The sequence below is a fragment of the uncultured Serinicoccus sp. genome (assembly GCF_947500995.1).
In the GTDB taxonomy this organism is placed as follows: Bacteria; Actinomycetota; Actinomycetes; order Actinomycetales; family Dermatophilaceae; genus Ornithinicoccus.
In genome coordinates this window covers 1-109,514 of sequence record NZ_CANMUA010000006.1, presented here as the reverse complement: position 1 = coordinate 109,514, position 109,514 = coordinate 1, and the positions used below count along the sequence as shown (strand labels likewise).

116 protein-coding genes, 4 tRNA genes and 1 rRNA gene (1 of these 121 running past the window's edge) are annotated in these 109,514 nt (G+C 72.0%); 92 read left to right on the top strand and 29 right to left on the bottom strand.

Translation table 11 applies throughout. The features are described 5' to 3' along the window. Window position 1, top strand: partial view of an NADH-quinone oxidoreductase subunit L gene (gene nuoL / locus Q0967_RS10560; RefSeq protein WP_298751797.1) — a 1-nt sliver only. Its footprint begins 1,976 nt before the window's first position; only 1 of the gene's 1,977 nt is visible here; its start codon lies off the left edge, out of view; only part of the stop codon is in view: it crosses the left edge, with 1 base visible at window position 1. After that, on the top strand, window positions 1-1,557 hold the full coding sequence (locus Q0967_RS10555) for an NADH-quinone oxidoreductase subunit M (protein ID WP_298751504.1): 1,557 nt from the start codon (window positions 1-3) through the stop codon (window positions 1,555-1,557). The genes nuoL and Q0967_RS10555 overlap by 1 nt, the downstream gene beginning before the upstream one ends. Continuing rightward, window positions 1,557-3,104, top strand: coding sequence for an NADH-quinone oxidoreductase subunit NuoN (gene nuoN, locus Q0967_RS10550; protein WP_299449908.1), 1,548 nt, complete (start codon window positions 1,557-1,559; stop codon window positions 3,102-3,104). The genes Q0967_RS10555 and nuoN overlap by 1 nt, the downstream gene beginning before the upstream one ends. Next, window positions 3,101-4,108 carry a polyprenyl synthetase family protein gene (locus Q0967_RS10545; RefSeq protein ID WP_298751508.1) on the top strand — a complete coding sequence of 336 codons (1,008 nt, stop codon included), beginning with the start codon at window positions 3,101-3,103 and terminating at the stop codon, window positions 4,106-4,108. The genes nuoN and Q0967_RS10545 overlap by 4 nt, the downstream gene beginning before the upstream one ends. A gap of 37 nt (window positions 4,109-4,145) precedes the next feature. Here Q0967_RS10545 and Q0967_RS10540 read toward each other — a convergent pair whose 3' ends face one another. After that, window positions 4,146-6,140, bottom strand: coding sequence for a PhoX family phosphatase (locus tag Q0967_RS10540; protein ID WP_298751510.1), 1,995 nt, complete (start codon window positions 6,138-6,140; stop codon window positions 4,146-4,148). Between the two features lie 176 nt (window positions 6,141-6,316). Between Q0967_RS10540 and Q0967_RS10535 the strand changes: the two genes are divergently transcribed. After that, window positions 6,317-7,312, top strand: coding sequence for a hypothetical protein (locus tag Q0967_RS10535; protein ID WP_298751512.1), 996 nt, complete (start codon window positions 6,317-6,319; stop codon window positions 7,310-7,312). On the opposite strand, the gene Q0967_RS10530 is transcribed toward Q0967_RS10535, so the two are convergent. Both Q0967_RS10530 and Q0967_RS10525 read right to left on the bottom strand, forming a co-directional pair. Continuing rightward, window positions 7,282-10,059, bottom strand: a complete 2,778-nt coding sequence (locus Q0967_RS10530; RefSeq protein ID WP_298751514.1) for an MMPL family transporter — start codon at window positions 10,057-10,059, stop codon at window positions 7,282-7,284. The genes Q0967_RS10535 and Q0967_RS10530 overlap by 31 nt on opposite strands. An 18-nt stretch (window positions 10,060-10,077) precedes the next feature. After that, window positions 10,078-10,746 (bottom strand): TetR/AcrR family transcriptional regulator, encoded by a 669-nt coding sequence (locus Q0967_RS10525; protein WP_298751516.1) that lies wholly within the window; start codon window positions 10,744-10,746, stop codon window positions 10,078-10,080. A gap of 399 nt (window positions 10,747-11,145) precedes the next feature. Between Q0967_RS10525 and Q0967_RS17450 the strand changes: the two genes are divergently transcribed. Further along, complete coding sequence (locus tag Q0967_RS17450; RefSeq protein WP_367181619.1) at window positions 11,146-12,795, top strand: extracellular solute-binding protein; 1,650 nt, start codon at window positions 11,146-11,148, stop codon at window positions 12,793-12,795. Between the two features lie 36 nt (window positions 12,796-12,831). Here Q0967_RS17450 and rarD read toward each other — a convergent pair whose 3' ends face one another. The 5 genes from rarD to Q0967_RS10500 are packed head-to-tail and all read right to left on the bottom strand — an operon-like array spanning window position 12,832 to window position 18,407. Then, on the bottom strand, window positions 12,832-13,782 hold the full coding sequence (gene rarD / locus Q0967_RS10520; RefSeq protein ID WP_298751518.1) for an EamA family transporter RarD: 951 nt from the start codon (window positions 13,780-13,782) through the stop codon (window positions 12,832-12,834). 9 nt (window positions 13,783-13,791) lie between these two features. Next, window positions 13,792-15,003, bottom strand: a complete 1,212-nt coding sequence (locus tag Q0967_RS10515) for a 2-oxoacid:ferredoxin oxidoreductase subunit beta (protein ID WP_298751520.1) — start codon at window positions 15,001-15,003, stop codon at window positions 13,792-13,794. Beyond that, window positions 15,000-16,895, bottom strand: a complete 1,896-nt coding sequence (locus tag Q0967_RS10510; RefSeq protein WP_298751522.1) for a 2-oxoacid:acceptor oxidoreductase subunit alpha — start codon at window positions 16,893-16,895, stop codon at window positions 15,000-15,002. The genes Q0967_RS10515 and Q0967_RS10510 overlap by 4 nt, the downstream gene beginning before the upstream one ends. A 60-nt stretch (window positions 16,896-16,955) precedes the next feature. Then, on the bottom strand, window positions 16,956-17,276 hold the full coding sequence (locus Q0967_RS10505) for a TraR/DksA family transcriptional regulator (RefSeq protein ID WP_298751524.1): 321 nt from the start codon (window positions 17,274-17,276) through the stop codon (window positions 16,956-16,958). Between the two features lie 36 nt (window positions 17,277-17,312). After that, the gene (locus Q0967_RS10500; protein ID WP_298751526.1) at window positions 17,313-18,407 is read right to left on the bottom strand and encodes a peptidoglycan bridge formation glycyltransferase FemA/FemB family protein; all 1,095 of its coding nucleotides are present in this window, start codon (window positions 18,405-18,407) and stop codon (window positions 17,313-17,315) included. A 71-nt stretch (window positions 18,408-18,478) separates the two neighbouring features. Here Q0967_RS10500 and Q0967_RS10495 point away from each other — a divergent pair, with 71 nt between their 5' ends. Next, window positions 18,479-19,444, top strand: coding sequence for an SDR family NAD(P)-dependent oxidoreductase (locus tag Q0967_RS10495; protein ID WP_298751528.1), 966 nt, complete (start codon window positions 18,479-18,481; stop codon window positions 19,442-19,444). A 2-nt stretch (window positions 19,445-19,446) separates the two neighbouring features. Here Q0967_RS10495 and Q0967_RS10490 read toward each other — a convergent pair whose 3' ends face one another. After that, complete coding sequence (locus tag Q0967_RS10490) at window positions 19,447-19,959, bottom strand: low molecular weight protein-tyrosine-phosphatase (RefSeq protein ID WP_298751530.1); 513 nt, start codon at window positions 19,957-19,959, stop codon at window positions 19,447-19,449. A gap of 42 nt (window positions 19,960-20,001) precedes the next feature. On the opposite strand from Q0967_RS10490, the gene Q0967_RS10485 reads away from it, so the two are divergent. From Q0967_RS10485 to Q0967_RS10470, 4 genes are all read left to right on the top strand, one after another. After that, window positions 20,002-20,751, top strand: a complete 750-nt coding sequence (locus Q0967_RS10485) for a fructosamine kinase family protein (RefSeq protein ID WP_298751533.1) — start codon at window positions 20,002-20,004, stop codon at window positions 20,749-20,751. Between the two features lie 76 nt (window positions 20,752-20,827). After that, a complete protein-coding gene (locus tag Q0967_RS10480) occupies window positions 20,828-22,318 on the top strand; it encodes a serine hydrolase (RefSeq protein ID WP_298751536.1) in 1,491 nt (496 codons plus the stop codon). A gap of 11 nt (window positions 22,319-22,329) precedes the next feature. After that, window positions 22,330-22,686, top strand: a complete 357-nt coding sequence (locus Q0967_RS10475) for an NADH-quinone oxidoreductase subunit A (protein WP_298751539.1) — start codon at window positions 22,330-22,332, stop codon at window positions 22,684-22,686. A gap of 13 nt (window positions 22,687-22,699) precedes the next feature. After that, the gene (locus Q0967_RS10470) at window positions 22,700-23,299 is read left to right on the top strand and encodes an NADH-quinone oxidoreductase subunit B (protein WP_298751541.1); all 600 of its coding nucleotides are present in this window, start codon (window positions 22,700-22,702) and stop codon (window positions 23,297-23,299) included. Window positions 23,300-23,305: 6 nt separating this feature from the next. On the opposite strand, the gene Q0967_RS10465 is transcribed toward Q0967_RS10470, so the two are convergent. The 4 genes from Q0967_RS10465 to Q0967_RS10450 form a co-directional block, all read right to left on the bottom strand. Next, window positions 23,306-23,923, bottom strand: coding sequence for an OmpA family protein (locus Q0967_RS10465; protein ID WP_298751544.1), 618 nt, complete (start codon window positions 23,921-23,923; stop codon window positions 23,306-23,308). Then, the gene (locus Q0967_RS10460) at window positions 23,920-24,549 is read right to left on the bottom strand and encodes a hypothetical protein (RefSeq protein ID WP_298751547.1); all 630 of its coding nucleotides are present in this window, start codon (window positions 24,547-24,549) and stop codon (window positions 23,920-23,922) included. Before Q0967_RS10460 ends, Q0967_RS10465 begins: the two co-directional genes overlap by 4 nt. Before the next feature lie 101 nt (window positions 24,550-24,650). Then, on the bottom strand, window positions 24,651-25,868 hold the full coding sequence (locus Q0967_RS10455) for a serine/threonine-protein kinase (RefSeq protein WP_298751549.1): 1,218 nt from the start codon (window positions 25,866-25,868) through the stop codon (window positions 24,651-24,653). Beyond that, window positions 25,865-26,497, bottom strand: coding sequence for an RNA polymerase sigma factor (locus Q0967_RS10450; RefSeq protein WP_298751552.1), 633 nt, complete (start codon window positions 26,495-26,497; stop codon window positions 25,865-25,867). The genes Q0967_RS10455 and Q0967_RS10450 overlap by 4 nt, the downstream gene beginning before the upstream one ends. A gap of 69 nt (window positions 26,498-26,566) precedes the next feature. Between Q0967_RS10450 and Q0967_RS10445 the strand changes: the two genes are divergently transcribed. Then, window positions 26,567-27,199, top strand: coding sequence for an NADH-quinone oxidoreductase subunit C (locus Q0967_RS10445; protein WP_298751557.1), 633 nt, complete (start codon window positions 26,567-26,569; stop codon window positions 27,197-27,199). Between the two features lie 3 nt (window positions 27,200-27,202). On the opposite strand, the gene Q0967_RS10440 is transcribed toward Q0967_RS10445, so the two are convergent. The 3 genes from Q0967_RS10440 to Q0967_RS10430 are packed head-to-tail and all read right to left on the bottom strand — an operon-like array spanning window position 27,203 to window position 29,036. Beyond that, the gene (locus Q0967_RS10440) at window positions 27,203-27,646 is read right to left on the bottom strand and encodes a GNAT family acetyltransferase (RefSeq protein ID WP_298751560.1); all 444 of its coding nucleotides are present in this window, start codon (window positions 27,644-27,646) and stop codon (window positions 27,203-27,205) included. Window positions 27,647-27,663: 17 nt separating this feature from the next. Further along, window positions 27,664-28,506, bottom strand: a complete 843-nt coding sequence (locus Q0967_RS10435; RefSeq protein ID WP_298751563.1) for a DUF4097 family beta strand repeat-containing protein — start codon at window positions 28,504-28,506, stop codon at window positions 27,664-27,666. 11 nt (window positions 28,507-28,517) lie between these two features. Further along, complete coding sequence (locus Q0967_RS10430) at window positions 28,518-29,036, bottom strand: toxin-antitoxin system HicB family antitoxin (RefSeq protein WP_298751565.1); 519 nt, start codon at window positions 29,034-29,036, stop codon at window positions 28,518-28,520. A 136-nt stretch (window positions 29,037-29,172) separates the two neighbouring features. Here Q0967_RS10430 and Q0967_RS10425 point away from each other — a divergent pair, with 136 nt between their 5' ends. The 8 genes from Q0967_RS10425 (at window position 29,173) to htpX (ending at window position 37,647) form a co-directional block, all read left to right on the top strand. Then, window positions 29,173-30,153, top strand: a complete 981-nt coding sequence (locus tag Q0967_RS10425; protein ID WP_298751567.1) for a complex I subunit 1 family protein — start codon at window positions 29,173-29,175, stop codon at window positions 30,151-30,153. Then, window positions 30,150-30,695 carry an NADH-quinone oxidoreductase subunit I gene (locus Q0967_RS10420; RefSeq protein WP_298751569.1) on the top strand — a complete coding sequence of 182 codons (546 nt, stop codon included), beginning with the start codon at window positions 30,150-30,152 and terminating at the stop codon, window positions 30,693-30,695. Before Q0967_RS10425 ends, Q0967_RS10420 begins: the two co-directional genes overlap by 4 nt. After that, window positions 30,692-31,252: an NADH-quinone oxidoreductase subunit J gene (locus tag Q0967_RS10415; RefSeq protein WP_298751571.1), complete on the top strand. Its 561-nt coding sequence runs from the start codon at window positions 30,692-30,694 to the stop codon at window positions 31,250-31,252. The genes Q0967_RS10420 and Q0967_RS10415 overlap by 4 nt, the downstream gene beginning before the upstream one ends. Further along, complete coding sequence (gene nuoK / locus Q0967_RS10410; protein WP_298751573.1) at window positions 31,249-31,608, top strand: NADH-quinone oxidoreductase subunit NuoK; 360 nt, start codon at window positions 31,249-31,251, stop codon at window positions 31,606-31,608. The genes Q0967_RS10415 and nuoK overlap by 4 nt, the downstream gene beginning before the upstream one ends. Continuing rightward, window positions 31,601-33,619, top strand: a complete 2,019-nt coding sequence (locus tag Q0967_RS10405) for an NADH-quinone oxidoreductase subunit L (protein ID WP_298751576.1) — start codon at window positions 31,601-31,603, stop codon at window positions 33,617-33,619. The genes nuoK and Q0967_RS10405 overlap by 8 nt, the downstream gene beginning before the upstream one ends. Beyond that, window positions 33,616-35,223, top strand: a complete 1,608-nt coding sequence (locus Q0967_RS10400) for a NuoM family protein (RefSeq protein WP_298751578.1) — start codon at window positions 33,616-33,618, stop codon at window positions 35,221-35,223. Before Q0967_RS10405 ends, Q0967_RS10400 begins: the two co-directional genes overlap by 4 nt. Then, complete coding sequence (locus Q0967_RS10395; RefSeq protein WP_298751580.1) at window positions 35,220-36,689, top strand: NADH-quinone oxidoreductase subunit N; 1,470 nt, start codon at window positions 35,220-35,222, stop codon at window positions 36,687-36,689. Before Q0967_RS10400 ends, Q0967_RS10395 begins: the two co-directional genes overlap by 4 nt. 85 nt (window positions 36,690-36,774) lie before the next feature. Then, the gene (gene htpX / locus Q0967_RS10390; protein WP_298751582.1) at window positions 36,775-37,647 is read left to right on the top strand and encodes a zinc metalloprotease HtpX; all 873 of its coding nucleotides are present in this window, start codon (window positions 36,775-36,777) and stop codon (window positions 37,645-37,647) included. A 33-nt stretch (window positions 37,648-37,680) separates the two neighbouring features. Here the strand turns inward: htpX and folP are convergent, their stop codons facing one another. From folP to Q0967_RS10370, 4 genes are all read right to left on the bottom strand, one after another. Then, entirely contained in the window at window positions 37,681-38,634 is a 954-nt protein-coding gene (folP, locus tag Q0967_RS10385; RefSeq protein WP_298751584.1) for a dihydropteroate synthase, read from the bottom strand. 25 nt (window positions 38,635-38,659) lie between these two features. Then, the gene (locus Q0967_RS10380; RefSeq protein WP_298751586.1) at window positions 38,660-40,054 is read right to left on the bottom strand and encodes a hypothetical protein; all 1,395 of its coding nucleotides are present in this window, start codon (window positions 40,052-40,054) and stop codon (window positions 38,660-38,662) included. 61 nt (window positions 40,055-40,115) lie between these two features. Further along, entirely contained in the window at window positions 40,116-40,664 is a 549-nt protein-coding gene (locus Q0967_RS10375; protein WP_298751588.1) for an RNA polymerase sigma factor, read from the bottom strand. 180 nt (window positions 40,665-40,844) lie between these two features. Continuing rightward, a tRNA-Tyr gene (locus Q0967_RS10370) sits at window positions 40,845-40,930 on the bottom strand. A gap of 96 nt (window positions 40,931-41,026) precedes the next feature. Here Q0967_RS10370 and Q0967_RS10365 point away from each other — a divergent pair. Continuing rightward, window positions 41,027-41,524, top strand: coding sequence for a YajQ family cyclic di-GMP-binding protein (locus Q0967_RS10365; protein WP_298751590.1), 498 nt, complete (start codon window positions 41,027-41,029; stop codon window positions 41,522-41,524). Window positions 41,525-41,536: 12 nt separating this feature from the next. Here Q0967_RS10365 and Q0967_RS10360 read toward each other — a convergent pair whose 3' ends face one another. Then, the gene (locus tag Q0967_RS10360; RefSeq protein WP_298751593.1) at window positions 41,537-43,054 is read right to left on the bottom strand and encodes an MFS transporter; all 1,518 of its coding nucleotides are present in this window, start codon (window positions 43,052-43,054) and stop codon (window positions 41,537-41,539) included. 51 nt (window positions 43,055-43,105) lie between these two features. On the opposite strand from Q0967_RS10360, the gene Q0967_RS10355 reads away from it, so the two are divergent. The 7 genes from Q0967_RS10355 (at window position 43,106) to Q0967_RS10325 (ending at window position 49,467) form a co-directional block, all read left to right on the top strand. Next, window positions 43,106-43,636, top strand: coding sequence for a TetR/AcrR family transcriptional regulator (locus tag Q0967_RS10355; protein ID WP_298751595.1), 531 nt, complete (start codon window positions 43,106-43,108; stop codon window positions 43,634-43,636). Between the two features lie 60 nt (window positions 43,637-43,696). Then, window positions 43,697-45,037, top strand: coding sequence for an MFS transporter (locus tag Q0967_RS10350; RefSeq protein WP_298751597.1), 1,341 nt, complete (start codon window positions 43,697-43,699; stop codon window positions 45,035-45,037). A gap of 203 nt (window positions 45,038-45,240) precedes the next feature. Further along, complete coding sequence (gene rocD / locus Q0967_RS10345) at window positions 45,241-46,461, top strand: ornithine--oxo-acid transaminase (protein ID WP_298751599.1); 1,221 nt, start codon at window positions 45,241-45,243, stop codon at window positions 46,459-46,461. A 212-nt stretch (window positions 46,462-46,673) separates the two neighbouring features. Further along, window positions 46,674-47,363: a YdcF family protein gene (locus Q0967_RS10340; RefSeq protein WP_298751601.1), complete on the top strand. Its 690-nt coding sequence runs from the start codon at window positions 46,674-46,676 to the stop codon at window positions 47,361-47,363. A gap of 141 nt (window positions 47,364-47,504) precedes the next feature. Further along, window positions 47,505-47,882, top strand: a complete 378-nt coding sequence (locus Q0967_RS10335; protein ID WP_298751603.1) for a GntR family transcriptional regulator — start codon at window positions 47,505-47,507, stop codon at window positions 47,880-47,882. Next, entirely contained in the window at window positions 47,882-48,787 is a 906-nt protein-coding gene (locus tag Q0967_RS10330; RefSeq protein WP_298751605.1) for an ABC transporter ATP-binding protein, read from the top strand. The genes Q0967_RS10335 and Q0967_RS10330 overlap by 1 nt, the downstream gene beginning before the upstream one ends. After that, window positions 48,784-49,467: a hypothetical protein gene (locus Q0967_RS10325; protein WP_298751607.1), complete on the top strand. Its 684-nt coding sequence runs from the start codon at window positions 48,784-48,786 to the stop codon at window positions 49,465-49,467. Before Q0967_RS10330 ends, Q0967_RS10325 begins: the two co-directional genes overlap by 4 nt. On the opposite strand, the gene Q0967_RS10320 is transcribed toward Q0967_RS10325, so the two are convergent. Next, entirely contained in the window at window positions 49,437-50,411 is a 975-nt protein-coding gene (locus tag Q0967_RS10320) for a YafY family protein (protein WP_298751609.1), read from the bottom strand. The two genes, Q0967_RS10325 and Q0967_RS10320, sit on opposite strands and share 31 nt — an antisense overlap. Window positions 50,412-50,471: 60 nt before the next feature. Between Q0967_RS10320 and Q0967_RS10315 the strand changes: the two genes are divergently transcribed. Next, on the top strand, window positions 50,472-51,038 hold the full coding sequence (locus Q0967_RS10315) for a DinB family protein (RefSeq protein WP_298751611.1): 567 nt from the start codon (window positions 50,472-50,474) through the stop codon (window positions 51,036-51,038). A gap of 5 nt (window positions 51,039-51,043) precedes the next feature. Here the strand turns inward: Q0967_RS10315 and Q0967_RS10310 are convergent, their stop codons facing one another. Together Q0967_RS10310 and Q0967_RS10305 are read right to left on the bottom strand one after the other, a co-directional pair. Further along, window positions 51,044-53,089, bottom strand: coding sequence for an acyl-CoA dehydrogenase (locus tag Q0967_RS10310; RefSeq protein ID WP_298751613.1), 2,046 nt, complete (start codon window positions 53,087-53,089; stop codon window positions 51,044-51,046). Then, entirely contained in the window at window positions 53,086-53,760 is a 675-nt protein-coding gene (locus tag Q0967_RS10305; protein WP_298751615.1) for a TetR/AcrR family transcriptional regulator, read from the bottom strand. Before Q0967_RS10305 ends, Q0967_RS10310 begins: the two co-directional genes overlap by 4 nt. Window positions 53,761-53,849: 89 nt before the next feature. Between Q0967_RS10305 and Q0967_RS10300 the strand changes: the two genes are divergently transcribed. From Q0967_RS10300 to Q0967_RS10255, 10 genes are all read left to right on the top strand, one after another. After that, window positions 53,850-55,136 carry an acetyl-CoA C-acetyltransferase gene (locus tag Q0967_RS10300; RefSeq protein WP_298751617.1) on the top strand — a complete coding sequence of 429 codons (1,287 nt, stop codon included), beginning with the start codon at window positions 53,850-53,852 and terminating at the stop codon, window positions 55,134-55,136. A gap of 1 nt (window position 55,137) precedes the next feature. Further along, window positions 55,138-56,559, top strand: coding sequence for a 3-oxoacyl-ACP reductase (locus tag Q0967_RS10295; protein WP_298751619.1), 1,422 nt, complete (start codon window positions 55,138-55,140; stop codon window positions 56,557-56,559). Next, window positions 56,556-57,449, top strand: a complete 894-nt coding sequence (locus Q0967_RS10290; protein ID WP_298751621.1) for a MaoC/PaaZ C-terminal domain-containing protein — start codon at window positions 56,556-56,558, stop codon at window positions 57,447-57,449. Before Q0967_RS10295 ends, Q0967_RS10290 begins: the two co-directional genes overlap by 4 nt. A gap of 103 nt (window positions 57,450-57,552) precedes the next feature. Beyond that, window positions 57,553-57,625: transfer RNA gene (locus tag Q0967_RS10285), tRNA-Thr, on the top strand. Between the two features lie 29 nt (window positions 57,626-57,654). Further along, window positions 57,655-57,731, top strand: a tRNA-Met gene (locus tag Q0967_RS10280). A 57-nt stretch (window positions 57,732-57,788) separates the two neighbouring features. Continuing rightward, window positions 57,789-57,956 (top strand): 50S ribosomal protein L33, encoded by a 168-nt coding sequence (rpmG, locus tag Q0967_RS10275; RefSeq protein WP_010148718.1) that lies wholly within the window; start codon window positions 57,789-57,791, stop codon window positions 57,954-57,956. 107 nt (window positions 57,957-58,063) lie between these two features. Beyond that, window positions 58,064-58,510 carry a MaoC family dehydratase N-terminal domain-containing protein gene (locus Q0967_RS10270; RefSeq protein ID WP_298751628.1) on the top strand — a complete coding sequence of 149 codons (447 nt, stop codon included), beginning with the start codon at window positions 58,064-58,066 and terminating at the stop codon, window positions 58,508-58,510. After that, window positions 58,510-58,914 carry a MaoC/PaaZ C-terminal domain-containing protein gene (locus tag Q0967_RS10265; protein ID WP_298751631.1) on the top strand — a complete coding sequence of 135 codons (405 nt, stop codon included), beginning with the start codon at window positions 58,510-58,512 and terminating at the stop codon, window positions 58,912-58,914. The genes Q0967_RS10270 and Q0967_RS10265 overlap by 1 nt, the downstream gene beginning before the upstream one ends. Further along, window positions 58,911-60,104: a UDP-N-acetylmuramate dehydrogenase gene (locus Q0967_RS10260; protein WP_298751633.1), complete on the top strand. Its 1,194-nt coding sequence runs from the start codon at window positions 58,911-58,913 to the stop codon at window positions 60,102-60,104. The genes Q0967_RS10265 and Q0967_RS10260 overlap by 4 nt, the downstream gene beginning before the upstream one ends. A 66-nt stretch (window positions 60,105-60,170) precedes the next feature. Beyond that, entirely contained in the window at window positions 60,171-60,611 is a 441-nt protein-coding gene (locus tag Q0967_RS10255; RefSeq protein WP_298751635.1) for a hypothetical protein, read from the top strand. Window positions 60,612-60,808: 197 nt separating this feature from the next. Here the strand turns inward: Q0967_RS10255 and Q0967_RS10250 are convergent, their stop codons facing one another. Together Q0967_RS10250 and Q0967_RS10245 are read right to left on the bottom strand one after the other, a co-directional pair. Beyond that, a complete protein-coding gene (locus Q0967_RS10250) occupies window positions 60,809-61,384 on the bottom strand; it encodes a helix-turn-helix domain-containing protein (RefSeq protein WP_298751637.1) in 576 nt (191 codons plus the stop codon). Window positions 61,385-61,774: 390 nt separating this feature from the next. Next, on the bottom strand, window positions 61,775-62,827 hold the full coding sequence (locus Q0967_RS10245; RefSeq protein ID WP_299449887.1) for an adenosine deaminase: 1,053 nt from the start codon (window positions 62,825-62,827) through the stop codon (window positions 61,775-61,777). 65 nt (window positions 62,828-62,892) lie between these two features. On the opposite strand from Q0967_RS10245, the gene Q0967_RS10240 reads away from it, so the two are divergent. The 4 genes from Q0967_RS10240 to Q0967_RS10225 are packed head-to-tail and all read left to right on the top strand — an operon-like array spanning window position 62,893 to window position 66,477. Beyond that, window positions 62,893-63,960 (top strand): ABC transporter ATP-binding protein, encoded by a 1,068-nt coding sequence (locus Q0967_RS10240; RefSeq protein WP_298751640.1) that lies wholly within the window; start codon window positions 62,893-62,895, stop codon window positions 63,958-63,960. Then, window positions 63,957-64,847, top strand: coding sequence for a hypothetical protein (locus Q0967_RS10235; protein WP_298751642.1), 891 nt, complete (start codon window positions 63,957-63,959; stop codon window positions 64,845-64,847). The genes Q0967_RS10240 and Q0967_RS10235 overlap by 4 nt, the downstream gene beginning before the upstream one ends. Further along, complete coding sequence (locus Q0967_RS10230) at window positions 64,847-65,770, top strand: ABC transporter ATP-binding protein (protein ID WP_298751645.1); 924 nt, start codon at window positions 64,847-64,849, stop codon at window positions 65,768-65,770. The genes Q0967_RS10235 and Q0967_RS10230 overlap by 1 nt, the downstream gene beginning before the upstream one ends. Continuing rightward, window positions 65,767-66,477 (top strand): ABC transporter permease subunit, encoded by a 711-nt coding sequence (locus Q0967_RS10225; protein WP_298751647.1) that lies wholly within the window; start codon window positions 65,767-65,769, stop codon window positions 66,475-66,477. The genes Q0967_RS10230 and Q0967_RS10225 overlap by 4 nt, the downstream gene beginning before the upstream one ends. Here the strand turns inward: Q0967_RS10225 and Q0967_RS10220 are convergent. Then, on the bottom strand, window positions 66,461-67,786 hold the full coding sequence (locus Q0967_RS10220; protein WP_298751649.1) for an aromatic acid exporter family protein: 1,326 nt from the start codon (window positions 67,784-67,786) through the stop codon (window positions 66,461-66,463). The two genes, Q0967_RS10225 and Q0967_RS10220, sit on opposite strands and share 17 nt — an antisense overlap. 90 nt (window positions 67,787-67,876) lie before the next feature. Here Q0967_RS10220 and argG point away from each other — a divergent pair, with 90 nt between their 5' ends. Beyond that, complete coding sequence (gene argG / locus Q0967_RS10215; protein WP_298751651.1) at window positions 67,877-69,382, top strand: argininosuccinate synthase; 1,506 nt, start codon at window positions 67,877-67,879, stop codon at window positions 69,380-69,382. Window positions 69,383-69,397: 15 nt separating this feature from the next. Here the strand turns inward: argG and Q0967_RS10210 are convergent, their stop codons facing one another. Continuing rightward, window positions 69,398-70,624: a pyridoxal phosphate-dependent aminotransferase gene (locus Q0967_RS10210; protein ID WP_298751799.1), complete on the bottom strand. Its 1,227-nt coding sequence runs from the start codon at window positions 70,622-70,624 to the stop codon at window positions 69,398-69,400. A gap of 144 nt (window positions 70,625-70,768) precedes the next feature. Here Q0967_RS10210 and Q0967_RS10205 point away from each other — a divergent pair. The 5 genes from Q0967_RS10205 (at window position 70,769) to rplA (ending at window position 73,376) form a co-directional block, all read left to right on the top strand. Further along, a tRNA-Trp gene (locus Q0967_RS10205) sits at window positions 70,769-70,841 on the top strand. A gap of 59 nt (window positions 70,842-70,900) precedes the next feature. Beyond that, window positions 70,901-71,146, top strand: a complete 246-nt coding sequence (gene secE / locus Q0967_RS10200; protein ID WP_058890619.1) for a preprotein translocase subunit SecE — start codon at window positions 70,901-70,903, stop codon at window positions 71,144-71,146. Between the two features lie 57 nt (window positions 71,147-71,203). Further along, on the top strand, window positions 71,204-72,016 hold the full coding sequence (locus Q0967_RS10195; RefSeq protein WP_298751655.1) for a transcription termination/antitermination protein NusG: 813 nt from the start codon (window positions 71,204-71,206) through the stop codon (window positions 72,014-72,016). A gap of 99 nt (window positions 72,017-72,115) precedes the next feature. Further along, window positions 72,116-72,544 carry a 50S ribosomal protein L11 gene (gene rplK / locus Q0967_RS10190; RefSeq protein WP_298751657.1) on the top strand — a complete coding sequence of 143 codons (429 nt, stop codon included), beginning with the start codon at window positions 72,116-72,118 and terminating at the stop codon, window positions 72,542-72,544. A gap of 115 nt (window positions 72,545-72,659) precedes the next feature. Continuing rightward, entirely contained in the window at window positions 72,660-73,376 is a 717-nt protein-coding gene (rplA, locus tag Q0967_RS10185; RefSeq protein ID WP_298751659.1) for a 50S ribosomal protein L1, read from the top strand. A gap of 291 nt (window positions 73,377-73,667) precedes the next feature. Here the strand turns inward: rplA and Q0967_RS10180 are convergent, their stop codons facing one another. Then, window positions 73,668-74,993 (bottom strand): MFS transporter, encoded by a 1,326-nt coding sequence (locus Q0967_RS10180; RefSeq protein ID WP_298751661.1) that lies wholly within the window; start codon window positions 74,991-74,993, stop codon window positions 73,668-73,670. A 312-nt stretch (window positions 74,994-75,305) separates the two neighbouring features. Between Q0967_RS10180 and rplJ the strand changes: the two genes are divergently transcribed. From rplJ to Q0967_RS09965, 43 genes are all read left to right on the top strand, one after another. Continuing rightward, window positions 75,306-75,950, top strand: a complete 645-nt coding sequence (rplJ, locus tag Q0967_RS10175) for a 50S ribosomal protein L10 (RefSeq protein ID WP_058890623.1) — start codon at window positions 75,306-75,308, stop codon at window positions 75,948-75,950. Window positions 75,951-76,029: 79 nt separating this feature from the next. Beyond that, window positions 76,030-76,419 (top strand): 50S ribosomal protein L7/L12, encoded by a 390-nt coding sequence (gene rplL / locus Q0967_RS10170; RefSeq protein ID WP_139722162.1) that lies wholly within the window; start codon window positions 76,030-76,032, stop codon window positions 76,417-76,419. 483 nt (window positions 76,420-76,902) lie between these two features. Further along, on the top strand, window positions 76,903-80,376 hold the full coding sequence (rpoB, locus tag Q0967_RS10165) for a DNA-directed RNA polymerase subunit beta (protein WP_298751669.1): 3,474 nt from the start codon (window positions 76,903-76,905) through the stop codon (window positions 80,374-80,376). A 108-nt stretch (window positions 80,377-80,484) separates the two neighbouring features. Next, window positions 80,485-84,411 carry a DNA-directed RNA polymerase subunit beta' gene (locus tag Q0967_RS10160; protein ID WP_298751671.1) on the top strand — a complete coding sequence of 1,309 codons (3,927 nt, stop codon included), beginning with the start codon at window positions 80,485-80,487 and terminating at the stop codon, window positions 84,409-84,411. Between the two features lie 369 nt (window positions 84,412-84,780). Further along, window positions 84,781-85,155 carry a 30S ribosomal protein S12 gene (gene rpsL / locus Q0967_RS10155; RefSeq protein WP_022925287.1) on the top strand — a complete coding sequence of 125 codons (375 nt, stop codon included), beginning with the start codon at window positions 84,781-84,783 and terminating at the stop codon, window positions 85,153-85,155. Continuing rightward, window positions 85,155-85,625 (top strand): 30S ribosomal protein S7, encoded by a 471-nt coding sequence (gene rpsG, locus Q0967_RS10150; protein ID WP_058890627.1) that lies wholly within the window; start codon window positions 85,155-85,157, stop codon window positions 85,623-85,625. Before rpsL ends, rpsG begins: the two co-directional genes overlap by 1 nt. Before the next feature lie 100 nt (window positions 85,626-85,725). Further along, window positions 85,726-87,828, top strand: coding sequence for an elongation factor G (fusA, locus tag Q0967_RS10145; RefSeq protein ID WP_298751680.1), 2,103 nt, complete (start codon window positions 85,726-85,728; stop codon window positions 87,826-87,828). Window positions 87,829-87,941: 113 nt separating this feature from the next. Continuing rightward, on the top strand, window positions 87,942-89,135 hold the full coding sequence (gene tuf / locus Q0967_RS10140; RefSeq protein WP_130014039.1) for an elongation factor Tu: 1,194 nt from the start codon (window positions 87,942-87,944) through the stop codon (window positions 89,133-89,135). Between the two features lie 119 nt (window positions 89,136-89,254). Further along, window positions 89,255-89,872 (top strand): histone deacetylase, encoded by a 618-nt coding sequence (locus Q0967_RS10135; RefSeq protein ID WP_298751687.1) that lies wholly within the window; start codon window positions 89,255-89,257, stop codon window positions 89,870-89,872. 314 nt (window positions 89,873-90,186) lie between these two features. Next, on the top strand, window positions 90,187-90,495 hold the full coding sequence (gene rpsJ / locus Q0967_RS10130; RefSeq protein WP_006946210.1) for a 30S ribosomal protein S10: 309 nt from the start codon (window positions 90,187-90,189) through the stop codon (window positions 90,493-90,495). Between the two features lie 11 nt (window positions 90,496-90,506). After that, complete coding sequence (gene rplC / locus Q0967_RS10125) at window positions 90,507-91,178, top strand: 50S ribosomal protein L3 (protein WP_298751741.1); 672 nt, start codon at window positions 90,507-90,509, stop codon at window positions 91,176-91,178. A gap of 7 nt (window positions 91,179-91,185) precedes the next feature. Then, entirely contained in the window at window positions 91,186-91,836 is a 651-nt protein-coding gene (gene rplD, locus Q0967_RS10120; protein WP_298751744.1) for a 50S ribosomal protein L4, read from the top strand. Between the two features lie 2 nt (window positions 91,837-91,838). Then, window positions 91,839-92,141 (top strand): 50S ribosomal protein L23, encoded by a 303-nt coding sequence (gene rplW / locus Q0967_RS10115; RefSeq protein ID WP_058890632.1) that lies wholly within the window; start codon window positions 91,839-91,841, stop codon window positions 92,139-92,141. 40 nt (window positions 92,142-92,181) lie between these two features. After that, window positions 92,182-93,018 carry a 50S ribosomal protein L2 gene (gene rplB, locus Q0967_RS10110; protein WP_058890633.1) on the top strand — a complete coding sequence of 279 codons (837 nt, stop codon included), beginning with the start codon at window positions 92,182-92,184 and terminating at the stop codon, window positions 93,016-93,018. 20 nt (window positions 93,019-93,038) lie between these two features. Next, window positions 93,039-93,320, top strand: coding sequence for a 30S ribosomal protein S19 (gene rpsS / locus Q0967_RS10105; protein WP_022925296.1), 282 nt, complete (start codon window positions 93,039-93,041; stop codon window positions 93,318-93,320). 35 nt (window positions 93,321-93,355) lie between these two features. Further along, window positions 93,356-93,721: a 50S ribosomal protein L22 gene (gene rplV, locus Q0967_RS10100; protein WP_298751801.1), complete on the top strand. Its 366-nt coding sequence runs from the start codon at window positions 93,356-93,358 to the stop codon at window positions 93,719-93,721. After that, window positions 93,721-94,575 carry a 30S ribosomal protein S3 gene (gene rpsC / locus Q0967_RS10095; RefSeq protein WP_298751755.1) on the top strand — a complete coding sequence of 285 codons (855 nt, stop codon included), beginning with the start codon at window positions 93,721-93,723 and terminating at the stop codon, window positions 94,573-94,575. Before rplV ends, rpsC begins: the two co-directional genes overlap by 1 nt. Beyond that, a complete protein-coding gene (gene rplP, locus Q0967_RS10090) occupies window positions 94,575-94,994 on the top strand; it encodes a 50S ribosomal protein L16 (protein WP_298751757.1) in 420 nt (139 codons plus the stop codon). The genes rpsC and rplP overlap by 1 nt, the downstream gene beginning before the upstream one ends. After that, window positions 94,994-95,242 (top strand): 50S ribosomal protein L29, encoded by a 249-nt coding sequence (gene rpmC, locus Q0967_RS10085; RefSeq protein ID WP_058890637.1) that lies wholly within the window; start codon window positions 94,994-94,996, stop codon window positions 95,240-95,242. The genes rplP and rpmC overlap by 1 nt, the downstream gene beginning before the upstream one ends. Window positions 95,243-95,244: 2 nt before the next feature. Then, window positions 95,245-95,586 carry a 30S ribosomal protein S17 gene (gene rpsQ / locus Q0967_RS10080; protein ID WP_298751759.1) on the top strand — a complete coding sequence of 114 codons (342 nt, stop codon included), beginning with the start codon at window positions 95,245-95,247 and terminating at the stop codon, window positions 95,584-95,586. Between the two features lie 109 nt (window positions 95,587-95,695). Continuing rightward, window positions 95,696-96,064: a 50S ribosomal protein L14 gene (gene rplN, locus Q0967_RS10075; RefSeq protein ID WP_010148661.1), complete on the top strand. Its 369-nt coding sequence runs from the start codon at window positions 95,696-95,698 to the stop codon at window positions 96,062-96,064. A 3-nt stretch (window positions 96,065-96,067) separates the two neighbouring features. Continuing rightward, a complete protein-coding gene (rplX, locus tag Q0967_RS10070; protein ID WP_058890640.1) occupies window positions 96,068-96,412 on the top strand; it encodes a 50S ribosomal protein L24 in 345 nt (114 codons plus the stop codon). Window positions 96,413-96,414: 2 nt separating this feature from the next. Further along, the gene (rplE, locus tag Q0967_RS10065; RefSeq protein ID WP_298751764.1) at window positions 96,415-97,011 is read left to right on the top strand and encodes a 50S ribosomal protein L5; all 597 of its coding nucleotides are present in this window, start codon (window positions 96,415-96,417) and stop codon (window positions 97,009-97,011) included. A 2-nt stretch (window positions 97,012-97,013) separates the two neighbouring features. Beyond that, window positions 97,014-97,199 (top strand): type Z 30S ribosomal protein S14, encoded by a 186-nt coding sequence (locus tag Q0967_RS10060; protein ID WP_009483068.1) that lies wholly within the window; start codon window positions 97,014-97,016, stop codon window positions 97,197-97,199. A gap of 124 nt (window positions 97,200-97,323) precedes the next feature. After that, a complete protein-coding gene (rpsH, locus tag Q0967_RS10055; protein ID WP_010148657.1) occupies window positions 97,324-97,722 on the top strand; it encodes a 30S ribosomal protein S8 in 399 nt (132 codons plus the stop codon). A 30-nt stretch (window positions 97,723-97,752) separates the two neighbouring features. Continuing rightward, window positions 97,753-98,292 (top strand): 50S ribosomal protein L6, encoded by a 540-nt coding sequence (rplF, locus tag Q0967_RS10050; RefSeq protein WP_139722152.1) that lies wholly within the window; start codon window positions 97,753-97,755, stop codon window positions 98,290-98,292. A 3-nt stretch (window positions 98,293-98,295) separates the two neighbouring features. Beyond that, a complete protein-coding gene (gene rplR / locus Q0967_RS10045; protein ID WP_298751776.1) occupies window positions 98,296-98,670 on the top strand; it encodes a 50S ribosomal protein L18 in 375 nt (124 codons plus the stop codon). Between the two features lie 36 nt (window positions 98,671-98,706). Then, a complete protein-coding gene (gene rpsE / locus Q0967_RS10040; protein WP_058890644.1) occupies window positions 98,707-99,381 on the top strand; it encodes a 30S ribosomal protein S5 in 675 nt (224 codons plus the stop codon). After that, a complete protein-coding gene (gene rpmD / locus Q0967_RS10035) occupies window positions 99,381-99,563 on the top strand; it encodes a 50S ribosomal protein L30 (RefSeq protein ID WP_010148653.1) in 183 nt (60 codons plus the stop codon). Before rpsE ends, rpmD begins: the two co-directional genes overlap by 1 nt. Before the next feature lies 1 nt (window position 99,564). Then, window positions 99,565-100,035 (top strand): 50S ribosomal protein L15, encoded by a 471-nt coding sequence (gene rplO / locus Q0967_RS10030; RefSeq protein ID WP_298751779.1) that lies wholly within the window; start codon window positions 99,565-99,567, stop codon window positions 100,033-100,035. Window positions 100,036-100,218: 183 nt separating this feature from the next. Then, window positions 100,219-101,544 (top strand): preprotein translocase subunit SecY, encoded by a 1,326-nt coding sequence (gene secY / locus Q0967_RS10025; protein WP_298751780.1) that lies wholly within the window; start codon window positions 100,219-100,221, stop codon window positions 101,542-101,544. Next, window positions 101,544-102,152, top strand: coding sequence for an adenylate kinase (locus tag Q0967_RS10020; RefSeq protein ID WP_298751781.1), 609 nt, complete (start codon window positions 101,544-101,546; stop codon window positions 102,150-102,152). Before secY ends, Q0967_RS10020 begins: the two co-directional genes overlap by 1 nt. Then, window positions 102,152-103,027 carry a type I methionyl aminopeptidase gene (gene map, locus Q0967_RS10015; RefSeq protein WP_298751782.1) on the top strand — a complete coding sequence of 292 codons (876 nt, stop codon included), beginning with the start codon at window positions 102,152-102,154 and terminating at the stop codon, window positions 103,025-103,027. The genes Q0967_RS10020 and map overlap by 1 nt, the downstream gene beginning before the upstream one ends. A gap of 131 nt (window positions 103,028-103,158) precedes the next feature. Continuing rightward, window positions 103,159-103,380 carry a translation initiation factor IF-1 gene (gene infA, locus Q0967_RS10010; protein WP_022925313.1) on the top strand — a complete coding sequence of 74 codons (222 nt, stop codon included), beginning with the start codon at window positions 103,159-103,161 and terminating at the stop codon, window positions 103,378-103,380. Window positions 103,381-103,451: 71 nt separating this feature from the next. Further along, window positions 103,452-103,565, top strand: coding sequence for a 50S ribosomal protein L36 (gene rpmJ / locus Q0967_RS10005; protein ID WP_022925314.1), 114 nt, complete (start codon window positions 103,452-103,454; stop codon window positions 103,563-103,565). 214 nt (window positions 103,566-103,779) lie between these two features. After that, on the top strand, window positions 103,780-104,157 hold the full coding sequence (gene rpsM / locus Q0967_RS10000; protein ID WP_058890649.1) for a 30S ribosomal protein S13: 378 nt from the start codon (window positions 103,780-103,782) through the stop codon (window positions 104,155-104,157). A gap of 108 nt (window positions 104,158-104,265) precedes the next feature. After that, the gene (rpsK, locus tag Q0967_RS09995) at window positions 104,266-104,673 is read left to right on the top strand and encodes a 30S ribosomal protein S11 (protein ID WP_058890650.1); all 408 of its coding nucleotides are present in this window, start codon (window positions 104,266-104,268) and stop codon (window positions 104,671-104,673) included. Window positions 104,674-104,703: 30 nt separating this feature from the next. Next, window positions 104,704-105,312: a 30S ribosomal protein S4 gene (gene rpsD, locus Q0967_RS09990; RefSeq protein ID WP_058890651.1), complete on the top strand. Its 609-nt coding sequence runs from the start codon at window positions 104,704-104,706 to the stop codon at window positions 105,310-105,312. Window positions 105,313-105,435: 123 nt separating this feature from the next. Next, the gene (locus Q0967_RS09985) at window positions 105,436-106,458 is read left to right on the top strand and encodes a DNA-directed RNA polymerase subunit alpha (protein ID WP_058890652.1); all 1,023 of its coding nucleotides are present in this window, start codon (window positions 105,436-105,438) and stop codon (window positions 106,456-106,458) included. 26 nt (window positions 106,459-106,484) lie between these two features. Continuing rightward, the gene (gene rplQ / locus Q0967_RS09980; protein ID WP_298751785.1) at window positions 106,485-107,159 is read left to right on the top strand and encodes a 50S ribosomal protein L17; all 675 of its coding nucleotides are present in this window, start codon (window positions 106,485-106,487) and stop codon (window positions 107,157-107,159) included. A gap of 100 nt (window positions 107,160-107,259) precedes the next feature. After that, complete coding sequence (truA, locus tag Q0967_RS09975; RefSeq protein ID WP_298751787.1) at window positions 107,260-108,099, top strand: tRNA pseudouridine(38-40) synthase TruA; 840 nt, start codon at window positions 107,260-107,262, stop codon at window positions 108,097-108,099. 17 nt (window positions 108,100-108,116) lie between these two features. Continuing rightward, window positions 108,117-109,109, top strand: coding sequence for a zinc-binding dehydrogenase (locus Q0967_RS09970; protein WP_298751790.1), 993 nt, complete (start codon window positions 108,117-108,119; stop codon window positions 109,107-109,109). 332 nt (window positions 109,110-109,441) lie between these two features. Continuing rightward, window positions 109,442-109,514: ribosomal RNA gene (locus Q0967_RS09965) — 16S ribosomal RNA — on the top strand; the annotation flags it as partial.

Sequence of the window (109,514 nt, the reverse complement as noted above, 5' to 3'; positions counted from 1 at the left end):
ATGAGTTTTCCCTGGTTGACCACGCTGCTCGTGCTGCCGCTCGTCGGCGCGCTCGTGGTGTCCCTGCTGCCCAAGGGCAGCACCATCGTCCGCCCCGTCGCCCTCGGCGTGGCCCTGCTGACCCTTGTCGTCGGCATCGGTGCGGCCACCCAGTTCCGGATCGGGGGCGGCACCGCGGGAGAGCCGTTCCAGCTCACCGAGGTCTACTCCTGGATCCCGCAGTTCGGGGTGTCCTACGCCCTCGGGGTCGACGGCATCTCGCTGTCGATGATCCTGCTCGGGCTGGTGCTCGTGCCCATCTGCATCGTCGCCGCCTGGGACGACGTGCCGGCCGTGGGCCGACGGCAGCACGCCTACTTCGCGCTCATGCTGGCGCTCACCTCGATGATGGTCGGCGTCTTCGCGGCCATCGACGTGTTCCTCTTCTACGTCTTCTTCGAGGCGATGCTCATCCCCGTCTACTTCCTCATCGGGGTCTTCGGCGGCAGCCGCCGGGCACGGGCGGCCACCTCCTTCCTGCTCTACTCGCTGGCGGGCGGGCTCATCATGCTCGTCGCCGTCATCGGGGTCTACCTCGCGGGCCCCCGGGGCACCGACGGGTTCCTGCTGTCGAACCTCACCGGCATGGACCTCTCGGTGGAGGCCGGACGGTGGCTGTTCGTCGGCTTCTTCATCGCCTTCGCGATCAAGGCCCCCATGTGGCCGGTCCACACCTGGCTGCCGCTGGCCGCCGAGCAGGCCCGCCCGGCGACGTCGGTCCTGCTGGTGGGCGTCCTCGACAAGGTGGGCACCTACGGCATGATCCGCTTCTGCCTCACGCTGTTCCCCGAGGCGAGCCAGTGGGCCACCCCGGTGGTCCTGGCCCTCGCGCTGGTGTCGCTCTTCGTCGGGGCGTTCCTGGCCATCGGCCAGACGGACATGCTCCGGCTCATCAGCTACACCTCGATCAGCCACTTCGGCTTCATCGTGCTGGGCATCTTCGCCTTCACCACGGTGAGCCAGACCGGGGCGACCCTCTACATGGTCAACCACGGCTTCACCACCGCCGGGCTGTTCCTCGTCGCCGGCATGCTCATCGTCCGTCGCGGCTCGCGCGACCTGCGGGACTTCGGCGGCTGGCAGCGGGTCACCCCGCTGGTGGCCGGTGCGCTGTTCGTCTCGGGCATGTCCGGCCTGGCCCTGCCCGGGCTGAACTCGTTCGTCAGCGAGTTCCTCGTCATCGTCGGCACCTTCGGGCGGCACCCGTGGATCGCGGTCATCTCCGCGATCGGGGTCATCCTGGCGGCCGTCTACATCCTCGTGATGTACCAGAAGGTCGCCACCGGCCCCCGGCCGGCCGGACCCGAGGTCGAGGACGTCACGGACATGAGCGGCCGGGAGAAGTGGGTGGTCGCCCCGATCATCGCGGCCTTCCTGGTGCTCGGCTTCTACCCCAAGCCGGTGCTCGACCTGCTGGAGCCCGCCGTGCAGCAGACGCTGCAGACGGTCGGGATCAGTGATCCGGCGCCCGCCGTCGACACCGCCGCCAACCACTCGACCGAGGGGAGTGACCACTGATGGGTGGCTCCATGTTCGTCGCGCCCGAGATCAACTACACGGCGCTGCTGCCGATGATCATCGTCTTCGTCGGTGGCCTGGTGGGGGTCACGGTCGAGGGCTTCGCCTCCCGGCGCACGCGGTATGCCGTGCAGGTCCCGTTGTCCGTCGCGACCCTCGTCCTGGCGCTGCTGGCGCTGGTCCTGCTCGGCCGGGACAACGAGGGCATCACGGCGGCCGGCACGGTGGCCGTGGACGGGGTCACTCTGGCCCTGCAGGGCCTGGTGCTCGTGCTGTCCGTCCTGGGCCTGCTCGTCATGAGCGAGCGGTTCGGCGGGGAGCAGCCCGACGCCTTCACCCAGTCCGGGGTGTCCACCCCGGGCTCGGCGGAGGAGACGCTCGCGACCAAGGTCGGGGCGACCACCACGGAGGTCTACCCGCTCACCCTCATGTCCGTCGGCGGCATGATGCTCTTCGTCGCGGCCAACGACCTCATCCTGCTCTTCGTGGCGCTGGAGATCCTCTCCCTGCCGCTCTACGTCCTGGCCGGCCTGGCCCGGCGTCGCCGGCTGCTGTCGCAGGAGGCCTCGCTCAAGTACTTCCTGCTCGGCAGCTTCTCCAGCGCCTTCTACCTCTTCGGCGCGGTGCTGCTCTACGGCTACGCCGGCTCGACGAGGTTCTCCGACATCGCAGCGGCCATCAGCAGCAACGTCGGCATGGACGGCCTGCTCGTCCCGGGCGTCCTGCTCGTCGCCGTCGGGCTCCTCTTCAAGGTCGGCGCCGTGCCCTTCCACGCGTGGACCCCCGACGTCTACCAGGGCGCCCCGACCCCGGTCACCGGCTTCATGGCGGCCTGCACCAAGGTCGCGGCGTTCGGCGCGATGCTGCGCGTGCTCTACGTCGCCGTCGAGGGCGCCCGGCTGGAGTGGCAGCCGGTCATCGCCGTCGTCGCCGCGCTGTCGATGGTGGTCGGCGCCCTGCTGGCGATCGTCCAGACGGACGTCAAGCGGATCCTGGCCTACTCCTCGATCGCCCACGCCGGGTTCATCCTCACCGGCGTCGTCGCCCTGGACGTGGCCGGCGTGTCGAGCACGATGTTCTACCTCGCGACCTACGGCTTCATGACGATCCCGGCGTTCGCCATCGTCGCCCTGGTGCGCAGCGCGGGGACCGAGGCCACGCTCGTCGACCAGTGGGCGGGCCTGGGGCGCCGCTCGCCGTGGATCGCGGCCAGCTTCACCTTCCTGCTCATGGCGTTCGCGGGGATCCCGCTGACCTCCGGCTTCACCGGCAAGTTCGCGGTCTTCTCCGCGGCGGTGAGCCAGGGCTGGGCCTGGCTCGCGGTCGTCGGCGTGCTCGCCAGCGCCGTCACGGCCTACATCTACTTCGTCCTGGTCGTGCAGATGTGGCTGGGTGACCCCGGCGACGCGCCCGGGACCGTGGTGGTGCGCCCGTCCTGGATGACGTCGTTCGCGATCCTCGTGGGCGTCGCCATCACCCTGGCCCTCGGGGTCATGCCCTCCCCGGTCCTGGACCTCGCGCAGAGCACCGCGGCGTTCCTGCGGTGAGCACGGCTGCCGTCCCGGGCTCCGACGACGCGCTGACCGGGCGGGTCCAGACCGGGCTGGACCGGGTCGCGGTGCGCCTCGAGGAGGTCGTCGACCACGACGACCCCTTCATCGCGGAGGCCAACCTGCACCTGGCGCGGGCGGGCGGCAAGCGGTTCCGGCCCCTGCTCACCCTGCTGACCAGCGAGGTCGGCCGGGGATGGGACGACCAGGTGGTGGACGCCGCGGTGGGCGTGGAGCTCACCCACCTCGCCTCGCTCTACCACGACGACGTCATGGACGAGGCCGACCTGCGGCGGGGCGTGCGGAGCGCCAACGCCCGCTACGGCAACGCGACGGCGATCCTCGTCGGGGACCTGCTCTTCGGCACCGCCTCCGCGGTGGTGGCCGGCCTCGGCCCCGAGGCCGTCAAGATCCAGGCGGAGACCTTCATCCGGTTGTGCGCGGGCCAGATCCGGGACGACCGCCAGGGCGCCACCTCGCCGGGCGCGGACGGGCACGACGCGGCGGTCGAGGCATACCTCTCCATCCTCGCGGACAAGACCGGGTCCCTCATCGCCACGGCCGCGCGCTACGGCGCGATGTTCGGCGGCTGCGACGAGGGCACCGTCCGCACGCTCACGGCCTACGGCGAGACCCTCGGGGTCGTCTTCCAGCTGGCCGACGACCTGCTCGACGTCTCCTCCGAGGCCGACGCCTCGGGCAAGACCCCCGGGACCGACCTGCGCGAGGGGAAGGCGACCCTGCCGGTGCTCTACGCCCGGGGGAGCTCGGACCCGGCCGACGCCCGCCTGCGCGAGCTGATCTCGGGTCCGATCGAGGACCCCGCCGAGCTGGCCGAGGCCCTGGAGCTGCTGCGCGCCCACCCGGCGATGGCGCAGGCCCGGGAGCGCACGCTCGCCATGGCCGCGCAGGCGCGCTCGCTCCTGGAGGACCTGGAGCCCTCGGCGGCGGTGGACGCCCTGCGCGCGCTGGTCGACGGCGTCGCCGACCGCTCCCGCTGACCGCCCGGGTCCGGGGGAGCGGTCGGCGCGGGCCGGCTCAGCGCCGGCGCCGCCCCGGGTAGACGTGCGCCACGCCGGGTCGGGGGACGCTGTCGCCGAGGTAGGGGTAGGCGCTGGAGCCGCCCTCCCCGGGGTGCTGCACGCTGACGAGCACCGAGCGGTCCGTCCAGGAGATGACCGGCCCGCAGCACTCGGCGCCGGTGGGCACCGAGAGGAACTGCTGGACGAGGCCGCGGTCGCGCCCCGTGGTCGGCATGCGGAAGAGGCCGTCGCAGGTGCCGATGGTGCCGGGGGCGCCGTCGGTGCTGATCCACAGGTGGCCGGGCTCGCCGTCGAAGGCGACGTTGTCCGGGCAGCTGATGGGGGTGACCTCGCGCCGGTCGAGGCCGGAGAAGTAGGTGCTGGGGTCGGAGGGGTCGCCGGCGACGAGGACGATCCGCCACCGGAACCGCAGCGCGGCGGCGTCGTCCCCGGCCTCGCGCCACTCGATGACGTGACCGAACTTGTTGTTGGCCCGCGGGTTGGCCTCGTCGATCTGGCCCGGCGTGCGCGCGGTGTTGTTGGTCAGCGCGACGTAGACGCGGCCCGTCGTCGGGTCGGGCTGCACGTCCTCGGGCCGGTCCATCTTGGTGGGTCCCACCCGGTCCGCGGCCAGCCGCGTCCAGGTGCAGACCTCCGCCACGCTCATGCCCTCGACCCGTGACTCGCCGCCGACCACGAGCGGCAGCCACTCGCCGTCGCCGTCGTACTGCCCGTCCTGCAGGCCGTCGCCGGTGAACCGCGCGACGTAGAGGTCGCCGTCGGAGAGCAGGCGCATGTTGTGGCGCTTGTCACCCTCGCGGTAGCGGCGGCGGGAGACGAACTTGTAGATGTAGTCGAAGCGCTCGTCGTCGCCCATGTAGGCGACCGCCCGCCCGTCGTGGGCCAGCCGGATGGTGGCTCCCTCGTGCTTGAAACGGCCGAGCGCCGTGTGCTTGACCGGGGTGGAGCCGGGGTCGTCAGGGTCGACCTCGACGATCCAGCCGAAGCGGTTGACCTCGTTCGGCTCCTCGAGCACGGAGAAGCGGCGGTCGGCCTGCTCCCAGCCGCGTCCGCCGGACGTGATGCCGTAGCGGGCCAGCCTGCCCTCGGGGTCCGGCGCGCCGGTGGCGTCGAAGTACTGGTTGACGTTCTCCTCACCCGACAGCACCGTCCCCCAGGGGGTGTCCCCGCCGGCGCAGTTGTTGAGCGTGCCCAGCACGCGGCGCCCGCGACGGTCGGTGCTGGTGCGCATCCACTCCTGCCCGGCGGCGGGGCCGTCCAGCGCGAAGGGGGTCCACGCGTGGATCCGACGGTTGCGGGTCCCGCGCCGCTGGTACGTCCACGGGGACCGGTCGTTCGTGCGGCGGACCTCGACGATGGTCATCCCGTGGGCGGCCATCTCGATCTCCGCCTGCTCCGGGGTGACCTCGCCGCTCCAGTCCGGGAACATCATCTCGGGGTTGGTGTACTCGTTGTTGACGACGATGACCCCGCGCCGCCGTCTCCAGCCCCGGTCGCCGTCCTGGAGCAGGGTGAGGTAGTCCGCGTTGTAGCCGGCCTGTCCCTTCTGCGCCTCCACGCTCTGCCGGTCGACGTCGAAGCGCGGGGCGCCGGGCTCGACGGGGTCGCCCCAGGAGATGACCGGGGCCCAGGTGAAGCCCTCCGGCACGACCAGGTCGTCGACGTCGGCCGGTGTGGGTGAGATGGAGGGGAAACCGCCGCGTCGGCCCTCCGTCCCCGGCAGGCCCCGCTCCGCCTCCCCGGCCGCGGCCGCCGTGCCCGGGGCTGCGGCCCACGCCACCCCCGCCATCGCGGCGGTGCCTCCGGCGAGCACCGTGCGGCGCGCCACGGCGGACTGCACCACGTCCCCGAAGTAGCTGTTGCTGCTCGTGTTGGGCACCGGCTGCGAGCAGGCGTCCCCGCAGCGGTAGCGACAGGTCGCGGCGCTGCGTCCGCCGGGGTGGGCGGCGAGGAGCGGCAGCAGGCTCCGGCGCCCGGTGAGCTGGCTCATGAGGGTCCTTCCGTTCGGGACGGTCCGGGCCGTGACCCCGGACGTCTGCGAACCTAGGCCCGGTCGATGTCCCTCCCGGCGTCGTCGAGGTGAAGGCTTGCGGTCGAGCCGGTGACGTCTTCGCGCCGGTCGCGGCGACTACGCTGGACCTCCCCCCGACCGGAAGGAGACCGGACGTGCGCCGCACCCTGGCCGGACTCTGGGCGATCCTGCCGCTGGCGGCCCTGCTGCTCGCCCTGACCGTCGTGCCGCCCCCGGACCGCGTCCCGACGCACTGGTCGGGCCGGGCGCCCGACGGCTTCGCGAGCGGGCCGGGCTTCGTCGCGGGGGTCCTCGCGACCGTGGTGGTGTGCACCGTCCTCGCGGCCGTCGCCTCCGTCGCGCGCCGCCTGGTCCCGCCGAGCTGGGGCCGCTGGGTGCTCACGGCGCTCGCGGCGGTCTCCTGGGGTGCGGTCCTGCTCTATGTCGTCACCGCGTGGCGGGTGGGCGTCGACGGCCCTGAGGGCGTCCGCGAGGGGTGGCCGCTGCTGGCCGTCCTGGGCGCGCTGCTCGCCGGGCTCGTGGGGTATGCCGTGCACGGCCGGTGGGTGCCGAGCGCGCAGGAGCTGGCCGACCTGGTCCCCGAGCGCTCCCGCGTGCAGCCGGTGCGTGGCCGGGCGGTGGAGCCGGTGCACCCGTGGGCCTCGGACGTCTCGTCCCGGACCCTGACGGTGCTGGCCGTCGGCCTGCTCGTGCTGTTCGCCCTCGTCGCGGTGGTGCTGGTCGTGGCCGGCGAGGGCGTGGTGCTGCTCGCGGTCGTCCTCGTCACCGGGCTGGGCGCGGGCGGGCTGGCGCTGCTCTGGTCGGCCGTCACCGTCGAGGTCGACGAGGACGGGCTCCGGGTGCGGTCGCGGGTGCTGCCGGTGCCGGTGGCCCGCGTGCGCGCCGAGCAGGTCGCCGGGGCGGACGTCCAGGACCTCGACCCGATGCACTGGGGCGGGATCGGGCTGCGGGCCCTCCCGGACCGCACCGCCTACATCGTGGACCGGGGCGGTCCCGGCATCGTGGTCTACCTGCGCACCGGGCGCCGGCTCGCGCTGCGGATCACCGAGGGTGACCAGGCCGCGCGGGTCGGCGCCCGGACGCTGCTGCGCGCCGCGGGTCAGCGGGTCGGGGCGGGCTCCGCCTCCTGACCGGGCGGGTCGCTCTGCTCACCGGCTCCGGTCGACGTCCCGAGGTGACGCTCGAGGTTGGCGCCCTCGACGTCCACGTCGGGCAGGATCCGGTCCAGCCAGCGCGGCAGCCACCACGCCCGCTCGCCGAGCAACGACATGACCGCCGGGGTCAGCGTCATCCGCACGAGGAAGGCGTCGACGAGGACACCGACGGCCAGGCCCAGGCCGATGGGTCGCACCATCGTCAGGTGCGCCCACACGAAGCCGGCGAAGACCGAGATCATGATGATCGCCGCGGCGGTGACGACCCGCGCGCTGTGGTTGAAGCCGGCCACGACCGCGTCCCGGGCCTCCCGCCCGTGCACGTGCTCCTCGCGCATCGCCGACACCAGGAAGACCTGGTAGTCCATGGCGAGGCCGAAGAGGATCCCGATGAGCAGGATCGGCAGGAACGACAGGATCGGGCCGGCCTCGTTGACCCCGAAGAAGCTGGAGGCGAAGCCCAGCTGGTAGACCCCGACGACGGCACCGAAGGCGGCACCGATGCTCAGCAGGAACCCACCGGTCGCCAGCAGCGGCACGACGACGGACCGGAAGACGAGCAGCAGCAGGATGAGGGAGAGTCCGACGACGACGACGAGGTAGATCGGCAGCGCGTCGGCCAGCTGCTCCGAGACGTCGATGTTCGCCACGGTCTGGCCGGTCAGCCCCAGGGTCGCGCCCTGGTCCTGCCCGATCTGCTCGACCGCGGGGCCGAGGCGGTCGACGAGCGCCTCGGTGGAGGCGTCGGCCGGGCCACCCTCGGGCTGCACCCGGAACGCGAGGACGTCACGGTCGTCGTTGACGCCGGCCGGCAGCACCTGCTCCACCCCGTCGGCGGCGGCCAGCTCCTCGCCCAGGTCGGCCTGGGTGGTGAAGAGCGCCGTGTCCCCCTCGGCGACCGGCTCGTCCAGCTCGGCCACGACGAGGACCGGGCCGTTGGCCCCGGCACCGAACTCCTCCCGGACGGTGTCATAGGTGGTGTATGCCGTGGAGCCGGCGGGCTCGGTCCCGCCGTCCGGCAGCCCGAGGCGCAGCTGCGCGGTGGGCCATGCCAGTGCGCCGACGACGAGGAGGACCCCCGCCAGCGAGAGCCACGGGTGGCGCTGCACGCGGGCGGCCCACCCGCGGCCGAGGTCGTCGGCCTGCTCGGTCGGGGACTCCTCGTGGCGCCCCTGGACGGCGCCGGAGCGCGCCCGCCGGGGCAGCACCCGCTCACCCATGAGCGAGAGCATGGCCGGGGTGAGGGTGATGGCGACCAGGACGGCGATGGCGACCGTCGCCGCCGCCACGATGCCCATGATGCCGAGGAAGGGGATGCCGGTGAGGGTGAGCGCGACGAGGGCGATGATGACGGTCAGGCCGGCGAAGGTCACCGCGTTGCCGGAGGTGCCCACCGCGAGCGCGATCGAGGGGGCGACCGGCATACCGCGGCGTAGCTGCTCACGGTGCCGGTTGATGAGGAACAGGGAGTAGTCGATCCCCACCGCGAGGCCCAGCATGAGCGCCAGCACCGGGGTGATCGACTGCATGTCGATGAACGCGGAGAGGGCGAGGGCGCCGGTCAGCCCGACCCCGACGCCGACCAGGGCCATGAGGATCGGCAGCCCGGCGGCGATGAGGCTGCCCAGCATGACGAGCAGCACGACGGCCGCGATGACCAGGCCGATGACCTCGCCCGGCCCGAGCAGGCTGGACAGGTCGTCGGTGATCTCCTTGGAGAAGTCGACCTGCACCCCCTCGCTCTCGACGTCGTTGCCGATGCGCTGGATGGCCTCGGTGGTCTCCGGCGGGATGAAGCCCTCGGCGTCGGCGACCGAGACCTGGGTGAGCGCGGTGGTCCCGTCCTCGCTCACGACCCGGAAGCCGTCGGTGAGGTCGGCGAGGCGGGCGGCCGCGGCCAGGTCCTCCTCGCCCTGGGCGACCTCGGCCTCCCCGTCCTCCAGCTCGGCGGCGCTGCTCTCCAGCTCCTCCTCGCCCGAGGCGAGCTCCTCCTCGCCGGCCTCGAGCTGCTCGCGCTGGGCGTCGATCTCGGCCTGGGCGGCGGCCAGCTGCTCCCGGCCGGCGTCGAGCTGCGCCTGCCCCGCCGCGATCTCGGCGCGGGCCTGCTGCTCGGCCTCCGGCGGGACCTGCCCGGCGGCGACACCGGCCTCGAGCTGCTCCAGCTGGGCGTCCAGCTCGGCCTGCGACTCCTCGAGGGTGGCGGCCTGCGCGTCGAGCTCGTCCTGCCCCTCCTCGAGCTGGGCACGCCCGTCGGTCAGCTCCTGCCGGGCCTGCTCGAGGTCGGCGCGTCCCTGCTCCAGCTGGTCACGTCCGTCCGCCAGCTGCTCGCGGGCGTCGGCGAGCTCGCTCCGCCCGTCCTCGAGGTCGCCCTGGGTGGCGTCGAGCTGGTCCTGGGCCTCGAACGGGTCGACCGCGGTGACGCCGTCCAGCTCCTCCCACTCCTGCACGGCGTCGGCGACGGCCGAGCGCTGGGCGTCGGTGAAGCCGTCGTCGCTGCGGAACACGACGGTGCCCGTCGTGCCCGCGGCGTCCGGGATCTCCTCCTGCAGCGTCTCCAGGACCGCCTCGAAGCGGCTGCCGGGGATGGAGAACTCGTTGGACAGCGGCTTGGCCATGGTGAGCATGCCGGTGACGGTGAGTCCGAGCACGGCGGCCCAGATGGCGACGACGCCCAGGCGGTGCTGGGCGCACCAGCGCCCCAGTCGGTGCAGCAGGGTGGCCACGGTGGTCCTTTCGGTGGGTCAGGCGGAGGGGGAGCGCCAGCCGTCGGCCAGCAGGCCGAGGGCGCGGTCCAGGTGGTCGTGGAAGCGGGTGACGTCGGCGGGGGAGAGCTGCTGGGGACGGTCGACGTCGAGATCCTTGAGCCACGCCTCCTCGGTGGCCTGGAAGCAGCTCATGACGGCCGAGGCCAGGGTGGCCACGAAGAGCGGGTCGGCCTCGGGCAGCGTGTCGTGCAGGCGCTCGCGCAGCCACGCGGCCATGTCGGCCCAGACCGTGCGCTCGAGGAGGACCGTCGCGTCGGTGTCCGCGGCGTGGCGGTTGAGGGCGACGAACCAGCCGAGCAGGTCCTCGGGGATGCCGTGCGTGCGGGTCAGTCCGCGCAGGGCGGTGACGGGGTCGTCACCGATGACCTCGGGGTCCAGCCGGGCGATCATCGCGGCCGCGTGGTCGGCGAAGACGGCGCTGAGCACCGCGGGGATGCTGCCGAAGTAGTTGAAGAAGGTGCGGCGGGACACCCCGGCCCGCTCGGCGACCTGGTCCACGGTGACGTCCGCGGCGGGGACCTCGGCGACCAGCTCGCGCAGCGCCCCGACGATCGCCTCGCGGGTGCGCACCTTGTTGAGCTCGCGGCGGCCCGGCGCCGCGGGGTCGGGCCCGCGGCCCCCCGCGGAGTCCGATCGCACAGTCACGCCCTTGAGCATACGAAACCCTGCACGGTGTGCAAAATTGCACCGCGTGCAGCAGGCCGACGACACCGCATCGCGACGGACGACCAGTCTGAAAGCGGACCCAGATTCGAGAGCGTGCGGGAGGTCCGCCGGTCGCTCCGAGCCCGCGTAGGCGAAAGAGCACGCCCTGAGGACGACAAGCAGTGTCGGTGAGGTGAACCGGGTCGGCACTCTTGACGGCGCCACTCTTGCAGGTTTGACGCCGCGGACATGGGATAACGAGCAAGTGGCGCCTCGCCTCACCCCCCCAGAGCGAGTACTTCTTTGGCCGCTGCCTTCGCAGAGCATGCGCTTCGCGTCTGGAACTACCTCTAGATTAGGTACTTTGGAGTAGGATCAGTCCAGTCCGTATCAGACAACATGAACTGCACTCCGTCACAGCGCCTTGTCTCCCCCGAAGTGTCCAAGAGGAGTCAAGCCGCAGAAGTGGGGACCTCAATGGTCATGGAATGGATCAGAACGGCTGCCTTGGTTGCCGGAGCGGTCATCGCACTAGTCGGTCTTTGCGTCACCGTCGCGCAGCTCAGACAACTCTACCGTCAGCGCGAGGAGGAACAGCGACGCTCTCGCCGCGAACATGCGTCTCAAATCTCCGCCTGGCTCTTGGATTCTCGGTTGGTGAAGCTGTCTAATATCTCCAACTTTCCAGCTGCGCATGTGTCGATTAGGACATATGACGAGGCTGGTGTGCAGCAATCATACTTCTACCAACGCTCTGCCAATCCCGGCCAGCATGTAGTGGGAAGAGCATCATCGGACTCAGTGTCCTTGTCTATTGCTTATACAGATAATAATGGCAGGCGTTGGAGAAGGAACAGGCATCTACGCCTAGAAGAGTTTGCAAGAACCTTCTCCATTGCGAGTGAGGTGGATTTAAAGGCGGGTCTTGAGGGCGTTCGACGGGAGTTGGAAGCCGACTTTGGGGTCCGTGCTATACATTTGAAACATTCAGGCGGACGCCAATTGAGGGCGGCGTTAAAGGCGGGCTTCGATGCGAAAACAACGCGTGTTCTAGACGCGATAGTGGGAGCCGACGACTGGTGCGGGGAGTTGGCTGCCGCCGAAGCCATACGAGCGATATCGCCCGCAAGGGAGATATCTGCAGGAAGTGAGACTTCACGGTATTGGAAGCGCCTGGAGAACGGCACTACCTACTATGGGGTTCCCGTCGCCCTCGATACAGTCGTGCTGCACGTAAATCGTGAACTTCTAGGAAGCGTCCAATTGAGGACTCTTAATGCGCTAATGAGAGCAACACACGAGTTTTCTGATAGCAACCGTACTCACGTAGGACTGACGGTCAGGAGCAGTTCGGAGTGGGGTCTCGAACCCTTCCTTTGGTGGCCATTCCTGCAAAACTTCCGAGTCTCCTTGTTCACTGCTGATCATGACCAGGCCTGGGGAAATGAGATTGGAGTCTCGGAGGATAACGACTCGGTCAAGAATTTGCAGAGCTTCAGGAAAAGCATGCAGACGCACCCTGACCTTCGAAGATTGGGGCCCGGGCACGAAAGGGCACGAGAAAGATTTGCAACTGGCGAGGCGGCGGTACTGGTCGACACCTTGGCAGCACGTCACTCATACGCGGCCATAGCCGATTCGGTCACTGTTGAACCCTTCCCTAGGCCCGGAAATTCCGCTCCAGGGGTCTACATGATACACACTGCTTTCGTTTCCAGTTTTGGGCCAAATCGGACTATTGCTCAAGATTTTCTTGCGACGATGATGGCAAACCGCGAGATATCCGAGGGGCTTGCTCGTGGGCTTGGCCTTCCAGTCCCATATGGTGATGCGGTCTTGGTGGCGGACGAGCATGCCAAGGTTGCTTACGAGGCAATTCAGGACTGTTGGGCTATGCCTAACGGGCCGCACGCCAACTGTTTATGGAGTTGGAGTTCAAATTTTCTGCGAGATGTTATTTATGGATCGGTTCCGGTCGACCTGGTGCTGAGACAATACTTGACTTCTGATACATGTGATTCGAAAAATTGCACCGCCGGCGCGCCGTAGATTGTGGATGTGGGTCCCGCGGTGAGTTAAACGTGATTATTCGGGGTTGGCGACGCATGAGGGCATTCTTGCGGCGCGACGCTCGGCCCGGGTGCGGCGCACCTGGCGGACCATGTCGGCGGACAGGACGACCAGGGCGACCCAGACCAGGGCGAAGCCGACCCAGCGGGAGGCGGGCACGTGCTCGCCGAGCAGCAGGACGCCGGTGAGCAGCTGCAGGAAGGGGGTGAGGAACTGCAGCAGGCCGATCGTCGACAGCGGCACCCGGCTCGCCGCGGCGGCGAAGAGCAGCAGCGGTACGGCGGTGGCCAGGCCGGTCGACATGAGCAGGACGGTGTGCAGCTCGCCGTCGCCGCCCCACGTGGTCTGCCCGGTCTGGTCGAGCCACCACAGAATGAGCAGCGCCAGCGGCAGCACCGTCGCCGTCTCACCGACGAGCGAGCGCAGCGGGCTGAGCGACACGCCCAGGCGGTTCTTCAGCAGGCTGTAGCTGGCGAACGAGCAGGCCAGGGCAAGGCTGATCCAGGGCGGCGAACCGTAGTCCACGGAGAGGTACACCGCGGCCGCGGCGCCGATGCCCACGGCGACCCACTGCAGCCTGCGCAGACGCTCGCGCAGGACGAGGACGCCGAGGGCCACGGTCACCAGGGGGTTGAGGAAGTAGCCCAGCGCCGCCTCGGTGACGTGCCCGGTGAGCACGGCGTAGGTGTAGATGCCCCAGTTGGCCGCGATGAACAGGCCGGCGAGCATGACCCCGCCCAGCCGCCGGGGGGTCCGGGCGAGCTGCACCATCCAGCGCAGGTCGCGGGTGAGGAGCAGGACCGCGAGGCACAGCACCAGCGTCCACACGATGCGGTGCGCGACGATCTCCCAGGGCCCGGACGGCCGGAGGGCGGCGAAGTAGAGCGGGAAGACGCCCCACAGGAGGTAGGCGAGGAAGCCGTAGGCCGTGCCGTGCTGCCGACGGCGTTCGGCCTCGTCCGTCACCGCCGCATCCTAGGGGGTGCCCTCGTCCTCGTAGACCTCCTCGCCCTCCTCGGCGAGCGCCTCCCCGGCCGCCGGCGTCGGACCCTCGGTGGTCTCTCCCTCGAGCAGCTGCTCGACCTGCCCCGGGCGGGTGCCGTCGACGGTCCAGGTGTCCCGGCCGCGCAGCAGCGCGTCGAGCGAGGCCGTGTCCCTGGTGGTCCCGGCCGTGGCCTCCTGCACCTGCTCGCGCACGCCGTCGTCGTAGGTGGGGCGCTCCACCTGACGGAAGATGCCCATGGGGACGGTCTGCATGCTCGGGTCGTCCAGGCGCGAGAGCCCGAAGGCGCTCGTGGGGTCCGGGTCGGTCGGGTCGTGCACGACGACGGTGTGCCCCGCGGGCACGGCCTGCTCCGGGACCACCTGCAGACGGCCCTCGGGGTCGCGGACGACGACCTTCGCCTCCGGGCTCCCCTCGGCGCCGATCCGCACCGGCTCGTGGGCGCGCAGGTGCGCCACCCGGCCGGTCGCCTCGTCCCGGTCCTTGAGCAGCTGGAAGGCGCCGTCGTTGAAGATCGGGCAGTTCTGGTAGATCTCGACCAGGGAGGTGCCGCGGTGCGCGGCGGCGGCCCGGAGCACCTCGGTGAGGTGGGCGCGGTCGGAGTCCATCGTCCGCGCGACGAAGGTCGCCTCCGAGCCCAGCGCGAGCGAGACCGGGTTGAAGGGGTGGTCCACCGAGCCGGACGGGGTCGACTTGGTCACCGCGCCGACGTCCGAGGTGGGGGAGTACTGTCCCTTCGTCAGGCCGTAGATCTTGTTGTTGAACAGCAGGATCGTGAGGTTGACGTTGCGCCGCATCGCATGGATGAGGTGGTTGCCGCCGATCGACAGGGCGTCACCGTCGCCGGTGACGACCCACACCGAGAGGTCCTCCCGCGAGGTCGCCAGGCCGGTGGCGATGGCCGGGGCCCGCCCGTGGATGGAGTGCATCCCGTAGGTGTCGAGGTAGTAGGGGAACCGGCTGGAGCAGCCGATCCCGGAGACGAACACGATGTTCTCGCGGCGCAGCCCGAGGTCGGGCAGGAAGCCCTGCACCGCGGCGAGCACGGCGTAGTCGCCGCACCCGGGGCACCAGCGCACCTCCTGGTCGGAGGTGAAGTCCTTCTTGGTCTGCTTCTCGCCCTCCCCGAGCGGGGGCACGCCCTCGGTGCCCCGGCGGGTCGGCAGGCCGAGCTCGGTGGTCATACCGTCACCTCCTGCGACTGGACCTCCATGAGGTTCTCGTGGACGACCTGCGCGAGCTCACCGGCGGTGAACGGCAGGCCCCGGACCTGGGTGTGGCTGCGGACGTCGACGAGGTACGTCCCCCGCAGCAGCAGCGCGAGCTGGCCGAGGTTCATCTCGGGCACGACGACCCGGTCGTAGCGGCGCAGGACGTCACCGAGGTCGGCGGGGAAGGGGTTGAGGTGACGCAGGTGGGCCCGCGCGACCTTCGCGCCGGTGGCGCGCACCAGCCGGGTGGCGGCACCGATGGGGCCGTAGGTCGACCCCCACCCGAGCACGAGGACGCGCGCCTCGCCGCTGGGGTCGTCCACCTCCAGGGGCGGTATGGAGTCGGCGATGGCCCCGATCTTGGCCTGCCGCAGGCGCACCATCCGGTCGTGGTTGGCCGGGTCGTAGGAGATGTTGCCGGTGACGTCGGCCTTCTCGATGCCGCCGATGCGGTGCTCCAGCCCCGGGGTGCCGGGCACCGCCCAGGGCCGGGCGAGGGTCTGCTCGTCCCGCAGGTAGGGGTGGAAGACCGGCTCGCCGCGCTCGTCGGTGGCGTTGGGCTCGGTGGTGTGCCGGACCGTGAGGTCGGGCAGCTGCGCGGCCTCCGGGATCTGCCAGGGCTCGGACCCGTTGCCGAGGTAGCCGTCGGACAGCAGGATGACCGGGGTGCGGTAGGTCGTCGCGATGCGGACCGCCTCCAGGGCGGCGTCGAAGCAGTCGGTCGGCGACTGGGCGGCCACGACGGCGACCGGCGACTCGCCGTTGCGGCCGTGCAGCGCCTGCAGCAGGTCGGCCTGCTCGGTCTTGGTCGGCAACCCGGTCGAGGGACCACCGCGCTGGATGTCGATGACCAGAAGCGGCAGCTCGGTCGCCACGGCGAGCCCGATGGTCTCGCTCTTCAGGGCCAGTCCCGGCCCGGAGGTGGTCGTCACGCCGAGGGACCCCCCGAAGCTGGCGCCCAGCGCCATCCCGACGGCGGCGATCTCGTCCTCGGCCTGCAGCGTGGTGACGCCGTGCGCCTTGAGCGTGGACAGCTGGTGCAGGACGTCCGAGGCGGGGGTGATGGGGTAGGACCCCAGCACCAGCGGCAGCCCGGTGCGGTAGGCCGAGGCCACCAGCCCCAGCGCCAGCGCCTGGTTGCCGGTGATGGTGCGGTAGGTGCCGGGCGTCATCGGCGCCGGCGCCACCTGGTAGCGCACCGCGAAGTCCTCGGTGGTCTCGCCGTAGGCGTGACCGGTGCGCAGGGCGGTGAGGTTGGCCTCGAGGATCTCCGGCGCCTGGGCGAACTTGGCGCGCAGGAAGGCCTCGGTCGAGGCGGTGTCGCGGGAGTAGAGCCAGGACAGCAGGCCCAGCGCCAGCATGTTCTTGGCCCGCTCCTTCTCCTTGCGGGTCAGCCCGTCGAACCCGGCCAGCGCCTCGACGGTCATCGACGTCAGCGGCAGGGCGTGGACGTGGTAGCCCGCGTCGGTGAGCGAGTCGTCCTCCAGCGGGTTGGCGGCATACCCCACCTTGGCGAGGTTGCGCCGGGTGAACTCGTCGGAGTTGACGATGACCGTCGCGCCCCGCGGCAGGTCCGGCAGGTTGGCCTTGAGCGCCGCCGGGTTCATCGCGACGAGCACGTCCGGTGCGTCCCCGGGGGTGGCGATGTCGTGGTCGGCGAAGTGCACCTGGAAGGAGCTGACCCCCGGCAGGGTGCCCTGGGGGGCGCGGATCTCGGCCGGGAAGTTCGGCAGCGTGGACAGGTCGTTGCCCAGGGCCGCGGTGTCGGAGGTGAAACGGTCGCCGGTGAGCTGCATCCCGTCGCCGGAGTCCCCGGCGAAACGGATGACGACGCGCTCGAGCTGGTGCAGTGGAGTAGAAGACATGTCAATAGACAAGACTACTCTCCCCTAATAGCGGTCGGGACAGCGCCGCGGCCTCGGGCGTCAGCCGTGGCGCACGCAGGTGGTCGCCCAGGGTCGCGCCTCGAGGCGACCCTCGGGGATGCTCTCGCCGCACACCCGGCAGCGCCCGTAGCTGCCGTCCTCGAGGGCGGCCAGGGCCGTGTCGATCCCGGCGAGGAGGTCCTGCAGGTTGTCGTGGGCGCTCACCGCGGTCAGCCGGTCGACGGCCATGGCGGTGCCGTCGCCGACCCGCTTGCCGAAGGAGATGCTGCCCTGGTCCTGGACGGGAGCGCTCAGCTGGTCCATCTGGGCGACGACCTCGGCCCGCTTGGCCTCCAGCTCCCGGCGCGCCTGCTCGTCCATCGGCCCAGCATGGCACGCCGCACGCCCGTCGGCGCCTCAGAGGACGTCGTCGGTGGTGCCGAACCTGCGGTAGTTGAGGTAGGACCGGCGCGCCTTGAGCGCCGTGCGCAGCGGGGTGCTCAGCGGCGACAGCGCGAGGTCGTAGGCCGGGAACCAGTAGCGCTGCGTCCCGAACTTGAGCTTCATCCGCAGGACGCCGAAGGAGTGCTTCTGCTCGTCCAGGAGCCGCGGGATGCCCCACAGGTCCAGCCGGGAGTAGCCGTGCTCGTGGGCGTCGGTGATCGCCGACCAGTAGAACGCGTCGGGCGCCTTGGCGTCCTTGCGCTTCTCACCCTCCGAGGGCGGGCGGTCGTCGCGCACCGACCCGCCGTAGAGGTAGGCGGTGGTGTCGCCGAGCCCGAGGAAGAACCCGCCCGCGAGCGCGCGCCCCTCGTGCCGGGAGAGCAGCAGGTAGGCCTCACCGCCGTCCTGGTCGGCCTCCCGCAGGAGCGTCTCGTAGTAGTGGCGGGGGAAGGCTCCCAGGTTGGACCGCTCGTTGGTCGCGGTGAAGATCTCCCAGAAGTCACCGAAGCTCGCGTCCCGGCCGGCCTGCACCCCCATCCGGGTGGCCGTGCGCACGTTGCGGCGGGCCATCTTGTGCAGCCCGGTGAAGACGGTGTCCGGCTCCTGGCTGGTGTCGATGAGGATGGTGTGCTCGGGCTGCTCGGCCTTGGTCCGGCGGAAGGGGCCGATGCGGTCGGGGATGACCGCCTGCTCGGCCGCCAGGTCCTCCTGCTCCGGGCTGTCGCCGGCGACGAGGGGCTCCGGCGGCTCGATCGTGAGGACGTGGTCGGTGCGCCGCGCGACCTGGCGGACCGCCCGGGCGAACTCCGGCAGCAGCGCCCGGTCGGCCAGGACCGGCCCGCGCGGGGCGTAGAGCGTGCTGACGCCCGGGGCGAGCGACTTGCGCATGAGCTGCACGGCTCCGACGGTGCGCCCGCCCTGGCGCACGAGGTAGCGCACCGGCTCGTGACCCAGCACCCGCCGGGCCTCGCCGTAGCCCCAGCCCTGCAGGGGGCTGCTCACCGGGAGGTCGAGCAGGGCTGCCATGTAGGACGCGCGGTCGGTGGCCGTCTCGAGGGTCAGGGTCATGGCGACAGGGTAGCCGCCGGGTAGGGGCCCTCCGAGGACGGCGAGCCGGGGCGCTGGCACACTCGGTGCCCATGGCGGACACAGTCGCGGGAGAGGCGGTCGAGGCCCTCGGGTGGGAGCACCTGGTGCCGCCCGACCTGCGCGGCCGGACCGTGGTGGTGACCGGGGCGAGCGACGGGATCGGGCGGGAGAGCGCCCTGCACCTGGCCCGCTGGGGTGCCAGGCTCGTCCTCCCGGTGCGCGACCGCGCCAAGGGGGAGCGGGTGCGCGCCCGGCTGCTGCGGGAGAGCACCGCCCCCGCGGCCGACCCGGTGCGGCTCGTCGATCTGGACCTCGCCGACCTCGGCTCGGTGCGGCGGGCGGTGGGCGACATCCGCGGTCTGCTCGACGGCGAGCGGGCCGACCTGGTCAACGTGGCCGGGGTGGTGTCACCGGGTCGCCGGGAGACCGTCGACGGGTTCGAGCTGATGCTCGGGGTCAACGCGCTGGCACCCATGCTCCTCACGGAGTCCCTCCTGCCCGTCGTGCGCGAGCGGGTGGTCCTGGTCACGTCGCACGCGCACACCTCGGGCCGGATGGACCACGAGGACCCCCACTTCCGTCGGACCCGGTGGACGCTGCCCCGGGCGTACTCCCGGGCCAAGCTCACCGCGATGCTGTGGGGGCTCGACCTGGGCGCCCGGATGCCGGCGGGCACCCAGGTGCAGCTGACGCACCCCGGCTGGGTGGTGACGAACCTTCAGAACGCCAGCGGCGACGCGCGGGTGGACCGGCTCGTCACCGCGGCGAGCCGGCCGCTGGCCATGACGGCCGCCCAGGGGGCCGCCGCCGTGCTCTTCTCGCTCACCCAGCCGCTGCCCCCCGGGTCCTACGTGGGGCCCGACGGGTGGCAGCACCTGCGCGGTCGACCGACGCTCATCCGGCGTTCAGAGCGGGCCCTCGACCGCCGGGAGGCCGCGCGGACCGTCGCCTGGATGCGCCGCGAGGTGGGTCTGGACGGGGACGCGCCCGCGCCGGGCGGGCGCGGTCCGGCCTGACCTCAGCGCCGGACCCGCTGTGCCGCGACGACCTCCTCGAGCCGGCCCTCGCGGAGGGCGGCGACCAGCCCGGCCACGGCCTCCTCGACCTGGTCGTACATCGCGACGAACGCCTCGCGGGACTGGCCCCAGGGGTCGGGCACGTCACGCACCCCGTCGCCCTCACCCGCGTCGGGGGCGAAGGCACCCAGCCGCACCACCCGCGCTGCCTCCTCGGGGGTGCGGGCCAGCGCCAGCAGGTCCTCCTCGTTGGAGGAGTCCATGGCGAGCACGAGATCGGCCCGGTCGAAGTCGTCGGCGCCGAACTGCGCCCCCCGGCTGGTGAAGGCGTAGCCCCGGCGCTCGCCCTCGGCGCCCGAGGCCGGGTTCGGCCGCTCACCCACGTGGTAGTCGGCCGTCCCGGCCGAGCTCACGCTCACGCCCTCGATCCCGGCCTCGTCCAGCGCGCGGACGAGGACGGCCTCGGCGGCGGGGGAGCGGCAGACGTTGCCCAGGCAGACGGTCATGATGTGCATGCCCCCACCCTCTCACCGGCGGGCGGCTGCGAGGGTGGGGCCATGACACGGGCGGACGGACCTTTCACCAAGACCCGCGCGGACGCGCCGACGCTGTTCTTCGACCGGGAGGCCGTGGGGCTGCGGGCGCTGGCCGCGGCGGGGGCGCGGGTGCCCGAGGTGCTCGGGGTCTCGCGCACCGGCATCAGCATCGAGCAGGTCCCGTCCGGGGGCCACCGCACCGCCGCCTCGGAGGAGGCCTTCGGTCGCGAGCTGGCCGCCCTGCACCGGACCACGGGGGACCGGTACGGCGCGGTGGACGGCGAGCCCACGGCATACCTCGGCGACTGCCCCGTCGACCTCGCCCCGTGCGACACCCTGGCGGAGTCCTGGCTCGACCGTCGGGTGGTGCCGCTGGCCCGCCGGGCCGTGGAGTCCGGCCGGCTCGACCCGTCGTCCCTCGCCGACGCCCGGGCGCTGGGTGCCGAGCACCTGGGCCCGGTCGAGCCGCCGACCCTGGTCCACGGGGACCTGTGGGCCGGCAACCGGCTCGTCGACGACCGCGGCCGCAGCTGGCTCGTCGACCCGTGCGCGCACTACGCCCACCGGGAGGTGGACCTCGCGATGATGCAGCTGTTCGGCGGGTTCAGCGGGCGGGTCCTCGCGGCCTACGTCGAGGCGTTCCCCCTCGCCGAGGGGTGGGAGCGACGGACCGCGGTGTTCCAGACGGTGCCGCTGCTCGTGCACGTCCTCCTCTTCGGCGGCGGGTATGCCGTGCAGGCGGGCGACGCGCTGCGCGCCGCCCGGGGCTGACCGCGCGAGGAGGGTGGGTCGCCCCTGCGACCCGGGGACGCTCGTGCTGAGATGGGGTGGGAGCGAGGAGGCGGTCGTGCGGCGGGTCATCGGTGGGGTGCTCGTGGTCTCGCTCCTGCTCGCAGGGTGCACGGACGAGTACGACGACGACGTCGCGGCCACGTCCACCCCGCCGCTGGTGGTCCAGACCGCCGCGCCCGAGGACTCCGCCGCGACCTCGCGGTCGCCGGAGGGCAGCGCCGCCCCGTCCTCGGCCGAGCCGGTCGGCCCGGGCGACTCGATCGGCGACGCCGAGCTGCTCGACGCGGTGGAGTGGGTGCTGGAGCTGCTGGAGGAGGACGCCGAGGGGCCGACCGTGGAGGAGGCCACCGAGCGCTTCGCCCCCGAGTTCCTGGACGAGGTCTCCCCGGTCGAGCTGGGCCTGGTGCTCGCCCAGGTCCGCAGCGCCGGGCCCTACGTCGTCACCGCCGTCGTCCCGAGCGCCGGGGTGGGCCGTGCCGCCACCCTCAGCCTGGCGGCGCAGGACCCACTGCTCATGACGGTCGGCGTGGACGAGCAGGGCCGCATCGCCACCCTGTTCCTCCAGCCGGACACCTCGGGGGAGCCGCCCGTCGTCGACGCCTGGCCCGACCTCGACGCCGCCCTCGCCGAGCTCGGCGGCACCAGCCAGGTGCTCGTCGGCCGGGTCCAGGGGGGCACCTGCGAACCGTCCTACACCACCCCGGGGGTGGAGCCGGGTGGCGACGCCGTCCCCAGCGCCTCGGTGGTCAAGCTGCTCGTCCTGCTCGCCGTGGCCGAGGAGGTGCGGTCGGGCGGGCTGACGTGGGACGAGGAGCTGACCCTCGCGGCGGACGTCATGAGCCTGCCCTCCGGCGAGCTGCAGGACCGCCCCGAGGGGTCCACGGTGCCGGTCCGCGAGGCCGCGGAGCTGATGATCTCGATCAGCGACAACACCGCCACCGACCTGCTCATGGACCGGGTGGGCCGGCGTGCCCTGCGCGAGGCCGCGGTCGCCGCGGGCCTGGACCCGACCGCGACCCTGCCCGTCCCGACCACCCGGCAGGTCTTCCAGCTCGGGTGGCAGGTGGACAGCGAGGTGCGGACGAGGTGGGCCGAGGCCCAGGTGCCCGAGACGCGCGAGGCGATCCTCGCGGACCTGCCCGACGAGCTCGACATCGCCCCGGAGACGGTGACCGAGCCGCGGTGGCAGGACGGCATCGACTGGTTCCTCACCGGCGCCCAGGTCTGCTCCCTGCACGCCCGGCTGCAGCAGCTCGCCGAGGACCCCGCCGGGGAGCCCGTGCGGGAGATCCTCGCCCGCAACCCGGGGCTGCCGCCGCCCGAGGGCGTGGGCTACCAGGCGTTCAAGGGCGGCTCCCTGCCCGGCGTGCTCGCGATGTCGTTCTACGTCGAGCCCCGGGACGACGCCGGCGAGGACCAGGACCCCGGGGCGCCGGAGGGCCTCGTGCTGGTCGTGCAGACGCGCAGCGCGGAGCCCGTCGACCCCCTGCGCGCCGCGACCGTCGTCGGTGCCGGCCTGCAGCACCTCGTCGACGTCGGCGGCTAGGCTGACCGGTGATGTCGGACTACGTCGTCGTCGCCCTGGTGACGCTGCTCGGGGTCGCCCTGGTGGCGGCCGGCACGGGCGCGCGCCGGCTGCTGGCGCCGAGCGACCCGACCCCGGCCAAGGTGACGACCTACGAGTCCGGGGTGGACCCCGTCGGCTCGGGCTGGGAGCAGGGCAGCGTGCGCTACCTCGTCTACGCCCTGCTCTACGTCGTCTTCGCCGTGGACGCGGTCTACCTCTTCCCCTGGGCGCTGGTGCTGCGCTCCGACCTCGGACCGGCCAGCCTGGTCGAGATGGGCCTGTTCATCGGCGTCCTCGTGGTGGCCCTCCTGCACGTGTGGCGCCGCGGTCTGCTGCGGTGGTGGTGACGTGGGCGACCAGGTGAGCGAGCGGCAGACCGTCAGCCTTCCCACGCCCCGCCTCGGGGCCCCGGTCGAGCGGGCCCCCCGCGCCGTCCAGGTCGTGCTCAACTGGGGCCGGAAGTACTCCCTGTGGGTCTTCAACTTCGGCCTGGCCTGCTGCGCGATCGAGTTCATCAGCGCCTCCATGGCCCGGCACGACTTCATCCGGCTCGGCGTCATCCCGTTCGCGCCGGGGCCGCGGCAGTCCGACCTCATGGTGGTCTCGGGCACGGTCACCGACAAGATGGCCCCGGCCATCCGCCGGCTCTACGACCAGATGCCGGAGCCCAAGTACGTCATCTCCTTCGGTGCCTGCTCCAACACCGGCGGCCCCTACTGGGACAGCTACTCGGTCACCAAGGGCGTCGACCAGATCATCCCGGTCGACGTCTACGTGCCGGGCTGCCCGCCGCGCCCGGAGGCGCTGCTGCACGGCATCGTCACGCTGCAGGAGCAGATCGCCGCGGAGACCCCGGGTCGCGCGCGGGCCAGGTCGCTGCACAGCTCGAGGTATGCCGACCGCCCCGTGAGCGGGGCGGAGGTCACCCGTGGCCTGGTCGCGCCGCCGGACCACGGGTGAGCCACCTCACGACCCCTCGGAGTACCTGATCTCCACCCGGCGGTTCTGCTGGCGGCCCTCGGGGTCGTCGCGCCCGTCCTCGTGGGTGTTGGGGGCGACCGGCTCGGAGGACCCCCGGCCCTCGGCGGTGATCCGGGACTCCTCGATGCCCTGCTCGACCAGGTAGTCGGCCACGGCCCGGGCCCGGTCCTGCGAGAGCGGCTGGTTGACGGCGTCGCCGCCGACCGGGTCGGTGTGGCCGGTGACCTCCACCGGTGCCTCGCCCTCCTCGAGCACGGCCACGACGGTGTCCAGGCTCCGGGTGGCGGTGGGGCGCAGCTGCGCGGAGCCGAAGTCGAAGAGGAACTGGTCGGAGAGCTGGACGACGGTCTGCTCACCCTCGTCCTCGGCGTCGAGGGCCTCCTCGAGCTCCTCGGTCCCCACGTCCTCGGGGTCGGTGTAGAAGAACGACACCGAGCTCCGCGGGGCCTCCCACGCGGTGTAGACCTCCACGGTCGACCGCGGCGGCTCGTAGTCCCCCGGCACGGGGGCGGGCTCACCGGCGGCCGCGGTCGGGCCGTAGGCACCGAGCACGACGAGGGCGCCGACGACGACGGCACCGGGGGTGCGGGTCGCGGCCCTCACGACGCCGCTCCCAGCGGGATCTCGAAGAGCAGGCCTTCCCACTCCGGGCCGAGGGCCTCGAAGTCGAGCGTCACCTGCTCCGCGTCGGGGTCCAGGCGGCCGGGGAACACCAGACCGGCGTCCACGCCCTGGCCGGGCTCGAGCGTCAGCCGCTGTCCGTCACCACCGGCCTGGACGGCGAAGGGGTGGACCCGGCCGCGGTCGTCGAAGACGCGTGGCTCGGTCGACCCGTTGCCGGAGCCGTACCACGTGTCGACGGGCTCGGTCCCGTCGTTGACGACGGTGACCTCCACCTCGAGGTAGTAGTCGTGGACGACCAGCCGGTGCACGGTGAGGGTGAAGGCGACCTCCTCGGTGCTCACCGACTCGCTCTCCTCGACCTCGACGGTCTGCTCGGCGGCGGGCTCGACGGTCGTGGCCTCCTCCGTCTCCTGCGTCTCCTCCGCCGCGGTCTGCGCGGCGTCCGACTGGTCCGTGGCCGGCTCCTCCTGCTCGGTGCCCTGGTCGGCCGCCGAGCCCGACGGCGGGTCCTGCGCGAACTCGGCCTGGTCCCCGGCGCAGGCCGACAGGCTGAGCCCGGCGGCCAGCGCGAGGGCCAGCGCCGTGGTGCGGGTCCTGGTGTGCATGGGTGCTCCTCGTGGTCGTGGAGTGGATCTGACAGGAGGTAGGTCGCAGGGACCGCCCGGAAGGTTGCACCGGGGTCGAGGCGGTGGTGCCCGGTGCCGGGTCACCCCTGCGCGCTGGCGACCGACAGCCGGTGGACGGCCCGCAGCTCGCGCCCCTGCTCGTCGCGGCCGGTGAGGACGAGGCGGGCCTGGCCGGGCAGGGTGGGGGAGAGGGTGACGGAGGGCTCGTCGCTGAGGAAGCGGCGGTCGGGGAGCAGCCACACCCACGACTCCAGGCCCTCCTGCTCGATGCTGAAGGTGGCGCTGGTGCCGGTGGTGAGGTCCTCCGGGCCGGCGATGCCGACGCTGGCGCTGGAGGTCCGGTCGTCGGGCCCCGCAGCCGCCGCTCCCCACCCGAGGACGGCACCGAGGGCCAGCAGCAGCGCGGCGCCCGCCGCCCGGGCCCGGTGACGCCGGCGGCCGCCCGGGGGGACCGGGGCGGGGGCCGGGCCTCCCGCGCCGGCGGCCGGCTCCAGCGCGGCCCGGACCTCCGTCAGCCAGGTCTCGACGTCCGGCTGCCGGTCCTCGGGGTCGGGCGCCTGCCCCCGGTCGAGGACCGCTCCCAGCGCGGGCGGCAGGTCCGCGTCCTCGCACACCCAGCCCAGCAGCGCCGACAGCGAGTAGAGGTCGGCGCGCCCGTCGACGAGCGCGGGACCGCCCCGCATCTCCGGCGGGCGGAAACCGGTCGTGCCGCCCGCCACGGTCAGCCCGGAGCTGACCGCGAGGTCCTTGCACATCCCGAGGTCGGCGACGAGCACCCGCTCGTCCTCCCCGACGAGCTGCTGCCCGGTGCGTCCCCCGGCGTCCGGCGCGCCGGTGGCTCCGGAGGAGCTGAGCAGGACGTTGGCCGGGCTGAGGTCGCGGTGCACGAGCTGCGCCCGGTGCACGGCCGCCAGGGCGCTGGCCAGGTGCCGGGCGAGCACCAGCACCTCCGCCCGCGACGCGGTCCACCCGGTCGACCGCAGGCCCTCGACCCGCTCGGCGAGCGTGCCGCGGTCGGCGTGCTCCAGGACGTGGTAGGGCTGCTGGCGCTCGTTCTCCCCGATGTCGAAGAGCGTGACGACGTGCGGGCTGCTGACCCGGCGCAGGGCGCGTCCCTCGGTGATGAAGCGCTCGCGCACCTCGGGGTTGAGGCTGTGGTTCTCCGCGAGGATCTTGACGACCACGGGGGCGTCCAACCGGTCGTCGGTCGCCCGGTAGACCGTCGCGAACGAGCCGACGCCGATGACCTCCTGCGCCGTGTACCGTCCCGCGGAGACCTGGCGCGCCGGGGTGGTCACCGGCTGCTCCACTCCGCGGGGTCCAGCGCACCCGCGACCATGGCCCGGCCCCGGGCGATCTGCGCCTTGACCGTGCCGAGGTTGCGGTCGAGCCGGTCGGCGATCTCGGCATAGGTGAGCCCCTCCACGTCCCGCAGGGCCACGGGCTCCCGGTAGAGCTCGGGCAGCGAGGTCAGGGCCGCGCGCACGGTCTCCCGGGTCGCCAGCATGGAGCTCATCCGCTGGGCGGGCCCCTCCTCCTCCGGGGGCAGGGGCGCGGTGGCGCGCTGCCGGCGGAGGTGGTCCACCACCCGTCGCCGGACGATGCTGTGCACCCAGGTGGACACCCGGGCGCCCCCGCGGAAGGACCGGATCGAGCTGGCCACCGAGATGAGCGTGTCCTGGCACACGTCGTCGACGGCGGTGGGGTCGAGCAGCGAGCTGCGCACGAAGCGGCGGACCAGGCCGGAGGTGTCCAGCTGCTCGACGAGGAGCTCGGTGGCGAGCGTCGACCCGCCGGCGGCGAGCCCGGCCAGCTCCTGCAGGAGGTCGTCGGACCCGGCCGCTGGTGCGTCCCGGACGAGGGACCGCGCCGCCAGGGCGTCCCCGGCGAGCACGGCGTCCGACACCCCCGCCCTGGCCTCCCTCACGAGGGTGAGGCTATCGCGCCGGACGCGCGGGGCCACGGACCGCACGACGCCGGGGCTACCCTCGGGGTCATGCCCGGTGACGACCTGCCGCCCCAGACCCGCCGCGTCGACGTCGGGGAGTGGCACGAGGCCGTCCGCTCCGCCCGTGACGAGGGGTATGCCTTCTTCGACTGGCTCTCGGCCGTGGACGAGAGCGACGCCGTGGTCGGGACCGGGACCGGGGCCGAGGACGGGAGCGGGACGGACGCCGCGGCGCGGGACGACGCCGGGGAGGCGGGGCTCCTGCCGGGCGTCGACGTCCTGTGCCACCTGCTGCGGGTCCGTGCTCCCGGCCCGGGCGGGCTGGGCCGGCTCCTGCTGCGCACCCGGGTGCCCGAGGGCGGCGCGCTGCGCTCGGTGACCGACCTGTTCCCCGGCGCGGCCTGGCACGAGCGGGAGACGCACGAGATGTTCGGTGTGACCCTCGAGGGGTTCGACGACGGCACGGGGCTCGGGCTGCGGCCGCTGCTGCTGCCGGAGGGCTTCGAGGGCACCCCGCTGCGCAAGGACTTCGTGCTCGCCGCCCGCGCCTCGAAGCCGTGGCCCGGCGCGAAGGAGCCGGGGGAGGGCCCGGAGGGGTCGGCCCCGCGGGGGCGCCGGCCACGCAGGCGGCTGCTTCCTCCCGGCGTGCCCGACCCGTCCTGGGGCCCACGTCGCGACTAGCGGTCAGCCCGCGTCCTCGCGCAGGCGCTGGAGGTCCTCGTCGAGGAACCTGCCCAGGACCTGCACCCCCTGGTCGACGTAGCCCAGCCGCTCGTAGAAACGTGCGACGGCCTCGTTCTCGGCCCGGATCATGAGCATGACCTTGGGGATGCCCCGGGCCTCGACCCAGCGCTCCGCCTCCGTCACCAGCCTCCGCCCGAGGCCCGAGCCCTGGTGGGAGGGCGCGACGGCGAGGTAGTACATCCAGCCCCGATGCCCTTCGTGGCCGACCATGACGGTGCCGACCACGTCGCCGTCCGCCACGGCGCCGAGCACCGCGGACGCCGGGCCGGACACCGCCATCCGGAAGTCGGTCCGGGGGTCGTTCCAGGGCCTGGTCAGACCGCTCTCCGACCACAGCCGGGCCGCGGCGTCCGCGTGGTCGAGGGACAGGGGGAGGATCTGCATACCTCCATCCTGCCCGCTCAGTGGTGCACGGTGATGTCCCCGGTCCCGGTCCGGACGCCCACGGTCAGGTAGTCCTGGTCCGGCGCCGGCTCGCCCGCGCCCTCGAGGTCGCGCCGCACCTCGCCCAGACCGCTGGACAGGTCGAGCCAGACCGGTATGCCCCGGGGCACCCGCACGCGCACGTCACCGGTGCCCGTGCGCACCGCCAGCTCCCCGTGCGCGTGCGCGACGTCGACGTCGCCGCTGCCCGTCGCGACGGTGGTGTCCTGGTGGCTGTCGTGGACGAGGATGTCCCCGCTGCCCGAGCGGACCTCCAGCGCGCCGGGCCCGGTCGCGGTGTCGACGACCACGTCGCCGGACCCGCTCGTCACCGAGCCGGCGACGAGCCGGCCCACCCGCACGTCCCCGGAGCCGGTGCTGGCGCGCAGGACGCCGACCTCCTCGACCGACAGGTCGCCGGAGCCCGAGCGGACGGTGGCCGCGCCGCCGACGCCCTGGAGCACGACGTCACCGTGGCGGGTGCTGGCCCGCAGCTCGGTGCCCTCCGGCAGGTGCACCTCGACGTGCACGCGTTCGTGGCCGGTGCCGATGGAGAAGGAGCCGATGGACACCGAGAAGCCGCGCCCGCCGCCCTCCGGCGCGACGAGGGCCGGGATGTCGACGAGGACCCGGCCGCGCTGCGAGACCGCCGTGACCGGCTCGAAGTCCACCGGTCGGGCGCAGGACAGGGTCACCTCGGCGGTGCCCGGAGGGGCGTCGTAGCGCACGGCGATGTCGCCGCTGTGGTTCTTCACCTCCAGGAGCACGAGGTCGTCCTCGGTGAACGAGCAGGTCCGGGTCGTCCGGGTCGTGGTGTCCATGTGCTGTCCTCTCAGGCCCAACCGGTGACCCGGCGGGATCGGTGGGGGGTGGTGGCCCGACGGCCGGGGTCGTCGGGCCGGGTGCTGCGGGTGGCGGCACGGACCGCCTGGACGACCCAGGTGTTGAGCGACTGGCCGGCCGCGGCCGCGTGCTGCTCGGCCGCCTGCTTGAGCTGGTCCGGCAGCCGCAGCGACACCCGCGACAGCGTGCTGTCCCCGTCGTCGGGGTCCGCGGGGCGCGGGCCGTGGTCACCGGGTGCCGACGTGGCGCGCCCGTCCTCGCCGGTGCCCAGGGGCCGGACCTCCAGGACCGGGTCGCGCCCCTCCATCCGCAGGGTCACCACCGACTCCTCCAGCTGGGAGGTGATGGCGGCCGCGGCCTCGGAGAGGGCCTGGACGATGGCCAGGCGCACGGCCGGCTCGACCGCCGGGGCGATGCGGTGCACCACCTCGCGGGTCGCGTCGTCGGCCAGGGACGTGGCCCGGTCGAGGTCCTGCGCCACGGCGGAGAGGTACGGCTGGAGCTCCATGACGTCATGATGACACCATCGTGATGTCATTGGCAAGGCGCAGGGCGGGCGGAGGGCGCAGACGTCCGGCCGGTGCCGGGAGGCCGTGCGGTGCGGCGTCGCCCGGCCGGCCGGCTCACTCGTTAGGGTGAACGCGATGCTCGCCGATGTCCCCTGGGCCCTCGAGGCCGTGCTCAAGGCCGCTGCCGTGCTGGTGGCCTTCCTCACGCTGCCCCTGGCCCTCGGCCAGCTCGAGCACAAGCTCATGGGTCACATGCAGGGACGGGTCGGCCCGATGGAGGCGGGGCCGCACGGCGTCCTCCAGCTGGTCGCCGACGGCATCAAGTTCGCCCAGAAGGAGGACATCACCCCCGCGGCGGCGGACCGTCCGGTCTTCCGCCTGGCGCCCGCCGTCGCGCTCGTGCCCTACCTCGTCGCCCTGGCCGCCCTCCCGCTCGGCGCCGCCTGGGTCGCCGTCGACGTCCCGGCCAGCCTGCTGCTCGTCCTGGCCGTCACGAGCGTCGGGGTCATCGGCACGCTCATGGCCGGGTGGGGCTCGGGCAACAAGTACTCCCTGCTCGGTGGGCTGCGGGCCGGCGCGCAGCTGGTCTCCTACGAGCTGCCCCTCATCCTCGCCGCGGCCAGCGTCGCGATGGCGGCCGGCACCCTGTCGCTCACCGGCGTCGTCACCCAGTGGTCGTGGTGGTGGCTGGTCTGGCAGGCCCCGGCCGCGGTGGTCTTCCTCGCGGCCAGCGTCGCCGAGCTCCAGCGCACCCCCTTCGACGCGCCGGTGGCCGACTCCGAGATCGTCTTCGGCCCGCTCACCGAGTACACCGGGCTGCGCTTCGCCTTCTTCCTGCTGGCCGAGTACGCCGGCATGGTCGTCATGGCGCTGCTGTTCACCGTCCTGTTCCTCGGCGGCTGGCGGGGACCCTGGGCGGACGCGGGAGCGGGCGTCGTCGGGGTGCTGTGGACCCTGCTCAAGGCGACCGGCGTGGGCGTCCTCTTCCTCTGGCTGCGGGTCGCCTGGCCACGGGTGCGCGAGGACCAGCTGCAGCGCCTCGCCTGGCTGGTCCTGCTCCCGGTGGCGCTGCTGCAGCTGGCGGTCACCGGCGTCGGGGTGGTGGTCTGGGGATGAACGGCGTCACCGGTCTGCTGCGCGGCCTCGGCATCACCTTCCGGACGCTCACCCGACGCGCGCACACGGTCCAGTACCCGCATACCGAGCCCGAGCTGCCCGAGCGCAGCCGGGGCGTCATCGCGCTGCTGGAGGAGAACTGCACCTCGTGCATGCTCTGCGCCCGCGAGTGCCCGGACTGGTGCATCACCATCGACTCCCACAAGGAGACCCGGCCCCCGGAGACCGAGGGGGGCAAGGAGCGAGCGCACAACGTCCTGGACCGCTTCGACATCGACTTCTCGCTGTGCATGTACTGCGGCATCTGCATCGAGGTCTGCCCGTTCGACGCGTTGTTCTGGGCGCCCGACTTCGCCTACGCCGAGGGCGACATCCGCAACCTGCTGCACGGCAAGGAGCGTCTCGGGACCTTCATGGCCTCGGTGCCGGCGGCCGCCCTCCCCGAGGGCTACCACCGCGCGCCGTCGGCCGTGGTCACGGACCCCGCCGGGTCCGTGACCCCGGGCGAGGACCCTGACGTCGACCCGGAGGCGCAGCGGTGAGCGGCCTGGACGTGCTCCTCCTCGCGGTGGGGCTCCTCACGGCCGGGGCCGCGACGCTGTCGGTGACCTCCCGCCAGGTGCTGCACGCCGCCCTGTGGCTCGTCGTGACCCTCGGCGGGCTGGCCGGGTGCTACCTCGTGCTCGGTGCCGAGCTCGTCGCCCTCGTCCAGCTGCTCGTCTACGTCGGCGCCGTCGTCGTCCTCGTGCTGTTCGCCCTCATGCTCACCCGCGCCGGCGGCGTGCCGGTCGTCACCGGTGTGCCCCAGCGGGTCGCCGCCGGTCTCGTCGGGGCGGGCACGACGGTGGTCCTCGGGGGCGCGCTGCTCTCGGCCTTCGGGTGGGGGAGCGTCGCGATCGACGGCGGTGACAGCACCCAGGTCGCCGCGACGATCTTCGGCACCGACGTCTGGCCCTTCGAGCTGCTCTCGGTGCTGCTGCTCATGGCGCTGGTCGCCGCCGTGGCGGTGGCCCGGGCGCCGGTCGGCGGCCAGGACGACCCCAGCCAGCGACCGGACCCGCCGGCCGAGATCGAGGCCGTCCAGGGGGAGCGGCCGTGATCCGCCCCGCCCTGCCCTACCTCCTGGCCGCCGTCCTCGCCGGCCTCGGGGTCTACGGCATCCTCGCGCGCCGGCACGCGGTGCTCGTGCTCATCGGCGTGGAGCTCGTGCTCGGGGCCGCCGGGCTCCTGCTCGTCACGGTCGCGCAGACCGGAGCGGGGGGTGACCCCGGGGCCGCCGTGCTCACGCTCTTCGTCATCACCATCGCCGCAGCGGAGGTCGTGCTCGCCCTGGCCATCTTCCTCGCGCTGTTCCGTGCGCGCGGCCACGTCGACCTGCACGCCGAGCTGGACGACCGCGCCGACCGGGCCGACCCGGCCGACCGCGTCGAGGGCGAGGTGGGCGGACGTGCCTGACCTGCCCGACATCCCCTGGTCCGACCTGCAGCTGCCCTCGCTGCCGCTGCCCGAGCTGCCCGCCCCCGACCTGTGGGGGTCTCCGGCCCACTGGGCGGTGCTCGCGACCCTGCTGGCCGCGCTGGCCGGGCTCGGGGTGACCGGCCGGTCCAACCGGCTCGCCGCATGGGTCGGCGTCGGCGGCGGCCTGGTCGCCTTCCTCGCCACCTGCTGGCAGCTCTACACGCTCACCCAGATCGAGGGGGCCCGGCGCGGGGTCGGCACCATCGGCGCCCTCCCCCTGGGCGAGCTGGACGTGCCGCTGCGGCTGCTCGTGACCTGGCCGGTGGCGATCGTGGCGTTCACCGTCGCGGCGGTCGCCCTGGTGGTGCAGGGGTACGCCCGCTGGTACCTCTGGTACGACCCGCGGTACCGGCCGTTCGCGGCGACCGTCTCGCTGTTCACCTCGGCGATGCTGCTGCTCGTCCTCTCCGACGACCTGCTCCTCACCCTCGTGGGGTGGGAGGTGATGGGGTGGTGCTCCTACCTGCTCATCGGTCACCAGTCCACCCGCGCGGCCGCCACCCGGGCGGCGAGCAAGGCGCTGCTCGTCACGCGCACCGCGGACATCGGCTTCGTCCTCGGGCTCGTCGTCCTCGCCACCGGGGCGGGCACCACCCGGACCAGCGAGGTCGTCGCGCACTGGGGCGCGGCCGGCACCTCGCCCACCCTCACCGTGGCCATGACCCTGCTCGTCGTCGGGGTCGCCGGCAAGTCCGCCCTGTTCCCCTTCCAGGACTGGCTGCCCGACGCCATGGAGGGGCCGACCCCCGCCTCGGCGCTCATCCACGCCGCGACGATGGTGGCGGCGGGGACGGTCGTCCTGGCCCAGCTCTTCCCCCTGCTGGCGGTGTCCGGCCCGGCCCGGCTGCTGCTGGCGGTGCTCGCCTGCACGACGATGATCGGCGCCGCCGTGCTGGCCTTCGCCCAGGGCGACCTCAAGCGGCTGCTGGCCTGGTCGACCGTGAGCCAGGTCGCTCTCATGCTGGCCGTGCTCGCCGCGGCCACCATGGGGACCGGGCCGGACGCCGCGCTGCAGCACCTCGTCGCGCACGCCTGGTTCAAGGCCCTGCTCTTCCTCACCACCGGGTGGCTCGGCGTCCTCGTCGGGGGCACCGCCATGGCCCTCATGGCCTCCGGGGCCCGGCGCTACCGCGTGCTCCGGCACCGCTTCGGCTGGGGGCTGCTGGCGCTCGCCGGCGTGCCGCCCTTCGTCGGGTTCTTCTCCAAGGAGGCCGTCCTCGGGACGGCCGAGGCCGGCACGGCCGCGACCGACGGCGGTCTCGTCCCGGTGCTCGTCCTGGCCTCCGTCGGCGCCACCGCGCCGCTGACCGCCGCCTACTGCATGCGGGCCTGGCTGGTGCTCAGCCGTCCCACCGCCGTCCAGGGGCACGCGCGCCTCTACGAGCCGGGGCCGGTGGAGCGGATCGACGACTTCTTCGACGAGCCGCAGGTGGTCCAGGAGGCCGAGGGGGTCGAGCGTGCCGAGGCCGCGATCAGCTCCTCCGCCCGCATGGGCACGTCCGCGCTCATGCTCATGACGCTCTTCGGCGGTCTCCTGCTGCTGCTGCCGGTCTGGGGCCCGCAGGTGCACGTGGACCTGCAGCTGCTGGTCGCGACGTTGCTGCTCATGGTGGTGAGCGCGCTCCTCGTCCGGCTGGCCGCGGGGGGCGTGCGGACCCGGGACGCGGCGGCGCGCATCCCGGCGGGGGTGAGCCTGGCGGCCGAACGCGGTCTGCACGCCGACCTCGCCTACCGTGCGGTCGTCGCGACGCCGGTCCTCGCGCTGGCCCGGGCGGTCGCGTGGTTCGACGACCAGGTCCTGGACTCCTGGGTGCGGGGCGCGGGTCTGGGGGCCCGCCTGCTGGGGCGCGCGGGTGACCTGACCAGCCCGCGCCGGGCCACGCCGGGCCTCGCCCTCGTGCTGGGCGGGATGCTCGTGCTGGGCGTGATCGGGGTGGTGACCGCGTGAGCGGCGCCGCCGGCCGGGTGCGCGAGGACCTCCTCGCCCTGGTTCCCGACCTCGGGGTCTGGTGGTACGCCCTCGCCCTCCTGCCGTTGCTCCTCGCGGCGGCGCTGCTGCTCGGCCTCGGCCGCCGGCGGGTGCCACCGGGGCACCGGGTCGTGCACCGGGGCTCGATGGCCACCGCCGGTCTGAGTGCCCTGGGGGTGGCCGGGGTCGCGCTGGACCGTCCCGTCCTCGAGCTGAGCTGGATCCCCAGCCTCGGCGTGTCCTTCAGCCTGCGGCCCGACGGGCTGTCCGTCCCGCTGCTGCTGCTCACCGCGCTCGTGGGCGTCGTCGCGACCGCCCTGCACCTTCACCCGGCGCGGGAGCCCAGGCCCGAGCCCGTCGACCTCGCCGACACGGACCCCACCTCGCCCATCCCCGTGGTCCGTGGCGAGGACGTGCCCGGCCTCGCGACCTACCACGCGTGCCTGCAGGTCGTGCTGCTCGGGGCCCTCGTCGCCTTCCTGGCCGGGGACGCCCTCGTCTTCTTCATCGGTTTCGAGCTGGTGCTCGTGCCCATGTGGGTGCTGGTCGCCCGCTACGGCGACCCCGGCAGCGACCGGGAGGGGGCCGCGCTGCGCTTCCTGCTGGTCACCGTGGTGGGGTCATCGCTCGTGCTGCTCGGCATCCTGGCCGTGGCGTCCGCCACCGGCACCACCGACCTGGCGCTCTGGGCGGCGGAGGGGGGTGCCTCGCTCGGTCGCGGCTCCCAGCTCGCGGTCGCGGCGGTCCTCCTCGTGGGTCTCGGGCTCAAGATCCCCGTCTTCCCGCTGCACACCTGGCTGCCGTGGGTCCACGCGACCGCACCGACGGCCGGGTCGGTGCTGCTCGCGGCGGTCCTGCTCAAGCTCGGGACCTACGGCGTGGTGCGTCTGGTCGTCCCCGTCGTGCCCGAGGGCTTCGCGGCCTGGTCGCCGCTGCTGGCGGGCCTCGGCGTCACCGGCATCTTCTGGGCCTCGTTGGTCTGCCTGGTCGAGCGGGACCTCAAGCGCCTCATCGCCTGGTCCTCGGTCGCCCACCTCGGCTTCGTCGTGCTCGGCCTCGCCACCGGCACGCAGGCCGGGCTGCAGGCGGCGCTCTTCGGCAACGTCGCCCACGGCCTCGTCTCGGCCCTGCTCTTCGTGGTGGTGGGGGGGCTGAAGCACCGGTGGGGCAGCGCGGACCTGGGCCGCCGACGCGCGGCCGTCCGCGAGGTCGCGCCCCGCCTGGGGCTCGCGCTGGTGCTGGGCATGGCCGCGTCCAGCGGACTCCCCGGGCTCGCCGTCTTCTGGGGGGAGATCGGCTCCGTCCTGGCCGCCTGGGGCCCTGCCGCCGACCGGCCTGAGGGCTGGTTCCGCGCGTTCGCCGTCCTCGCGGCGGTGGGCGGGGCGCTGGCGGTGGCCTACACGGTCCGGGTGCTGCGCGAGGTGTGGGCCGGCGACCGGGTCGAGCCCCGGGTCCCGGACGCGGAGCTCACCGAGCGGACCGCGCTGCGAATGCTCGGTCTGCTCGTGCTGGTCCTGGGGCTGGCGCCGACCCTGCTGCTCGGTGTGACCGCCCCGTTCGTCGAGGGGGTGCTGGCCCGATGAGCCTGGAGCTCGGTCTCGTGTCGGTCCTGCCCGTCCTGGCCCCCGTGGCCGCGGCGGTGCTCGTCCTGCTGCTGGACGTCGTCGTGCCCGGGCGGCGTGAGCCGCACCTCGTGCTCGGCGCCGGCGGGCTCGTCGCGGGGCTCCTGGGGGCGCTGCCCGGGCTGCGGGTGGGGGCTGGCGAGGTCCGCTCGGCGCTGTGCCTGCCGGGCGGCTGGTGCGCCTACCGCGCCGACCACCTCGTCTCCGCGCTCCAGGTGTGCGCCCTCGGGGCCGCCCTCGTCGTCCTCGTCCTCACCTGGCGGGACTGGGCGGCGCCCGGCCGCGACGGCGGCCCGGAGGGCACCGGCAGGGCGCCGGTCGTCACGGCCCTGCTGCTGGCGGCGACCGCCGGGGTCGTCGCGGTCCCGGCCTCCGGCGACCTCGGCTCGCTCCTCGTCTCCCTCGAGCTCGCGACGCTTCCCACCGTCGCGCTGGTCGCCCTGGTGCGGACCACGTGGGCCGCGGACCGCCGCGCCCGGGCGGTGGACGGCGCGGTCTCCCTGCTCACCACCTCCCTGGTCTCCTTCGGGCTGCTGGCGCTGGGGGCGGCGCTCTGGGTCGCCGCGACCGGGAGCACCCGCTTCGACGGTCGCACCCAGGTGGACCACCCCCAGCTCGTCGTCCTGGCCGCGGTGCTGCTCGTGGCCGGGCTGGCCTTCAAGCTCTCGGCGGTGCCCTTCCACGCCTGGACGCCCATCACGTATGCCGCCGCGCCCCTCCCGGTGACCGCCTACCTCGCCACCGTCTCCAAGGTGGCGGCGCTCGGCGGGCTCGTGGTCCTCGTCCGCGCCCTCGGGGCGGTCGACGGCGCCACGCTCGTCGCCGTCGCCGTGCTCGCCGCGGCCTCGATGACGGTGGGCAACCTCGTGGCGCTCGTGCAGCACGACACGGTCCGGCTGCTGGCGTGGTCGACGGTCGCGCAGGCGGGGTGGGTGCTGCTGCCCCTGGCCTCGGTGTCCGCGCAGGCGGCCAGCGCGGCGGGGTCCTACCTGGTCGTCTACGTCACCGCCACGACGTTGGCGTTCGTCGTCCTCGCCGCCGTCGTCGCCGTGGCCCCGGTCGCGCGACCCACCTCCTTGGAGGCCCAGCGCGGCCTGCTGCGCACCCATCCGCTGCTCGCGCTGCCGCTGGCGCTGGCGCTGCTGACCCTCGCCGGGCTGCCCCCGGCCGTCGCCGGCGTGGTGGCCAAGGTCGTGGCCCTGCGACCCGTCCTCGGGGACGAGACGTGGTGGCTCGCCCTGGTCGCCGCGGTCAACATCGCCCTCGGGCTGGCGGTCTACCTGCGCTGGGTCGCCGTCCTGCTCGCGCCGGCCCCCACCGAGGCCGGCCCCCCTCGGTCCCAGGTGCCGACGCGTCTCTGGGCGCTGACCGGGGTGCTCACCGCGGTGCTCGTGGTCGGCAGCGTCCTGCCCGTCGGTGCCCTGTGACCGCGGGCGCGGGGCGCTCCGAGGGGTGGCGCACCTGGGCCGAGGTCCCGGGAACACCGGCACGACGCCTCGTCGTTGAGCGAGCATGAACCGGCACTACAACGGGCTGAAGACCACGCTGCTCTTCGGCGCCATCTGGGCGATCTTCCTCGGCATGGGCGCGATCATCGGGAACGGCCGGTTCATCTGGCTGTTCGGCCTCCTCGCGATCGGGACGACGTTCTACAGCTACTGGAACTCCGACAAGCTGGCCATCAAGGCCATGCGGGCGCAGCCGGTGACCCGGGAGCAGCAGCCGCAGATGTACCGCATCGTCGAGGAGCTCTCCGAGCGGGCGCGCAAGCCGATGCCCCGGCTCTACGTCAGCCCCACCGCGGCGCCCAACGCCTTCGCGACCGGCCGCAACCCGGACAACGCCGCGGTCTGCTGCACCGAGGGCATCCTGCACCTGCTCGACGAGCGCGAGCTGCGCGGCGTCCTGGGGCACGAGCTCATGCACGTCTACAACCGCGACATCCTCACCAGCTCGGTGGCGGCCGGCATCGCCGGCGTCATCACCTCGGTCGCCCAGATGGCGTTCTTCTTCGGGGGCAGCAGGGAGAACGGCGGCAACCCCATCGCCATGCTCGCCATGGCGCTCCTGGCGCCGTTCGCGGCGACCGTCGTGCAGCTGGCGATCAGCCGGACCCGCGAGTACGACGCGGACGAGGACGGCGCCCAGCTCACCGGCGACCCGCTCGCCCTCGCCTCGGCCCTGCGCAAGCTCGAGGCCGGCACGGCCCGGGCCCCGCTGCCGCCAGAGCGACAGCTGGTCAACGCCAGCCACATGATGATCGCCAACCCGTTCCGGGCCAAGGACGCCGGCAAGATGTTCGCCACCCACCCGCCGATGGGCCAGCGCATCGCCCGCCTGGAGAAGATGGCGCAGGGCAACCAGCCCGGCATCGAGCGTCTCTGACGCACCGGCGTCGACCCAGGGGTGTGGCCGCGCTCAGGGCGTGCGCCCGGCGGCGCCGGCCCCCGGCTCGCCCCTGACGGCGCGGGCCGGAGGACGGTCCCCGCGGATGCTGGCGACCATGTCGACCGCGCGCCGGGTGGCCCGCACGTCGTGCGCCCGGAAGACGCCCGCCCCGAGCCAGGCCGCCACCGCGGTCGCCGCGAGGTTGCCCTCGAGCCGGTCCTGCGGCTCGAGGTCCAGGGTCTCCCCGACGACGTCCTTGCGGGAGAGTGCCTGCAGCACCGGGTAGCCCAGGCTCGCGACGTCCGCGGTGTGCCGCAGCGTGACCAGCGAGTGCCGGGTGGTCTTGCCGAAGTCGACCGTCGGGTCGACGAGGACCCGCTCCGGCGGGATCCCTGCCCCGACCGCGACCCGGGCGCCCCGGGCGAGCACGTCGAGCACGTCGCGGACCACGGCGAGCTCGTCGCCCTGCCCGTCGGCATACACCACGTCGACCGGGTCGGTCCTCGGCGGCAACCCCCCGGTGTGCGAGACGACGACCCCGGCACCCAGCCCGGCCGCCACGTGCACGAGCTCCGGGTCGTGCCCGGCCCACGTGTCGTTGACCAGGTCCACCACCCCCGCGCACGCCCGGGCCACCTCGCTGCGCCACGTGTCGACGGAGAGCACCAGGTCGGGGTAGGCCTGCCGTGCCGCCTCGAGCACCGGGACCACGCGGTCGATCTCCTCGGCGACGCCGACGTGCTCACCCTCCTGGCCAGCGCGGACGCCGCCGACGTCGACGATGTCGGCACCCTGCGCGACGGCCTCGTGCACGGCGGCCATCGCGTCCTCCAGGGCGGCGTGCCGGTTGCCCGCCCAGAAGGAGTCGCGCGTCCGGTTGACGACGGCCATGACACCCGGGTGGCCGGCGTCCAGGGCCCGCCCGCGCAGCACCAGGGCCGGCGGGCGGGGGAGGGAGACCGGACGGACCACGGGCGGGCTCATGCCCGCCATCGTCCCACCCGTCGGCTCACTCCCAGGCGACCCAGTCGATCGCCTCGTCGGCCACCGCCATGACCGGGTAGCTCATCCCGTCGTCGGTGGTGAGCTCCCAGGTCGGCACCTCCATGCTGCCGGACTGGGTGTAGATCGTCCCCTGGACCAGGGTGGCCCCGGTGACCTCCTTGTCCTTGAGGAGCAGGGGCAGGTCCATCCCGTCGGTGACCGCCGGGCTGTCCGGGATCTCCGGCTCGACGAAGGTCAGCACCTCGTCCCCCTCCGGCGCCTCGTCGAGGTCCTCGGGCAGCTGCACGCCGTACTCCATCGAGAACTCCCGCAGCCCGTAGCGCTGGACCGCCTCCACCGGCGAGATGACGGGGTAGTCGCCGATCGAGACCATCTCGCCCAGCCCCGCGTAGGCGTCGACGACCCCCGCCGGGCCGACGGTCAGGGTCATGTGCCGCGGCCCGTAGGCCCCGCCCTCCGGGGCGGCCTCGACGTACACGGTGCTCGAGCCCTCGTCGTGGTAGTCCTGCACCCGGAAGTCGTAGCCGTCGGTCGGGACGCCGGCCAGGGTGAGGAAGTCCTGCGCCGCGCCGAGGGCCTGCTCGTCGGTCGGCCGCTCTCCGCCGACCTCCCGGCAGTCCTGCGCGGTCGGCAGCGGCGTGTCCGCGCCGAAGGTGCCCTCCCAGAAGTCCTCGAGCATCTCCCGCTCCTCCGCGTAGCCCAGCTCGAGGGTCTCCCGGCAGTCGGGGGAGGAGAAGACGTCGGTGTAGCTGACGTGCAGCCCGCCGCCCTCGGTCGAGGCCATGATCATCCGCCCGGTCTCCGCCTCAGCCACGCCGACGTTGTCCTCGGGGAGGAACTCGACGTCGGTCGGGATGGGCGCGCCCTGGATCCCCAGGGTCCGGGCCCAGTCGTCGACGAACGCCTGCGGGTCCTCCTCGCTGCGCAGCACGCGCACCGGCGCGGTGGTCCGCTCGGCGGAGAGGCCGGCGCCCGCCACGAGCCGGACCGGGCCGGGGTCGTAGGGCTCGGCGGCGCCCTCGGCCGAGGAGCTGCCCGTGGAGAAGGACTGTCCGGCCAGCTCGGCGCCCAGGCCCGCGTCGATGCCGGCGCCGGCGGGGGAGAGCAGCGAGTCCTGCCCGGCCACGAGCAGGGTGCCGCTGCCGCGCTGGGTGCCCAGGGCATACCCCCCTGCACCGATGGCGAGCGCGGCGATGCACGCCGCGGCCACCCAGGGAGCCCGGATCGCCGGCCCGCGGAGCAGGTCGTCGTCGACCCGGTCGGCCCGCTCGGCGCTCTGGCTCGCGGGCGCCTTGTGCGCCACGAGGGAGCGCAGGCGGTGCAGGTCGGGGTGGGACCCGGTGGCCGGGTCGCTGGCCTGCAGGCGGTGCAGGGCCTCGTCGCCGTGGTGCTGGACCATGAGGGTCTCCTTCGAGCGGTGGTGCCGGGGTGGTGCGGTGGTGCCGGGCGGGCCCGGGATGTCAGTGGTCGTGCTCCCAGGCCTCGCGCAGCCGGGCCCTGGCCCGGGAGAGCGCGGCGGCGGCCCCGCCCCGGGTGAGCCCGAGGGCCTGGGCCAGGCCCTCGCCGTCCAGCCCCTCCCAGGCGTGCAGCATGAGGATGCCCCGGTCGCGGGAGCTGAGCCGGGAGAGGGCGCGGCGCATCTCGTCGTCGGCCATGACCAGGTCGGCCGGGTCGACGCTGCGCATGTGCTGGTCGGCGGCGTCCTCCTCGCCGGAGTAGTCGGACAGCAGCGTGAGGGTCGGCTTGCGGCGGTGGTTGGCCAGCACGTAGGACGCGGTGCGGTAGAGCCAGGGCAGCTCGTACTCGGCCGGGATGCGGTCGCGGCGCCGCCAGGCGGTCGCGAAGACCTCGGCGGTGAGGTCCTCGACGTCGTTGCCGGTGGCCCTGCGGACGAAGTACCGGTGGATCTGCGTCGCGTGCTGGGCGAAGAACCCGTCGAACCACGCCGTGTCCCGGGCGCTCCCGGACCCGCCCTGGTGCGGGCCGGTCCCGGCGAGGCGTAGGGCCATCGGTCCTCCTGCGGTCTGGGGCCGGGCCCTGTCGACCCGTCCACCTGCACTATGTCGACGAGGGCCGGGCTGTTGCAGCAGCCGCGCCGGGTCGTGCGGGCCGGCCGCCGGAACGGCATACCGGGGCCTGGCGGGGGGGTGAACGAAGGACGGGCACCGGTCTCCCGGTGCCCGTCCTCGTGGTGGCAGGTGCAGGATTCGAACCTGCGTAGGCATACGCCGACGGATTTACAGTCCGCTTCCATTGGCCGCTCGGACAACCTGCCAGTGCGCGATGCGCGGGTGTCATGCTAACAGTGATGCCCCGGTGCTCCGAACTCGTCCAGGAGGCGCCGGACCGCCCCGACACAGGAGGTATGCCCATGGCCGACTCGTCCTTCGACATCGTCAGCAAGGTCGATCACCAGGAGGTCGCCAACGCCGTGAACCAGGCGGCCAAGGAGATCTCCACCCGCTACGACTTCCGCAACGTCGGCGCCCGGGTGGAGCTCGCCGGCGAGAGCATCTCGATGGCGGCCAACAGCGAGGAGCGGTGCAAGGCGGTCCTCGACGTGCTGCAGACCAAGCTGGTCAAGCGTGGGGTGTCGCTCAAGCACCTCGACTACACGCACGACGGCGAGCCCTACGCGTCCGGCAAGGAGTACCGCCTCGAGGCGGCGCTCAAGAGCGGCATCTCCAGCGAGAACGCCAAGAAGATCGCCAAGATCATCCGCGAGGAGGGTCCCAAGGCGGTGAAGAGCCAGATCCAGGGCGACGAGCTGCGGGTCACCTCCAAGTCCCGCGACGACCTGCAGGCCGTCCAGCGGTTGCTCAAGGAGAAGGACCTCGACGTGGCCCTGCAGTTCACCAACTACCGGTAGCCCGGGGGCCGGTCAGCTCTCGGCCCGGCGCAGCGTGGTCCAGGCGACCACCGCGGCCACCGCCACGAGCACGGCGCCCGCCGTGCTCGTGACCCCGACCCCGGCGTCGAAGGCGGAGCGCGCCGCCTCGAGCAGGTGCGGGTCGCCCGTCCGCTCGGCGGCGGCGGCCGCGCCGCCCAGGGTCTCGCGCGCGGCCGAGGCGGCCTCCGCGTCGGTCCCGGCGGGGACGCGGAGCGAGGACCGGTAGACGGCCGTCAGCACCCCGCCGAGCACCGTGGTGCCCAGCACGGCACCGAACTCGTAGGCGGTCTCGCTCACCGCCGAGGCGGCACCGGCCTTCGCCGGGGGCACGGCCGTGAGGATCTGGTCGTTCGAGATCGTCTCCGCCGCGCCGATGCCCACCCCGAGCAGGGCGAAGGCCAGCGCGATCTGCGGCACGGTCACCCCCTCGCCCCCCACGGCCAGGAGCGCGTAGGCGGCGAACGAGAAGGTGAGCCCGCCCACCACGGCGAGGGCCGGTCGGACGTGTCGAACCACGCGGACCACCAGCAGGCCGCTGGCCACCATGGCCACCACCCCCGGCACCAGGACGAGGGAGGCGTCGAGCGCCGGCATGCCCTCGACGAGCTGCAGGTGCTGGGTGACGAAGAAGAGGAACCCGGTCAGGGCCACGATGCTCAGCAGGTTGACCGCCAGGGCACCGGAGAAGACCGGGACGGCGAAGAGGCCGACGTCGAGCATCGGGTCGACCGTGCGGCGCATGCGGCGCACGAAGAGGACGCCGGCACCCAGTGCCAGGACGAGGGCGAGGACCGCGAGGAGGTCCACCCCTCCCACCGCGGCGTGCTTGACCGACCACGCCAGGCCACCCAGGGCGGCCATCGACAGCGCGATGCCGACCGGGTCCACCCGGCCGGGTGCCGGGTCCCGGGACTCCCGGATGAGGAAGGGGCCGAGGACGAGCAGCGGCAGCAGGATGGGCACGGCCACGAGGAAGACGGACCCCCAGGCGAAGTGGGCCAGCAGGATCCCGCCCACCACGGGGCCCAGGGCGGAGCCGACGGAGAAGGCCGTCGCCCAGATGGCGATGGCCAACCGGCGCTGGTCGCGGTCCAGGAACATGGTCCGCAGCAACGACAGCGTGGCCGGCATGAGCGTGGCGCCGAACACGCCCAGGGCCACGCGCGCGAGGAGCAGCAGCTCGGCCGTCGGGGCGAAGGCGGCCAGCGCGGACACCCCGGCGAAGCCCGTGGCGCCGACCAGCAGCGTGCGGCGCCGGCCGACCCGGTCTCCCACCGTGCCCATGGTCACCAGCAGGGTGGCCAGGACCAGCGGGTAGGCGTCGATGAGCCACAGCTGCTGGGCGGCCGTGGGGGAGAGGTCCCGGGCGATCTGCGGGAGGGCGAAGTTGAGCACGGTCGTGTCGATGGACACGAGGAGCACGGGCAGCATGAGGACGGCGAGGCCGGCCCAGTCGCGCCGGGTGGCGCGCGGGGTCGCTGCAGGTGCGGGCAGAGCGGTGGCGGTCACGCCATTACTGTACCGTCTGGACGGTTTAGTGCCAACCCGTAGGATGGGGCCATGTCCAAGGGTGAGCAGACACGGTCGCGTCTCCTCGACGCCTTCCAGGACCTCGTCATCGAGCACGGGGAGCGAGCCGGGACGCTCGCGGCGACGGCCGACCAGGCGGGGGTCTCCAAGGGCGGGCTGCTCTACCACTTCGGCTCCAAGGACGCCCTGGTGCAGGGCCTGGCCGACCGGCTCGAGGTCTTCGGTGCCGCGGAGGAGGAGCGGCTGTCCGGGATGCCCGAGGCCCTGGAGGTCTTCCTGCGCGAGTCGGTCGCCGCCGACCAGCCCCTGGACCGGACCTACCTGGCGCTGCTCAAGCTCGGTCAGCTGGACGAGCACCAGGCGGCCCGGGACGCCCTGGTGCGGCTGGACGACCACTTCCTCGCGGCGCTCACGCAGGCGCTGGGAGACGCCGACCTCGCCTTCCTCGTGCTCCGGGTCAGCGACGGCATCTACGTGCGCACCGCCCTGGGCGGCAGCGGCGTGCTCCCCCCCGACTCGGTGGACCGCATCCTGGCCCTGCTCGCCTCCCTGCCGCGCTGAGGCGGGCCGGCGACCAGGGCGGGTGCGTCGACCGGCGGCCGGGGCATACCATCTATGCTCATGGTGAGCACACAGGTGACCGACCAGTCCCTGCCCACGCGGCCGGAGCGGATGGGCCGCCTGCCCTACACCCGGGCGCACACCCGGGTGCTCCTCGGCTCGGGCACCGGCTGGGCCCTCGACGCCATGGACGTCGGCCTCATCTCCTTCGTCGGGCTGGCGATCGCCACGCAGTGGGACCTCACCCGCACCGAGCAGTCCTGGCTGCTGTCGATCGGCTTCGTCGGCATGGCCCTGGGGGCGACCTTCGGCGGGATGCTCGCCGACCGCTACGGCCGCCGCACGGTGTTCGCGCTCACCCTGCTCGTCTACGGGCTCGCGACGGGTGCGTCGGCGCTCGCGACGGGGCTCGCGGCGCTGCTGGTGCTGCGCTTCCTCGTGGGCATCGGGTTGGGCGCCGAGCTGCCGGTCGCCTCCACGCTGGTCAGCGAGCTGTCCCCGACCCGCATCCGGGGCCGCATGGTGGTCGTCCTGGAGTCGTTCTGGGCGGTGGGCTGGCTCCTGGCGGCGCTCATCGGCTTCTTCGTGGTGCCGCTGGGCGACAACGGCTGGCGCTGGGCCTTCGCGCTCGGTCTCGTCCCCGCGCTCTACGCCGTCGTCATCCGGTGGGGGATGCCCGAGTCGCCGCTCTTCCTCGAGCGACGCGGCCGGGCCGAGGAGGCCGAGGAGGTGGTCCGCGCCTTCGAGGAGTCCGCCGGGGTGCCGCACGAGGAGAGCCGAGCCCTGCCCGAGGCTCCTCCGAGGACCCCCGGCATGCTGTGGTCGGCGTCCTACCGCGTCCGCACGGCCGGCATCTGGGTGGTGTGGTTCTGCGTCAACTTCTCCTACTACGGAGCCTTCATCTGGCTGCCCAGCCTGCTCTACGCCCAGGGTTTCGACCTCGTGCGCTCCTTCGGCTACACCCTGGTCATCACCCTGGCCCAGCTGCCCGGCTACGCCCTCGCCGCCGTCCTCGTCGAGGTGTGGGGCAGGCGGGCCACCCTCGCGACCTTCCTGCTGGGGTCGGCCGCCGCGGCCGTCTGCTTCGGCATGGCGGGCGAGGTCTGGCAGATCATCGCCGCAGGGTGCGCGATGAGCTTCTTCAACCTCGGTGCCTGGGGCGCCCTCTACGCCATCACCCCGGAGATCTACCCCACCAGCGTGCGTGCGTCCGGCGCGGGCGCCGCGGCCGGCTTCGGGCGCATCGCCTCCATCGCGGCCCCGCTGCTCGTGCCGGTCATCCTGGGGGCCTGGGGCAACGCGGCGCTCTTCGCGATCTTCGGCGCGGCGTTCGTCGTCGGCGCGGTGGCGGCCTACCTCCTGCTGCCCGAGCAGGCCGGTGACGCCCTCGAGACCACCTGACCCGCACCGGACGCGCGCTCCGGCCGCACCGGACGCGTGCTCCGGCCGCACCGGACGCGTGCTCCGGCCGCGAGCCGGCTGCGCTGTCGCAGCGGATGCATAGGTATACTGAGGTATGCATGACTACACAGCGTGGTGTTGTCGTGCACCCCGACCCCCGGGCCCTGCCTCCCGGCCCCCGCGCGACCCCTAGGATGACGAGCATGACTGAGCTGTCCACGAACCAGGCCTACATCGACCTCGAGGACCAGGTCGCAGCCCACAACTACAGCCCGCTCCCGGTGGTGGTGGGGCACGCCGAGGGCATCCACGTGACCGACGTCGAGGGCCGCACCTACATCGACGCGCTCTCGGGCTACTCGGCCCTGAACTTCGGGCACCGCCACCCGGGGCTCGTGCAGGCGGCCAAGGACCAGCTGGACCGGTCCACCCTGACCTCGCGCGCCTTCCACAACGACCAGCTCGGCCCGTTCTGCGAGGCGCTGGCCCGACTGGTGAGCAAGGACATGATCCTGCCCATGAACACCGGCGCGGAGGCCGTCGAGACGGCGCTGAAGATCGCCCGCAAGTGGGCCTACCAGGTCAAGGGCGTGCCGGAGGGCCAGGCCGAGATCATCGTCATGGACGGCAACTTCCACGGCCGCACGACCACCATCATCTCCTTCTCCGACGACCCGGAGGCGCACGACCACTACGGTCCCTACACCCCCGGCTTCGTGGCGGTGCCCTACGGCGACCTCGCCGCCGTCGAGGCGGCCATCACCGACAACACCGCCGCGGTGCTGGTCGAGCCGATCCAGGGCGAGCAGGGCGTCATGATCCCCGAGGAGGGCTACCTGCCCGGCCTGCGCGAGCTGTGCACCCGCACCAACGTCCTCATGATCGCCGACGAGATCCAGTCCGGGCTCGGGCGCACCGGAACCTCGCTGGCCTGCGAGTACGAAGGCGTCGAGGCCGACATGTACACCCTCGGCAAGGCCCTCGGTGGCGGCATCGTCCCGGTCTCCGCCGTCGCGGCCGACGCCGAGGTGATGAACGTCATCACCCCCGGCACCCACGGGTCCACCTTCGGCGGCAACCCGCTGGCGGCCGCCGTCGGCAAGGCGGTCGTCGACCTGCTCGCCACCGGCGAGCACCAGGCGCACGCCAAGGAGCTCGAGAGCGTCTTCGCCGAGGAGCTGGGACAGCTGGTCGGCCAGGGCGCCGAGCGGGTGCGCGTGCGCGGGCTCTGGGCCGGCATCGACATCGACCCGGAGCTCATGACCGGCAAGGAGGCGTGCAAGGCGTTGGCCAAGAAGGGCGTCCTGGCCAAGGACACCCACGGCTCGACCATCCGCCTCGCCCCGCCGTTGACGATCACCGAGGACGAGCTGCGCCAGATCACCGACGCGCTGGCCGCCGTGCTGGCCGAGGCCCGCGGCTGAGCGACGCGCTCTCCACCCCGCTCCTCGGGAGCGGGGTCGTCCTCGCCGCGCTGGGGCTCGTCCTGCCCGGTCTGCTGCTGACGTATGCCGCCCGCCGGCTCGCCCGGGGGCGTCGCGGCGGCGACACGACGGGGGCCCTGCTCGGTGGCCCGGCCACGCTGGCCGCCCCGGTCGTCGGGCTCACCCTCCTGGGGACCGCCCCCGACCCGGTCATGGTCGGGCTGGGCGCGGGTCTGCTGCTGCTGGCCGCCTGGCCGGGCTTCGTCCTGCTCGTCCTCCTGGTGGCGCGGTGGCGGCTCTGCCGTCCCGGGACGGCGTCCGGCTGCGGGGCGGTCGTCGTGCTCGGTGCCCCCGTGCCGGACGGCGAGGTGGGGGAGGAGCTCGCGGCGCGGTTGCGGGGCGGGCTGGCGGCACGGGCCGCCCTCGCGGCAGGGTCCGGACACAGCGAGGGGGCCGGCGGGCAGGACGGGGGCCTCGACGAGGACGCACCCGCCCTGCCGCTCGTGCTCACCGGAGGCCGCGGCACCCGGGGTCGCCCCGCCGAGGCCGTCGCGATGGGGCGGTGGGTGCAGGCGGTCGACCCCCGGGCACCGGTCGTCCTCGAGGACCGCGCCACCACGACCGTGGAGAACCTCCGGCTCTCCGCGGCGCTGCTGGGCGCACGGGGTGCGCCGCCCCCCTACGCGGTGGTGACCAGCGCCTACCACGCCCCGCGGACCCGGTGGCTGGTCCGCCGGAACCGGTTGCCGCTCCGGGTGGTGGGGGTGCGGGTGCCGACGGACCCTGCTGCGGCCTACCTGCGGGAGCTGCTCATCGTGCTCAAGCAGGCCGGGTGGGCTCAGGCCGTCGCCGCGGTCGTCGTCCTCGGCGGCGCGCTGCTGGCGGGCCTCGCCGCCCGCTGACCCCCCACTCCCCGGAGCCCGGTCGCCATCGGCGACCCGGTACACGCTCGGACCCGGTCCGGCCTCCCCTCTCCACCGCCCCTTGCCAGCCCACGTGGTTTAGTGGTGTACTAGTCTAGTAACTAACCAAGGAGGTTGCCGGTGATGGAGGAAGGTCGACCGATCTTCGTGCAGATCGCGGAGAGCATCGAGGCCTCGATCGTCGACGGCAGCCTGTCCGAGGAGGAGCGGGCTCCCTCGATCAACGAGCTCGCGGCCTTCCACCGCATCAACCCGGCCACCGCCGCCAAGGGCGTCAACCAGCTCGTCGACGACGGGGTGCTCTACAAGCGGCGCGGCGTCGGGATGTTCGTCGCCGACGGGGCCCGTGCCCGGCTGCTCGCCCGGCGCACCCAGGACTTCGCCGCCGCCTACGTCGACCCCCTGCTCACCGAGGCCCGACGCCTCGGGCTGGGGCCGCAGGACGTGGCCGACATCATCGCCGAGCGCAGTGCCACCACCAGGAAGGAGCCGAGCTGATGAGTTCGGTCATCGAGGTGCAGAACCTCACCAAGAGATATCGCGAGACGACCGCCCTGGACGACGTGTCGTTCTCCATCGAGCAGGACGCGATCTACGGTCTGCTCGGGCGCAACGGCGCCGGCAAGACGACGGCGATGTCCATCCTCACGGCGCAGAACTTCGCGACCTCGGGACAGGTCCGGGTGTTCGGGCAGGCCCCGTTCGAGAACCCGGCGGTGTTGTCCAGGATGTGCTTCGTCCGGGAGAGCCAGAAGTATCCGGACGACGCCACGGGTCGCCACGCCCTGAGGATGGCGCGGCTGTTCTTCCCCCGGTGGGACGAGGACCTCGCCCAGGACCTCGTCGAGGAGTTCGAGCTCCCGGTGAAGCGGCGGATCAAGAAGCTCTCCCGCGGGCAGCTGTCCGCCGTCGGCGTCATCATCGGCCTGGCCTCCCGGGCGGAGGTCACCTTCTTCGACGAGCCCTACCTCGGGCTCGACGCCGTCGCCCGCCAGCTCTTCTACGACCGGCTCCTGCAGGACTACGCCGCGCACCCCAGGACCGTCGTCCTGTCCAGCCACCTCATCGACGAGGTCGCCCCGCTGCTGGAGCGGGTGCTGGTCATCGACCGGGGGCGCATCCTGCTGGACGAGGACACGGATGCGCTGCGGGGCCGGGCCTCCGCCGTCGTGGGGAGCTCGGCCGCCGTCGAGGACTTCGTCGCCGGACGGGAGGTCATCCACACCGAGCGCCTGGGCCGGGTCACCTCGGCCACCGTGCTGGGAGGGCTGTCCGAGCAGGACCGTCAGCGCCTGCGCGAGGCAGACCTCGACGTCGCGCCGGTGTCCCTCCAGCAGCTCGTCGTCCGCCTCGCCCGCCGGGCCGAGGACTCCGCCCCGAAGCACCAGGAGCTCGTGCCATGAACCGCACCCTGTCCGTCGTCCGCCTCCAGCTGGTCAACACGCAGACCTTCGTCTGGGTCCCGCTCCTCGTGCTCGGCGGAGCCTTCCTCGTCACCATGACGATCTTCGCCCTGCTCCCCGTCGAGGGCATCGTGGGCGGCGGGGCACAGGCCCCGATGTGGTACTTCCTCGTCGTGGGCGTGCAGTCGCTCACCCTCACCTTCCCCTTCTCCCAGGCCCTGAGCGTGACCCGCCGCGAGTTCTACCTCGGCACCGTGCTCACCGCCCTGCTGGCCTCGGCGGCGCTGGCCGTGACCTACGTCCTGGGCGGGTTGCTGGAGGAGGCCACCGGTGGGTTCGGCACCGGCAGCGTGTTCTTCCAGGTCCCCGGGGTGTGGTCCGACGGCTGGGCCGTGGCGGGCCTGGTCTACCTCGTCCTGTCCTTCGCCTTCTTCAAGGTCGGGTTCTTCTGCGCCGTGGTGTACAAGCGGTTCGGGACGCTCGTGCTGACGGCCGGGCTCATCGTGCTCGCCCTGCTGGTGCTCGTCGCGCTCTGGGCGATCACGAGGGCGGAGGCCTGGGGCCAGGTCGCCGCCTGGGTCGCCGACGCCGGCGTCCTCGGACTCACGCTGTGGAGCCTGCCGGTCCTGGCGCTCCTGGCGCTGGCGTCCTACGGGCTGCTGCGACGCGCCCTGCCCTGACCGGCGGCGCCGCCGAGCCGGTCGAGCACCGTCCGCAGGTGCTCGACCAGCTCAGGCGGGTCGAGGACCTCCACCTCGGCCCCCAGCATCATCAGCTCGACGACGAGGTAGTCCAACGACTCCCCACCGGTCACGAGCTCGCACCAGCCGTCACCGAGGTCACGGATCTCCCCGGCCAGCGGCGAGACGCGGTCCGCCAGGTCCGTGAGGGGCATCCGCACCCGGGCGGTCGCCACGAAGCGGTAGGGGGAGCGGGTCACCGACCGGGTGATGTACGTCGCAGGGTCGGGGACCTCTCGGACGGCCCCGCGCAGGGTGCCCACCGCGAGCTCGCGGACGCGGTCCAGGCGGAAGCTGCGCCAGTCGTCGCGGTCCAGGTCGAAGGCCAGGAGGTACCAGCGGTAGCTCACGGCGACCAGGCTGGCCGGCTCGATCCGCCGCGTGGACTCCGCACCGTCGCGGGCGACGTACCGCAGCGTCGCCCGCAGCCGGTCTCGGCAGGCGCGTGAGGCCGCCATGAGGATGGCCGGGTCCACCACGGCGGCCGGGCGGCCGACGGTCACCAGGGTGTCGTGGATCGCGGAGACCTGGTCCCGGGCGCGCGCCGGCATCACCTGGTCGAGCTTGGCGAGGATCCGCACGGCGCTGTCCGCCACGCCGGCCACGGTGCCCCCGGCAGCCAGCCGCAGGCACACGGCGATCGCCACCGCCTCGTCCTCGGCGAGCAAGAGCGGGGGCAGCGAGCCCCCGGCACCCAGCTGGTAGCCGCCGCCGGTCCCGCTGCTCGCGCGCACGGGGTAGCCGAGCTCGCGGAGCCGGTCGATGTCGCGCCGGATGCTGCGGGTGGTCACGCCGAGCCGCTCGGCGAGCTCCTCGGAGGTCCACAGCGCGCGGGTCTGGAAGAGTCCCAGCAGCCGCAGCACCCGGGTCGTGGGGTCGGTCATGGCGCCACTGTGCCACGGCCGCGGACAGCCCCTGTCCTGCTGACGTGGTGTGCTCGCCACATGGACCCCCTGACGACCGACCTCGTGGAGCAGCTGGACTGGCACTGGACGCAGCAGGCCAGGCCCCGGCTGGATGGGCTGACCGACGAGGAGTACCTCTGGGAGCCGGTGCCCGGCACGTGGACCGCGCGGCCGCGGGCGGCGGCACCGCCTCCGTCGGTCACCGCGCGGGCGGGGGGCGGTGACTGGCAGCTGGACTGGGCCGACCCGGAGCCGGACCCGACTCCCGTCACCTCGATCGCCTGGCGGCTCGGGCACGTCGTCGTCGGGGTCCTGGGCACCCGCGCGCACAGCCACTTCGGCGGTCCGCCGGCGGACATCCTCGGCTGGGACTACCCGGGCACCGCCGCCGAGGCGCTCGACCAGCTCGACGCGGCGTATGCCGCCTGGTCGGCCGGGGTGCGCGGGCTCGACGAGGAGGGGTTACGGCGCCCGGTGGGGCCGGCGGAGGGCCCGTGGGCGGACGCCCCGATGCTCACCCTGGTCCTGCACATCAACCGCGAGGTGATCCACCACCTCGCCGAGGTCGCGCTGCTGCGCGACCTGTGGGCCCACGGCCTGCGCTGACCTGCTCAGACCGCGGCGCCCGGCGTCCAGCGGGCGGCGGTCTCGTCGCGCAGCATCTGCGAGTTGAGCCAGGGCTCGGGGATGCCCAGGCCCTCGACCAGCTCGAGGGCCTGCGGCCGCAGCTCGGCGCACAGCGTGTTGATCTGGGCGATGACCGCCTTGGCGCGCCCGGCCGACATCCGGTGGTGCGCCTGGAACCATCCCGCGTCGGCGTCGATGGAGGTGAGGGCGTAGAGCGAGCAGAGCCGCTCGAGGACCTCGCGCACCTGCTCGTCCTCGCACGCCTCGACCCCGGCGACGAAGGCCTCCAGCACGACCCGGTCCATGTGGGTGCGCGCGGCGAGGAGCACGTGGTCCTGCGCCGAGTTGAAGGCCTCGAAGGAGTCCTGGTCCTCGGCCCGGCGGCGCAGCCGGGTCGCGAGGGTCTCCAGGACATGGCGCTCGCGGTCGGCGAACATCGCCAGGTGCCAGCCGCGGTCGAGCAGGGTGTCGTCGTCGCCCTTGCGGGCGGCCGCCGAGCGCAGCCGCTCGACCAGCGGCCGGGCGGCCGTGGCCTCGACGAACTGGCCGCCGAAGGCACGCGCGGCGAACTGCACCATGCCGCGCATGTCGAGGTCGCCCCACATCTCCTTGTAGCCCGAGAGCAGGCCCTTGGCGACGAGCTGCAGCAGCACCGTGTTGTCGCCCTCGAAGGTGGCGAAGACGTCCGCGTCGCCGCGCAGCGTGGTGAGGCCGTTCTCGGCGAGATAGCCCGCGCCTCCGCACGCCTCGCGGCACATCTGGATGGTGTCGTTGCTGAACCGCGTGGTGACGGCCTTGAGCCCGGCGGCCCGGGTCTCCAGCTCGCGCTGCGCCTCCTGGTCCTTGGTCGGCATCTCGTGCAGCTCCTGCAGCCGCTCGGTGAGCTCGTTGACCGCGAACATGTGGGCGTATGCCGTGGCGATGCCGGGGAGGAGCTTGCGCTGGTGGGCGAGGTAGTCGAGCAGGAGGACCTCGCCCTCGTGCCCGGGTGCGCTGAACTGGCGGCGGCGCAGGGCATACCGCGTCGCGATGGAGAGCGCCTTGCGGGACGCGGTCGCGGCGCCGGCCGCCACGCAGATGCGCCCGCGCACCAGGGTCCCGAGCATGGTGAAGAAGCGCTTGCCGTCGCCGTCGATGTCGGAGACGTAGCGGCCCTCGTCGTCGATCCCGCCGTAGCGGTTCAGCAGGTGGCTGCGCGGGACCCGCACCTGGTCGAAGGTGATCGTCCCGTTGTCCACCCCGGCCAGCCCGCCCTTGGCGCCGTTGTCGCCGAGCGTGACGCCGGGCGCGGGGTTCCCGGCCTCGTCGCGGATCGGGACGACGACGACGTGCACGCCGTGCGACTCCCCGTCCACGACGAGCTGGCCGTAGACCGCGGCGACGTGCGCGTCGTGGGCGGCCGCGCCGATGTAGGTCTTGGTCGACGAGGGGGTGGGGGAGTGCACGACGATCTCGTCCGTGCTCGGGTCGTAGGTATGCGTGGTCTCCAGCGAGGCGACGTCGGACCCGTGCCCGAACTCGGTCATGGCGTAGCACCCGACCTGCTCCATCGACAGGACGGGGGGCAGGAAGGTCTCGTGGTGCCACGGCGAGCCGAGCGCGGTGACGGCCCCGCCGTAGAGCCCGAAGTGGACGCCGGACTTGACCGTGAGGGACAGGTCCCCGTGGGCGGTCATCTCGAAGTCGACGCAGGAGCGGCCGACGTCGTCCAGGCCGCCCTGGGCCACGGGGAAGCCGCTCCCGGCCATCCCCAGGTCGACGAGCCGCCGCAGGGCGTCGGTGGTCCACTCGCGGGCCTGCGGCATCGTGAGCTCGGGGTCGCGCACCATCGTGGCGGCGGGGACGGTGGCCCGGGCGAGGTCGCGGACCGGGCCGTAGCGGCCTCCGGTCGCCCGGCGCAGGGCCTCGCCGAGGTCGGTGAGCTGCTCCTGCGAGCGCGGTCGCGTCGCCGCGGCGTCGGCGCTGGCGGGCATGCTGACGTCGGTGTCCGGCTGCGGGGTGTGGGTCTGCGGCTGGGCGGACGTGGTCATGGGCGGGGTCCTCCTGCGAGTGCTGGTCGGATGAGCTCGACGACGGCGTGGGTGGCCGACTCGACGCTGAGCTGCGTGGTGCTGCGGCCGGTGAGGAAGTGGTCGGCGCTGGCGCGCACGAGGCCGACGATCCCGTGGCCCCAGGCCAGGGCCAGCGTGTCCGCCTCGGCCGCGCGTCCCGTGTCGACGAGGTGGCCGTGGATCGCGACGGCGATCTGCTCGCCCACCCGGTCGGTGAGGCGGTGCACCGGGTCGTCGGGGTCGCCCTCGGTGGTCTCCAGGGGGCGCGTCATGACGAAGCGGTAGATCTCCGGGTCCCGCTGCACCAGCGCGAGGTAGGACCGCACCATGGCCTCGATGCGGGTGACGACGTCACCGCCCTGCTGCTGGGCGGCCTCCAGGTCGGTGAGGACGTTCTCGTCGACGGCCTGCACGACGGCGCCGTAGAGCCCGGCCCGGTCGCCCAGGTGGCGGTAGAGGACGGTCTTGCTGGTGCCGGCCTGCGCGGCGATCTCGTCCATGCCGACGCCGGCGCCGTGGCGGCGGATCGCCTTGAGGGCGGCCTCGACGAGCTGCCGGCGGCGGCGGGTGCGGTGCGCCTCCCACCGGGAGTCCCGCCCGTCCCGGGGCTCGGCCACGGCCGGGCCCGCGCCGTCGGTCTGGATCGTCATACCCTCGAGAGTACCGTGTACCCGCTGTATCGGCTACAGTCGGTATCAGATAGTTGTCCCGCCGTGACCCCGCCCCGCGAGGAGATCTCATGCCCGACCAGCTCACCGATGCCGTCATCCTCGGCGGCAACCGGATCCCGTTCGGCAAGGCGGGGGGTGCGTATGCCGACGCCTCCAACCAGGCCATGCTCACGTCTACCCTCGACGGGCTCGTCGCCCGCTTCGGGCTGGCGGGCGAGCGCGTCGGCGAGGTCGCCGCCGGCGCCGTGCTCAAGCACGCCCGCGACTTCAACCTCACCCGGGAGGCGGTCCTGGGGTCGGCGCTGGCCGCGACGACCCCGGCCTACGACCTGCAGCAGGCCTGCGGCACCGGGCTGGAGACGGTCATCCAGGTCGCCAACAAGATCCGGCTCGGCCAGGTCGACTCCGGTGTCGCCGGTGGGGTGGACTCGGCCAGCGACGCGCCCATCGCGGTCGGCGAGGGGCTGCGCAAGGCCCTCCTCGGCGCCAGCCGGGCCCGCACACCGCTGGCGCGCGCCAAGGCGCTGGCCGCGGTCCGGCCCGGTGACCTCGCCCCGGAGACGCCGCGCAACGCCGAGCCGCGCACGGGCCTGTCCATGGGGGAGCACCAGGCCCTGACCGCCCGCGAGTGGGGCATCACCCGGGAGGCGCAGGACGAGCTCGCGGCCGCCAGCCACCACCAGCTCGCGGCGGCGTGGGACTCCGGCTTCTTCGACGACCTGGCGACCGGCTTCCTGCGGCTCTCCCGTGACGAGGGGCTGCGACCGGACACCTCGGTCGACAAGCTCGCCGGTCTGTCCCCGGTCTTCGGCAAGGGGGAGGGGGCGACGATGACGGCCGGCAACTCCACCCCGCTGTCCGACGGGGCCGCGCTGGTGCTCCTCGGGAGCCCGCAGTGGGCCGCCGAGCACCGGCTGCCCGCGCTGGCCCGCTTCGTGGACGCCGAGGTCGCGGCCGTGGACTACGTGTCCGGCGACGAGGGGCTGCTCATGGCTCCGGCGTATGCCGTCCCCCGCCTGCTCGCCCGTCAGGGGCTGACCCTGGACGACATCGACCGGTTCGAGATCCACGAGGCCTTCGCCTCCACGGTCCTGGCCACCCTGGCCGCCTGGGAGTCCGAGGAGTTCTGCACGGGGCGTCTGGGGCTGGACGGGCCGCTCGGCACGGTGGACCGCAGCCGGCTCAACGTCCACGGCTCCTCGCTCGCCGCGGGCCACCCGTTCGCCGCCACCGGCGGCCGCATCGTGGCCACCCTGGCCAAGATGCTCCACGACCTGGGGCCCGGTTCGCGCGGGCTCATCTCCGTCTGCGCGGCCGGCGGACAGGGCGTCGTCGCGATCCTGGAAGGGTGCTGACATGGCCGACCTGATGCAGCTGCTGACCACCAACCCGCTCGCCAAGCAGCTCGGGGTGCCGCAGGCGACCCGGCTCCGTCGAGGGCGCGAGCTGCCCTCCGGCCCGGTGGCGGTCGGCGCCGTCGGCGGGGGCACGCTGGCCCTGCGCACCCTCGAGCTGCTCGGCGTCCCCACCCGCGCGGCGCTCGTCGACCGCCCCGAGACCCGGGTCACCGAGACCACCGACGACGGGCGCACCCGGGAGGTGCCCGAGGCATACCCCGACAGCCTCGGCGCCCTGGTCATCGACGCCACGGGCGCGACCTCGATCGCCGACCTCGAGGTCGTCCGCGGGCTGCTGCGCCCGGCGATGAAGGGCCTCGAGCGCTCGGGCCGGGTCGTCGTGCTGGGTGTCGAGCCGGAGACCGCCGGGGCACCCACCGCGGTGGCGACCCAGCAGGCGCTCGAGGGCATCGTGCGCAGCGTCGGCAAGGAGCTGCGCGGTGGCGCCACCGCCAACCTCGTGCGGGTCGACCTGCTCACCGCCGAGCCGACCGCGCCGGCGGAGCTCGCCTCCACCCTCCTCTTCCTGCTGCACGGGCGCTCGGCCTACGTCTCGGGCCAGGTGCTGCACGTTGGGCACGGCGCGGGTGACCCGCGGGTCGAGGAGGTGCTGGCCGACCGTCCCTTCGAGGGGCGGGTCGTCGTCGTGACCGGCGCCGGCCGCGGGATCGGTGCCGGGATCGCCCGCACCCTCGCCCGCGACGGCGCGCTCGTGGTCGCGGTGGACGTGCCGGCCGGAGGGCAGGGGCTCGCCGATGTCGCCAACAGCATCGGGGGCACGGCCCTCCAGCTCGACATCACGGCCCCGGACGCGGGCGCACGCATCGCCGCCCACGTCGCCCAGCGCTTCGGCGACATGGGCCGCATCCACGCCATCGTGCACAACGCCGGCATCACCCGGGACAGGCTGCTGGCCAACACCGACGAGGAGCGCTGGGGCAGCGTCCTGGAGGTCAACCTGGCGGCCCAGATCCGCATCAACCAGGTCCTCCTGGACGCCGAGCTACCCGGTGGTCTCGACGGCGGCGGGCGCATCGTCGGGGTCGCGTCGACCTCGGGCATCGCGGGCAACCGCGGGCAGGCCAACTACGCCGCGTCCAAGGCCGGCGTGATCGGCCTCGTCCGCGCGATGGGTGCCGACCCCCGCCTCGCCGAGCGGGGGATCACCGTCAACGCGGTGGCCCCGGGCTTCATCGAGACGGAGATGACCGGCAGGATGCCGGTGGCCACCCGGGAGGTGGCGCGGCGCATCAACAGCCTGCAGCAGGGCGGCCGACCGGTCGACGTCGCCGAGACCATCGGCTACCTCGCGGACCCCGCCAGCTCGGCGGTCACCGGTGAGGTGCTGCGCGTCTGCGGCCAGAGCCAGATCGGGGCGTGAGCAGGGTGGACGTCGACGTGGAGCTGCTCGACCGGACGCCTCGGGTGGCGACGTCCTTCGCGACCGGGGTCGCCACCGGGCCGGGTCGGCCCGGCGCCCGCGGCGAGCTGCCCGCGCGTCGCCTCGTGCTGCCCGGCGTCCGCCAGGACCTGCCGAGGCTCGCCGGGTTCTGCGAGGTCACCGGGGGCCTGCTGGCCGACACCGTGCCGGCCACCTGGCTGCACGTGCTCACCTTCCCTCTCCAGGTCCGGCTCATGTCCGCGCGTGACTTCCCCTTCCCCATGCTCGGCATGGTGCACGTGGGGAACCGGATGCGGGTGCACCGACCGGTGCGCGTCAGCGAGGAGCTCACCCTGTCCACCTGGGCCGAGCACCTCGCGCCCCACCGCAAGGGCAGCACCGTCGACCTGGTCGGCGAGGTGCGGGTGGCCGACGAGCTGGTGTGGGAGGGACGCAGCACCTACCTCGTGCGCGGTGACACGCCTCCCGGCGCGACCGCGGAGGAGGTGAGGACGGACCTGGGTGTTGCCGCGCGTGCGTCAGGGCCGGGCCGCCAGGTCGCGCTGTGGCGCCTCCCGGCCGACCTCGGTCGCTCCTACGCGCGCGTGGCGGGGGACGCCAACCCGATCCACCTCTCGGCGCTCAGCGCCAAGGCCTTCGGCTTCCCCCGCGCCATCGCCCACGGCATGTGGACGCACGCCCGTGCGCTGGCGGCGGTCCAGCCGCGCCTGCCCCAGCGGTATGCCGTCTCCGCGACCTTCGTCAAGCCGATCCTGCTGCCCTCGACGGTGGTGCTGCGCACCGGCGGACCGGGCCTCGAGGACCTCTCGGTGACGGATCGTGAGGGCTCGCGGACGCACCTGTCGATGCAGGTCGACGGGCCGCTCTGAGCGGTCCTCGCGCAGGCCGCGGCCGTTTTGGATTCGCCCGCCGGCCTCGTGTAAAGTTGCGTCTCGCTGCCTGCGGGCCTCCGCCCGTCAGGATCGACAGCCCGCCCCTATAGCTCAGTCGGTAGAGCGTCTCCATGGTAAGGAGAAGGTCAACGGTTCGATTCCGTTTGGGGGCTCTGGTGAGCCGGTTCGCCGGGCGCCGCGAGGCGGAGTAGCTCAGCTGGTTAGAGCGCACGACTCATAATCGTGAGGTCGCGGGATCGAGCCCCGCCTCCGCTACCACGTACCTCGCAGGTACGGACCGCACAGCACAGATCCACACCGAGAGCAGGTTGCACCGTGGCTAAGTCCACCGACGTTCGCCCCAAGATCACCATGGCGTGCACGGAGTGCAAGGAGCGCAACTACATCACCAAGAAGAACCGGCGGAACAACCCCGACCGGCTCGACATGGCGAAGTTCTGCCCGCGCTGCGGCAAGCACACCGCGCACCGCGAGACCCGCTGACCCACCCGTCGGCAACGACGACCAGGCCGTCACCCGCGCAGGGTGGCGGCCTTCGTCATACCTGACCGCGCTCCGGGCCGGGAGGGTGGATCGCTAGGGTGAGCGGTATGCCCGTCAACCCTGACTACGCCGGTCGTGCGTACCCCCCGGCCGGCCCCTTCGAGGTGACCCGCGAGCAGCTCGCCGCCTTCGCCGACGCGGTCGGGGCCGGCAGCCCGGCCCACCGCGACCCGGAGGCGGCCCGCGCCATGGGGCATCCCGACGTGGTTGCCCCGCCGACCTTCGCCGTCCGGCTGGCGCAGGCGTGCGAGGCGCAGCTCGTCGAGGACCCGGGAGCGGGCATCGACTTCTCCCGCGTCGTGCACGGGCAGGAGGGCTTCGTGCACCACCGCCCGATCACGGCGGGAGACCGCCTGACCGGCACGCTGCACGTCGACACCATGCGCGAGGCGGGCGGCCACGGCATGGTGGCCACCCGGGTGGAGCTGGTCGACGCCGACGGAGCCGCGGTGACGACCGTGACGTCGACGATCGTGGTCCGGGGGGAGGGCTGATGAGCGACCTCACCCGCACCGTGACCGTCGACCGCGACCGCCTCGTGGCCTACGCCGCCGCCTCCGGGGACCAGAACCCGATCCACCAGGACGCCGACGTGGCGCGCCGGGTCGGGCTCCCCGACGTCATCGCCCACGGCATGTGGACCATGGGTGCCGCGCTCGAGGTCGTCACGGACTACGTGGGCGGCGACCCGGCCCGGGTCCTGTCCTGCCAGACCCGGTTCACCGGCATGGTGGTCGTGCCGGAGGGGGAGACCGTCGAGGTCCTCGTCACCGGTGTCGTGAAGAAGGTCGACGAGGCCGCGGGCACCGAGACCCTGGAGCTGAGCGCGACCTGCGCGGGGGAGAAGGTGCTCGGGCGCTGCCAGGCCGTGGTGCGCCGACCCGGGACCCAGGCGTGAGCGGGCAGGAGCCACCGAGCCCGGAGGCCGGCCGCGCCCCCACCCCGGACGGGACCCGCCAGGCGGGGACCACCCCGGCGGGGACCACCCTCGCCGAGCTGACGACCATGCGGGTGGGTGGGCCACCTCGGCGGCTGGTCACCGCCCGCACCGAGGACGAGCTCGTCGAGGCGGTCCGCGGGTGCGACGAGGCCGGTGAGCCGCTGCTCGTCGTCGGGGGCGGGTCCAACCTCGTGGTCGCGGACGAGGGGTTCACCGGCACCGTCGTCCTGGTGCGCACCCGCGGCATCGAGGTCCCGCACGCCTCGGCCTGCGGCGGGGTGAGCGTCACGGTCGCGGCCGGCGAGGACTGGGACGGGCTCGTCGCGCGGGCCTGCGAGCAGGGGTGGTCGGGCATCGAGGCGCTCTCCGGCATCCCCGGGTCGACCGGTGCGACGCCGGTGCAGAACGTCGGCGCCTACGGGCAGGAGGTCGCCCAGACCGTGGCCCGGGTGCGCGTCTGGGACAGGGTCGAGCGACGGGTCCGGACGATGTTCGCCGGCGACCTGGGCTTCGCCTACCGGCACTCGGTGCTCAAGGAGTCCATGGTCGGGCCGGAGGCGGCACCGGGCACGGTGACCCCGCGCCACGTGGTGCTGTCCGTCACGTTCTCGTTGCGTCCCACCGAGCTGTCGCAGCCGATCGGGTATGCGGCGCTCGCCGACGGTCTGGGCGTCGCGCTGGGGGAGCGCGTGCCCCTGGAGCGGGCCCGCGAGGCGGTGCTGGAGCAGCGACGCCGCCGGGGCATGGTGCTCGACGCGGAGGATCACGACACCTGGTCCTGCGGGTCCTTCTTCACCAACCCGGTGCTGTCAGGGGAGGAGCTGGAGCAGGTGCGGCTGCGGGCCGAGGAGAGCCTCGGCCAGGACCGCCGCTCCGCCGTGCCGCCGACGTACCCCACGGACCGCGAGGACCTCGTCAAGACCTCGGCCGCATGGCTCATCGAGCACGCGGGCTTCGGCCGGGGCTACGGGTCGCGCAGCGGCCGCCCGGCGGGACTGTCCACCAAGCACACGCTCGCCGTCACCAACCGCGGTCACGCCAGCGCGGCCGACGTGGTGTCGGTCGCGCGCGACGTGCGCGACGGTGTCGAGGCGACGCTCGGGGTGCGGCTGGTCAACGAGCCGGTGCTCGTGGGCCTCTCGCTCTGAGGGTGGGTCGAGGTCTCGTCCGCCGACCAGGTGCGCGACCACCCACCGACGGGCCAGGATGACCCCGTGAGAGGTCACCGGCAGCCCATCGTGCCGCTCGCTGTCGTCCTCGGCGTCCTGCTCACCGTCTCCGCGTGCGGGACCGAGGTGGGGGACCCGGGTGGCGGAGCCGCCACGCAGACGTCGACGCCGAGCGCGACCGTCGAGGAGGTGCTCGGCACCGGCATCGTCATGCAACGCTCGGCCGACGCGCCCCCAGAGCTCTGCGTCGGCCCGGTCGCGGAGTCCATGCCACCCCAGTGCCGGGGGCCGGTGCTCGCGGGCGAGTTCTCCTGGGAGGACGTGGAGGCGCGGCAGCAGGGTGAGGTCCGCTGGACGGACGAGACGTACCACGGGGTCGGCACCTATTCACCCGACGGTGGTGAGCAGGGCACGTTCACCCTGACCCGGCCGCTCACGACCGAGCAGCCGCAGGGTTATCGGCCCCTTCGCGTCGGCGAGGGCTGATCCGCGGCAGCGCGCAGCCCGGGTGACCTCGACCCCGACGACGTGGGCACCCTGCGCCGCACGATCCGGGACCGTCCTCCCGGCACGATCCGGCACCGCCCTCCCGGCACCAAACCGAACCGTCCTCGCCGGCACCATCCCGAGCCGTCCTCGCGGCAGGATCCCGCGGCCGTCCTCTGGCACCATCCCGAGCCGTCCTACCCCGGCCAGCGCGGGCCCTCACCCGGGGACTCGGGCCGCGGTTCTTTCCCGTAGCGGACTCCCGGCGGGATCGGGAAGCCCTCCGCCGTCCACCGTGGTCGAGGGCCCGAGCTGCGCCCTCCGAAGTAGTCGTGGAACCACCACCACCGCGGCCCGTAGGTGCTCGGGCGCACTGCGCGGTGGGCGGGGAACCGACGACCGGACCGGTCCACCGCGACCAGGTCGGTCTCCTCCCAGCGGGCCACCGGCATACCGTCGGGGCCGAGCACCGCGAGGCCCACCCCGGCCCGTCGCAGCAGCTCCAGGCAGACCTCGAGGCTGAGCTGCTCGGCGTGGCGCTCCGCCCTGGCGACCAGGCTCTGGTGGACACCCCAGCTCTGCGCCAGGGCCCGTTGGCTCCATCCCCGCTCACGGCGGAACGCGCGCAACGCCAGTCCTACCTGCTCGGCCGCTCCCGGTAGCCGTGGCCCGGCCACCGGGCTCTCGGGTGGGGTCCCGGGCGTGGCCGCCGGACCGGCCGGGTGCTCCTCGTCCTCGCCCTCGCGTGCCGCATCGGTGTCGATCGCCGCCATCGGTTCCTCCCCCCTGGTCCTCGTGCAAGCCCACCCTGCCCGCGCCCGGCCACCGCCCGCCAGGTGCCCGCGCCGCGCTGTGGACCAGCACCCCCACCTCGCCGCCCTTGGGGATATCGACCCCCACCGCACCCCCTGCGCCGGAGACGTCACGTTGAGTCCCCTGCCGGATCACCCCGCCCGTGACGCAGCAGCGGACTCAACGGCGACCTGAGTCCTGCTGAGGGTCACCCCGCCACTGAGTCACCAACTGACCCAGCCCGCCGCTGACTCGCGAGGAGGTTCAGCGGCGGGCTGATTCTGCTGGGGGATCACTGTGACGTGTCCGGCGGGGGTGTGTGGCCGAGGGCCCCCGGGGCGGACGGCGCCCGTGGTGAGGGGCTGCGGGGGTCACGCGTCGGTGGGGGGTGCGGGCGCGTCCAGCCAGGCGTCGACCTCGCCGAGCAGCTGGCGTCGGGTCGACGGGGAGGCCACCGAGCCCTCGATGGAGCCGCGGGCCAGGAGCGCGAGGGCGTCGTCGTCGAGCCCGTGGTCGAGGCGGGCCGAGACGTACTGGTCGGCCAGGCGGCTGCCGAACAGCAGCGGGTCGTCCGCGCCCAGCGCGACGCGCGCGCCCACCTCGAGCAGCCGGGGGAGGGGCACGGCGCCGAGGTGGTCGTAGACCCCCAGCGCGACGTTGCCCCCCGGGCAGACCTCGAGCGTCACCTGCTCGTCGACCACCCGCGCCAGCACGGACTCGTCCTCGACGGCGCGGATGCCGTGGCCCAGCCGGTCCGGGAGGAGGTGGTCGAGCGCGACGGCGACGTGGTCGGCGCCCAGCAGCTCGCCGGCGTGCGGCACGCTCGCCAGGCCCGCCTTCGCCGCGATCCGGAAGGCCGGCTCGAAGTCACCGGTCCAGCCGCGCCGCTCGTCGTTGGACAGACCGAAGCCGACGACCGTCCCGGCCGAGTCACCGGCGTGCCGGGCCGCCAGCCGGGCGAGCGCCCGGGCGTCCAGCGGGTGCCGCATGCGGGAGGCCGCCACGACCACCGCGACCTGGGTCCGCCCTGGTGCCGAGACCGAGCGCGCCTCGTCGAGCACGATCTCCAGGGCGGGGGTCAGACCGCCGACGAACGGGGCGTATGACGTGGGGTCGACCTGGATCTCCAGCCACCGCGAACCCTCGGCGGCGTCGTCCTCGGCCGCCTCACGCACGATGCGCCGCATGTCGGCCTCGTCGCGCACCACGGCCCGGGCGGCGTCGTAGAGGCGCTGGAACCGGAACCAGCCGCGCTCGTCGTGCCCGGACAGCCGTGGTGGCCACTGGCTGGTCAGGGCGTGCGGCAGCCGCAGGCCGTGCTTGTCCGCGAGGTCACGCACGGTGTCCACCCGCATCGACCCGGTGAAGTGGAGGTGCAGGTGGGCCTTGGGCAGCGCGAGCAGCGAGCGCGTGCGTCCAGGCATCCCCCCAGGGTAGACGGGGGATGGCCCCCTGGGAGAGCGTCCCACGGCTCGCTAGAGTCGCTGCCGTGACCGTGATCCAGACGACGGCGCTGACCAAGCGCTACGGCTCCGCCCAGGTGCCCGCGCTGGACGACCTCAGCATCGAGGTCGTCGACGGGGTGACCGGCCTGGTCGGCGCCAACGGCGCCGGCAAGTCGACCCTCATCAAGATCCTCCTCGGCCTGCTGGCGCCGACCTCGGGCTCCGCGAGCGTGCTGGGCCACGACATCGAGGGGTCGGGGGAGCAGATCCGGCGGGCCGTGGGCTACATGCCCGAGCACGACTGCCTGCCCCCGGACATGCGCTGCATCGACTTCGTGGTCCACATGGGCCGGATGTCGGGACTCCCGCCGGCCCCCGCCCGCGAGCGGGCCGCCGACGTCCTGCGCCACGTCGGGCTGGCCGAGGAGCGCTACCGCCTCATGGGCGGCTACTCCACCGGGATGAAGCAGCGCGCCAAGCTCGCCCAGGCCCTCGTGCACGACCCGGAGCTGGTCATGCTCGACGAGCCCACGAACGGTCTCGACCCCGCCGCGCGGGACGACATGCTGGCCCTCGTGCATCGCATCGGGCACGACTTCGGCATCCCCGTCCTCGTGACCTCGCACCTGCTCGGCGAGCTCGAGCGCATCAGCGACCACGTCGTCGTCCTCGACGGCGGGCGCCTGCTCCGCTCCGAGGCCACCCGCAGCTTCCTCGCCGACACCGGGACGGTGCTGGTGGAGGTCACCGGCGGGGGTGACGCGCAGCAGCGCATGGGCGAGGCCCTGGCGGCGCGCGGGCTGAGCTGCCGTCCGCACGGCGGCCTCATCGAGATCGACCCCCTGACCCCCGGCCTGCCCACCGGGGCCGGCGGCACCCCCGAGGACGGACCGGGCATCGGCACCCCCGAGGACGGACCGGGCATCGGCACCCCCGAGGACGGACCGGGCCTCGGCGCCGGTGGGCGCGACGGCGAGGCCGCTGCGGCCGCCCACGACCGGCTCCGCGACCTCGTCCGCGACACCGCCGCGGACCTCGACCTCGGGCTGGTCCGCGTGCAGGCCCGCACGGGGCGCCTCGAGGACGTCTTCCGCGACGAGGTGCCCGCATGAGCGCCCAGGACAGCGCCAGCGCCGGGGTCATCCACGACATCGGCTACCGGCGGTATGCCGGTGAGCGCACCTCGCGCAGCGGCATCACCCGGGCGCTGCTCTTCTCCGGGGTCCTGGCCGTCTTCGGTTTCGGCCGCTCCGGCAAGGCCAAGGTGCTGCCCTTCGCCCTGCTGGGCATGACGCTGGTCCCGGCCGTCATCCAGGTGGGGATCATGAGCCTCATCGGCCTCTCGGCGGACCTGCTCAACTACTCCGCCTACAACGCCGGCTCCTCCTTCCTCGTCGTCCTCTTCGTGGCGGCCCAGGCGCCGGTGCTCTTCAGCCGCGACCTGCGCTCCGGCGTCATCAGCCTCTACCTCGCCCGCCCCCTGGGCGCCACGGCGTTCGCGCTCACCCGGTGGGCCTCCCTGGTGCTGGCCATCCTCGCCTTCGTGCTCACCCCGCTGCTCGTGCTCTTCATCGGCGGGCTGGCCGCCGGCGCCAGCCTGGGGGAGGAGCTCCCCCGGGTCGCGGTGGCCCTCGCCGGGGCCGTGCTCCTGGCCATGCTGGTCGCCACCGTCGCCTCGCTCGTCGCCTCGTGGACGCTGCGGCGGGGGCTGGCCATCGCCGGCTCGATCATGGTCCTGCTCGTCGGGCTGGGCGTGACGGCCGGGCTGCAGGAGGTCGCCAGCACCGAGGGAGCGACCGGCCTGGCGCACTGGGCGGCCCTGCTGTCCCCGTTCGTGCTCGTCGACTCGGTGCAGGTGTCCCTCGGGGACGCCACCAGCCAGTTCCCCGCCCCCGCCGACACCGTCGCCACCGGTCTGCTGCTGCTGGGCACTGCCCTCGCCCTCATGGTCCTGGGGATGGTGCTGCTCGTGCGCCGCTACCGCAGCAAGGGGGCGTGATGACCGACCTCACCCTCACCGGCGTCTCCCGGTGGTACGGCAACGTCGTCGCCGTCAACGACGTCACCATGTCCATCCGCCCCGGCGTCACGGGTCTCCTCGGACCCAACGGTGCCGGCAAGTCGACGCTCATCGCCATGATGGCCGGCTTCCTCGCGCCCTCCGCCGGCGACATCCGCCTCGGCGACGCGCCGGTGTGGCGCAACGTCGGCGCCTACCGTGACCTGGGCCTGGTGCCCGAGCGGGAGGTGAGCTTCTCCTACCTCACCGGCCGCGCCTTCGTGCAGGCGTCCGCCGAGCTCCACCGTCTCGCGGACCCGCGCGCGGCCACGGCGAAGGCGCTCGCAGAGGTGGACCTCGTCGACGCCGCGGACCGGCCGATCAGCACCTTCTCCAAGGGCATGCGGCAGCGTGCCAAGCTCGCCTCGGCGCTCGTGCACGAGCCGACGGTGCTGCTGCTGGACGAGCCCTTCAACGGCGTCGACCCCCGCCAGCGGATGCACCTCATGGAGCTGCTGACCCGGATGGGGGAGCAGGGGCGCACCGTGCTCTTCTCCAGCCACATCCTCGAGGAGGTCGAGCAGATCGCCCGGCAGATCGAGGTCGTGGTCTCGGGCCGGCACGCCGCCAGCGGGGACTTCGGCGCCATCCGGCGGCTCATGACCGACCGCCCCAGCCACTACGTCGTGCGCTCCAGCGACGACCGGGGTCTGGCCTCGATGCTCATGGGCCTGACCGGGGTGCGCTCGGTCGCGCTCGGCCGGGTCGGGACGGGCGAGGCGATCACGGTGGAGGTGACCGACATGGGCCAGTTCACCCTCGCCCTGCCCCGACTGGCGCAGTCGGCCGGCATCACGGTGCGCGAGCTCGCGCCCTCGGACGAGAGCCTGGAGTCGGTGTTCACCTACCTGGTGCAGTCATGAACCTCACCATCATGCGCCTCGCGCTGCAGGCCCTCGTGGGTCAACGGCGCGGCCTGGTCATCCTCGCCCTCCCGGTGCTGCTCGTGGCGCTGGCCGGGGTGCTCCGCGCGCTGACCGGCGAGCCGGTCTCGGCCAACGCGGTCGTCGTCGAGGTCGGGATCGCCCTCGTGGTGCCCCTGGTGGCGCTGCTGGCGGCCAACGGCGTCCTCGGCCCGGAGATCGACGACGGCTCGGTCGTCTACCTCCTGTCGACCCCGGTGAGCAGGTATGCCGTGGCCGCCTCCAAGTTCGTCGTCGCCGCCGGTGTGGCCGCCGTGGCGGCGGTCACCGGGCTGCTCGGGGCCACGCTGGCCGGCGGGCTGAGCGGACGGTGGGTGGTCGTGTCGGTCGTGGTCGGGGCCGGCGGGGCGGTCCTCTACACGGCGCTGTTCAGCGCGATCGCGGCCGCCACGCGGCACGGGATGATCGCCGGGCTCGTCTACGTCACCGTGGTCGAGAGCCTGCTCGGCCGGTTCCTCGACGGCTTCCGCTTCGTCTCCGTCCGGGCCTTCGCCGAGCGGCTGGGGGAGGTGGCCGCCGACGTCGACCTGCCGGTGGCCGACCTGACGACGACCTACGCCGTCATCGCCTCGCTGGTCCTGCTCGCCGCGGGCGTCGGCGGTGCCGGCTGGCGGCTGGCGCGCTTCCAGCTCAGGGGCGACGAGTAGGCGCAGCCCCCGCGCCCCCGACCGCACCGGACCGCCGGGTGCGGCGCCAGGCCCGTCGCAGGGAGGTCAGCACGGCCCGGTCGAGGGGTGCGAACTCCCTCGAGATGGTGGGTCCCGGCAGCACCCGCCGGCCCTGCTCGTCGCGCCAGCGCGCGTGCTGCGCCGCACGGGCCGGGGCGTCGAGGACCTGCAGGATCCGGTCCACGGCGCGCAGGATCGAGCCGCGCAGCAACCATTGGTCGGTCGGGCCGCCCCCGGACTCCATGAGCATGAGGTCGGTGAGGATCGCGCGGGTCTCCCGCAGCAGCTCCATGTTGTCGTCGAGCAGGACGCGCCGGCGTTCCTGGTCCCCGCTGGTCTCGGCCTCGACCAGCGCCCCGAAGGAGTCGATGCAGCTGCCCACATCGCGCAGCACGACCGCCACCGCCGCCCGTACCTCGTCGGAGAACTCCGGCGCGCCGTCGACGTCCTCGTCGCGGGCCTCGTGTCCGAGGGCGACGAAGAGGGCGCGGGTCGCGGCGGCGCAGTCCTGCAGCGAGTCCAGCCCCGAGCGCAGCAGCGGGCTGACGTCCGCGCGCCCGATCGTGCGGGTGTTCCACTGCCACATCTCGCTGACCCGGCCGACGAGCTCGCCCGCCCGGCCCAGGTCGTCGCCGACGTCTCGGGCGGCGCGCAGGTGGGCGGCGATCGACTCTCCGGTGAGCCTGCCCTCGTCGATGTCGTCGGCCGCCGCGGCGAACACCTCTGCCTGACGGCGGGCCACGGTGCGCACGGAGGCGGCGGCCGCGCCGACCGGGATCGCCGGCGGCCACAGCAGCGGGAGCAGGATCCCCACGGCGGCACCGATGAGGGTAGTGAGCACCCGCGTCTCGGCCGCCGTGTTCTGCAGCGACGCCCCGAGGATGAGCATGCCGCTGATGGGGGTCTCCAGCGCCTGCGGCCCCAGCCGCAGGAGGCTGCCAAGCAACAGCGAGACGAAGATGACCAGGCCCAGCGACCACCACGACAGGCCGACCCAGATCGAGACGACGAGGGCGACGCCGATCCCCGTGAGCACCGCGCCCACCCGCACCATCCCCATGCGCAGCGAGCCCGTCGCGCTGGCCTGGGTGACGAGGATCGCGGTGAGCGAGCAGGTGAGGTCGATGGGGCCCACGGTGACCGCCCGGGTGATGACGTAGGCGAGCACGGCGGCGGTGGTCACGCGCACCAGGTTCATCCAGTCGGGCCGCCACCCCAGGACCAAGGCCTGCCACCCCTCGCTCGCCCAGGCCCGCGCCCGGGCGGTCTGCGTCGTGAGGCGGGGCATACCCTCATCACACCACGTGCACCGCGGCCTGGGAAGGCCGCGTGACCTGCGGATTGAATATTTATACGGGGTCGCGCATACACTCGTGGCATGTCCAAGGTCTTGACGAGCATCCCTGTCGGTGAACGTGTCGGCATCGCCTTCTCCGGCGGTCTGGACACCTCGGTCGCGGTCGCGTGGATGCGTGAGAGGGGCGCCGTGCCCTGCACCTACACGGCCCACATCGGTCAGTACGACGAGACCGACATCGACGGCGTCCCCGGACGTGCGGGGGAGTACGGCGCGCAGATCGCCCGGCTCGTCGACTGCCGGCCCGAGCTCGTCGAGGAGGGCCTCGTGGCCCTGGCCTGCGGCGCCTTCCACATCCGCTCCGGCGGCCGCACCTACTTCAACACCACCCCGCTGGGCCGCGCCGTCACCGGCACCATGCTCATCCGGGCGATGAAGGAGGACGAGGTCCACATCTGGGGGGACGGCTCGACCTACAAGGGCAACGACATCGAGCGGTTCTACCGCTACGGCCTGCTCGCCAACCCCCAGCTGCGCATCTACAAGCCGTGGCTGGACGAGGCGTTCGTGCACGAGCTCGGCGGGCGGGACGAGATGAGCCAGTGGCTCGCCGAGCGCGACCTGCCCTACCGCGCGAGCAAGGAGAAGGCCTACTCTACCGACGCCAACATCTGGGGCGCCACCCACGAGGCCAAGAAGCTGGAGCACCTCGACGTCGGGATGGAGGTCGTCGAGCCCATCATGGGAGTGCCCTTCTGGGACCCCGAGGTGGACATCCCGACCGAGGACGTCACCGTCGCCTTCGAGCACGGCCGCCCCGTCTCGATCAACGGCGAGGACTTCGGCGGCGACGCGGTCGCGCTGGTCATGGAGGCCAACGCCATCGGCGGCCGGCACGGGCTCGGCATGGCCGACGAGATCGAGAACCGCATCATCGAGGCCAAGTCGCGCGGGATCTACGAGGCGCCGGGGATGGCGCTGCTGCACATCTGCTACGAGCGGCTCGTCAACGCCATCCACAACGAGGACGTCACCGCGGCCTACCACACGCAGGGCCGGGCGCTGGGGCGGCTCATGTACGAGGGGCGCTGGCTGGACCCGCAGGCGCTGATGATCCGGGAGTCGCTGCAGCGGTGGGTCGCCTCGGCGGTCACCGGCGAGGTGACGCTCCGGCTGCGCCGGGGCGAGGACTACACCATCGTCGCGACGGACGGGCCGGCCTTCAGCTACCACCCCGACAAGCTGTCGATGGAGCGGGTGACCAACGCCGCCTTTGGGCCGACCGACCGCATCGGTCAGCTGACCCTGCGCAACCTCGACATCGCCGACTCGCGGGCCCGGTTGGAGCAGTACGTCTCGATGGGCCTGCTGGGCGTGGGGGCCGCCGCCGCGCCGGGCGCGGAGCAGAACGGCCGTCCCGAGGGTGTGCTCGGCACCGAGGAGCCCTCCCGGCTGGGCCTGGCCACGACCTCGCTGGTCGGCGAGCTCACGCCCGGGGGCGCGGACCGCATCGCCGGCGGCGTCGGGCCCACCGAGGACGAGGAGGAGTCGTTGGACTGGGCGGCGATGGAGTTCGGCACCGACTGACGGGCCGGTGGCCCGTCAGCGGGCCTCGGCGAGCAGCGCCTGGATGCGGCCGACGCCCTCCTCGAGGTCGTCGTCGCCCAGGGCGTAGGACAGCCGCAGGTAGCCGCTGGGCCCGAAGGCCTCGCCGGGCACGACCGCGACCTCGACCTCCTCGAGGATGAGGGCGGCCAGCTCGACGGACGTGCGCGGCGTGCGGCCGCGGATCTCCCTGCCGAGCACGCCCTCGACCGAGGGGTAGGCGTAGAAGGCGCCCTGCGGCACCGGGCACTCGACCCCGTCGATCGCGTTGAGCATCTCCACCATGCGGCGGCGGCGGCGGTCGAAGGCGACCTTCATCTCCTCGACCGCGTCCAGGCTGCCCTCCAGCGCGGCGATGGCGGCCCGCTGCGAGACGTTGGCGACGTTGGAGGTCGCGTGGCTCTGCAGGTTGGTGGCGGCCTTGACGACGTCCTTGGGGCCGATCATCCAGCCGACCCGCCAGCCGGTCATCGCATAGGTCTTGGCCACCCCGTTGAGCACGACGCAGGTGTCGGCCAGCTCGGGGACCAGCACCGGCATGGAGGGAGCCTGCGCGCCGTCGTAGAGCAGGTGCTCGTAGATCTCGTCGGTGATGACCCAGATGCCGTGCTCCAGCGCCCACCGGCCGATCGCCTCGACCTGCTCGGCCGGGTAGACCGCACCGGTCGGGTTGGACGGGGAGCAGAACAGCAGCGCCTTGGTGCGCCCGGTGCGCGCGGCCTCCAGCTGCTCGACGGTGACGAGGTATGCCCCGGCCTCGGCGTCGGCGCCGGCGAAGACCTCGACCGGGGTGCCGCCGGCGAGACGGATCGACTCGGGGTAGGTCGTCCAGTAGGGGGTCGGCAGGATGACCTCGTCGCCCGGGTCCAGCAGCGCGGCGAAGGTGTTGTAGACCGCCTGCTTGCCGCCGTTGGTGACGAGCACGTTCGCCGGTTCCACGGCATACCCGGAGTCGCGGCGCGTCTTGGCGACGATCGCGTCCTTGAGGGCGGGGAGACCGCCCGCGGGGGAGTAGCGGTGGTTGGCCGGGTCGGAGCAGGCGTCCACGGCGGCCTGGACGACGTAGTCGGGGGTCGGGAAGTCCGGCTCGCCGGCGCCGAAGCCGATGACGGGCCGGCCCTGCGCCTTGAGGGCCTTGGCCTTGGCGTCGACGGCCAGGGTGGCCGACTCGGCGATGGATCCGATACGGGTGCTGATGCGGGTGGGCTCGCTCACGTGCCCCATCATGGCATCGACGCTTCACGTCGCGTCAGACGCCGCCCGTCTTTGCCCTATCTGTCGGCCGTCACGTATGCTGACCCTTCGGGTGTTCGCACCACGCGTCAGCCTGCCCCCCAGCAGCAGGTCGATGTCGCGAGGACCCGGTGAAGGGCAATAGCTCAATTGGTAGAGCACCGGTCTCCAAAACCGGCGGTTGGGGGTTCGAGTCCCTCTTGCCCTGCGTGACCCGGAGGCATCCTGCCCCCGGGACGACCCAGACCAGCGACAGGAAGGTGAGCCGTGGCCGACTCCGCCCGCGACACCGACGGCGTCGCCCGCAGCCAGCCCGGCGCCGGGCAGGGTGGCCGCCCGGCCACCTTCGTCGAGCAGGTCATGGCCGAGCTGCGCAAGGTCGTCCAGCCCACCCGCAACGAGCTCATCACCTACACGATCGTCGTCTTCGTCTTCGTGCTGGTGATGATGGCGTTCGTCTTCGGTCTGGACCAGCTGTTCCAGTGGCTGGTCGGTCTCGTCTTCGGGGCCTGACCGCGAGCAGCACCCGGTGCCGATCGGCGCCGCGACACGACATTGAGGAAGTAGGGCATGTCCGAGCAGACCCCCGACCACGACGAGGTCACCGCCGAGCAGTCCGTCCAGGACGCCGACGTGGAGGCCGCCGAGCGTCACGACGGTGACGACCCGGCCGACCCCGTGGAGGAGGCCGTCTACGGCGAGGACGACGAGGTGGCCTCCGAGGAGCCCGCCGACGCGGAGGAGGTCCTCGAGGCGGTCGACCCGCTGGAGGAGTTCACCTCGGTCCTGCGCGGCAAGTACGGCGACTGGTTCGTCGTCCACTCCTACGCGGGCTACGAGAACCGCGTCAAGCACAACCTGGAGACCCGCATCACCAGCCTCAACATGGAGGACTACATCTTCGAGGTGGAGGTCCCCATGGAGGAGGTGACGGAGATCAAGAACGGCCAGCGCAAGCAGGTGCGCCGGGTGCGGATGCCCGGCTACGTGCTCGTGCGCATGGAGCTGACCGACGAGTCCTGGGGCGCCGTGCGGCACACCCCCGGGGTCACCGGTTTCGTGGGCAACGCCCACCAGCCGGTGCCGCTGAGCATCGACGAGGTCGTCAGCATGCTGGCCCCGAAGTTCGACACCCCGACGCCCGCGCCGAGCTCGGCGTCCGAGAGCGGCGGGACCGGCGACGACGGCTTCAGCCGCCCGGCGCAGCCGCACGTCGACTTCGAGGTCGGCGAGTCGGTCACCGTCATGGAGGGGCCGTTCGAGACGCTGCCCGCCACGATCTCCGAGATCCTGCCCGAGAGCAACAAGCTCAAGGTGCTGGTCTCGATCTTCGGCCGCGAGACCCCCGTCGAGCTGTCGTTCAACCAGGTCGCCAAGATCTGATCCCCGAGGGGACCTCGTCCCCCCGCCGTCACCGTCCGGTGCACGGCATGCAACCGGGTCATCGCCCAGGGCGTCGGCCCACGATCCAAGGAGAGCACCATGCCCCCCAAGAAGAAGGTCAGCGGCTTCATCAAGCTGCAGATCCAGGCCGGCGCCGCCACCCCGGCCCCGCCCGTCGGCCCCGCGCTGGGTCAGCACGGCGTCAACATCATGGAGTTCGTCAAGGCGTACAACGCCGCGACGGAGTCCCAGCGTGGCAACGTCATCCCGGTCGAGATCACGGTCTACGAGGACCGCTCGTTCACCTTCATCACCAAGACCCCGCCGGCCGCCGAGCTCATCAAGAAGGCGGCGGGCGTCGGCAAGGGCTCCGGCGAGCCGCACAAGACGAAGGTCGGCACGCTGACCGACGCGCAGCTCACCGAGATCGCCGAGATGAAGATGACCGACCTCAACGCCAACGACCTGGACATGGCCAAGCGCATCATCGCCGGCACGGCCCGGTCGATGGGCATCACCACCAGCTGACCCTCCGGGGCGTGCCACCCCGCCCGACCGGGCGGACGGCATACCCCGAACCCTGTGGCAGGGCCTGCGCTGGCCCGTCCGACCACAGCTCCACCATCACCACGAGGAGTGACACATGAAGCGCAGCAAGGCCTACCGCGCCTCCGCGGAGAAGCTCGCGGAGGGGTCGTTCTACGCCCCCCGCGAGGCGATCCGCCTGGCCAAGGAGACCAGCACCACCAAGTACGACGCGACCGTCGAGGTCGCGCTGCGCCTGGGCGTCGACCCGCGCAAGGCCGACCAGCTCGTGCGCGGCACGGTCAACCTGCCCGGCGGCACCGGCAAGACGGCCCGCGTGCTCGTCTTCGCCAACGGCGACAAGGCGCAGGCCGCCCTGGACGCCGGCGCCGACTACGTCGGCTCGGACGACATGATCGAGCGGGTGTCCGGTGGCTGGACGGACTTCGACGCCGTCGTCGCCACCCCGGACCTCATGGGCAAGGTCGGTCGCCTGGGCAAGGTGCTCGGCCCCCGCGGGCTCATGCCCAACCCCAAGACCGGCACCGTGACGATGGACACCGCCAAGGCCGTGTCCGACATCAAGGGCGGCAAGATCGAGTTCCGGGTGGACAAGCACAGCAACCTCCACTTCATCATCGGCAAGACCTCCTTCGACGAGGCCACCCTCGCGGAGAACTACGCCGTGGCGATCGAGGAGATCCTGCGGCTGAAGCCGTCGAGCTCCAAGGGCCGCTACGTCACCAAGGCGACCATGTCGACGACGATGGGCCCGGGCATCCCCATGGACCCCGCTCGCGTCGCCAGCGTCCTGGAGACCGCGCCGGCCGAGTGAGGCCCGCCTGAGCGGCCACCCCGCCGTCGTCGACGCCCCCGGGAGCACCTCGCGTGCTCCCGGGGGCGTCGTCATCCCCCCGGACGTCCTCCGTGCCCCTTCCGGGTGTCCTCCCATCGGCCTCACCTCGCGCAGGAGCCCCGGAGTGCGGGGATATGGCCCCAGGCCGGAGAAATATCCCCGGCGGAGGGAGCTTTCCCCGCGCCGTGTGGTCGGTGTGACTCGTGGGGCAGCTGGGCAGCTGGGCAGTGGGACGGCGGCGCAGTGGGGGAGTGGCCCGGCGGGCCGTCCTCAGCCCTTCGACACCTCGGGCAGGCGCCAGGACACGGCGGCGCCGACCAGGCCGAGCACCGCGAGGAAGACCAGGGCGGCGACGGCGCCGAGGGTGGCCAGGGCGGCGCTCACCGCACCCGTGACGAGCAGGACCACGCCCATGGCGGTGTTGGAGACCGCGACGTAGCGCGTGCGCCGGTCGCCCTCGGTGAGGTCCACGACATACGTCTTGCGGGCCACGCGCACGCCCACGTGCACGAGGCTCAGCACGAGGTATGCCGTGACCAGCGCGGCGAGCAGGGCCCCCGGCCTGTCCGGGAGCGCCAGCACCGCGGCGACCGCGAGGAGCACGACGAGCGAGGCGACGAGCGCGCCGAGCACCATGACCAGCCGGCTGGACCGGTCGGCGAGCGACCCGAAGACCCGGCCGCCGACCACCGAGGCGACCCCCTGGGCGATGACGAAGGACCCGAGCCCGCCGAGCAGGGCGGCGATCTCGCCCTGGCCGCCGGACCGGCCCGCGTCGACCGCCAGGGTCACGAGGAAGGGGGGCGCGAGCGCCGACACGAGGAGCAGCCCCCGGGCCAGCACGAACCGTCGGAACCCGGCGTCGTCCCGCAGCAGGCCGACGGTGTCGGCCCACCACGGCTGCCGTTCCTGCTGCGGCTCCCGGGCCTCCTCGGGGATCCCCGCGTAGACGAGGACGGCCAGTGCCCACATGAGCGCCGCCCCGAGCAGGAAGGCCGCCAGGGCGGGCGCGTCCAGACCGGGGCCGAGCAGCTGCAGGGCCACCCCGAGGACCAGGGCCGCCGCGCCCGAGACCATGGTCGCCGCCCCGGTCACCTGGCCGCGCTGCCCCTTCGGCACCGTCCGGCCCTGCACGTCCTTGGCAGCCATCGAGCACAGGCAGCGCGCGAGGGCGAAGACCGCGAGCGCTGCGAGCACCGCGGCCCCCGCCACCCAGCCGTCGAGCGCCAGCGCCGCCCCCGCCATGGCCGCCGTCGCTCCCGCCTGGCCGGCCGCGCCCAGCATCCACACCCGGGTGCGCCGGGGGCGCGCCACGACCCACGGCGTGAGGGCGGCCTGCGGCAGCATCGACCCGGCCTCGCGCACGGGCACCAGGAGCCCCACGAGCGCGGCCGGCGCACCCACGAGGGCCAGCAGCCAGGGGAGCACCGTCTTGGCGTTGACCACCTGGTCGCCGATGCTCTGCAGCGCGTTGGCCCCGATGAGCCGCAGCCCGCCGCGGCTCACCCGGTCGGTCCCGCCGAAGTCGGCCTCGGCCCGGGGGTCCGCGGTGACGAACCGGTGGTACCACCGCTCCCGCGTCGACTGCTCGCTCACCGGCCCATGATGCCGGGCGGCCCGACCGCACCGGAGACCGGCACCCGGGATTTGGGCCACCCCCGGGTATGCCGTACCCTGAGGACATACCCAAGACCGCCGGTTGTCGGCGTGCCCGGGTCCGGCGCGAGCCGGGTCGGGCGGCGTCGGCCGAAGGTTCCGACCATGTCGGGCGTCCAGCGTAGGTGGACCGAGCACGAGCCGTCCGACTGTCGTCGACGAGCGTCCTGCGAGCCCCGGTGCGCCTGCGCCGGGGCTCTCGTCATGCCGGGCCCGGGGGTAGCCGGCACCACGACGTGATAGGAGGCCAGTATGGCGACACCCGAGAAGGTTGCTGCCATCGCCGAGCTGACGGAGAAGTTCCGCAGCTCCGGTGGGGCCGTGCTCACGGAGTACCGCGGGCTGCGGGTGAGCCAGATCACCGAGCTCCGTGCCTCCGTGCGAGAGCACGCCACCTACGCCGTGGTGAAGAACACGCTCACCAAGCGTGCTGCTGCCGAGGCCGGCATCGAGGGCCTCGACGAGCACCTTCAGGGCCCCACGGCCATCGCCTTCGTCACCGGTGACCCGGTCGAGGCGGCCAAGGGTCTGCGTGACTTCGCCAAGGCCAACCCGGCCCTGGTCATCAAGGGTGGGGTGCTCGACGGCAGGCCGTTGACCCCCGCCGAGATCACCACGCTCGCGGACCTGGAGTCCCGCGAGGTCCTGCTGGCCAAGCTGGCAGGTGCCATGAAGGGCAACCTGTCCAAGGCTGCCGGCCTGTTCGCCGCCCCGCTGTCGTCGACCGCCCGGGTCGTCGACGCGCTGCGCGCGAAGGTCGAGGAGCAGGGCGGTCCCCTCTCCGGGGCGACGTCGGCGGCTGCCGACGAGACCCCGTCGGCGGACTCCGCCGACACCACCGCACCGGCAGAGGCCGAGGCGGGCACCGACGTCGCCGAGGGTGGCGACGAGGGCTGAGCCCGCCGGCCCCCGGGCCGCGCGAGCAGCGCATCCACACAACGCCACTCACGGCATACAACAGGAAGGAACGCCCATCATGGCGAAGCTGAGCACCGAGGAGCTCCTTGACCAGTTCAAGGAGATGACCCTCATCGAGCTGTCCGAGTTCGTCAAGGCCTTCGAGGACACCTTCGAGGTCACCGCCGCCGCCCCGGTCGCCGTGGCGGCCGCCGGTGCCCCCGCCGCCGGTGGCGGCGACGACGCCGCCGAGGAGCAGGACGAGTTCGACGTCGTCCTCGAGGCCGCCGGCGACAAGAAGATCCAGGTCATCAAGGAGGTCCGTGCGCTGACCTCCCTCGGCCTGAAGGAGGCCAAGGACCTGGTCGACGGTGCGCCGAAGCCGGTCCTGGAGAAGGTCGACAAGGAGGCCGCCGAGAAGGCCAAGGAGCAGCTCGAGGGCGCCGGCGCGACCGTCACCCTCAAGTGAGCCCGTCGGTGGGGGCGCGGCGTATGCCGTGACTCCCCACCGACACCTCTCACCTCCGCCGCGGGCGGGGTCGGGCACCCACGGGTGCTCGGCCCCGCCCGCGGTGCGTCCCGGGGACGGACATGCGGGGGAGCGGACACGCGGGGGAGCGGACGTGCTTGACGGGCGGGGGGCACAGGGAGCACCATCGTCGGACGTATCCGCCGGTGGCGGAGGTCGGGATCCACCAGGGGCGCGCCCGCCCCTGAGCCGACGTCCGGTGTCGCGGCCGTCCCCGTCGTCCAGGGTTGGACGTCGGGCCATGCGGCGTGTAGGATGATTCTTTGCGCTGCCCTTCACCTGCCCTCGATCCCGCTGAAGAGATCGGTGCGCGCCCCGGCCGGTCCGCCGAGGCGCTGGACACCATCGCTTCGCGCTGCATCCGAGAACAGGCCGGGCGTCGCCTGACCGCCGCACACATTTAGGCCCGTGGAAGGACCATCCTTGGCTGCCTCGCGCACTGCGAAGAAGACTGTGTCCACCGCTCAGACGCCCTCCGGACGACTGAGCTTCGCCAAGATCCGGGAGCCCCTCGAGGTTCCGGATCTCCTGGCGCTCCAGACCGAGAGCTTCGACTGGCTCCTCGGCAACGAGGCCTGGCAGGCGCGGGTCGCCTCTGCTCAGGCCGAGGGGCGCGACGACATCCCCACCACCTCCGGTCTGGAGGAGATCTTCGAGGAGATCTCCCCGATCGAGGACTTCTCCGGCTCCATGTCGCTGAGCTTCCGCGACCACCGGTTCGAGGAGCAGAAGTACTCCGTCGAGGAGTGCCAGGAGAAGGACATGACCTACTCCGCCCCCCTGTTCGTCACGGCGGAGTTCATCAACAACTCGACCGGCGAGATCAAGAGCCAGACCGTCTTCATGGGCGACTTCCCGCTCATGACGCCGCGCGGCACCTTCATCGTCAACGGCACCGAGCGCGTCGTCGTCTCCCAGCTGGTCCGCAGCCCGGGCGTCTACTTCGAGCGAAGCCTCGACAAGACCTCGGACAAGGACATCTACTCCGCCAAGGTCATCCCCAGCCGGGGCGCCTGGCTGGAGTTCGAGATCGACAAGCGCGACCAGGTCGGCGTGCGGGTGGACCGCAAGCGCAAGCAGAGCGTCACCGTCCTGCTCAAGGCGCTCGGCTGGACCACGGACCAGATCCTCGAGGAGTTCGGCGACTACGAGTCGATCCGGCTCACCCTGGAGAAGGACCACACCACCGACCAGGACGAGGCACTCCTGGACATCTACCGCAAGCTGCGCCCGGGCGAGCCCCCGACGCGTGACGCGGCCGAGACGCTGCTCAACAACCTCTACTTCAACCCCAAGCGCTACGACCTCGCGAAGGTCGGCCGCTACAAGGTCAACAAGAAGCTGGGGCTGCAGGCGCCGCTCGGGGAGTCCGTGCTCGGCACCGACGACATCGTCGCGACGATCAAGTACCTCGTGGCCCTGCACGCCGGCGAGCAGGCCGTCAGCAGCCCGAGCGGCGAGGTCCCGGCCGAGGTCGACGACATCGACCACTTCGGCAACCGCCGTCTGCGCAGCGTGGGCGAGCTCATCCAGAACCAGGTGCGCACCGGCCTGTCCCGGATGGAGCGGGTCGTCCGCGAGCGGATGACCACCCAGGACGTCGAGGCGATCACGCCGCAGACGCTCATCAACATCCGGCCGGTCGTCGCCTCCATCAAGGAGTTCTTCGGCACCAGCCAGCTGTCCCAGTTCATGGACCAGAACAACCCGCTCTCCGGGCTGACGCACAAGCGTCGTCTGTCCGCGCTGGGCCCGGGTGGTCTGTCCCGTGACCGGGCCGGCATGGAGGTGCGCGACGTGCACCCCAGCCACTACGGCCGCATGTGCCCGATCGAGACCCCCGAGGGACCCAACATCGGCCTCATCGGCTCGCTGGCCTCCTACGGGCGGATCAATCCGTTCGGCTTCGTCGAGACGCCGTACCGGCGGGTCAAGGACGGCAAGGTCAGCGACGTCGTCGACTACCTGTCGGCCGGCGAGGAGGACCGGTTCGTCATCGCCCAGGCCAACGCCAAGCTGGACGACGACGGCACCTTCCTCGACGAGCGCGTCCTGGTCCGGGCCCGTGAGGGCGAGGCCGTCGACGTGCCCGCCTCCGACGTGGACTACATGGACGTCTCGGCGCGCCAGATGGTGTCCGCGGCGACCGCGATGATCCCGTTCCTCGAGCACGACGACGCCAACCGTGCGCTCATGGGTGCCAACATGCAGCGTCAGGCGGTGCCGCTGGTGCGCGCCGAGGCCCCGCTGGTGGGCACCGGGATGGAGCACCGAGCCGCGCTGGACTCCGGTGACGTCGTGCGCGCCGCCAAGGCGGGCGCGGTCCAGGAGGTCTCGGCCGACCTGGTGACCGTCGCCAACGACGACGGGACCTACCAGTCCTACAAGATCAACAAGTTCACCCGCTCCAACCAGGGCAACTGCTACAACCAGCAGGTCCGGGTCGACGTGGGCGACCACGTGGAGGCGGGGCAGCTGCTGGCCGACGGTCCGGCGACCGACGGCGGCGAGATGGCGCTGGGCCGCAACCTGCTCGTGGCGTTCATGCCGTGGGAGGGCTACAACTACGAGGACGCGATCATCCTCTCCCAGCGTCTGGTCCAGGACGACGTGCTCTCCTCGATCCACATCGAGGAGCACGAGATCGACGCCCGCGACACCAAGCTGGGGCCGGAGGAGATCACCCGGGACATCCCGAACGTCTCCGACGACGTCCTGGCCGACCTCGACGAGCGCGGCATCATCCGCATCGGCGCCGAGGTCCGCGACGGCGACCTGCTCGTCGGCAAGGTCACGCCCAAGGGTGAGACCGAGCTGACCCCGGAGGAGCGCCTGCTGCGCGCGATCTTCGGCGAGAAGGCCCGTGAGGTCCGCGACACCTCGATGAAGGTGCCGCACGGCGAGACCGGCACGGTCATCGGTGTCAAGGTCTTCGACCGCGAGGAGGGCGACGAGCTGCCTCCGGGCGTCAACCAGCTGGTCCGCGTCTACGTCGCCAACAAGCGCAAGATCACCGACGGCGACAAGCTCGCCGGCCGGCACGGCAACAAGGGCGTCATCTCCAAGATCCTCCCGGTCGAGGACATGCCGTTCCTCGAGGACGGCACGCCGGTCGACGTCGTGCTCAACCCGCTGGGCGTGCCGGGCCGGATGAACATCGGCCAGATCCTGGAGCTGCACCTCGGCTGGGCCGCGGCGCAGGGCTGGGAGATCGCCGGGCAGCCGGAGTGGGCCGAGCTCATCCCCGAGGACGCCCGCACCGCGCCGCCCCGGACCCGCGTCGCGAGCCCCGTCTTCGACGGCGCCCGCGAGCAGGAGATCGCCGGCCTGCTGGACTCGACGACGCCGACCCGCGACGGGAAGCGCCTCATCGACAACAGCGGCAAGACCAAGCTGTTCGACGGTCGCTCGGGCGAGCCCTTCCCGGAGGAGATCTCGGTCGGCTACATGTACATCCTCAAGCTGCACCACCTCGTGGACGACAAGATCCACGCGCGCAGCACGGGGCCGTACTCGATGATCACCCAGCAGCCGCTCGGTGGTAAGGCCCAGTTCGGTGGCCAGCGCTTCGGCGAGATGGAGGTGTGGGCGCTCGAGGCGTACGGCGCCGCCTACGCCCTGCAGGAGCTCCTGACCATCAAGTCCGACGACGTCACCGGCCGGGTCAAGGTCTACGAGTCCATCGTCAAGGGCGACAACGTCCCCGAGCCCGGCATCCCCGAGTCCTTCAAGGTGCTCATCAAGGAGATGCAGTCGCTGTGCCTGAACGTCGAGGTCCTGTCCTCCGACGGCAGCCAGATCGACCTGCGCGAGTCGGACACCGAGGTGTTCCGGGCCGCCGAGGAGCTCGGGATCGACCTGAGCCGCCGCGAGCCCAGCTCGGTCGAGGAAGTCTGAGGTATGCCGCACCGGCCGCCGCCCCCGCGCGGCCGGCCGGTGCGGGCACCCTCCACCGCATAGCTAGATCTAACGCTCTTTCTACGAGATCACGAGAGAAGGAATCACGTGCTCGACGTCAACTTCTTCGACGAGTTGCGCATCGGCCTGGCGACGGCCGAGGACATCAGGACCTGGAGCCACGGCGAGGTCAAGAAGCCCGAGACCATCAACTACCGCACCCTCAAGCCCGAGAAGGACGGCCTCTTCTGCGAGAAGATCTTCGGCCCGACCCGGGACTGGGAGTGCTACTGCGGCAAGTACAAGCGGGTCCGCTTCAAGGGCATCATCTGTGAGCGCTGCGGCGTCGAGGTGACCCGCGCGGGCGTCCGTCGCGAGCGGATGGGCCACATCGAGCTCGCCGCCCCGGTCACCCACATCTGGTACTTCAAGGGTGTCCCGAGCCGGCTCGGCTACCTGCTGGACCTGGCTCCGAAGGACCTCGAGAAGGTCATCTACTTCGCCGCCTACATGATCACCACGGTCGACGAGGAGGGGCGCCACCAGGACCTGCCCAGCCTCGAGGCGCAGATCCAGACCGAGAAGAAGGCGATGGAGAACCGTCGCGACTCCGACGTCGAGGAGCGCGCCAAGAAGCTGGAGTCCGACCTCGCCGAGCTCGAGGCCGAGGGCGCCAAGTCCGACGCCAAGCGCAAGGTCAAGGACGGTGCCGAGCGGGAGATGAACCAGATCCGTCGGCGCGCCGACGCCCAGGTCGAGCGCCTGGAGCAGGTCTGGGACCGCTTCAAGAACCTCAAGGTCCAGGACCTCGAGGGCGACGAGATCCTCTACCGCGAGATGCGTGACCGCTTCGGCATGTACTTCGAGGGAGGCATGGGTGCGGCCGCGCTGCAGAAGCGGCTGGAGAGCTTCGACCTGGACGCCGAGGCCCAGTCGCTGCGCGAGACCATCGCCACCGGCAAGGGCCAGCGCAAGACCCGGGCCATCAAGCGGCTCAAGGTCGTCACCAGCTTCCTGCAGACCAAGAACGAGCCGGCCGGCATGGTGCTGGACTGCGTCCCGGTCATCCCGCCGGACCTGCGCCCCATGGTCCAGCTGGACGGTGGCCGCTTCGCGACCTCCGACCTCAACGACCTCTACCGACGCGTCATCAACCGCAACAACCGCCTCAAGCGGCTGCTGGACCTGGGCGCGCCGGAGATCATCGTCAACAACGAGAAGCGCATGCTGCAGGAGGCCGTCGACAGCCTCTTCGACAACGGCCGCCGTGGGCGCGCCGTCACCGGCCCGGGCAACCGGCCGCTGAAGTCGCTGTCCGACATGCTCAAGGGCAAGCAGGGGCGGTTCCGCCAGAACCTGCTGGGCAAGCGCGTCGACTACTCCGGACGCTCGGTCATCGTCGTCGGCCCGCAGCTGCGGCTGCACCAGTGCGGTCTGCCCAAGCAGATGGCGCTGGAGCTGTTCAAGCCGTTCGTCATGAAGCGGCTGGTCGACCTGGACCACGCGCAGAACATCAAGTCGGCCAAGCGCATGGTCGAGCGGGGCCGCAGCGTCGTCTGGGACGTGCTCGAGGAGGTCATCACCGACCACCCCGTGCTGCTGAACCGCGCGCCCACCCTGCACCGGCTGGGCATCCAGGCCTTCGAGCCGCAGCTGGTCGAGGGCAAGGCGATCCAGATTCACCCGCTGGTCTGCACCGCCTTCAACGCCGACTTCGACGGTGACCAGATGGCGGTCCACGTGCCGCTGTCGGCGGAGGCCCAGGCCGAGGCCCGGATCCTCATGCTGAGCTCCAACAACATCCTCAAGCCGGCCGACGGCCGCCCGGTGACCATGCCCACCCAGGACATGATCATCGGCCTGTTCCACCTCACCTCGGAGAGCACCCGGGGAGAGGCGGGGTCGGCCTACCTGGTGGACGAGGACGGCAACCAGCACCTGCGCAGCTTCGGCTCGGTCGCGGAGGCCCGTATGGCCTTCGACGCCGGCCAGATCGAGCTGGGCACGGCCATCCGGCTGCGGCTCAACCAGACCGCGCCGCCGGAGGGCTTCGCGCCGGCCGAGGGCGCCCAGGTCACCGAGGACGGTGTCGTCGACACCTTCGTCATGGAGACCACGCTGGGCCGGGCGCTGTTCAACGACGCCCTGCCGCCCAACTACGCCTACGTCGACGAGGTGGTGGACAAGAAGCGGCTCTCCGGGATCGTCAACGACCTGGCCGAGCGCTACACCAAGGTGCAGGTCGCCGCGAGCCTGGACTCGCTCAAGGACGCCGGCTACCACTGGGCCACCCGCTCGGGCACCACGGTCGCGGTCTCCGACGTGCAGACGCCGGAGCGCAAGACCGAGATCCTGTCCTCCTACGAGGCCAAGGCCGCCAAGGTGCAGCTGCAGTACGAGCGCGGTCTCATCACCGACGACGAGCGTCGCCAGGAGCTCATCGAGATCTGGACCCAGGCCACCAACGAGGTCGCCAAGGAGCTGGAGACCTCGATGCCCAAGGACAACACCATCTACCGGATGGTGACCTCGGGCGCCCGAGGCAACTGGTTCCAGCTGCGGCAGATCGCCGGGATGCGTGGCCTCATGGCCAACCCCAAGGGCGAGATCATCCCGCGTCCGATCAAGTCCAACTTCCGCGAGGGCCTGTCCGTGCTGGAGTTCTTCATCTCCACGCACGGTGCCCGCAAGGGCCTGGCGGACACCGCGCTGCGGACCGCCGACTCGGGCTACCTCACCCGGCGGCTGGTCGACGTGAGCCAGGACGTCATCATCCGGGAGAACGACTGCGGCACCGACCGTGGCTTCGTGATGCCGATCGCGCAGGCCGGCGCCGAGGGCGCGCTGCGCGAGCACGACGACGTCGAGACCGCGGTCTACGCGCGGACCCTCGCCGCGGACGTGGAGGTCGACGGCCAGGTGCTCGCCCAGGCGGGCATCGACCTGGGTGACGTCGTCATCGACACCCTGGTGAACGCCGGCGTCGAGGAGGTCAAGGTCCGATCGGTCCTGACCTGCGAGTCGCTGGTGGGCACCTGCGCCAAGTGCTACGGACGCAGCCTCGCGACCGGCAAGCTGGTGGACATCGGCGAGGCCGTCGGCATCATCGCCGCCCAGTCCATCGGTGAGCCCGGCACCCAGCTGACGATGCGCACCTTCCACACCGGTGGTGTGGCCGGTGACGACATCACGCAGGGTCTGCCGCGTGTCGTCGAGCTGTTCGAGGCGCGCACGCCCAAGGCGGTCGCCCCGATCGCCGAGGCGACCGGCCGGATCGAGGTCGAGGACACGGACAAGTCGCGCCGGCTGCTCCTCACCCCGGACGACGGCAGCGACGAGCACGCCTACCCGGTGAGCAAGCGGGCCCGCCTGCTGGTCGCCGACGGCGACCACGTCGAGGTCGGCACCCAGCTCGTGGTCGGTGCGATCGACCCCAAGCAGGTGCTGCGCATCCTCGGCCCGCGGGCCACCCAGCAGCACCTGGTCGACCAGGTCCAGGGCGTGTACCGCCAGCAGGGTGTGTCGATCCACGACAAGCACATCGAGGTCATCGTCCGGCAGATGCTGCGGCGCGTCACGATCATCGAGGCGGGTGACACCGAGCTGCTGCCCGGCACCCTCTCCGAGCGGGGCCGCTTCGAGACCGAGAACCGTCGGGTCGTGTCCGAGGGCGGGCGACCGGCCTCCGGCCGTCCCGAGCTCATGGGCATCACCAAGGCCTCGCTGGCGACCGACTCCTGGCTCTCCGCGGCCTCCTTCCAGGAGACCACCCGCGTCCTCACCGAGGCCGCGATGGAGGCCAAGAGCGACCCGCTGCTGGGCCTGAAGGAGAACGTCATCCTGGGCAAGCTGATCCCCGCGGGGACCGGCCTGACGCGGTACCGCAACCTCACGGTGGAGCCCACCGAGGAGGCCAAGGCCGCGGCCTACGCCGTGCCGGACTACGAGGACTTCGACTACGCCGGCACGTTCGGCCAGGGCAGCGGCGAGGCCGTCCGCCTCGACGACGTCCCCATGGACGAGCCGCGCTACTGAGCGCAGGCCCGACCTCGCACACCGCCAGGGGCGGGTATGCCGTGACTCACGGCATACCCGCCCCTGGCGCGTGCACCGGGTGACGGATTTGTCCCTGCGCCGTCGCTCCCGGTATCCTGGAGAACTGTGTGCGGGCTAGGTCCTGCGCGCACGCGGGCCTCAGCGCCCGCACCCACCTCTCGCCGGGCAGTCCGCCCGGGTCGCGCGCGGCACCCACGCCGCACGGTGGTCCGGACGGGAAGTGCAGGGGAGAGCAGCGGTTCCGACACACCCGGGTGCGGGGGTCGAGGGACGGCGCAACCCAAGGAGCGTGACCCGCACGCACCCCCGTGCGGCCAGCGAAGACCATCCACGACTGACGGAGCATCAGTGCCTACGATCAACCAGCTTGTCCGCAAGGGCCGGCAGGACAAGGTCAAGAAGACCAACTCCCCGGCCCTCAAGGGCAACCCGCAGCGCCGCGGCGTCTGCACCCGTGTCTACACCACCACCCCCAAGAAGCCGAACTCCGCCCTGCGAAAGGTCGCCCGCGTGCGCCTCACCAGCGGCGTCGAGGTCACGGCCTACATCCCCGGGGTCGGCCACAACCTCCAGGAGCACTCGATCGTGCTCGTCCGCGGCGGCCGGGTGAAGGACCTCCCCGGTGTCCGCTACAAGATCATCCGCGGGTCCCTGGACACCCAGGGCGTCCGGGGCCGCAACCAGGCCCGGTCCCGCTACGGCGCGAAGAAGGAGAAGAAGTAATGCCTCGTAAGGGCCCTGCTCCCAAGCGTCCCCTCATCAACGACCCGGTCTACGGCTCGACCCTGGTGACTCAGCTGGTCAACAAGATCCTGCTGGACGGCAAGAAGGCGACCGCCGAGCGCATCGTCTACGGCGCCCTCGAGGGCTGCCGCGCCAAGACCGGCACCGACCCCGTGCAGACGCTCAAGCGCGCGCTGGACAACGTCAAGCCGGCCCTGGAGGTCAAGTCCCGCCGCGTCGGTGGCGCCACCTACCAGGTGCCGATCGAGGTCAAGCCCGGCCGCAGCACCACGCTGGCCCTCCGCTGGCTCGTGGGCTACTCGCGGCAGCGCCGGGAGAAGACCATGACCGAGCGCCTCATGAACGAGATCCTCGACGCGAGCAACGGCCTGGGCGCCGCGGTGAAGCGTCGCGAGGACACCCACAAGATGGCCGACGCCAACAAGGCGTTCGCCCACTACCGCTGGTGACCTGCGGGTCGGGGCAGGGCAGGCGCGCCAGCCGCGCCCCCCGCCCCGACCGCGCACCCGCATCGCACTGACCACGAGAGACAACCAGAGAAGAGAGACTGTGGCACTCGACGTCCTCACGGACCTCAACAAGGTCCGCAACATCGGCATCATGGCTCACATCGATGCCGGCAAGACGACGACCACCGAGCGGATCCTGTTCTACACCGGCATCAACTACAAGATCGGTGAGACGCACGACGGCGCGTCGACGATGGACTGGATGGAGCAGGAGCAGGAGCGCGGCATCACGATCACGTCGGCCGCGACGACCTGCTTCTGGAAGGACACCCAGATCAACATCATCGACACCCCGGGGCACGTCGACTTCACCGTCGAGGTGGAGCGCTCCCTGCGCGTCCTCGACGGCGCGGTCGCGGTGTTCGACGGCAAGGAGGGTGTCGAGCCGCAGTCCGAGACCGTGTGGCGCCAGGCCGACAAGTACGACGTCCCGCGCGTCTGCTTCGTCAACAAGATGGACAAGCTCGGTGCCGACTTCTACTTCACCGTGCAGACCATCAAGGACCGCCTCGGCGCGACCCCGCTGGTCGTGCAGCTGCCCATCGGTGCCGAGAGCGACTTCATCGGTGTCATCGACCTCATCAAGATGCGCGCCCTCACCTGGCGCGGCGAGGTCGAGAAGGGCGAGGACTACGCCGTCGAGGAGATCCCCGAGGACCTGCAGGCCCAGGCCGAGGAGTACCGGGAGAAGCTGGTCGAGCAGGTCGCCGAGGCGACCGACGAGCTGATGGAGCGCTACCTCGAGGAGGGTGAGCTGACCGAGGAGGAGCTGGTCGCGGGCATCCGTGCCATGACCGTCACCTCTCAGGCCTACCCCGTCCTGTGCGGTTCGGCCTTCAAGAACAAGGGCGTGCAGCCGATGCTGGACGCGGTCATCTCCTACCTGCCCTCGCCGCTGGACGTCCCGCCGATGATCGGCCACGACCCCAACGACGAGACGGTCGAGCTGACCCGCCGCCCGGACTCCAGCGAGCCGTTCTCCGGCCTGGCCTTCAAGGTCGCCACCCACCCGTTCTTCGGGACCCTGACCTACGTGCGCGTCTACTCGGGCAAGATCGACGCCGGTCAGCCCGTCTACAACGCGACCAAGGGCAAGAAGGAGCGCATCGGCAAGCTGTTCCAGATGCACTCCAACAAGGAGAACCCGGTGGGCTCGGCCTCGGCCGGCCACATCTACGCGATGATCGGCCTCAAGGACACGACGACGGGTGACACGCTCTCCGACATGAGCCAGCACATCGTGCTGGAGTCGATGAGCTTCCCGGAGCCAGTCATCCACGTGGCCATCGAGCCCAAGACCAAGGGCGACCAGGAGAAGCTGTCCACCGCGATCCAGAAGCTGGTCCAGGAGGACCCGACCTTCACCGTCCGGCTGGACGAGGAGACCGGTCAGACCGTCATCGGCGGGATGGGCGAGCTGCACCTGGACGTCTTCGTGGACCGCATGAAGCGCGAGTTCAAGGTCGAGGCCAACGTCGGCGCCCCCCAGGTCGCCTACCGCGAGACCATCAAGAAGGCCGTGGAGAAGTACGACTACACCCACAAGAAGCAGACGGGTGGGTCGGGCCAGTTCGCCAAGGTGCAGCTGACCTTCGAGCCGATGGACACCGCCGAGGGCGAGCTCTACGAGTTCTCGAACTCGGTCACCGGCGGCCGGGTCCCCAAGGAGTACATCCCCTCGGTGGACCAGGGCATCCAGGACGCGATGCAGGTCGGCATCCAGGCCGGCTACCCGGTCGTGGGCATCAAGGCCACCCTGCTGGACGGCGCCTACCACGACGTCGACTCCTCGGAGATGGCGTTCAAGATCGCCGGCTCGATGGCCTTCAAGGAGGCCGCCCGCCGCGCCAACCCGGTGCTGCTCGAGCCCATGATGGCCGTCGAGGTCCGGACCCCGGAGGACTACATGGGGGACGTCATCGGCGACCTCAACTCCCGCCGTGGGCAGATCCAGTCCATGGAGGACATCTCCGGTGCCAAGGTCGTCAAGGCCGTGGTCCCGCTGTCCGAGATGTTCGGGTACGTTGGTGACCTCAGGTCCCGGACCCAGGGTCGTGCCAACTACACGATGCAGTTCGACTCCTACGCCGAGGTTCCCAAGAACGTCGCCGAGGAGATCATCAAGAAGGTCCGCGGCGAGTGAGCCCGTTCACTCCGTCCGCGGAGTGATGGACCGAGCAACACCCATCCAGACGTCGCCCCCGGTCCAGCACCGGTGACGATCGCACATCCCGAGTCCAACAGGAGGACACCCCAGTGGCGAAGGCCAAGTTCGAGCGGAGCAAGCCGCACGTCAACATCGGCACCATCGGTCACATCGACCACGGCAAGACCACCCTCACGGCTGCCATCTCCAAGGTGCTGCACGACAAGTACCCGGAGTTGAACCAGGCGTCGCCCTTCGACTCCATCGACAAGGCGCCCGAGGAGAAGCAGCGCGGCATCACGATCTCGATCGCGCACATCGAGTACCAGACGGAGAAGCGTCACTACGCGCACGTCGACTGCCCGGGTCACGCCGACTACGTCAAGAACATGATCACCGGCGCCGCCCAGATGGACGGTGCGATCCTCGTGGTCGCCGCCACCGACGGCCCCATGCCGCAGACGAAGGAGCACGTCCTCCTGGCCCGCCAGGTCGGCGTCCCCTACATCGTCGTGGCCCTCAACAAGGCCGACATGGTGGACGACGAGGAGATCATGGAGCTCGTCGAGATGGAGGTCCGCGAGCTGCTGTCCTCCTACGAGTTCCCCGGTGACGACCTGCCCGTCGTGAAGGTCTCCGCGCTCAAGGCGCTGGAGGGCGACGAGGAGTGGGCCAACACCGTCCTCGAGCTCATGGACACCGTGGACGAGTACATCCCGGAGCCCGAGCGCGACCTGGACAAGCCGTTCATGATGCCCGTCGAGGACGTCTTCACGATCACCGGTCGTGGCACCGTCGTCACCGGCCGCATCGAGCGCGGCATCCTCAAGGTCAACGAGGAGATCGAGATCGTCGGCATCCGCCCGGGCTCGAGCAAGACGACCGTGACCGGCATCGAGATGTTCCGCAAGCTGCTCGACGAGGGGCGTGCGGGCGAGAACGTCGGCCTGCTCCTGCGCGGTACCAAGCGCGAGGACGTCGAGCGCGGCCAGGTCATCGTCAAGCCCGGCACCATCACCCCGCACACCGAGTTCGAGGCGCAGGCCTACATCCTGTCCAAGGACGAGGGTGGCCGGCACACGCCGTTCTACGACAACTACCGTCCGCAGTTCTACTTCCGGACGACCGACGTCACCGGTGTCGTGCACCTGCCCGAGGGCACCGAGATGGTCATGCCCGGCGACAACACCGACATGAAGGTCGAGCTGATCCAGCCGATCGCCATGGAGGAGGGCCTGATGTTCAACATCCGCGAGGGCGGCCGCACCGTCGGCGCCGGCCGGGTCACCAAGATCCTCAAGTGACCTGAGCCGGGCTCGTCCCGCAGCAGGAGCCCCCGTCACCGTTTCTCGGTGGCGGGGGCTCCTGGCGTCCGGGACGGGCGGCTCGCCGGGCGCCGGGGGGCGCGTGGCAGGCTGGGTGCATGAGGGTCTGGTATGCCGCGTACGGGTCGAACCTCAGCCGCCACCGCTTCCTCACCTACCTGCAGGGGGGCACCGCCACGGGCGCCCGCCGGACGCAGACCGGGGCCCGCGACCCGCAGCCACCCACGGGGGACCGTCCGGTCCACCTCCCCGGCCGGCTGCACTTCGGGTGGGAGTCGGTGACGTGGGGCGGGGGGATCGCCTTCTACGTCCCCGGCGAGGACCCGCGCGGGGTGGCGGCCCGGGCCTACCTGCTGACGGCGGAGCAGTTCGTGGACGTCGCGGCGCAGGAGATGCACCGGGAGCCCCGGGGGAGGCTGGACCTGTCCCGGGTGCTGGCCGAGGGCTACGACGTCGCCGGACCAGGGCGCTACGAGACCATCCACCGCGTGGGGACCATCGAGGACCTCCCGGTGCTGACCTTCACGGCGGACGACGTCGACGCGCTGGGATCGCTCGCGCCGACCGCACCCTACCTGCGCACCATCGCCGAGGGTCTGCGGGAGAGCCACGGCATGAGCGAGGAGGCCGTCGTGGACTACCTGCGGTCCAGCCCGGCCGTCCGCGAGGCGTGGTCACGGCCCGACCTGCTGGAGGTCCTCGGGGCACCGATGTGAGGGAGGCCTCAGGACGTCCTCGGGGCACCGATTTGAGGTATGCCGACGACGCATGGCACACTGGACAGGTTGCTTGACGCGCGTCGTACACCCATGTGTGCGCCGCCGGCCGTGTGGCACGCGCCCCCAGGGCGCGGGCGACGGCAGCGCAAGCCCCGGCCGAGCCGGGCACGGACACCGCCCAGAACGATCTGAGGATCCCTGGGTGACGTCCGCGGGAGGCGCGACACGCCCGACCGCGGGGGTCGGTGGAAGGCCCGTCGGACCGGACCACGAATGTTCCAGACGGACGACGAGAGAGAGTCAGACAAGCGATGGCGGGACAGAAGATCCGCATCCGGCTGAAGTCGTACGACCACGAGGTCATCGACAGCTCGGCGCGCAAGATCGTTGACACGGTGACCCGTGCTGGCGCCACGGTGGTCGGCCCGGTGCCGCTCCCGACGGAGAAGAACGTCTTCTGCGTCATCCGGTCGCCGCACAAGTACAAGGACAGCCGCGAGCACTTCGAGATGCGAACCCACAAGCGGCTGATCGACATCGTCGACCCCACCCCCAAGGCGGTCGACTCCTTGATGCGTCTCGACCTCCCGGCGGACGTCAACATCGAGATCAAGCTGTGAGTGTGACGACGATGACTACTGCGACCACTGCCTCGACCACCAGGCGCACCGTCAAGGGTGTGCTCGGCGAGAAGCTCGGCATGACCCAGGTCTGGGACGCCGAGAACCGCCTCGTGCCGGTCACGGTCATCAAGGCCGGGCCCGCCGTCGTGACCCAGGTGCGCACCGCGCAGACCGACGGTTACGACGCGGTCCAGATCGCCTTCGGGGCGATCGACCCGCGCAAGGTGACCCAGCCGCTCAAGGGCCACTTCGCCAAGGCCGGGGTCACCCCGCGCCGGCACGTCGCCGAGCTGCGCACCGCGGACGCCGGCGACTACGAGCTCGGCCAGGAGATCACCGCCGAGACCTTCGAGGGTGGCCAGAAGGTGGACGTCACCGGCACCACGAAGGGCAAGGGCTTCGCGGGCGTCATGAAGCGCCACGGCTTCTCCGGCGTCGGCGCCTCCCACGGTGCTCACCGCAACCACCGCAAGCCGGGCTCCATCGGTGGCTGCGCCACCCCGGGCCGCGTCTTCAAGGGTCTGCGGATGGCCGGCCGGATGGGCGGCGAGCGCCAGACCACCTCGAACCTGACCGTCCACGCCGTGGACGCGGACAAGGGCCTGCTGCTCATCAAGGGTGCCGTCCCCGGCCCCCGCGGCGGCGTCGTCCTCGTGCGCACGGCCGCGAAGGGTGCGTGAACCTGACATGACCACCATCACCATCACCAAGCCCGCCGGTGGAGACGCCGGCACGGTGGACCTGCCCGCGGAGCTCTTCGACGTGCAGACCAACGTGCCCCTGATCCACCAGGTCGTCGTGGCCCAGCTGGCCGCGGCCCGGCAGGGGACGCACGCCACCAAGACCCGCGGCGAGGTCCGCGGCGGTGGCCGCAAGCCCTACCGCCAGAAGGGCACCGGCCGCGCCCGCCAGGGTTCGACCCGCGCTCCGCAGTTCGCCGGCGGTGGCACGGTCCACGGCCCGCAGCCGCGCAGCTACGCCCAGAAGACGCCCAAGAAGATGAAGGCCGCCGCCCTGCGCGGTGCCCTGTCGGACCGCGCCCGCCACGGCCGCATCCACGTGCTGTCGGCGCTGGTCGAGGGGGAGGCCCCCTCCACCCGCACCGCACGCACGGTCCTGCAGGCCCTGTCGGACCGGCCGAACTTCCTCGTGGTCCTGGACCGCGCGGACGACCTCGGGCTGCGCTCCGTGCGCAACATGCCCGACGTGCACGTCCTGTTCGTCGACCAGCTCAACACCTACGACGTGCTGTGCTCCGACGACGTGGTCTTCACCCAGGCCGCCCTGGACACCTTCATCTCCGGCGTGAGCACCACGACTGCCGAGGAGACCAAGTGAGCATGAGCACCTTCAGCACCCAGAAGGACCCCCGCGACATCCTGCTGTCGCCGGTCGTGTCCGAGAAGTCGTACGCGCTGCTGGACCAGGGCAAGTACACCTTCCTGGTCGACCCGCGCGCCAACAAGTCGGAGATCAAGAAGGCCGTCGAGGCCATCTTCGACGTGAAGGTCTCCTCGGTCCACACGATGAACCGTCAGGGCAAGGCCCGTCGCACGAGGTTCGGGATGGGCCGCCGCAAGGACACGAAGCGTGCGATCGTCACGCTTCGTGAGGGATCCATCGACATCTTCGGCACGCTCTGAGCGCCGGGGCACGAGACGAGAAGCTAGAGGACTTTCGAGAATGGCTATTCGCAAGTACAAGCCGACGACGCCGGGCCGACGCGGCTCGAGCGTGGCCGACTTCGTCGAGGTGACCCGGACGACCCCCGAGAAGTCGCTGGTCAAGCCGCTGTCCAAGACCGGTGGGCGCAACGCCTCCGGTCGCATCACGACGCGGCACATCGGTGGCGGGCACAAGCGCGCCTACCGGGTGATCGACTTCCGTCGTGCGGACAAGGACGGCGTCAACGCCAAGGTCGCGCACATCGAGTACGACCCCAACCGCACCGCCCGCATCGCCCTGCTGCACTACACCGACGGCGAGAAGCGCTACATCATCGCGCCGAACCGGCTCAAGCAGGGGGACACGGTCGAGAACGGCCCGTCCGCCGACATCAAGCCCGGCAACAACCTGCCGCTGCGCAACATCCCGGTCGGCACGGTCATCCACGCCATCGAGCTGCGGCCCGGTGGGGGAGCCAAGATCGCCCGCTCGGCCGGGGCCCGCGTCCAGCTGGTCGCCAAGGAGGGCAGCATGGCGCAGCTGCGCATGCCCTCCGGGGAGATCCGCAACGTCGACGCCCGCTGCCGCGCCAGCATCGGCGAGGTCGGCAACGCCGAGCAGAGCAACATCAGCTGGGGCAAGGCCGGCCGGATGCGGTGGAAGGGCAAGCGCCCGACCGTCCGTGGTGTCGTCATGAACCCGGTGGACCACCCGCACGGTGGCGGTGAGGGCCGGACCTCCGGTGGCCGTCACCCGGTGAGCCCCTGGGGTCAGCCCGAGGGTCGTACCCGCAAGCCCAACAAGCCCAGCGACAAGCTCATCGTGCGTCGTCGCCGGACCGGCAAGAAGCGCTGAGTTTAGGAGCAGTCCGAAGTATGCCTCGCAGCCTGAAGAAGGGCCCGTTCGTCGACGGCCACCTCACCAAGAAGGTGGACGCGCAGAACGAGGCCGGAACCAAGAACGTCATCAAGACCTGGTCCCGCCGGTCGATGATCACCCCCGACATGCTCGGCCACACGCTGGCCGTGCACGACGGCCGCAAGCACGTCCCGGTCTTCGTGACCGAGTCGATGGTCGGCCACAAGCTCGGTGAGTTCGCTCCGACCCGCACGTTCAAGGGTCACGAGAAGGACGACAGGAAGGGTCGCCGCCGATGACGACCACCACGAACACCACGGAAGAAGGATTCGTCATGGAAGCCAGGGCGCAGGCGCGGTTCGTCCGCGTGACGCCGATGAAGGCCCGCCGTGTCGTCGACCTCATCCGGGGCAAGAGCGTCCCGGAGGCGCAGGCCCTCATGCGGTTCGCCCCGCAGAGCGCCAGCGAGCCGGTGCTCAAGGTCCTGAACAGCGCGGTCGCCAACGCCCGGCACGCCGCCGACAACAGCGGCTCGGGCATCGACGAGGCCCGCCTCGTCGTCGCGTCCGCGTTCGTCGACGAGGGCCCGACCATGAAGCGGTTCCGGCCGCGCGCCCAGGGCCGCGCCAGCCGCATCAACAAGCGCACGAGCCACATCACCGTGGTCGTCGCCGAGAAGACCAAGGGAGGTGCCCGCTGATGGGGCAGAAGATCAACCCGAACGGCTACCGCCTGGGCATCACGACCGACCACCGCAGCCGCTGGTTCGCCGACTCCACCAAGGAGGGTCAGCGCTACCGCGACTACGTGAAGGAAGACGTCGCGATCCGTGAGCTGCTGTCCACCGGCATGGACCGGGCCGGCATCTCCAAGGTCGAGATCGAGCGCACCCGCGACCGCGTCCGCGTCGACATCCACACGGCCCGCCCGGGGATCGTCATCGGGCGCCGTGGCGCCGAGGCCGACCGCCTGCGCGGTGCCCTGGAGAAGCTCACCGGCAAGCAGGTCCAGCTCAACATCCTCGAGGTGAAGAACCCCGAGGTGGACGCGCAGCTGGTCGCTCAGGGCATCGCCGAGCAGCTGGCCGCCCGCGTGACCTTCCGTCGCGCGATGCGCAAGGGCATGCAGTCCGCCCTGCGCGCCGGCGCCAAGGGCATCCGGATCCAGTGCTCGGGCCGTCTCGGCGGCGCGGAGATGTCCCGGTCGGAGTTCTACCGCGAGGGCCGCGTGCCGCTGCACACCCTGCGCGCGAACATCGACTACGGCCTGTACGAGGCCAAGACGACCTTCGGCCGGATCGGTGTGAAGGTCTGGATCTACAAGGGCGACCTCACCGCCAAGGAGCTCGCGCGCGAGGAGGCCCAGGCCCCCAGCGGGCGTGGCGACCGCCGCGGTGGTCGTGGTGGTCGTGGCGGCCCCGGGGGCGAGCGTGGCGAGCGTCGCGGCCGTGCGCCACGGCGCGACGAGGCCGCGACCTCCGAGCAGGCCCCCGCGGCCGCGCAGACGGACACGGCGACCGCCGCCCCCGCTACCACCGAGGGAGAGCAGTCCTGATGTTGATTCCCCGTCGCGTCAAGCACCGCAAGCAGCACCACCCGGGCCGCTCCGGCAACGCCAAGGGTGGCACCCAGCTCGCGTTCGGTGACTACGGCATCCAGGCCCTCGCGCCTGCCTACGTCACCAACCGGCAGATCGAGTCCGCTCGTATCGCCATGACCCGGTACATCAAGCGAGGCGGCAAGGTGTGGATCAACATCTACCCCGACCGTCCGCTGACCAAGAAGCCGGCCGAGACCCGCATGGGCTCCGGCAAGGGCTCGCCCGAGTGGTGGGTGGCCAACGTCAAGCCGGGTCGTGTCATGTTCGAGCTGTCCGGTGTGTCCGAGGACGTCGCCCGCGAGGCGCTGCGTCTGGCGATGCACAAGCTGCCCATGAAGTCCCGTTTCGTCTCCCGTGAGGGTGGTGACATCTGATGGCTGTCGGTTCCGACAACCTGACCCCCGAGCAGCTGCGCGGTCTGGAGGACGGCCCCCTGGCCGATGCCCTGGCCGAGGCCAAGAAGGAGCTGTTCAACCTGCGCTTCCAGTCCGCCACCGGGCAGCTGGAGAGCCATGGCCGGCTGCGCGCGGTCCGCAAGGACATCGCTCGCATCTACACGGAGATGCGCGAGCGCGAGCTCGGCATCGGCCGTGCGTCCGACGAGAACGAGAAGGTGGGCTGAGCATGAGCGAGAGCACCCAGACCCAGGCCGGCACGGCCTCCGCGTCGGTCGAGGCGCACGAGCCCAGCGAGAGCTCGCTCGGGCACGGCGGTGACCGCAACTACCGCAAGGCCCGTCAGGGCTACGTCGTCAGCGACAAGATGGACAAGACGATCGTCGTCCAGGTCGAGGACCGCGTGAAGCACGGTCTCTACGGCAAGGTCATCCGCACGACCAACAAGGTCAAGGTGCACGACGAGGCCAACTCCGCAGGGGTCGGCGACCGGGTCCTCATCATGGAGACCCGCCCGCTGTCCGCCACCAAGCGGTGGCGGCTGGTCGACATCCTCGAGAAGGCCAAGTAGGCCGCACCTGCGGGACCCCCGGGACCCGCCAACGAACCCTTTCATCCACGACGTCTGGCCAGGCTCGGCCCCCGCGGGCGAGAACCAGCCGGCAGTAGGAGAACGAACAGTGATCCAGCAGGAGTCGCGACTGCGCGTCGCCGACAACACCGGTGCCAAGGAGCTCCTGTGCATCCGCGTGCTCGGTGGTTCCGGCCGCCGCTACGCGGGCATCGGGGACACCATCGTGGCGACCGTGAAGGACGCCATCCCCGGCGGCAACGTCAAGAAGGGCGATGTCGTCAAGGCGGTCATCGTCCGCACCCGCAAGGAGCGCCGTCGCCCCGACGGCAGCTACATCCGTTTCGACGAGAACGCCGCGGTCATCCTCAAGAACGACGGTGACCCCCGCGGTACTCGCATCTTCGGCCCGGTGGGCCGTGAGCTGCGCGACAAGCGATTCATGCGGATCGTCTCGCTCGCGCCGGAGGTGATCTGAGCCATGGCCAAGATGAAGATCAAGAAGAACGACCTGGTGCAGGTCATCGCCGGCAAGGACAAGGGCCTCCAGGGCCGCGTCATCGCCGTGCACACCGACACCGGACGCGTGCTGGTCGAGGGCGTCAACCGCATCACCAAGCACACCCGTGCGGGTGGCCAGCGTGGCGTCAACACCGGCGGCATCCAGGTCCAGGAGGCCCCCATCCACGTGTCCAACGTGATGGTGGTCGACCCGGAGACCAAGAAGCCGACGCGGATCAAGACCCGTGTCGAGCAGGTGGACCGCGATGGCCGTGACAAGACGGTGCGCACCCGCGTGGCGGTGCGCTCGGGTAAGGACCTCTGAGCATGACTGACACGATCACCGAGACCACCGAGCAGGCCGGCCCTTCCGCTGCGGCGGCACCCCGGCTCAAGGCGCGCTACCGCCAGGACATCGCCCCGGCGATGACCGAGCAGTTCGGCTACGCCAACCCCATGCAGGTCCCCGGCCTGGTGAAGGTCACCGTCAACATGGGTGTGGGGGAGGCCGCTCGCGACAGCAAGCTCATCGAGGGCGCCATCCGGGACCTGGCGACGATCACCGGCCAGAAGCCGTCGGTCACCAAGGCCCGCAAGTCCATCGCCCAGTTCAAGCTGCGCGAGGGTATGCCGATCGGCGCCCACGTGACGCTGCGCGGCGACCGGATGTGGGAGTTCCTCGACCGCCTGCTGTCGCTGGCGCTGCCGCGTATCCGCGACTTCCGCGGGCTGTCCCCGCGGCAGTTCGACGGCAACGGCAACTACACCTTCGGCCTGGTGGAGCAGTCGATGTTCCACGAGATCGACCAGGACAAGATCGACCGGGTCCGCGGCATGGACATCACGCTGGTCACCACCGCCACGACCGACGACGAGGGCCGGGCGCTGCTCAAGCACCTGGGCTTCCCGTTCAAGGAGAACTGAGCATGGCCAAGACTGCTCTCATCAACAAGGCCAACCGCAAGCCGAAGTTCAAGGTGCGTGCCTACACCCGCTGCCAGCGGTGCGGCCGCCCGCACTCGGTCTACCGCAAGTTCGGCCTGTGCCGGATCTGCCTGCGCGAGATGGCGCACCGCGGCGAGCTGCCCGGTGTCACCAAGTCGAGCTGGTGAGGCGGGCCGCCCCGCCCGTCCTCCGGCACATCCTGCACTGACGTAACCACCCACCTGGAACATCGAAGGTCGCCCCGGGCACCATGCCCGAGGGGAAACCGCGGTGAGAAAGGGCACGAAGCCCATGACCATGACCGACCCGATCGCGGACATGCTGACCCGGATCCGGAACGCCAACTCGGCGCACAAGGACCAGGTCTCCATGCCGTACTCCAAGCTGAAGGCGACCATCGCCGACATCCTCAAGGCCGAGGGCTACATCGCCTCCTGGTCCTCCGCGGATGCCGAGGTGGGCACGACGCTGATCATCGACCTCAAGTACGGCCCCAACCGGGAGCGCTCCATCGCCGGTGTGCGCCGCGTCTCCAAGCCGGGCCTGCGTGTCTACGCGAAGTCCACCAACCTGCCCCGCGTGCTGGGCGGCCTGGGCGTGGCGATCATCTCCACGTCCTCCGGCCTGCTCACCGACCGCCAGGCGGCCGAGAAGGGCGTCGGCGGCGAAGTGCTCGCCTACGTCTGGTGACCCGGAGCAGAAGGTAAGGAGCTCACAAGAATGTCTCGTATCGGACGACTCCCCGTCACCGTCCCCTCCGGTGTCGACGTGGCCATCGACGGCTCGACCGTCACGGTCAAGGGGCCCAAGGGCCAGCTCGCGCTCGACGTCGTCGAGCCCATCTCGGTGGCCGCGGGCGAGGACGGCAGCATCGAGGTGACCCGACCCGACGACGAGCGTGACTCACGCTCGCGGCACGGGCTCACCCGCAGCCTCATCGCCAACATGGTCGAGGGTGTGACCAACGGTTACACCAAGAAGCTCGAGATCCACGGCACCGGCTACCGCGTGGTGGCCCGGGGCAGCGACCTCGAGTTCGCGCTCGGCTACAGCCACCCCATCCTCATCCAGGCCCCGGAAGGCATCACCTTCCAGGTCGAGAACCCCACGCGGTTCTCGGTCACGGGCATCGACAAGCAGCAGGTCGGCGAGGTCGCCGCGAACATCCGCAAGCTGCGCAAGCCGGACCCCTACAAGGGCAAGGGCGTGCGCTACGAGGGTGAGCGCATCCGCCGCAAGGTCGGAAAGGCTGGTAAGTAAGCCATGGCACAGATCGTCAAGCGCGCCAAGAGCAAGAGCGCAGCACGGGGCCGTCGCCACGTGCGGCTGCGCAAGAAGGTCACCGGGACCGCGGAGCGTCCGCGCATCGTGGTCAACCGGTCCTCGCGTCACGTCTTCGTCCAGCTCGTGGACGACACCAAGAGCGCCACCGTGGCCTCCGCCTCCACCATGGAGTCGGACCTGCGTGCCCTGGAGGGCGACAAGACGGCCAAGGCCCGGCGGGTCGGCGAGCTGCTCGCCGAGCGCGCCAAGGCGGCGGGCGTCGACGCAGCGGTCTTCGACCGTGGCGGCAACCGGTACGCCGGCCGCGTGGCCGCGATCGCGGAGGGCGCCCGCGAGGGCGGCCTGGCGCTCTGATTCGGACCTGCGAGAACGAGGAAAGAGGACTTTTCGATGGCTGGTGACTTCCAGCGACGTGGAACCGGGTCCGGTTCCACGTCCGGCGACGCCCGCGACAACCGTCGCGGCGGCCGGGACAGCAACAACCGAGACAACCGTGACGGCCGTGGTGGCCGCGGGGGTCGGGACGACGACCGCAACCAGTACCTCGAGCGCGTCGTGACGATCAACCGTGTGGCCAAGGTCGTCAAGGGTGGCCGCCGCTTCAGCTTCACCGCGCTCGTCGTGGTGGGTGACGGCGACGGCACCGTGGGCGTCGGCTACGGCAAGGCCAAGGAGGTGCCGGCCGCGATCTCCAAGGGCGTCGAGGAGGCGAAGAAGAACTTCTTCCGCGTCCCGCGGATCGCCGGCACCATCCCGCACCCGATCCAGGGCGAGGCCGCCGCCGGTGTCGTCATGCTCAAGCCGGCCAGCCCGGGTACCGGTGTCATCGCCGGTGGTCCGGTGCGTGCCGTGCTCGAGTGCGCGGGGATCCACGACGTCCTGAGCAAGTCGCTCGGGTCGAGCAACTCCATCAACATCGTGCACGCCACCGTCGCGGCGCTGCAGGGTCTCGAGCAGCCCGAGGCCGTCGCGGCCCGTCGGGGCAAGTCGCTCGAGGAGGTCGCGCCGCACGCCATGCTCAAGGCACGTGCGGAGGCCGCGGCCGAGGCGAAGGCAGGTGCCTGATGGCCAAGCTCAAGGTGACCCAGATCAAGTCCACCGTCGGCACGAAGCACATGCACCGGGAGACCGTCCGGAGCCTGGGCCTCAAGCGGATCGGGGACACCGTCGTCAAGGAGGACCGCCCGGAGTTCCGGGGTATGGTCCGCACGGTCGCCCACCTGGTGACCGTGGAGGAGGTTGACTGATATGGCCGACAGCACCACCCGCCGCGAGGCGGCCGCGCTGAAGGTGCACCACCTGCGTCCGGCCCCCGGCGCCAAGACCGCGAAGACCCGTGTGGGTCGCGGTGAGGCGTCCAAGGGCAAGAGCGCGGGTCGCGGCACCAAGGGCACGAAGGCCCGGTACCAGGTGCCGGCGACCTTCGAGGGCGGTCAGACCCCCATGCACATGCGGCTGCCCAAGCTGCGTGGTTTCAAGAACCCGTTCAAGGTGACCTTCCAGGTCGTCAACCTCGACACCCTCGCCACCCTCTTCCCCGAGGGGGGCACCGTCGGGACCGACGAGCTCGTCGCCAAGGGCGCGGTCCGCAAGGGCCAGCCCGTCAAGGTGCTCGGCACCGGTGAGGTGTCGGTCGCGCTCGACGTGACCGCCACGAAGTTCTCGGCCTCCGCCAAGGAGAAGATCGAGGCTGCCGGTGGGAGCGTCACGGAGGCCTGAGGCTCCGGCCCCGGTCCTGTCACACCTCGAGTGAGGCCCTGCGTCGCCCCGCGGCGCGGGGCCTCACTGCTACCCACCCCCACCACCCCTGGTGTTATCGTCGGGGGCGACTCATGCTCGCCTCCCCGGGCGCGTCGTCGACCGCGACGACCGGCGTCGGGGGAGACCCACAGGAGGACCTGAATGCTCTCCGCCTTCGTGCGCGCGTTCAAGACGCCGGATCTTCGGAAGAAGATCCTCTTCACGCTCGCCATCATGGCGCTGTACCGGCTCGGGACGCACATCCCGACGCCCGGCGTCGACTACGGACTGGTGCAGCAGTGCCTCAACACCGCCGAGCTGTCGGGCAACGTGCTGGGCATGGTCAACCTGTTTTCCGGCGGGGCCATGGTGCAGCTGTCCATCTTCGCGCTGGGGATCATGCCGTACATCACCGCGGCGATCATCGTGCAGCTGCTCACCGTGGTCATCCCGCGCTTCGAGCAGCTGAAGAAGGAGGGGCAGTCGGGTCAGACCAAGATGACCCAGTACACCCGCTACCTCACCATCGGCCTCGCGGTCCTCCAGGCGTCCACCCTCGTGACCATCGCCCGGGAACCGGCCCGGCTGTTCGGCACGACGTGCACCACGGTGATGCCCGACGACGGCATCTGGACGCTGGCCCTCATGGTGCTGACGATGACCGCGGGCACCGGGCTCATCATGTGGCTGGGCGAGCTCATCACCGAGAAGGGCGTCGGCAACGGCATGTCGCTGCTGATCTTCATCTCCATCGCCGCCGGGTTCCCCGCGGCCCTCGGCGCGATCTACCAGAGCTCGGTGACGACCTTCGTGCTCGTCATGCTCCTCGGTCTGGTCATCATGACGCTCGTCGTCTACGTCGAGCAGTGCCAGCGCCGCATCCCGGTGCAGTACGCCAAGCGGATGGTGGGTCGTCGGCAGTACGGCGGGACCTCGACCTACATCCCGCTCAAGCTCAACATGGCCAACGTCATCCCCATCATCTTCGCCAGCTCGATCCTCATGCTCCCCTCGCTGCTGGCCAACTTCAACCGGCCGACGGAGCCGGGTGCCACGGCCCCCGCCTGGGTGGGCTTCATCGACCGCTACCTGTCCATGGGCGCCACCGGCTCCGGTACCCACTGGGTCTACATGCTGCTCTACGCGGCCATGATCATCTTCTTCTGCTTCTTCTACACCTCGGTGACCTTCAACCCGACCGAGGTGGCGGACAACATGAAGCGCTACGGCGGCTTCATCCCGGGCATCCGGGCCGGGCGTCCCACCGCCGAGTACCTCGAGTACGTCATCAACCGCATCACCACCCCCGGTGCGCTCTACCTCGCCGGCCTGGCCGTCATCCCGCTCATCGCCTTCAACGTCATGGGGGTGGCGAACTTCCCGCTGGGCGGCGCCTCGATCCTCATCATCGTGGGCGTCGGCCTGCAGACGGTGAAGCAGATCGAGTCCCAGCTCCAGCAGCACGACTACGAAGGGTTCCTCCGCTGATGCGCCTCATCCTGCTCGGGCCCCCCGGTGCCGGCAAGGGCACCCAGGCCGCCCACGTGTCCGCCGCCCACGGCATCCCCGCCATCTCCACCGGTGACATCTTCCGGGCCAACATCAAGGACGAGACCGACCTCGGCCTGCAGGTCAAGCAGATCACGGCCTCCGGCGGCTACGTCCCCGACGAGATCACCAACGCGATCGTGCGGGACCGCCTCGCCCGGCCCGACGCGGCCACCGGCTTCCTGCTCGACGGGTACCCCCGTACGACCGGGCAGGTCGAGGCGCTGGACGAGATGCTCGGCGACGCCGGCCACCAGCTGGACGTCGTGGTCGAGCTGACGGTCGACACCGACGAGGTCGTGCAGCGGCTCCTGGCCCGTGCCCAGGAGCAGGGGAGGGCCGACGACACCGAGGACGTCATCCGCGAGCGCATGCGGATGTACGCCGAGGAGACGGCCCCGCTGGCCGCCCACTACAAGGCTCGCGGCCTGCTCCGACGCGTCGACGGGATGGGGGCCGTCGAGGAGGTCACCGACCGCATCGAGGCCGCCCTGTCGCAGGTGCCGGCCCCTGCCGCCGGCACGCCGGGCGCCACCGGCGAGGGCTGATGTCCCTCCTCCGGCGTCGGCCCCGCATCGAGGCCAAGACCCCGGACCAGCTCGTCGCCATGCGCCGGGCCGGACTGGTCGTGGCCCGCACGCTGGCCCTGGCCACCGAGCGCGCCACCGCCGGGGTGACCACCCTCGAGCTGGACACCCTGGCCGAGGAGGCGATACGGGGAGCCGGGGCGACCCCGAGCTTCCTGGGTTACCACGGCTTCACCGGCAGCCTGTGCATCTCGGTCAACGACGAGGTGGTGCACGGCATACCGGGCCCGCGCGTCCTGGCCGACGGGGACCTCGTCTCCATCGACTGCGGGGCGATCGTCGAAGGCTGGCACGGGGACGCCGCGGTCAGCCTCGTCGTCGGCGGACGGGAGCGCGGGCGTGCCGCCGACCTCGCCCTCATGGACGACACCGAGGCCTCGCTGTGGGCCGGCATCGCGGCGCTGCGCCCCGGGGGCCGGTTGTACGCCGTCGGGGATGCGGTGGAGGAGTCGGTCGACGCCGCGCTGGAGCGGCGCCGTCGCGAGGGGGTGCCGGGGGTGGAGGTCTACGGCATCCTCGAGGACTACACCGGTCACGGGATCGGCCGCGAGATGCACATGGACCCGCACGTCCCCAACTACGGGGTCACCTCGAGCGGTCCCACGGTCCCCTCGGGCGCGACCTTCGCCATCGAGCCGATGGTCACCCTCGGCAGCATCGAGACGCGCACCCTCGCCGACGACTGGACGGTCGTCACCTCGGACGGCAGCCGCGCGGCCCACTGGGAGCACACCGTCGCGGTCACCGACGCGGGGCTGTGGGTCCTCACGGCGGCCGACGGGGGAGAGGCCGGGCTGGCGCGCGTCGGCGCCGACTACGCCCCGCTCTCCGACTGACCCGGGCGCCGCACCAGCGGGCCGGAGCCCGTGCGGTCCCGGCGATTGGCCTTGGGGGTTGCCGTTCCCGTAAGATGGTGCGTCGGCCCTGCGTGGGCCGAGTCCAGTGCAATTCAGGGAATGTGGAGGACATGGCGAAGAAGGACGGCGTCATTGAGATCGAGGGCACGGTTGTCGAGGCCCTCCCGAACGCGAACTTCCGGGTCGAGCTCACCAACGGTCACGTGGTGCTGGCTCACATCTCCGGGAAGATGCGGCAGCACTACATCCGGATCCTCCCCGAGGACCGGGTCGTCGTGGAGCTCAGCCCGTACGACCTGACCCGCGGTCGCATCGTCTTCCGCTACCGCTGAGGTCCACGGCCCCCGGGCCGCGGTCCTCACCCCACCCCCGCACAGATCCACTCCACCGAAGGCAGGAAGCCATGAAGGTTCAGCCGAGCGTGAAGAAGATCTGCGACAAGTGCAAGGTGATCCGCCGTCATGGGCGGGTCATGGTGATCTGCGACAACCTGCGCCACAAGCAGCGTCAGGGCTGAGCAGACCACTACCCACCGCACGCGTCGCAGCTTCGATGCGTCGACCACAACTGCATACCGTCACCACCCAGATGACGCAGCACCCGACCCCCGCCGACCGGCGGGACGTCACCCCTGGCCGCGAGAGCCGGGGACCGCGGGCGAGCGAGCCCACCAGACGATGCGGACCGGTGCTGCACCAGACTCTCGCACGACTCCCAAGGAGCACTGCCACATGGCACGACTCATCGGTGTCGACCTGCCGCGCGACAAGCGCGTCGAGGTCGCTCTCACCTACATCTTCGGCGTGGGCCGCACCCGCGCCGAGCAGACTCTCCAGGCCACGGGCGTCGACCCGTCGACCCGGGTCAAGGACCTGACGGAAGAGCAGCTGGTCTCCCTGCGCGACCACCTCGAGGGCAGTTTCCGCCTCGAGGGCGACCTCCGCCGCGAGGTCGCCGCCGACATCCGCCGCAAGGTGGAGATCGGCAGCTACCAGGGGCTCCGGCACCGCCGCGGGCTCCCGGTGCACGGTCAGCGCACCAAGACCAACGCGCGCACCCGCAAGGGACCGAAGCGCACCGTCGCCGGCAAGAAGAAGGCCGGCAAGTAGACCGTCGCGGGGCTTCGCCCCTGACCTCCCGCAGCCGCGCCGTCCGACCCAGGACGCCCCGCCGGACGCGGACCCCAGAAGTCTTGCTCTTCCGCTAGGAGAAACCACATGCCCCCCAAGAGCCGTCAGGCCACCGGTGCCCGCAAGGTGCGCCGCAAGGAGAAGAAGAACGTCGCCTTCGGGCAGGCTCATATCAAGAGCACGTTCAGCAACACCATCATCTCGATCACCGACCCGACCGGTGCCGTCATCGCCTGGTCCTCCTCGGGCCAGGTCGGCTTCAAGGGGTCGCGCAAGTCGACCCCCTACGCCGCCCAGATGGCCGCCGAGGCCGCCGCGCGTCGCGCGATGGACCACGGCATGAAGAAGGTCGACGTCTTCGTCAAGGGTCCGGGCTCGGGTCGCGAGACCGCGATCCGCTCGCTGACCGCGGCCGGCCTGGAGGTCGGCGCGATCTCCGACGTGACGCCGCAGGCGCACAACGGCGTCCGCCCGCCCAAGAAGCGTCGCAACTGACCGCCCCGGAAGGAACAAGGTAGACACATCATGGCCCGTTACACCGGACCCATCACCAAGAAGTCCCGCCGGCTCAAGGTCGACCTCGTCGGCGGCGACAAGAACTTCGACCTGCGCCCGTTCCCCCCGGGACAGCACGGCCGCCGGCGCAGCCAGGAGAAGGAGTACCTGACCCAGCTGCAGGAGAAGCAGAAGGCCCGCTTCACCTACGGCGTCATGGAGAAGCAGTTCCGTCGCTACTACGCCGAGGCGGCCCGCCGCCCGGGCAAGACCGGCGCCAACCTGCTCATCATCCTGGAGTCCCGCCTCGACAACGTCGTGTACCGCGCCGGCCTGGCACGGACCCGTCGCGCCGCTCGCCAGCTGGTGACCCACGGTCACTTCCTGGTCAACGGCAAGCGGGTCGACGTGCCCAGCTACCGGGTCGAGCAGTACGACATCGTCGAGGTCCGTCCGCAGTCGGTCGAGACCTTCCCGTTCGAGCTGGCCCGCCAGACCTACGGCGACCGGCCGGTCCCCGCCTGGATGAAGGTCGTGCCCGGCTCGCTGAAGATCCTCATCCACCAGCTGCCGACCCGGGAGCAGATCGACACGATCCTCACCGAGCAGCTGATCGTCGAGCTCTACTCCAAGAACTGAGCCGGTGGGGCTGCGCCCCACCGTCCCGGACCCTCACCGGTCCGCGCCCGGCATACGGACAGAGGTATGCCGGGCTCCCGCACGCGGCGTCATATAGCGGTCGCCCGTGGAAAGGAACGAAACGTGCTCATCGCACAGCGCCCCACCCTCACCGAGGAGGTCGTCTCCGACAGCCGCTCCCGGTTCTCCCTCGAACCGCTCGAGCCCGGCTTCGGCTACACCCTCGGCAACTCCCTGCGCCGGACCCTGCTGTCCAGCATCCCCGGTGCGTCCCTGACCAGCATCCGGATCGACGGCGTGCTCCACGAGTTCTCCACGATCCCCGGGGTCAAGGAGGACGTCACCGAGGTCATCCTCAACCTCAAGTCCCTCGTGGTCTCCAGCGAGCACGACGAGCCGGTCGTCATGTACCTGCGCAAGCAGGGCGCCGGCGCCGTGACCGCGGCCGACATCGCCCCGCCGGCCGGGGTGGAGGTCCACAACCCTGACCTGCACATCGCCACCCTCGGCGAGTCCGCCTCGCTGGAGATGGAGATGACCGTGGAGCGTGGCCGCGGCTACGTCTCCGCGCAGCTCAACAAGTCCGGTGACCAGGAGATCGGGCGCATCCCCGTCGACTCCATCTACTCCCCGGTCCTCGCCGTGACCTACAAGGTCGAGGCGACGCGCGTGGAGCAGCGGACCGACTTCGACCGCCTCGTCCTGGACATCGAGACCAAGAGCTCGATGGCTCCGCGCGACGCCGTCGCCTCCGCGGGCCGCACCCTGGTCGAGCTGTTCGGGCTGGCCCGCGAGCTCAACGTCGAGGCCGAGGGCATCGAGATCGGCCCGTCCGCGGGGGAGGGCGCCCTGGCGTCCGACCTGGCGCTGCCGATCGAGGAGCTCGACCTCACCGTCCGGTCCTACAACTGCCTCAAGCGCGAGGGCATCCACAGCGTGGGTGAGCTCGTCGGGCGCAGCGAGGCCGACCTGCTCGACATCCGCAACTTCGGCGCCAAGTCCATCGACGAGGTCAAGGACAAGCTGGCGGAGATGGGCCTGGCCCTCAAGGACAGCCCCCCCGGGTTCGAGGGTGCGGCCGCCTACGAGGACGGCACGTACGACGACGAGGGCGACGCCGCCTTCGCCGAGGACGAGCAGTACTGAGACACGAGAAGGCTTAAGGAGAACCCATGCCTGCCCCCAAGAAGGGTCCGCGCCTCGGCGGCGGTCCGGCGCACGAGCGCCTGATCCTGTCCAACCTGGCGACCGCTCTGTTCGAGCACGACCGGATCACCACCACCGAGGCGAAGGCCAAGCGGCTGCGTCCGCTGGCCGAGCGTCTGGTGACGTTCGCCAAGCGCGGAGACCTGCACAACCGTCGCAAGGTCCTGGCCATCGTGCGGGACAAGGGCGTGGTGCACCGGCTGTTCACCGAGATCGCTCCGGACGTCGCCGAGCGTCAGGGCGGATACACCCGCATCACCAAGATCGCCCCGCGCAAGGGTGACAACGCGCCGATGGCGGTCATCGAGCTGGTGCGTCAGCCGGTCGAGCGCAAGGCCGTGGTCACCCAGGCCGAGGGCGCCACCAAGCGCTCGGCCAAGGACCGACAGGCCGCGATCAGCGACGCCGAGCTCGAGGCGGAGGAGCCCACCACGACCGACGCCGCCGAGGTGGACCAGGCCCAGGCCGAGGTCGAGGCCGCCGACGTCGCCGCCGAGCAGGGGGCCGAGCCGGCCGCCGACGGCGAGCTCACCGAGGTCGCCGACAACGAGGCGGCCGAGGACACCACGGAGGCCGCCATGGTCTCCGGCGGTGCCGACGACGCCGAGCAGCCTGCGGAGGGCGACGACAGCACGAAGTGAGCTGTCGCGTCCCCGACGCACCGGCGGGCCGCCCATCCCCTGAGGGGGGTGGGCGGCCCTCGTCGTCCCCCCGTCCCGGGTCGCAGGGCAGGATGGGCGGGTGCGCATCAGGATCGACCTCGCCTACGACGGCACCGACTTCTCCGGGTGGGCCCGGCAGCCGGGCCTGCGCACGGTGGAGGAGACCCTCGCGCAGGGCCTGGGGCAGGTGCTGCGGGTGGACCCCCCGAGGCTGGTGGTGGGGGGACGTACGGACGCAGGGGTCCACGCCCGGGGGTCGGTCTGCCACCTCGACGTGGACGAGGAGGTGTGGCGGCGGGTGCCCGGCCGGTCGGACCGCGCGCCCGGTGACGCGTTGGTGACGCGGTTGAGGGGGGTCCTGCCCCCCGACGTCGCGGTACGGGCGGCTGCCGAGGTGCACCCGGACTTCGACGCGCGCTTCTCCGCCCTCCGGCGCCGCTACAGCTACCGGCTGCAGGACCGCCCGGCCGGCGCGGACCCGCTCCGGCGGCACGACACCGTCGTGGTGCGGCACCCGCTGGACGCGGACTCCATGGACGAGGCGGCCCGGACGCTCGTCGGGCTGCGCGACTTCGCGGCCTTCTGCAAGCCGCGGGAGGGGGCGACGACCATCCGTACGCTCCTGGACTTCCGCTGGCGCCGGGACGATGCCGGCGTCGTCGTGGGGACCGTCGTCGCCGACGCGTTCTGCCACAGCATGGTGCGCGCGCTCGTCGGTGCGGTGGTGGCGGTGGGGGAGGGCCGCCGTGCGCCGGGCTGGCCGGAGGAGGTCCAGCGGGCCGGGCGCCGGGACCCCGGGGTGCGGGTCATGCCTGCCCACGGACTCTGCCTGGAGGAGATCACCTACCCCGGCACCGTGGAGGGACAGCGACGACGTGGTCAGGAGAGCCGGGCCGTCCGCGCGCCGCACGCCGGCTGATCTGGTTGTATGGACGCATGCTGGCCGCCTACGCCCGGAGCTTCCACCCCGAGGACCCGCTGAGCGGGCTGGTGGTCGGCGAGCGTCCGGAGCCGGCGGACCGGCCCGGCTGGCGGGTGCTGCCTGTCGTGGCCGCGGGTCTGAACCATCACGACCTGTGGTCGCTGCGCGGCGTGGGGCTGGCGGAGGACCAGCTGCCCATGATCCTGGGGTGCGACGCCGTGGCCGAGCACCCCGAGCTGGGGGAGGTGGTGATCCACCCCGTGGTGACCGGGACGCCGTCGTGGGAGGGGGACCCCACCCTCGACCCCCGCCGCTCCTTGCTGTCCGAGCAGCACCAGGGCACCCTCGCCGAGCTCGTCAGCGTGCCCGAGGGCGCCTGGGTGCCCCGCCCGGAGCACCTCACCGCGGTGGAGGCCGCTGCCCTGTGCACCTCGTGGCTCACGGCCTACCGCATGCTGTTCACCCAGGCTCAGGTCCGACCGGGGGACACGGTGCTGGTGCAGGGGGCCGGAGGAGGGGTGGCGACGGCTCTCGTCCAGCTCGGCGCGGCGGCGGGGCTCACGGTGTGGGTGACGAGTCGTTCGGAGGAGAAGCGGGCCCGGGCCGAGGAGCTGGGCGCCGGCGCCACCTTCGAGACCGGCGAGCGCCTCCCGGGGCGGGTCGACGCCGTGCTCGAGAGCGTCGGGGCGGCCACGTGGTCGCACTCCATCAACGCCCTGCGGCCCGGCGGCACCCTCGTCATCTGCGGCGCGACGTCGGGGGACGCGCCGGAGAAGGCCGAGCTGACGAAGATCTTCTTCAAGCAGCTGCGGGTGCAGGGTTCGACCATGGGGACCCGAGGTGAGCTGGCGGCCCTGGCCCGGCTCGTGTCCCGGGAGGGGCTCCGGCCCGCCGTGGGCGGGGTCTTCGCACTGTCGGACACCCGGTCCGCACTGGCCCGGATGGCGGCCGGCGAGAGCGGCGGCCAGCTGGGGATCCAGGTCCGCGCTACCGACGCCTCGAGCTGAGTTTGCACCGCCCTCCCGAGGGCGTGTAGTGTTGTACCTCGCGGCCGACGCAGAAGCGGAGGACGCGCCAGCAGCACCAGATCAACCACCCACACGGTCACCTCCCACGGATGTGACACCGGGCCGGAAGATCGGGTAGGCTGGAGAGGTTGCCCCGAGCGGACAAGGACCGACCAGGTCTGGACCGCAGGTGTGTGTCCGATTCTTGAGAACTCAACAGCGTGTTTGTTTTTTGATGCCATGTTTTGTTTGCCATGGCTGGTGCCCGCCCCCGGGTGCTGGTTGTGGTTTTTGTTGGGATCGTTATCTGTTCGGTAATGGTTTTTGTTTTTTTATCGGAGAGTTTGATCCTGGCTCAGGACGAACGCTGGCGGCGTGCTTAACACATGCAAGTCGAACGATGAA

What these genes read in the sequence shown, in the direction of transcription:
- Q0967_RS10555 (WP_298751504.1), top strand. Translation starts at nt 1, where the DNA reads ATGAGTTTTCCCTGGTTGACCACGCTGCTCGTGCTGCCGCTCGTCGGC.
- nuoN (WP_299449908.1), top strand. Translation starts at nt 1,557, where the DNA reads ATGGGTGGCTCCATGTTCGTCGCGCCCGAGATCAACTACACGGCGCTG.
- Q0967_RS10540 (WP_298751510.1), bottom strand. Translation starts at nt 6,140, where the DNA reads ATGAGCCAGCTCACCGGGCGCCGGAGCCTGCTGCCGCTCCTCGCCGCC.
- Q0967_RS17450 (WP_367181619.1), top strand. Translation starts at nt 11,146, where the DNA reads ATGAACTGCACTCCGTCACAGCGCCTTGTCTCCCCCGAAGTGTCCAAG.
- Q0967_RS10515 (WP_298751520.1), bottom strand. Translation starts at nt 15,003, where the DNA reads ATGACCACCGAGCTCGGCCTGCCGACCCGCCGGGGCACCGAGGGCGTG.
- Q0967_RS10510 (WP_298751522.1), bottom strand. Translation starts at nt 16,895, where the DNA reads ATGTCTTCTACTCCACTGCACCAGCTCGAGCGCGTCGTCATCCGTTTC.
- Q0967_RS10505 (WP_298751524.1), bottom strand. Translation starts at nt 17,276, where the DNA reads ATGGACGAGCAGGCGCGCCGGGAGCTGGAGGCCAAGCGGGCCGAGGTC.
- Q0967_RS10500 (WP_298751526.1), bottom strand. Translation starts at nt 18,407, where the DNA reads ATGACCCTGACCCTCGAGACGGCCACCGACCGCGCGTCCTACATGGCA.
- Q0967_RS10495 (WP_298751528.1), top strand. Translation starts at nt 18,479, where the DNA reads ATGGCGGACACAGTCGCGGGAGAGGCGGTCGAGGCCCTCGGGTGGGAG.
- Q0967_RS10490 (WP_298751530.1), bottom strand. Translation starts at nt 19,959, where the DNA reads ATGCACATCATGACCGTCTGCCTGGGCAACGTCTGCCGCTCCCCCGCC.
- Q0967_RS10485 (WP_298751533.1), top strand. Translation starts at nt 20,002, where the DNA reads ATGACACGGGCGGACGGACCTTTCACCAAGACCCGCGCGGACGCGCCG.
- Q0967_RS10475 (WP_298751539.1), top strand. Translation starts at nt 22,330, where the DNA reads ATGTCGGACTACGTCGTCGTCGCCCTGGTGACGCTGCTCGGGGTCGCC.
- Q0967_RS10460 (WP_298751547.1), bottom strand. Translation starts at nt 24,549, where the DNA reads ATGCACACCAGGACCCGCACCACGGCGCTGGCCCTCGCGCTGGCCGCC.
- Q0967_RS10445 (WP_298751557.1), top strand. Translation starts at nt 26,567, where the DNA reads ATGCCCGGTGACGACCTGCCGCCCCAGACCCGCCGCGTCGACGTCGGG.
- Q0967_RS10440 (WP_298751560.1), bottom strand. Translation starts at nt 27,646, where the DNA reads ATGCAGATCCTCCCCCTGTCCCTCGACCACGCGGACGCCGCGGCCCGG.
- Q0967_RS10435 (WP_298751563.1), bottom strand. Translation starts at nt 28,506, where the DNA reads ATGGACACCACGACCCGGACGACCCGGACCTGCTCGTTCACCGAGGAC.
- Q0967_RS10430 (WP_298751565.1), bottom strand. Translation starts at nt 29,036, where the DNA reads ATGGAGCTCCAGCCGTACCTCTCCGCCGTGGCGCAGGACCTCGACCGG.
- Q0967_RS10425 (WP_298751567.1), top strand. Translation starts at nt 29,173, where the DNA reads ATGCTCGCCGATGTCCCCTGGGCCCTCGAGGCCGTGCTCAAGGCCGCT.
- Q0967_RS10420 (WP_298751569.1), top strand. Translation starts at nt 30,150, where the DNA reads ATGAACGGCGTCACCGGTCTGCTGCGCGGCCTCGGCATCACCTTCCGG.
- Q0967_RS10395 (WP_298751580.1), top strand. Translation starts at nt 35,220, where the DNA reads ATGAGCCTGGAGCTCGGTCTCGTGTCGGTCCTGCCCGTCCTGGCCCCC.
- htpX (WP_298751582.1), top strand. Translation starts at nt 36,775, where the DNA reads ATGAACCGGCACTACAACGGGCTGAAGACCACGCTGCTCTTCGGCGCC.
- folP (WP_298751584.1), bottom strand. Translation starts at nt 38,634, where the DNA reads ATGAGCCCGCCCGTGGTCCGTCCGGTCTCCCTCCCCCGCCCGCCGGCC.
- Q0967_RS10380 (WP_298751586.1), bottom strand. Translation starts at nt 40,054, where the DNA reads ATGGTCCAGCACCACGGCGACGAGGCCCTGCACCGCCTGCAGGCCAGC.
- Q0967_RS10375 (WP_298751588.1), bottom strand. Translation starts at nt 40,664, where the DNA reads ATGGCCCTACGCCTCGCCGGGACCGGCCCGCACCAGGGCGGGTCCGGG.
- Q0967_RS10365 (WP_298751590.1), top strand. Translation starts at nt 41,027, where the DNA reads ATGGCCGACTCGTCCTTCGACATCGTCAGCAAGGTCGATCACCAGGAG.
- Q0967_RS10355 (WP_298751595.1), top strand. Translation starts at nt 43,106, where the DNA reads ATGTCCAAGGGTGAGCAGACACGGTCGCGTCTCCTCGACGCCTTCCAG.
- Q0967_RS10350 (WP_298751597.1), top strand. Translation starts at nt 43,697, where the DNA reads ATGGTGAGCACACAGGTGACCGACCAGTCCCTGCCCACGCGGCCGGAG.
- rocD (WP_298751599.1), top strand. Translation starts at nt 45,241, where the DNA reads ATGACTGAGCTGTCCACGAACCAGGCCTACATCGACCTCGAGGACCAG.
- Q0967_RS10340 (WP_298751601.1), top strand. Translation starts at nt 46,674, where the DNA reads ATGGTCGGGCTGGGCGCGGGTCTGCTGCTGCTGGCCGCCTGGCCGGGC.
- Q0967_RS10330 (WP_298751605.1), top strand. Translation starts at nt 47,882, where the DNA reads ATGAGTTCGGTCATCGAGGTGCAGAACCTCACCAAGAGATATCGCGAG.
- Q0967_RS10325 (WP_298751607.1), top strand. Translation starts at nt 48,784, where the DNA reads ATGAACCGCACCCTGTCCGTCGTCCGCCTCCAGCTGGTCAACACGCAG.
- Q0967_RS10320 (WP_298751609.1), bottom strand. Translation starts at nt 50,411, where the DNA reads ATGACCGACCCCACGACCCGGGTGCTGCGGCTGCTGGGACTCTTCCAG.
- Q0967_RS10315 (WP_298751611.1), top strand. Translation starts at nt 50,472, where the DNA reads ATGGACCCCCTGACGACCGACCTCGTGGAGCAGCTGGACTGGCACTGG.
- Q0967_RS10310 (WP_298751613.1), bottom strand. Translation starts at nt 53,089, where the DNA reads ATGACCACGTCCGCCCAGCCGCAGACCCACACCCCGCAGCCGGACACC.
- Q0967_RS10305 (WP_298751615.1), bottom strand. Translation starts at nt 53,760, where the DNA reads ATGACGATCCAGACCGACGGCGCGGGCCCGGCCGTGGCCGAGCCCCGG.
- Q0967_RS10300 (WP_298751617.1), top strand. Translation starts at nt 53,850, where the DNA reads ATGCCCGACCAGCTCACCGATGCCGTCATCCTCGGCGGCAACCGGATC.
- Q0967_RS10295 (WP_298751619.1), top strand. Translation starts at nt 55,138, where the DNA reads ATGGCCGACCTGATGCAGCTGCTGACCACCAACCCGCTCGCCAAGCAG.
- Q0967_RS10270 (WP_298751628.1), top strand. Translation starts at nt 58,064, where the DNA reads ATGCCCGTCAACCCTGACTACGCCGGTCGTGCGTACCCCCCGGCCGGC.
- Q0967_RS10265 (WP_298751631.1), top strand. Translation starts at nt 58,510, where the DNA reads ATGAGCGACCTCACCCGCACCGTGACCGTCGACCGCGACCGCCTCGTG.
- Q0967_RS10250 (WP_298751637.1), bottom strand. Translation starts at nt 61,384, where the DNA reads ATGGCGGCGATCGACACCGATGCGGCACGCGAGGGCGAGGACGAGGAG.
- Q0967_RS10245 (WP_299449887.1), bottom strand. Translation starts at nt 62,827, where the DNA reads ATGCCTGGACGCACGCGCTCGCTGCTCGCGCTGCCCAAGGCCCACCTG.
- Q0967_RS10235 (WP_298751642.1), top strand. Translation starts at nt 63,957, where the DNA reads ATGAGCGCCCAGGACAGCGCCAGCGCCGGGGTCATCCACGACATCGGC.
- Q0967_RS10230 (WP_298751645.1), top strand. Translation starts at nt 64,847, where the DNA reads ATGACCGACCTCACCCTCACCGGCGTCTCCCGGTGGTACGGCAACGTC.
- Q0967_RS10225 (WP_298751647.1), top strand. Translation starts at nt 65,767, where the DNA reads ATGAACCTCACCATCATGCGCCTCGCGCTGCAGGCCCTCGTGGGTCAA.
- Q0967_RS10220 (WP_298751649.1), bottom strand. Translation starts at nt 67,786, where the DNA reads ATGCCCCGCCTCACGACGCAGACCGCCCGGGCGCGGGCCTGGGCGAGC.
- argG (WP_298751651.1), top strand. Translation starts at nt 67,877, where the DNA reads ATGTCCAAGGTCTTGACGAGCATCCCTGTCGGTGAACGTGTCGGCATC.
- Q0967_RS10210 (WP_298751799.1), bottom strand. Translation starts at nt 70,624, where the DNA reads ATGGGGCACGTGAGCGAGCCCACCCGCATCAGCACCCGTATCGGATCC.
- Q0967_RS10195 (WP_298751655.1), top strand. Translation starts at nt 71,204, where the DNA reads ATGTCCGAGCAGACCCCCGACCACGACGAGGTCACCGCCGAGCAGTCC.
- rplK (WP_298751657.1), top strand. Translation starts at nt 72,116, where the DNA reads ATGCCCCCCAAGAAGAAGGTCAGCGGCTTCATCAAGCTGCAGATCCAG.
- rplA (WP_298751659.1), top strand. Translation starts at nt 72,660, where the DNA reads ATGAAGCGCAGCAAGGCCTACCGCGCCTCCGCGGAGAAGCTCGCGGAG.
- rplJ (WP_058890623.1), top strand. Translation starts at nt 75,306, where the DNA reads ATGGCGACACCCGAGAAGGTTGCTGCCATCGCCGAGCTGACGGAGAAG.
- rplL (WP_139722162.1), top strand. Translation starts at nt 76,030, where the DNA reads ATGGCGAAGCTGAGCACCGAGGAGCTCCTTGACCAGTTCAAGGAGATG.
- rpsG (WP_058890627.1), top strand. Translation starts at nt 85,155, where the DNA reads ATGCCTCGTAAGGGCCCTGCTCCCAAGCGTCCCCTCATCAACGACCCG.
- Q0967_RS10135 (WP_298751687.1), top strand. Translation starts at nt 89,255, where the DNA reads ATGAGGGTCTGGTATGCCGCGTACGGGTCGAACCTCAGCCGCCACCGC.
- rpsJ (WP_006946210.1), top strand. Translation starts at nt 90,187, where the DNA reads ATGGCGGGACAGAAGATCCGCATCCGGCTGAAGTCGTACGACCACGAG.
- rplC (WP_298751741.1), top strand. Translation starts at nt 90,507, where the DNA reads ATGACTACTGCGACCACTGCCTCGACCACCAGGCGCACCGTCAAGGGT.
- rplD (WP_298751744.1), top strand. Translation starts at nt 91,186, where the DNA reads ATGACCACCATCACCATCACCAAGCCCGCCGGTGGAGACGCCGGCACG.
- rplW (WP_058890632.1), top strand. Translation starts at nt 91,839, where the DNA reads ATGAGCACCTTCAGCACCCAGAAGGACCCCCGCGACATCCTGCTGTCG.
- rplB (WP_058890633.1), top strand. Translation starts at nt 92,182, where the DNA reads ATGGCTATTCGCAAGTACAAGCCGACGACGCCGGGCCGACGCGGCTCG.
- rpsS (WP_022925296.1), top strand. Translation starts at nt 93,039, where the DNA reads ATGCCTCGCAGCCTGAAGAAGGGCCCGTTCGTCGACGGCCACCTCACC.
- rplV (WP_298751801.1), top strand. Translation starts at nt 93,356, where the DNA reads ATGGAAGCCAGGGCGCAGGCGCGGTTCGTCCGCGTGACGCCGATGAAG.
- rpsC (WP_298751755.1), top strand. Translation starts at nt 93,721, where the DNA reads ATGGGGCAGAAGATCAACCCGAACGGCTACCGCCTGGGCATCACGACC.
- rplP (WP_298751757.1), top strand. Translation starts at nt 94,575, where the DNA reads ATGTTGATTCCCCGTCGCGTCAAGCACCGCAAGCAGCACCACCCGGGC.
- rpmC (WP_058890637.1), top strand. Translation starts at nt 94,994, where the DNA reads ATGGCTGTCGGTTCCGACAACCTGACCCCCGAGCAGCTGCGCGGTCTG.
- rpsQ (WP_298751759.1), top strand. Translation starts at nt 95,245, where the DNA reads ATGAGCGAGAGCACCCAGACCCAGGCCGGCACGGCCTCCGCGTCGGTC.
- rplX (WP_058890640.1), top strand. Translation starts at nt 96,068, where the DNA reads ATGGCCAAGATGAAGATCAAGAAGAACGACCTGGTGCAGGTCATCGCC.
- rplE (WP_298751764.1), top strand. Translation starts at nt 96,415, where the DNA reads ATGACTGACACGATCACCGAGACCACCGAGCAGGCCGGCCCTTCCGCT.
- Q0967_RS10060 (WP_009483068.1), top strand. Translation starts at nt 97,014, where the DNA reads ATGGCCAAGACTGCTCTCATCAACAAGGCCAACCGCAAGCCGAAGTTC.
- rpsH (WP_010148657.1), top strand. Translation starts at nt 97,324, where the DNA reads ATGACCATGACCGACCCGATCGCGGACATGCTGACCCGGATCCGGAAC.
- rplF (WP_139722152.1), top strand. Translation starts at nt 97,753, where the DNA reads ATGTCTCGTATCGGACGACTCCCCGTCACCGTCCCCTCCGGTGTCGAC.
- rplR (WP_298751776.1), top strand. Translation starts at nt 98,296, where the DNA reads ATGGCACAGATCGTCAAGCGCGCCAAGAGCAAGAGCGCAGCACGGGGC.
- rpsE (WP_058890644.1), top strand. Translation starts at nt 98,707, where the DNA reads ATGGCTGGTGACTTCCAGCGACGTGGAACCGGGTCCGGTTCCACGTCC.
- rpmD (WP_010148653.1), top strand. Translation starts at nt 99,381, where the DNA reads ATGGCCAAGCTCAAGGTGACCCAGATCAAGTCCACCGTCGGCACGAAG.
- rplO (WP_298751779.1), top strand. Translation starts at nt 99,565, where the DNA reads ATGGCCGACAGCACCACCCGCCGCGAGGCGGCCGCGCTGAAGGTGCAC.
- secY (WP_298751780.1), top strand. Translation starts at nt 100,219, where the DNA reads ATGCTCTCCGCCTTCGTGCGCGCGTTCAAGACGCCGGATCTTCGGAAG.
- Q0967_RS10020 (WP_298751781.1), top strand. Translation starts at nt 101,544, where the DNA reads ATGCGCCTCATCCTGCTCGGGCCCCCCGGTGCCGGCAAGGGCACCCAG.
- map (WP_298751782.1), top strand. Translation starts at nt 102,152, where the DNA reads ATGTCCCTCCTCCGGCGTCGGCCCCGCATCGAGGCCAAGACCCCGGAC.
- infA (WP_022925313.1), top strand. Translation starts at nt 103,159, where the DNA reads ATGGCGAAGAAGGACGGCGTCATTGAGATCGAGGGCACGGTTGTCGAG.
- rpmJ (WP_022925314.1), top strand. Translation starts at nt 103,452, where the DNA reads ATGAAGGTTCAGCCGAGCGTGAAGAAGATCTGCGACAAGTGCAAGGTG.
- rpsM (WP_058890649.1), top strand. Translation starts at nt 103,780, where the DNA reads ATGGCACGACTCATCGGTGTCGACCTGCCGCGCGACAAGCGCGTCGAG.
- rpsK (WP_058890650.1), top strand. Translation starts at nt 104,266, where the DNA reads ATGCCCCCCAAGAGCCGTCAGGCCACCGGTGCCCGCAAGGTGCGCCGC.
- rpsD (WP_058890651.1), top strand. Translation starts at nt 104,704, where the DNA reads ATGGCCCGTTACACCGGACCCATCACCAAGAAGTCCCGCCGGCTCAAG.
- rplQ (WP_298751785.1), top strand. Translation starts at nt 106,485, where the DNA reads ATGCCTGCCCCCAAGAAGGGTCCGCGCCTCGGCGGCGGTCCGGCGCAC.
- Q0967_RS09970 (WP_298751790.1), top strand. Translation starts at nt 108,117, where the DNA reads ATGCTGGCCGCCTACGCCCGGAGCTTCCACCCCGAGGACCCGCTGAGC.